General features: G+C 56.4%; 101 protein-coding genes, 1 pseudogene, 1 riboswitch and 1 other annotated feature. Of the genes and pseudogenes, 65 read left to right on the forward strand and 37 right to left on the reverse strand.

The annotated features are described in order from the left end of the window. Positions 1–191: 191 nt before the first annotated feature. Positions 192–1,220, reverse strand: a complete 1,029-nt coding sequence (rsmC, locus tag INF68_RS13575) for a 16S rRNA (guanine(1207)-N(2))-methyltransferase RsmC (RefSeq protein WP_126786303.1) — start codon at positions 1,218–1,220, stop codon at positions 192–194. A 102-nt stretch (positions 1,221–1,322) separates the two neighbouring features. Between rsmC and INF68_RS13580 the strand changes: the two genes are divergently transcribed. The 8 genes from INF68_RS13580 (at position 1,323) to INF68_RS13615 (ending at position 7,684) form a co-directional block, all read left to right on the forward strand. Further along, a complete protein-coding gene (locus INF68_RS13580; protein ID WP_126786304.1) occupies positions 1,323–1,736 on the forward strand; it encodes a DNA polymerase III subunit psi in 414 nt (137 codons plus the stop codon). Then, positions 1,705–2,148 carry a ribosomal protein S18-alanine N-acetyltransferase gene (gene rimI / locus INF68_RS13585; protein ID WP_047742882.1) on the forward strand — a complete coding sequence of 148 codons (444 nt, stop codon included), beginning with the start codon at positions 1,705–1,707 and terminating at the stop codon, positions 2,146–2,148. The genes INF68_RS13580 and rimI overlap by 32 nt, the downstream gene beginning before the upstream one ends. A 19-nt stretch (positions 2,149–2,167) precedes the next feature. Further along, positions 2,168–2,845 (forward strand): pyrimidine 5'-nucleotidase, encoded by a 678-nt coding sequence (gene yjjG, locus INF68_RS13590; RefSeq protein ID WP_023310313.1) that lies wholly within the window; start codon positions 2,168–2,170, stop codon positions 2,843–2,845. A gap of 91 nt (positions 2,846–2,936) precedes the next feature. Then, positions 2,937–4,526 carry a peptide chain release factor 3 gene (gene prfC, locus INF68_RS13595; RefSeq protein ID WP_109845613.1) on the forward strand — a complete coding sequence of 530 codons (1,590 nt, stop codon included), beginning with the start codon at positions 2,937–2,939 and terminating at the stop codon, positions 4,524–4,526. A 299-nt stretch (positions 4,527–4,825) separates the two neighbouring features. Further along, positions 4,826–5,443 carry a molecular chaperone OsmY gene (osmY, locus tag INF68_RS13600; RefSeq protein ID WP_045355076.1) on the forward strand — a complete coding sequence of 206 codons (618 nt, stop codon included), beginning with the start codon at positions 4,826–4,828 and terminating at the stop codon, positions 5,441–5,443. A 127-nt stretch (positions 5,444–5,570) separates the two neighbouring features. Beyond that, positions 5,571–5,732: a DUF1328 domain-containing protein gene (locus INF68_RS13605; protein ID WP_003856556.1), complete on the forward strand. Its 162-nt coding sequence runs from the start codon at positions 5,571–5,573 to the stop codon at positions 5,730–5,732. 120 nt (positions 5,733–5,852) lie between these two features. Next, positions 5,853–6,905: a patatin family protein gene (locus tag INF68_RS13610; protein WP_023310316.1), complete on the forward strand. Its 1,053-nt coding sequence runs from the start codon at positions 5,853–5,855 to the stop codon at positions 6,903–6,905. Beyond that, complete coding sequence (locus tag INF68_RS13615) at positions 6,902–7,684, forward strand: TatD family hydrolase (RefSeq protein WP_109845612.1); 783 nt, start codon at positions 6,902–6,904, stop codon at positions 7,682–7,684. The genes INF68_RS13610 and INF68_RS13615 overlap by 4 nt, the downstream gene beginning before the upstream one ends. Here INF68_RS13615 and INF68_RS13620 read toward each other — a convergent pair. After that, positions 7,679–8,539, reverse strand: a complete 861-nt coding sequence (locus tag INF68_RS13620; RefSeq protein ID WP_109845611.1) for a YjjW family glycine radical enzyme activase — start codon at positions 8,537–8,539, stop codon at positions 7,679–7,681. The two genes, INF68_RS13615 and INF68_RS13620, sit on opposite strands and share 6 nt — an antisense overlap. Next, entirely contained in the window at positions 8,514–10,061 is a 1,548-nt protein-coding gene (locus INF68_RS13625; protein ID WP_126786305.1) for a YjjI family glycine radical enzyme, read from the reverse strand. Before INF68_RS13625 ends, INF68_RS13620 begins: the two co-directional genes overlap by 26 nt. Before the next feature lie 262 nt (positions 10,062–10,323). Between INF68_RS13625 and deoC the strand changes: the two genes are divergently transcribed. The 4 genes from deoC (at position 10,324) to deoD (ending at position 14,624) form a co-directional block, all read left to right on the forward strand. Further along, positions 10,324–11,103 carry a deoxyribose-phosphate aldolase gene (deoC, locus tag INF68_RS13630; RefSeq protein ID WP_023310320.1) on the forward strand — a complete coding sequence of 260 codons (780 nt, stop codon included), beginning with the start codon at positions 10,324–10,326 and terminating at the stop codon, positions 11,101–11,103. 109 nt (positions 11,104–11,212) lie between these two features. Continuing rightward, on the forward strand, positions 11,213–12,535 hold the full coding sequence (deoA, locus tag INF68_RS13635) for a thymidine phosphorylase (protein WP_126786306.1): 1,323 nt from the start codon (positions 11,213–11,215) through the stop codon (positions 12,533–12,535). Between the two features lie 53 nt (positions 12,536–12,588). Continuing rightward, the gene (deoB, locus tag INF68_RS13640) at positions 12,589–13,812 is read left to right on the forward strand and encodes a phosphopentomutase (RefSeq protein WP_047060214.1); all 1,224 of its coding nucleotides are present in this window, start codon (positions 12,589–12,591) and stop codon (positions 13,810–13,812) included. Positions 13,813–13,901: 89 nt separating this feature from the next. Beyond that, positions 13,902–14,624, forward strand: a complete 723-nt coding sequence (gene deoD / locus INF68_RS13645; protein WP_010427122.1) for a purine-nucleoside phosphorylase — start codon at positions 13,902–13,904, stop codon at positions 14,622–14,624. A gap of 47 nt (positions 14,625–14,671) precedes the next feature. On the opposite strand, the gene lplA is transcribed toward deoD, so the two are convergent. Continuing rightward, positions 14,672–15,688 (reverse strand): lipoate--protein ligase LplA, encoded by a 1,017-nt coding sequence (gene lplA / locus INF68_RS13650; protein ID WP_126786307.1) that lies wholly within the window; start codon positions 15,686–15,688, stop codon positions 14,672–14,674. Positions 15,689–15,727: 39 nt separating this feature from the next. Continuing rightward, positions 15,728–16,372 carry a YtjB family periplasmic protein gene (locus INF68_RS13655; protein WP_023310324.1) on the reverse strand — a complete coding sequence of 215 codons (645 nt, stop codon included), beginning with the start codon at positions 16,370–16,372 and terminating at the stop codon, positions 15,728–15,730. Between the two features lie 117 nt (positions 16,373–16,489). On the opposite strand from INF68_RS13655, the gene serB reads away from it, so the two are divergent. The 3 genes from serB to nadR are packed head-to-tail and all read left to right on the forward strand — an operon-like array spanning position 16,490 to position 20,125. Beyond that, positions 16,490–17,458 carry a phosphoserine phosphatase gene (gene serB, locus INF68_RS13660; protein WP_025757501.1) on the forward strand — a complete coding sequence of 323 codons (969 nt, stop codon included), beginning with the start codon at positions 16,490–16,492 and terminating at the stop codon, positions 17,456–17,458. A gap of 11 nt (positions 17,459–17,469) precedes the next feature. After that, positions 17,470–18,855 (forward strand): DNA repair protein RadA, encoded by a 1,386-nt coding sequence (gene radA, locus INF68_RS13665; protein WP_014068810.1) that lies wholly within the window; start codon positions 17,470–17,472, stop codon positions 18,853–18,855. Between the two features lie 37 nt (positions 18,856–18,892). Then, complete coding sequence (nadR, locus tag INF68_RS13670) at positions 18,893–20,125, forward strand: multifunctional transcriptional regulator/nicotinamide-nucleotide adenylyltransferase/ribosylnicotinamide kinase NadR (RefSeq protein WP_006810194.1); 1,233 nt, start codon at positions 18,893–18,895, stop codon at positions 20,123–20,125. A gap of 42 nt (positions 20,126–20,167) precedes the next feature. Here the strand turns inward: nadR and INF68_RS13675 are convergent, their stop codons facing one another. Further along, positions 20,168–21,169, reverse strand: coding sequence for a zinc-binding alcohol dehydrogenase family protein (locus tag INF68_RS13675; protein ID WP_126786308.1), 1,002 nt, complete (start codon positions 21,167–21,169; stop codon positions 20,168–20,170). Positions 21,170–21,277: 108 nt separating this feature from the next. Between INF68_RS13675 and INF68_RS13680 the strand changes: the two genes are divergently transcribed. Next, positions 21,278–22,177 carry a LysR family transcriptional regulator gene (locus INF68_RS13680; RefSeq protein ID WP_126786309.1) on the forward strand — a complete coding sequence of 300 codons (900 nt, stop codon included), beginning with the start codon at positions 21,278–21,280 and terminating at the stop codon, positions 22,175–22,177. 91 nt (positions 22,178–22,268) lie between these two features. On the opposite strand, the gene ettA is transcribed toward INF68_RS13680, so the two are convergent. Beyond that, a complete protein-coding gene (ettA, locus tag INF68_RS13685; protein WP_006810191.1) occupies positions 22,269–23,936 on the reverse strand; it encodes an energy-dependent translational throttle protein EttA in 1,668 nt (555 codons plus the stop codon). 227 nt (positions 23,937–24,163) lie between these two features. On the opposite strand from ettA, the gene sltY reads away from it, so the two are divergent. Beyond that, complete coding sequence (gene sltY / locus INF68_RS13690; protein WP_126786310.1) at positions 24,164–26,101, forward strand: murein transglycosylase; 1,938 nt, start codon at positions 24,164–24,166, stop codon at positions 26,099–26,101. Between the two features lie 55 nt (positions 26,102–26,156). Further along, positions 26,157–26,483, forward strand: a complete 327-nt coding sequence (trpR, locus tag INF68_RS13695) for a trp operon repressor (RefSeq protein WP_109845603.1) — start codon at positions 26,157–26,159, stop codon at positions 26,481–26,483. Here trpR and yjjX read toward each other — a convergent pair. Beyond that, entirely contained in the window at positions 26,480–26,995 is a 516-nt protein-coding gene (gene yjjX, locus INF68_RS13700; protein WP_048961786.1) for an inosine/xanthosine triphosphatase, read from the reverse strand. The genes trpR and yjjX overlap by 4 nt on opposite strands. A gap of 49 nt (positions 26,996–27,044) precedes the next feature. On the opposite strand from yjjX, the gene gpmB reads away from it, so the two are divergent. After that, complete coding sequence (gpmB, locus tag INF68_RS13705) at positions 27,045–27,692, forward strand: 2,3-diphosphoglycerate-dependent phosphoglycerate mutase GpmB (RefSeq protein WP_008502057.1); 648 nt, start codon at positions 27,045–27,047, stop codon at positions 27,690–27,692. Here gpmB and robA read toward each other — a convergent pair. Then, positions 27,689–28,558 (reverse strand): MDR efflux pump AcrAB transcriptional activator RobA, encoded by an 870-nt coding sequence (gene robA / locus INF68_RS13710; RefSeq protein WP_193525327.1) that lies wholly within the window; start codon positions 28,556–28,558, stop codon positions 27,689–27,691. The genes gpmB and robA overlap by 4 nt on opposite strands. 211 nt (positions 28,559–28,769) lie before the next feature. On the opposite strand from robA, the gene creA reads away from it, so the two are divergent. Beyond that, positions 28,770–29,243, forward strand: coding sequence for a protein CreA (gene creA, locus INF68_RS13715; RefSeq protein WP_032660778.1), 474 nt, complete (start codon positions 28,770–28,772; stop codon positions 29,241–29,243). Positions 29,244–29,288: 45 nt separating this feature from the next. Here the strand turns inward: creA and arcA are convergent, their stop codons facing one another. Continuing rightward, entirely contained in the window at positions 29,289–30,005 is a 717-nt protein-coding gene (gene arcA, locus INF68_RS13720; protein ID WP_003856501.1) for a two-component system response regulator ArcA, read from the reverse strand. Positions 30,006–30,100: 95 nt separating this feature from the next. On the opposite strand from arcA, the gene yjjY reads away from it, so the two are divergent. The 7 genes from yjjY (at position 30,101) to INF68_RS13755 (ending at position 36,928) form a co-directional block, all read left to right on the forward strand. Next, the gene (gene yjjY, locus INF68_RS13725) at positions 30,101–30,241 is read left to right on the forward strand and encodes a protein YjjY (protein WP_085928893.1); all 141 of its coding nucleotides are present in this window, start codon (positions 30,101–30,103) and stop codon (positions 30,239–30,241) included. 399 nt (positions 30,242–30,640) lie between these two features. Beyond that, on the forward strand, positions 30,641–31,327 hold the full coding sequence (locus INF68_RS13730; protein ID WP_126786312.1) for a tRNA/rRNA methyltransferase: 687 nt from the start codon (positions 30,641–30,643) through the stop codon (positions 31,325–31,327). 211 nt (positions 31,328–31,538) lie between these two features. Next, positions 31,539–31,607: a thr operon leader peptide gene (gene thrL, locus INF68_RS13735; protein ID WP_015572623.1), complete on the forward strand. Its 69-nt coding sequence runs from the start codon at positions 31,539–31,541 to the stop codon at positions 31,605–31,607. Beyond that, positions 31,546–31,663: a sequence feature (Thr leader region), on the forward strand. Its footprint overlaps the gene before it by 62 nt. A 24-nt stretch (positions 31,664–31,687) precedes the next feature. Beyond that, a complete protein-coding gene (gene thrA / locus INF68_RS13740) occupies positions 31,688–34,150 on the forward strand; it encodes a bifunctional aspartate kinase/homoserine dehydrogenase I (protein ID WP_126786313.1) in 2,463 nt (820 codons plus the stop codon). Position 34,151: 1 nt separating this feature from the next. Further along, complete coding sequence (gene thrB / locus INF68_RS13745; protein WP_048225593.1) at positions 34,152–35,081, forward strand: homoserine kinase; 930 nt, start codon at positions 34,152–34,154, stop codon at positions 35,079–35,081. Between the two features lie 3 nt (positions 35,082–35,084). Beyond that, positions 35,085–36,371 carry a threonine synthase gene (gene thrC / locus INF68_RS13750; protein WP_126786314.1) on the forward strand — a complete coding sequence of 429 codons (1,287 nt, stop codon included), beginning with the start codon at positions 35,085–35,087 and terminating at the stop codon, positions 36,369–36,371. 254 nt (positions 36,372–36,625) lie between these two features. Next, a complete protein-coding gene (locus INF68_RS13755) occupies positions 36,626–36,928 on the forward strand; it encodes a DUF2502 domain-containing protein (RefSeq protein WP_023310339.1) in 303 nt (100 codons plus the stop codon). A 31-nt stretch (positions 36,929–36,959) separates the two neighbouring features. Here INF68_RS13755 and yaaA read toward each other — a convergent pair whose 3' ends face one another. Continuing rightward, on the reverse strand, positions 36,960–37,733 hold the full coding sequence (yaaA, locus tag INF68_RS13760; protein WP_126786315.1) for a peroxide stress protein YaaA: 774 nt from the start codon (positions 37,731–37,733) through the stop codon (positions 36,960–36,962). Between the two features lie 66 nt (positions 37,734–37,799). Beyond that, positions 37,800–39,230, reverse strand: a complete 1,431-nt coding sequence (locus tag INF68_RS13765; protein WP_126786316.1) for a sodium:alanine symporter family protein — start codon at positions 39,228–39,230, stop codon at positions 37,800–37,802. Between the two features lie 262 nt (positions 39,231–39,492). On the opposite strand from INF68_RS13765, the gene tal reads away from it, so the two are divergent. The 3 genes from tal (at position 39,493) to INF68_RS13780 (ending at position 42,588) form a co-directional block, all read left to right on the forward strand. Then, positions 39,493–40,446 (forward strand): transaldolase, encoded by a 954-nt coding sequence (gene tal, locus INF68_RS13770; RefSeq protein WP_126786317.1) that lies wholly within the window; start codon positions 39,493–39,495, stop codon positions 40,444–40,446. Positions 40,447–40,556: 110 nt separating this feature from the next. Further along, on the forward strand, positions 40,557–41,144 hold the full coding sequence (mog, locus tag INF68_RS13775) for a molybdopterin adenylyltransferase (RefSeq protein ID WP_023310343.1): 588 nt from the start codon (positions 40,557–40,559) through the stop codon (positions 41,142–41,144). Positions 41,145–41,265: 121 nt separating this feature from the next. Continuing rightward, on the forward strand, positions 41,266–42,588 hold the full coding sequence (locus INF68_RS13780; RefSeq protein ID WP_063439484.1) for an MFS transporter: 1,323 nt from the start codon (positions 41,266–41,268) through the stop codon (positions 42,586–42,588). Here INF68_RS13780 and satP read toward each other — a convergent pair. Continuing rightward, a complete protein-coding gene (gene satP / locus INF68_RS13785) occupies positions 42,565–43,131 on the reverse strand; it encodes an acetate uptake transporter (protein ID WP_023334461.1) in 567 nt (188 codons plus the stop codon). The two genes, INF68_RS13780 and satP, sit on opposite strands and share 24 nt — an antisense overlap. Positions 43,132–43,427: 296 nt before the next feature. On the opposite strand from satP, the gene dnaK reads away from it, so the two are divergent. The 4 genes from dnaK to nhaR all read left to right on the forward strand — a co-directional run bounded on the left by dnaK (position 43,428) and on the right by nhaR (position 48,879). Continuing rightward, positions 43,428–45,341 (forward strand): molecular chaperone DnaK, encoded by a 1,914-nt coding sequence (gene dnaK / locus INF68_RS13790; RefSeq protein WP_126786318.1) that lies wholly within the window; start codon positions 43,428–43,430, stop codon positions 45,339–45,341. 87 nt (positions 45,342–45,428) lie between these two features. After that, a complete protein-coding gene (dnaJ, locus tag INF68_RS13795; protein ID WP_014830600.1) occupies positions 45,429–46,574 on the forward strand; it encodes a molecular chaperone DnaJ in 1,146 nt (381 codons plus the stop codon). Positions 46,575–46,745: 171 nt separating this feature from the next. Next, the gene (nhaA, locus tag INF68_RS13800; protein WP_126786319.1) at positions 46,746–47,921 is read left to right on the forward strand and encodes a Na+/H+ antiporter NhaA; all 1,176 of its coding nucleotides are present in this window, start codon (positions 46,746–46,748) and stop codon (positions 47,919–47,921) included. 58 nt (positions 47,922–47,979) lie between these two features. Continuing rightward, positions 47,980–48,879 carry a transcriptional activator NhaR gene (gene nhaR / locus INF68_RS13805; protein WP_193525328.1) on the forward strand — a complete coding sequence of 300 codons (900 nt, stop codon included), beginning with the start codon at positions 47,980–47,982 and terminating at the stop codon, positions 48,877–48,879. A gap of 57 nt (positions 48,880–48,936) precedes the next feature. Here nhaR and rpsT read toward each other — a convergent pair whose 3' ends face one another. Beyond that, a complete protein-coding gene (rpsT, locus tag INF68_RS13810) occupies positions 48,937–49,200 on the reverse strand; it encodes a 30S ribosomal protein S20 (protein WP_003856458.1) in 264 nt (87 codons plus the stop codon). A 101-nt stretch (positions 49,201–49,301) separates the two neighbouring features. On the opposite strand from rpsT, the pseudogene INF68_RS23240 reads away from it, so the two are divergent. The 13 genes and pseudogenes from INF68_RS23240 to folA all read left to right on the forward strand — a co-directional run bounded on the left by INF68_RS23240 (position 49,302) and on the right by folA (position 64,600). Continuing rightward, positions 49,302–49,520: pseudogene (locus tag INF68_RS23240) on the forward strand (DUF2575 domain-containing protein). Positions 49,521–49,527: 7 nt separating this feature from the next. After that, entirely contained in the window at positions 49,528–50,454 is a 927-nt protein-coding gene (gene ribF / locus INF68_RS13815; RefSeq protein WP_023310350.1) for a bifunctional riboflavin kinase/FAD synthetase, read from the forward strand. A gap of 45 nt (positions 50,455–50,499) precedes the next feature. Further along, positions 50,500–53,316 carry an isoleucine--tRNA ligase gene (gene ileS, locus INF68_RS13820; RefSeq protein WP_126786320.1) on the forward strand — a complete coding sequence of 939 codons (2,817 nt, stop codon included), beginning with the start codon at positions 50,500–50,502 and terminating at the stop codon, positions 53,314–53,316. Next, complete coding sequence (gene lspA, locus INF68_RS13825) at positions 53,316–53,816, forward strand: signal peptidase II (protein WP_023310352.1); 501 nt, start codon at positions 53,316–53,318, stop codon at positions 53,814–53,816. Before ileS ends, lspA begins: the two co-directional genes overlap by 1 nt. 52 nt (positions 53,817–53,868) lie before the next feature. Further along, entirely contained in the window at positions 53,869–54,318 is a 450-nt protein-coding gene (fkpB, locus tag INF68_RS13830; protein ID WP_003856450.1) for an FKBP-type peptidyl-prolyl cis-trans isomerase, read from the forward strand. 1 nt (position 54,319) lies between these two features. Continuing rightward, complete coding sequence (gene ispH, locus INF68_RS13835) at positions 54,320–55,270, forward strand: 4-hydroxy-3-methylbut-2-enyl diphosphate reductase (protein WP_126786321.1); 951 nt, start codon at positions 54,320–54,322, stop codon at positions 55,268–55,270. A gap of 205 nt (positions 55,271–55,475) precedes the next feature. Beyond that, complete coding sequence (gene dapB / locus INF68_RS13840) at positions 55,476–56,297, forward strand: 4-hydroxy-tetrahydrodipicolinate reductase (protein ID WP_126786322.1); 822 nt, start codon at positions 55,476–55,478, stop codon at positions 56,295–56,297. Between the two features lie 453 nt (positions 56,298–56,750). After that, a complete protein-coding gene (gene carA / locus INF68_RS13845; protein WP_010427050.1) occupies positions 56,751–57,899 on the forward strand; it encodes a glutamine-hydrolyzing carbamoyl-phosphate synthase small subunit in 1,149 nt (382 codons plus the stop codon). An 18-nt stretch (positions 57,900–57,917) separates the two neighbouring features. Beyond that, positions 57,918–61,142 carry a carbamoyl-phosphate synthase large subunit gene (gene carB / locus INF68_RS13850; RefSeq protein ID WP_023310356.1) on the forward strand — a complete coding sequence of 1,075 codons (3,225 nt, stop codon included), beginning with the start codon at positions 57,918–57,920 and terminating at the stop codon, positions 61,140–61,142. Between the two features lie 138 nt (positions 61,143–61,280). After that, complete coding sequence (locus INF68_RS13855; protein WP_023310357.1) at positions 61,281–61,514, forward strand: YgdI/YgdR family lipoprotein; 234 nt, start codon at positions 61,281–61,283, stop codon at positions 61,512–61,514. 103 nt (positions 61,515–61,617) lie between these two features. After that, positions 61,618–62,148: a glutathione-regulated potassium-efflux system oxidoreductase KefF gene (gene kefF / locus INF68_RS13860; protein WP_023310358.1), complete on the forward strand. Its 531-nt coding sequence runs from the start codon at positions 61,618–61,620 to the stop codon at positions 62,146–62,148. Beyond that, positions 62,141–64,006, forward strand: coding sequence for a glutathione-regulated potassium-efflux system protein KefC (kefC, locus tag INF68_RS13865; protein WP_193525329.1), 1,866 nt, complete (start codon positions 62,141–62,143; stop codon positions 64,004–64,006). The genes kefF and kefC overlap by 8 nt, the downstream gene beginning before the upstream one ends. A 114-nt stretch (positions 64,007–64,120) precedes the next feature. Further along, a complete protein-coding gene (folA, locus tag INF68_RS13870) occupies positions 64,121–64,600 on the forward strand; it encodes a type 3 dihydrofolate reductase (protein WP_109845587.1) in 480 nt (159 codons plus the stop codon). Positions 64,601–64,639: 39 nt separating this feature from the next. Here folA and apaH read toward each other — a convergent pair whose 3' ends face one another. Genes apaH through lptD form a run of 6 tightly spaced genes read right to left on the reverse strand, consistent with a single transcriptional unit; the run spans position 64,640 to position 71,369 of the window. Further along, entirely contained in the window at positions 64,640–65,488 is an 849-nt protein-coding gene (gene apaH / locus INF68_RS13875) for a bis(5'-nucleosyl)-tetraphosphatase (symmetrical) ApaH (RefSeq protein WP_023310360.1), read from the reverse strand. Positions 65,489–65,492: 4 nt separating this feature from the next. Further along, the gene (apaG, locus tag INF68_RS13880; protein WP_023310361.1) at positions 65,493–65,870 is read right to left on the reverse strand and encodes a Co2+/Mg2+ efflux protein ApaG; all 378 of its coding nucleotides are present in this window, start codon (positions 65,868–65,870) and stop codon (positions 65,493–65,495) included. A gap of 3 nt (positions 65,871–65,873) precedes the next feature. Beyond that, positions 65,874–66,695 (reverse strand): 16S rRNA (adenine(1518)-N(6)/adenine(1519)-N(6))-dimethyltransferase RsmA, encoded by an 822-nt coding sequence (gene rsmA, locus INF68_RS13885; protein ID WP_023310362.1) that lies wholly within the window; start codon positions 66,693–66,695, stop codon positions 65,874–65,876. Next, complete coding sequence (pdxA, locus tag INF68_RS13890) at positions 66,692–67,678, reverse strand: 4-hydroxythreonine-4-phosphate dehydrogenase PdxA (RefSeq protein ID WP_109845586.1); 987 nt, start codon at positions 67,676–67,678, stop codon at positions 66,692–66,694. The genes rsmA and pdxA overlap by 4 nt, the downstream gene beginning before the upstream one ends. Then, the gene (gene surA / locus INF68_RS13895; protein WP_023310364.1) at positions 67,678–68,964 is read right to left on the reverse strand and encodes a peptidylprolyl isomerase SurA; all 1,287 of its coding nucleotides are present in this window, start codon (positions 68,962–68,964) and stop codon (positions 67,678–67,680) included. The genes pdxA and surA overlap by 1 nt, the downstream gene beginning before the upstream one ends. Positions 68,965–69,017: 53 nt before the next feature. After that, complete coding sequence (lptD, locus tag INF68_RS13900) at positions 69,018–71,369, reverse strand: LPS assembly protein LptD (RefSeq protein WP_109845584.1); 2,352 nt, start codon at positions 71,367–71,369, stop codon at positions 69,018–69,020. A gap of 239 nt (positions 71,370–71,608) precedes the next feature. On the opposite strand from lptD, the gene djlA reads away from it, so the two are divergent. Further along, positions 71,609–72,424, forward strand: a complete 816-nt coding sequence (gene djlA / locus INF68_RS13905) for a co-chaperone DjlA (protein ID WP_023310366.1) — start codon at positions 71,609–71,611, stop codon at positions 72,422–72,424. A gap of 28 nt (positions 72,425–72,452) precedes the next feature. On the opposite strand, the gene rluA is transcribed toward djlA, so the two are convergent. The 6 genes from rluA to araB form a co-directional block, all read right to left on the reverse strand. After that, positions 72,453–73,112, reverse strand: a complete 660-nt coding sequence (rluA, locus tag INF68_RS13910) for a bifunctional tRNA pseudouridine(32) synthase/23S rRNA pseudouridine(746) synthase RluA (protein WP_008502014.1) — start codon at positions 73,110–73,112, stop codon at positions 72,453–72,455. Positions 73,113–73,124: 12 nt separating this feature from the next. Then, a complete protein-coding gene (rapA, locus tag INF68_RS13915; protein WP_126786323.1) occupies positions 73,125–76,031 on the reverse strand; it encodes an RNA polymerase-associated protein RapA in 2,907 nt (968 codons plus the stop codon). A gap of 128 nt (positions 76,032–76,159) precedes the next feature. Then, positions 76,160–78,517 carry a DNA polymerase II gene (polB, locus tag INF68_RS13920; protein ID WP_126786324.1) on the reverse strand — a complete coding sequence of 786 codons (2,358 nt, stop codon included), beginning with the start codon at positions 78,515–78,517 and terminating at the stop codon, positions 76,160–76,162. 74 nt (positions 78,518–78,591) lie between these two features. Next, complete coding sequence (gene araD / locus INF68_RS13925) at positions 78,592–79,287, reverse strand: L-ribulose-5-phosphate 4-epimerase (RefSeq protein WP_126786325.1); 696 nt, start codon at positions 79,285–79,287, stop codon at positions 78,592–78,594. A 47-nt stretch (positions 79,288–79,334) separates the two neighbouring features. Beyond that, the gene (gene araA / locus INF68_RS13930; protein ID WP_023310371.1) at positions 79,335–80,837 is read right to left on the reverse strand and encodes an L-arabinose isomerase; all 1,503 of its coding nucleotides are present in this window, start codon (positions 80,835–80,837) and stop codon (positions 79,335–79,337) included. Positions 80,838–80,847: 10 nt separating this feature from the next. Further along, positions 80,848–82,557 carry a ribulokinase gene (gene araB / locus INF68_RS13935; RefSeq protein ID WP_126786326.1) on the reverse strand — a complete coding sequence of 570 codons (1,710 nt, stop codon included), beginning with the start codon at positions 82,555–82,557 and terminating at the stop codon, positions 80,848–80,850. Between the two features lie 337 nt (positions 82,558–82,894). Here araB and araC point away from each other — a divergent pair, with 337 nt between their 5' ends. Both araC and INF68_RS13945 read left to right on the forward strand, forming a co-directional pair. Next, positions 82,895–83,740, forward strand: coding sequence for an arabinose operon transcriptional regulator AraC (gene araC, locus INF68_RS13940; RefSeq protein WP_023310373.1), 846 nt, complete (start codon positions 82,895–82,897; stop codon positions 83,738–83,740). A 128-nt stretch (positions 83,741–83,868) separates the two neighbouring features. Further along, on the forward strand, positions 83,869–84,636 hold the full coding sequence (locus INF68_RS13945; RefSeq protein WP_023310374.1) for a DedA family protein: 768 nt from the start codon (positions 83,869–83,871) through the stop codon (positions 84,634–84,636). A gap of 32 nt (positions 84,637–84,668) precedes the next feature. On the opposite strand, the gene thiQ is transcribed toward INF68_RS13945, so the two are convergent. The 4 genes from thiQ to sgrR all read right to left on the reverse strand — a co-directional run bounded on the left by thiQ (position 84,669) and on the right by sgrR (position 89,747). Then, positions 84,669–85,370: a thiamine ABC transporter ATP-binding protein ThiQ gene (gene thiQ / locus INF68_RS13950; protein WP_126786327.1), complete on the reverse strand. Its 702-nt coding sequence runs from the start codon at positions 85,368–85,370 to the stop codon at positions 84,669–84,671. Continuing rightward, positions 85,354–86,964 carry a thiamine/thiamine pyrophosphate ABC transporter permease ThiP gene (gene thiP / locus INF68_RS13955; protein ID WP_045400990.1) on the reverse strand — a complete coding sequence of 537 codons (1,611 nt, stop codon included), beginning with the start codon at positions 86,962–86,964 and terminating at the stop codon, positions 85,354–85,356. Before thiP ends, thiQ begins: the two co-directional genes overlap by 17 nt. Continuing rightward, positions 86,940–87,923: a thiamine ABC transporter substrate binding subunit gene (thiB, locus tag INF68_RS13960; protein ID WP_126786328.1), complete on the reverse strand. Its 984-nt coding sequence runs from the start codon at positions 87,921–87,923 to the stop codon at positions 86,940–86,942. The genes thiP and thiB overlap by 25 nt, the downstream gene beginning before the upstream one ends. Positions 87,924–87,954: 31 nt before the next feature. Next, positions 87,955–88,055: riboswitch (TPP riboswitch) on the reverse strand. Positions 88,056–88,091: 36 nt separating this feature from the next. After that, the gene (gene sgrR, locus INF68_RS13965; protein ID WP_121932484.1) at positions 88,092–89,747 is read right to left on the reverse strand and encodes an HTH-type transcriptional regulator SgrR; all 1,656 of its coding nucleotides are present in this window, start codon (positions 89,745–89,747) and stop codon (positions 88,092–88,094) included. A gap of 88 nt (positions 89,748–89,835) precedes the next feature. On the opposite strand from sgrR, the gene sgrT reads away from it, so the two are divergent. Together sgrT and INF68_RS13975 are read left to right on the forward strand one after the other, a co-directional pair. Beyond that, on the forward strand, positions 89,836–89,988 hold the full coding sequence (gene sgrT, locus INF68_RS13970; RefSeq protein ID WP_023310379.1) for a glucose uptake inhibitor SgrT: 153 nt from the start codon (positions 89,836–89,838) through the stop codon (positions 89,986–89,988). A 119-nt stretch (positions 89,989–90,107) separates the two neighbouring features. Beyond that, positions 90,108–91,286, forward strand: coding sequence for a sugar efflux transporter (locus INF68_RS13975; protein ID WP_126786329.1), 1,179 nt, complete (start codon positions 90,108–90,110; stop codon positions 91,284–91,286). A gap of 48 nt (positions 91,287–91,334) precedes the next feature. Here the strand turns inward: INF68_RS13975 and INF68_RS13980 are convergent, their stop codons facing one another. The 7 genes from INF68_RS13980 to leuL form a co-directional block, all read right to left on the reverse strand. Further along, entirely contained in the window at positions 91,335–91,916 is a 582-nt protein-coding gene (locus INF68_RS13980) for a cytochrome b/b6 domain-containing protein (RefSeq protein ID WP_045400998.1), read from the reverse strand. A 106-nt stretch (positions 91,917–92,022) separates the two neighbouring features. After that, the gene (locus INF68_RS13985; protein WP_126786330.1) at positions 92,023–92,913 is read right to left on the reverse strand and encodes a cation diffusion facilitator family transporter; all 891 of its coding nucleotides are present in this window, start codon (positions 92,911–92,913) and stop codon (positions 92,023–92,025) included. A 162-nt stretch (positions 92,914–93,075) separates the two neighbouring features. Then, a complete protein-coding gene (leuD, locus tag INF68_RS13990) occupies positions 93,076–93,681 on the reverse strand; it encodes a 3-isopropylmalate dehydratase small subunit (protein ID WP_039260825.1) in 606 nt (201 codons plus the stop codon). A gap of 10 nt (positions 93,682–93,691) precedes the next feature. Beyond that, positions 93,692–95,092: a 3-isopropylmalate dehydratase large subunit gene (leuC, locus tag INF68_RS13995; protein WP_023310384.1), complete on the reverse strand. Its 1,401-nt coding sequence runs from the start codon at positions 95,090–95,092 to the stop codon at positions 93,692–93,694. A gap of 2 nt (positions 95,093–95,094) precedes the next feature. Continuing rightward, positions 95,095–96,186: a 3-isopropylmalate dehydrogenase gene (gene leuB / locus INF68_RS14000; protein ID WP_109845573.1), complete on the reverse strand. Its 1,092-nt coding sequence runs from the start codon at positions 96,184–96,186 to the stop codon at positions 95,095–95,097. Beyond that, complete coding sequence (gene leuA, locus INF68_RS14005) at positions 96,186–97,757, reverse strand: 2-isopropylmalate synthase (RefSeq protein WP_193525330.1); 1,572 nt, start codon at positions 97,755–97,757, stop codon at positions 96,186–96,188. The genes leuB and leuA overlap by 1 nt, the downstream gene beginning before the upstream one ends. 91 nt (positions 97,758–97,848) lie before the next feature. Further along, complete coding sequence (gene leuL / locus INF68_RS23510; RefSeq protein WP_071786497.1) at positions 97,849–97,935, reverse strand: leu operon leader peptide; 87 nt, start codon at positions 97,933–97,935, stop codon at positions 97,849–97,851. Between the two features lie 606 nt (positions 97,936–98,541). Here leuL and leuO point away from each other — a divergent pair. From leuO to ftsW, 13 genes are all read left to right on the forward strand, one after another. Further along, the gene (leuO, locus tag INF68_RS14015; protein WP_029741223.1) at positions 98,542–99,486 is read left to right on the forward strand and encodes a transcriptional regulator LeuO; all 945 of its coding nucleotides are present in this window, start codon (positions 98,542–98,544) and stop codon (positions 99,484–99,486) included. Between the two features lie 380 nt (positions 99,487–99,866). Further along, positions 99,867–101,591 (forward strand): acetolactate synthase 3 large subunit, encoded by a 1,725-nt coding sequence (ilvI, locus tag INF68_RS14020; protein ID WP_126786332.1) that lies wholly within the window; start codon positions 99,867–99,869, stop codon positions 101,589–101,591. A 1-nt stretch (position 101,592) separates the two neighbouring features. Further along, entirely contained in the window at positions 101,593–102,084 is a 492-nt protein-coding gene (gene ilvN / locus INF68_RS14025) for an acetolactate synthase small subunit (RefSeq protein ID WP_023310389.1), read from the forward strand. 179 nt (positions 102,085–102,263) lie between these two features. Further along, a complete protein-coding gene (gene cra / locus INF68_RS14030) occupies positions 102,264–103,271 on the forward strand; it encodes a catabolite repressor/activator (protein ID WP_008501993.1) in 1,008 nt (335 codons plus the stop codon). 599 nt (positions 103,272–103,870) lie between these two features. After that, positions 103,871–104,329: a division/cell wall cluster transcriptional repressor MraZ gene (mraZ, locus tag INF68_RS14035; RefSeq protein WP_021240528.1), complete on the forward strand. Its 459-nt coding sequence runs from the start codon at positions 103,871–103,873 to the stop codon at positions 104,327–104,329. 2 nt (positions 104,330–104,331) lie between these two features. Continuing rightward, positions 104,332–105,273: a 16S rRNA (cytosine(1402)-N(4))-methyltransferase RsmH gene (gene rsmH, locus INF68_RS14040; protein WP_023310390.1), complete on the forward strand. Its 942-nt coding sequence runs from the start codon at positions 104,332–104,334 to the stop codon at positions 105,271–105,273. Next, complete coding sequence (gene ftsL, locus INF68_RS14045) at positions 105,270–105,635, forward strand: cell division protein FtsL (RefSeq protein ID WP_008501989.1); 366 nt, start codon at positions 105,270–105,272, stop codon at positions 105,633–105,635. Before rsmH ends, ftsL begins: the two co-directional genes overlap by 4 nt. A 15-nt stretch (positions 105,636–105,650) precedes the next feature. After that, the gene (locus INF68_RS14050; RefSeq protein ID WP_109845571.1) at positions 105,651–107,417 is read left to right on the forward strand and encodes a peptidoglycan glycosyltransferase FtsI; all 1,767 of its coding nucleotides are present in this window, start codon (positions 105,651–105,653) and stop codon (positions 107,415–107,417) included. Then, positions 107,404–108,891, forward strand: coding sequence for a UDP-N-acetylmuramoyl-L-alanyl-D-glutamate--2,6-diaminopimelate ligase (gene murE, locus INF68_RS14055; protein ID WP_047742825.1), 1,488 nt, complete (start codon positions 107,404–107,406; stop codon positions 108,889–108,891). The genes INF68_RS14050 and murE overlap by 14 nt, the downstream gene beginning before the upstream one ends. Continuing rightward, a complete protein-coding gene (gene murF / locus INF68_RS14060) occupies positions 108,888–110,246 on the forward strand; it encodes a UDP-N-acetylmuramoyl-tripeptide--D-alanyl-D-alanine ligase (protein ID WP_126786333.1) in 1,359 nt (452 codons plus the stop codon). The genes murE and murF overlap by 4 nt, the downstream gene beginning before the upstream one ends. Next, positions 110,240–111,322 carry a phospho-N-acetylmuramoyl-pentapeptide-transferase gene (gene mraY, locus INF68_RS14065; RefSeq protein WP_008501985.1) on the forward strand — a complete coding sequence of 361 codons (1,083 nt, stop codon included), beginning with the start codon at positions 110,240–110,242 and terminating at the stop codon, positions 111,320–111,322. Before murF ends, mraY begins: the two co-directional genes overlap by 7 nt. Positions 111,323–111,324: 2 nt before the next feature. Continuing rightward, positions 111,325–112,641, forward strand: coding sequence for a UDP-N-acetylmuramoyl-L-alanine--D-glutamate ligase (gene murD, locus INF68_RS14070; protein WP_193525331.1), 1,317 nt, complete (start codon positions 111,325–111,327; stop codon positions 112,639–112,641). Continuing rightward, a partial coding sequence (gene ftsW, locus INF68_RS14075) for a cell division protein FtsW (protein WP_227412857.1) occupies positions 112,641–113,765 on the forward strand: 1,125 nt, incomplete at its 3' end. The genes murD and ftsW, both read left to right, overlap by 1 nt.

Genomic DNA, 113,765 nt, shown 5'->3' on the forward strand with positions numbered 1-113,765 from the left:
CCAATTCCGCCACCTTCGCATACCATCGATACTGTAAAAGTATCGTAACCACGGAGGCGCATTCTAGATGTTTTCAGCTTTACGTCAACAGAAAAGTGCGCGCTACGCCTTGATTGCTGCAAAAATGGCCGATGCAGGCGCCATGCGGAGCCGGATGGCGCTTGCGCTTATCCGGCCTGCTGGAGTGGAGATTACTTTTTGGCCTGGCGCGTCATGACGGTACGGTAGACCTTAAAGCGGCCGGTCTGCGCGATCACTTCGTGGAAGCCGAAGGTTTCGTCCAGCACTTTCGGGTACGCCAGGAAGGCGTTCGCGACAATACGCAGCTCGCCGCCGCTGTTAAGGTGACGGACTGCGCCACGGATCAGCGTTTGCGCGGCTTCCAGGCTGGTCTCCATGCCGTCGTGGAACGGCGGGTTGGAGATAATCATGTCGAAGCGACCGGTGACGTCGGAGAAGACGTTGCTGGCAATCACCTCGCCTTCAATGCCGTTTGCGGCAAGCGTTGCGCGGCTGGCTTCTACCGCCGGGGCGCTCACGTCACACAGGGTTAAGCGCACTTTTGGTGAATGGCTGGCGAGCACGGTAGAGAGCACGCCCGCGCCGCAGCCCACGTCCAGCACTTTGCCTTTGGTGTGCGGCGTCAGGGTGGAGAGCAGCAGCTTGCTGCCCGTATCCAGCGCGTCACGGCTGAACACGCCCGGCAGGGTTTTGATGGTCAGGCCGTCAAGCTGGTACTCGTCCCAGTATGCCTGTGGATCGAACGTTGTCTGCTTTGCCAGACGGCCATGATACAGACCACAGCGGCGTGCGCTGTCGACTTTATTCAGCGGCGCGTAGCCTTCCAGCATCTGTTCAGCGCTACGCACGCCGCTGCGGTTCTCACCCACCACGAAAATATCGCAGCCGACCGGCAGCAGGGAGAGCAGGTTCATCAGCTGGAACTGGGCTTCCGGTTTATTCTTCGGCCAGTAGTAGATCAGCGTATCGCAGTCGGCGATATCGCTCTGCTCTGCCACCAGGCTAAAGCGCGCGCGCTCGCCCATCTGGCGGCTCAGCACCTGCCAGTGGTGGTAGTATTGGGTGTGGGCACGGCTTTCAGCACAGTCGAAACGCGCGGGCAGGTCATCCTGCATATCTCCGGCAAACAGAATACGGCTTTCTTCGAAATCATCACTGTGACGCAGCAAGACTTCACTTGCCGGGGTAAATGCAGACATGAATTGTTCCTCAATAAACTCAGGCGGGGATTATAGTAGGTAGATGGCGCACTTTCGACACATTTGCTATATTTGCGCGCCTGAGAGACAGGAGTTTTCCCTATGACATCCCGACGAGACTGGCAGTTGCAGCAGCTGGGCATTACCCAGTGGGCTTTGCGTCGCCCGACGGCGTTGCAGGGCGAAATCGCCATTTCCATCCCTGCGCACGTACGCCTGGTGATGGTGGCGGAAGAACTGCCTGCCCTGAATGAACCCCTGATCGATGATGTCCTTCGCAGCCTGAAGATGACGGCCGACCAGGTTTTACAGCTGACGCCAGATCGTGTTGCGATGCTTCCTCCTGATAGCCGCTGTAACAGCTGGCGTATCGGAGAAACAAACGAGATCCCCCTCCAGGGGAGCCAGATCTGCACGCCAGCGCTGGACGAACTGAAAGCCAACCCAAAAGCGCGCAGCGCGCTATGGCAACAAATCTGCGAATATGAACACGATTTCTTCCCTCACGACGCCTGACCTGACCACAGCGTTTGCGATTGAAACACGCGCCCACGCGTTTCCGTGGAGCGAAAAAACCTTCGCCAGCAATCAGGGCGAACGGTATCTGAACTTCCGTCTGGACGTTGACGGCACCATGGCCGCCTTCGCGATCACGCAGGTTGTTCTTGATGAAGCGACGCTGTTTAATATTGCGGTTGATCCCGCGTTTCAGCGCCGTGGGCTGGGAAGAGAACTGCTCGAGCACCTCATTCGCGAGCTCGAAACCCGTGACGTTTTCACCCTGTGGCTGGAGGTGCGCGCGTCGAATGTCGCCGCCATCGCGCTCTATGAAAGCTTAGGCTTTAACGAGGCGACAATCCGCCGTAACTACTACCCCACCGCAGAGGGACGTGAAGACGCCATCATAATGGCTCTGCCAATTGGATAACGAATATAAGGTTGTAACGATGAAATGGGACTGGATTTTCTTTGATGCCGACGAAACGCTGTTTACGTTCGATTCGTTCGGCGGCCTGCAGCGGATGTTTCTCGACTATAGCGTGACCTTCACCGCTGAAGATTTTCAGGACTATCAGGCGGTAAACAAGCCGCTGTGGGTGGATTACCAGAACGGTGCCATCACCGCGTTACAACTTCAGCACCAGCGCTTTGACGTCTGGGCGGAACGCTTAAAGGTCAGTCCGGGGACGCTGAACGATGCGTTTCTGAACGCGATGGCCGATATCTGTGCGCCACTGCCGGGTGCGGTTTCCCTACTGAATGCGTTGAAAGGCAAGGTGAAACTGGGGATCATCACCAACGGTTTTACCGCCCTGCAGCAGATCCGCCTCGAGCGCACCGGCCTGCGCGATCATTTCGACGCGCTGGTGATCTCGGAAGAGGTGGGCGTACCTAAACCGGATCCGCGTATTTTCGACTACGCGCTGGCGCAGGCCGGTAACCCTGACCGCGATCGCGTCCTGATGGTGGGTGATACGGCAGAGTCAGATATCCTGGGCGGCATGAAGTCAGGTCTGTCGACCGTCTGGCTCAACGCGCATGGCCGCGTGAAGCCTGAAGGCATCGAACCGACCTGGACCGTGACGTCGTTGAACGAACTGGAGCAACTCCTGTGTAAACAATGATTGCCTGCCCCCCATTGATGGGTAAAATAGCCGCAATTTTGTATTCCATGATGCGTGGCGTGCTGCCGCGCTTATAAAAGAAGATTTAATTATGACGTTGTCTCCTTATCTGCAAGAGGTGGCCAAGCGCCGCACTTTTGCCATTATCTCGCACCCGGATGCCGGTAAAACGACCATCACTGAGAAGGTGTTGCTGTTCGGACAGGCGATCCAGACTGCCGGTACCGTGAAGGGCCGTGGCTCCAGCCAGCATGCAAAATCCGACTGGATGGAGATGGAAAAGCAGCGTGGTATTTCGATTACCACCTCCGTGATGCAGTTCCCGTATCACGACTGCCTGGTGAACCTGCTGGACACCCCGGGTCACGAAGACTTCTCCGAAGATACCTACCGTACCCTGACGGCGGTGGACTGCTGTCTGATGGTGATCGACGCCGCGAAAGGTGTAGAAGACCGTACCCGTAAGCTGATGGAAGTCACCCGTCTGCGCGATACGCCGATCCTCACCTTCATGAACAAACTCGACCGTGACATCCGCGATCCGATGGAGCTGATGGATGAAGTGGAAAACGAGCTAAAGATCGCCTGTGCGCCCATCACCTGGCCCATTGGCTGCGGCAAGCTGTTCAAAGGGGTGTATCACCTCTATAAAGACGAAACCTACCTGTATCAGACCGGTAAAGGCCACACCATTCAGGAAGTGCGCATTGTTAAAGGTCTGGACAACCCGGATCTGGACGCGGCGGTCGGGGAAGAGCTGGCCGCGCAGCTGCGCGACGAGCTGGAGCTGGTGAAGGGCGCTTCTCACGAGTTCGACAAAGAGCTGTTTCTGAGCGGTGAAATTACTCCGGTCTTCTTCGGTACCGCGCTGGGCAACTTCGGCGTTGACCACATGCTGGACGGTCTGGTGGAGTGGGCACCGCGCCCGATGCCGCGTAACACCGACACCCGTGAAGTGGAAGCGCAGGAAGAGAAATTCACCGGCTTCGTGTTCAAAATTCAGGCCAACATGGACCCGAAACACCGCGACCGCGTGGCCTTTATGCGCGTGGTGTCCGGTAAATATGAAAAGGGCATGAAGCTGCGCCAGGTGCGTACCGGTAAAGACGTGGTGATTTCCGACGCGTTGACCTTTATGGCGGGTGACCGTTCGCACGTTGAAGAGGCGTATCCGGGCGACATCATCGGTCTGCACAACCACGGCACTATTCAGATCGGCGATACGTTCACCCAGGGCGAGATGATGAAGTTCACGGGTATTCCGAACTTCGCACCGGAGCTGTTCCGTCGTATCCGTCTGCGTGATCCGCTGAAGCAGAAACAGCTGCTGAAAGGCCTGGTTCAGCTCTCCGAAGAGGGCGCCGTGCAGGTGTTCCGCCCCATCGCGAACAACGACCTGATCGTTGGTGCGGTCGGCGTGCTGCAGTTCGACGTGGTTGTCGCGCGTCTGAAGAGCGAGTACAACGTGGAAGCGATTTACGAGTCTGTGAACGTCGCGACCGCGCGCTGGGTTGAGTGTTCTGACGTGAAGAAATTCGAAGAATTTAAGCGTAAGAACGAAATTCAGCTGGCGCTGGATGGCGGCGATAACCTGACCTATATCGCGCCAACTATGGTGAACCTGAACCTGACGCAGGAACGTTACCCTGACGTTCAGTTCCGTAAAACCCGCGAGCACTAATCCCCTCTCAGAGCACGGCTCCCGCCGTGCTCTTCTTTAATTCCTGTCTTATTAATCCCTTGCGGAATGTTCTTAATTCAACGCAATTTCACGCTATTCGCGCGTTTTTTACCCAATTCTGAAAGCGGCTCTGTGAGAGTGATCTATATTTAACTCAGTGTTTAACACCGGGCGTGGATAAATTAACTGTTCAATGCATGACTTTAGGTTATCCATTTTGCCCGTGTGTTTATTCGCAATATATAAAACTACTAAGGAAGTATGTAGCCCGAATAACGGGTAAACACAGGAATAGATCGATGAATATGACAAGACTGAAGATTTCGAAAACTCTGCTGGCTGTAACCCTGGGTAGCGTTCTGGTGAGCGGTTCCGCTCTGGCGGAAAGCAGCACAATGGATAAAGCCCAGTCCACGGCCGATAGCGCAGGGCAAAAAATCGATAGCTCTATGAATAAAGTCGGCAACTTCATGGACGACAGCTCAATCACAGCAAAAGTGAAAGCCGCACTGGTGGATGATGAATCCATCAAAAGTACCGATATTTCCGTTAAGACCGACAAGAAAGTGGTCACGCTGAGCGGCTTCGTGGAAAGCCAGGCTCAGGCCGAACAGGCGGTGAAAGTCGCCAAGGGCGTTGAAGGCGTTGCGTCCGTCAGCGATAAGCTGCACGTACGTGACGGTAAAAACGCGTCGGTGAAAGGTTATGCCGGTGATGCCGCTACTACCAGCGAAATCAAAGCTAAACTTTTAGCAGATGACATCGTGCCGTCCCGTAAGGTGAAAGTGGAAACCACCGATGGTGTGGTTCAGCTTTCCGGTACGGTAGATTCGCAGGCGCAAAGTGAACGCGCCGAGTCCATCGCGAAAGCGATTGACGGTGTGAAAAGCGTTAAAAACGATCTGAAAACGAAGTAAATCTGGACCATTCGCCCGTCTGGTTAAAACCTGCGGGCGAAATAAGAACGACTCTGGAAAAACGCCGGTGAGTGACCTGAGCGCTCACGTTTAGCGGCCGACATTAACTATGGTAAAGGAGAAGCTTATGTTTCGTTGGGGCATTATATTTCTGGTTATCGCGTTAATTGCCGCCGCATTGGGCTTTGGTGGACTGGCAGGTACAGCGGCATGGGCAGCTAAGATTGTGTTCGTTGTAGGTATTATTCTGTTCCTGGTCAGCCTGTTTACGGGTCGTAGACGTCCGTAGCAAACGCAATATTCCTTCAACAAAATAAAGCCAGTCACTGCGACTGGCTTTTTCTTATTTGCGTAACAGGTCGGGTGCGTTACTGTGGTGTTATAAAATAATCAAAACAGGAAAGCAGAGGTGGGGCAACGAATTCCCGTTACGCTCGGCAATATTGCGCCGCTGACGTTAAAGCCGTTTCGCGCAGGACAACTCGCGCTGGTCTGCGAAGGTGGAGGACAGCGCGGCATTTTCACCGCCGGCGTGCTGGATGAATTTATGCGCGCGCAGTTCAACCCGTTTGACCTTTACTTCGGCACCTCTGCCGGGGCGCAGAACCTCTCTGCCTATGTCTGTAACCAGCCTGGCTATGCGCGAAAGGTCATCATGCGCTACACCACGGCAAAAGAATTTTTTAATCCGGTGCGCTTTGTGCGCGGCGGCAACCTGATCGATCTCGACTGGCTGCTGGAGTCGACCTCCAGCCAGATGCCGCTGGCCATGGATACCGCTGCCCGTCTGTTTGATAGCGGCAAAGAGTTCTGGATGTGCGCCAGCCGGGGCGATGACTATTCGCCGGGCTATTTTTCTCCTCAGAAGGAGAACTGGCTGGACATCATCCGCGCCTCCAGCGCGATCCCCGGCTTTTATCGTACGGGAGCCCTGCTGGACGGCATTAGCTATCTGGACGGTGGGATCAGTGACGCTGTGCCGGTGCAGGAAGCCGCCCGGCGCGGGGCGAAAACCATTGTGGTGATCCGTACCGTACCGTCGCAAATGTATTACACGCCGCAGTGGTTTAAACGGATGGAGCGCTGGTTGGGCGACAGCAGCCTGCAGCCGCTGGTGAACATCGCGAAGCAGCATGAAACCACCTACGGCGCGATGCAGCGCTTCATTGAAAAACCGCCGGGTAAGCTGCGTATTTTTGAAATCTATCCGCCTAAGCCGCTGCTGAGTATGGCCCTGGGCAGCCGCGTCCCTGCGCTGCGCATGGATTACAAAACGGGGCGGCTGTGCGGGCGTTACTTCCTGGCGACGGTGGGGAAAATGCTGGCGGAGCAACCGCCGCTTCATCGCCATAAACGCATTATTTTGCCGCCTGCGATTGTCGCTAACGACGCCCTGACGACGCCGCTGGTGGATATTCCGCAGGCGAATGACGCTTTACTGGATAACGAGGATCTGGCGTGACGCTCCGCTTTGTCGATACCCACTGCCACTTTGATTTTCCGCCATTTACGGGGGATGAAGAGCAAAGCATTGCGAAAGCGGCTGAGGCAGGCGTTCAGGCTATTATTGTGCCGGCAGTGGAAGCGGCCTATTTTTCCCGGGTGCTGGATCTTTCCGCGCGGCACTCCGCGCTCTATGCCGCGCTCGGCCTGCATCCGATTGTGATTGAGCGGCATCTTGATGAGCACATTGAGAGTCTTGATGAGGTCGTGCAAACCGCAGGAGACAAACTTGTCGCCATCGGTGAGATCGGCCTCGATCTTTATCGCGAGGATCCGCAGTTTGAGCGCCAGCAGACGATCCTCGACGCGCAGCTCAGGCTGGCGAAGCGCCACGATCTGCCGGTGATCCTCCACTCAAGACGCACGCACGATAAGCTGGCGATGCACCTGAAACGCATCGATCTGCCGCGCAGGGGCGTCGTGCACGGTTTCTCCGGCAGCCTGCAGCAGGCGCAGCGTTTTATTGAACTGGGCTATAAAATCGGCGTCGGTGGCACCATCACCTATCCGCGCGCCAGTAAAACCCGGGACGTGATGGCACAGCTGCCGCTGTCGGCGCTTCTGCTGGAAACCGACGCGCCGGATATGCCGCTGAATGGTTTTCAGGGCCAGCCGAATCGCCCGGAACAGGCGGCGCGCGTGTTTACCACCCTGTGTGAACTGAGAAAAGAGCCTGAAGAGGTGATTGCCGATGCGCTGCTGGAAAATACCCGTTCGGTATTTGGCATCACGCTATAGGTAAAGCGCCGGACGGATCACCGTTATCTTCTGTTTTTCCAGCGCCAGTGCCAGCGGTTCAACGTCCTCGGGCGTGGCGCTGCGCCATGAGGCCGCCTCACCGTAAACGCCATGCGCATGAAACGCGTTGATGCGCACCGGCACATTTCCAAGCCCGTGGATAAAGGTCGTTAGCGGTTTGAGATGTTCCAGATAATCACACTGCTCCGGAATAACCAGCAGGCGGAGTTCCGTCAAACGGTGACGATCTGCCAGCCAGCGGATGCTCTGCTTAATCTGCGGGTTTTCGCGCCCGGTCAGGAAACGGTGATGCTCGTTCCCCCACGCCTTCAGATCCAGCATCGCGCCATCCAGTACCGGCAGCAGCTTTTGCCAGCCGGTTTCGCTTAACAGACCGTTGCTGTCTACCAGGCAGGTGAGGTGACGCAGGGCGGGATCGGCTTTGATCGCGGTGAACAGGGCGATCAAAAACGGCAATTGCGTTGTGGCTTCACCACCGCTCACGGTGATCCCTTCGATAAAGGGGGCGGATTTGCGGACCTGGGTGAGGATCTCTTCCACGCTGAAGCGGTGCGCCATAGGCGTTGCCTGCTGCTGGCACAGGTGCAGGCAGGTGTCGCACTGGTGGCAGTCACTCTCCTGCCACCAGACGCGTCCGGCCTGAATGGTCAGCGCGTCGTGCGGGCAGTGGGTCACACAGTCCCCGCAGTCGTTGCAGCGGCCGATCGTCCACGGGTTGTGGCAGGTTTTACAGCGCAGGTTGCAGCCCTGCAGGAACAGCGCCAGGCGGCTGCCCGGCCCGTCCACGCAGGAAAAAGGAATGACCTGACTAACTAAAGCGCATCTGCTGTTCATGGCTAACCACGCGCGGCTGACGTTCCAGAATTCGGGTATTGCGTGCGGCTTCTTCCCCTAGCCAGGTAGTATTGGTGCGCGATCCGGCTTCCCGATATTTCTCCAGATCCGACAAACGAACCATATAGCCGGTCACGCGTACCAGATCGTTACCCGCGACGTTGGCGGTAAATTCACGCATTCCCGCTCTGAACGCCCCCAGGCAAAGCTGAACCACCGCCTGCGGATTGCGTTTGACCGTCTCCTCCAGGGTGAGAATATCGCTGATTCCAGAGTGATAGTGTTTGTGATGTGGCGCAACGGCCAGCAGATGGCTGATAAGATCCGGCTCATCGCCGTAGGGTAGGCGCGCGCCCGGCGTGGTGCCCGAATCGGAGCTGATCCCCGACTGCGCGTGCAGCATCGCGCGATGCTTCCAGCCGTGCTTCACCGGCGTGTTTTCAACAAATGCCGCAAGCTGTTCGCTGATGCGATAGCCCAGCGCGTTGGCCTGCTCGTCTTTTCCGTAACGGCCTTCAATGCCCTCCTTTTCACAGAGCGTATTCACCGCTTCCGCCAGGCCGTACATGCCAAACATGGGCACAAACCGATCCGCATCAATCAGCCCCTCTTTGACCAGGAAGCTATTCTCAAAGAAGCCAGATTGCTCGTACAGGAAACCGCAGCGCGCATCGATGATGGCAATTTGCTGCTGGCAGTAGTGCGGGAGCGCGCGGGTGAAGAAGTCTTCAATGGATGCGCTGCGTTCAGCAATGGCTTTGAGGTTGAGGCGCACCAGAGTGCTGCCACCGCCAGCAAGCGGCAGGGAGTTGTAACAGCTCACTACGCCGTAACGGCCTTTTGTGAAAATTTTATCATTCATCGGGCCATTAGAAATATGCGGTTTGCTGCATTCACATATGTTTTTTGCCACCTCAAGCAGCAGGTCGTCCGGGGTGATATCGGGATCGTAGATAAAGGTCAGGTTCGGTGCGACCTGCTTCAGCTCTGCGTCGGCACGCAGAATGGCACGCGTGACGGGCGTATCTTCAGGCCCGATGTTTGCGTGCATAAACGCATCCGGCAGCGTACGGTCGAGATAGCGCCAGAAACGTTTTATTCGGCTATCGATCTCTTCTTGTGTTAGAATTCTAACATATGGGGTTAATATCGCATCAAGCTGACCGAGATACACCGGCATCGATGTGACGGACGGAACATGATGGTAGAGGATGGTTAACAGCGAGAGGGCATCGTCAAGATCTTTCGCCTCTTCCAGCTCCAGCCACTCTGAACCGTTAGCCAGAAATTTTGCGTAATCCGGCAGAACGTAACGGGGTTTGTAAGGCGCATGACCTTCGAACATGTCGCAGATAAACCCCTCGTCCAGCGCGGCTCGTGCGGCCTCAGGAAGTGCCGGGTAAGGCAGGTTGTTTTCCGCTTCCAGCGCCAGAAAATGACGTTTTTGTTCCGGGGTTAACACCGGGCTTGTCACAATGTGCTGGCAACGTTGTTGCAGGGCGTCGGGGCTGGAGTGGGGCATATTCGCTTCCTTGAGTGTTCTGCGGATGATGAACAGATTGTAGAAAGCCAGCCTGTCGGGGCTTTTGATCCGACAGGGGGTATCGCTGCTTTAGTCGGCAATTTACGCGCTAAAGTTTGAAGAATATCTCATTACAGTAATGCAAATTTGTATGCAGTTTTCATTAACTGTGATGAATGTCGAAGTGTGGATGCGGGTGAATGTTAGAATACTCACAGACCCGCAAGGTAAAATTTATACGGCACTGCCGTTGGAGAATGTTATGACCGATTTAACTGCAAGCAGCCTGCGCGCGTTGAAACTGATGGACCTGACCACCCTGAACGATGACGACACCAATGAAAAAGTCATCGCCCTGTGCCATCAGGCGAAAACGCCGGTGGGTAACACCGCAGCCATCTGTATCTACCCGCGCTTTATCCCTATTGCCCGTAAGACTCTGAAAGAGCAGGGTACGCCGGACGTGCGTATTGCAACCGTAACTAACTTCCCGCATGGCAACGACGATATCGAGATCGCGCTGGCAGAAACCCGCGCGGCGATTGCCTACGGCGCAGACGAAGTTGACGTGGTGTTCCCGTACCGCGCGCTGATCGCCGGCAACGAGCAGGTCGGTTTTGACCTGGTGAAAGCCTGTAAAGACGCGTGCGCGGCGGCAAACGTGCTGCTGAAAGTGATCATCGAAACCGGCGAGCTGAAAGAAGAAGCGCTGATTCGTAAAGCGTCTGAAATCTCCATCAAAGCCGGTGCGGATTTCATTAAAACCTCTACCGGTAAAGTGCCGGTGAATGCGACCCCGGAAAGCGCGCGCATCATGATGGAAGTGATCCGCGACATGGGCGTATCCAAAACCGTTGGTTTCAAACCTGCGGGCGGCGTGCGTACCGCTGAAGACGCGCAGCAGTTCCTGGCGATTGCCGACGAGCTGTTTGGCGCCGACTGGGCCGATTCCCGTCACTACCGCTTCGGTGCGTCCAGCCTGCTGGCTAGCCTGCTGAAAGCGCTGGGTCACGGCGACGGTAAGAGCGCAAGCAGCTACTGATTGCCAGACAATGCCGGATGACGCTTAGCTTATCCGGCCTAAAGAATCGTAGGGCGGGTAAGCGTAGCGCCACCCGCCACAACTCCCCCGATTCCGCATGGAGGTTACCGTGTTTCTCGCACAAGAAATTATTCGTAAAAAACGTGATGGTCATGCATTAAGCGATGAAGAGATCCGCTTCTTCATCAACGGCATTCGTGATAACACCGTCTCAGAAGGGCAGATTGCGGCTCTGGCGATGACCATTTTCTTCCACGATATGTCGATGCCTGAGCGCGTGTCGCTGACCATGGCGATGCGAGATTCAGGAACCGTTCTGGACTGGAAAAGCCTCAACCTTAACGGCCCGATTGTGGATAAGCACTCCACCGGCGGCGTGGGCGACGTGACGTCTCTGATGCTCGGCCCAATGGTGGCAGCCTGCGGCGGTTACATCCCGATGATCTCCGGGCGCGGCCTGGGCCACACCGGCGGTACGCTCGACAAACTGGAAGCCATTCCGGGCTTCGATATCTTCCCGGATGACAACCGCTTCCGCGACATTATTAAAGACGTTGGTGTGGCGATTATCGGTCAGACCAGCTCTCTTGCTCCGGCAGACAAGCGTTTCTACGCGACCCGCGACATTACCGCGACCGTTGACTCTATCCCGCTGATCACCGCCTCTATCCTTGCGAAGAAACTGGCAGAAGGGCTTGACGCGCTGGTGATGGACGTGAAGGTCGGCAGCGGCGCCTTTATGCCGACCTATGAACTTTCTGCTGCGCTCGCAGAAGCGATCGTTGGCGTCTCCAACGGCGCGGGCGTGCGCACCACTGCGCTGCTCACCGACATGAACCAGGTGCTGGCGTCCAGCGCCGGTAACGCCGTCGAAGTGCGTGAAGCGGTGCAGTTCCTGACCGGTGAATATCGCAACCCGCGCCTGTTCGAAGTGACCATGGCGCTGTGCGTTGAGATGTTAATCTCCGGCAAGCTTGCCAAAGACGACGCAGAAGCCCGCGCGAAGCTGCAGGCGGTGCTGGATAACGGCAAAGCGGCGGAGATCTTCGGCCGCATGGTTGCAGCCCAGAAAGGCCCGACCGATTTCGTCGAAAACTACGCGAAATACCTGCCAACCGCGACTCTCAGCAAAGCGGTGTATGCCGATAGCGAAGGGTTTGTCTCTGCAATGGACACCCGTGCGCTGGGTATGGCGGTGGTCTCGATGGGCGGCGGCCGTCGTCAGGCGTCAGACACCATTGATTACAGCGTCGGCTTTACCGATATGGCCCGTCTGGGCGACAGCGTTGACGGTCAACGTCCGCTGGCGGTGATCCACGCCAAAGACGAAGCCAGCTGGCAGGAAGCGGCTAAAGCGGTGAAAGCGGCAATTACGCTTGACGATAAAGCGCCGGAAACCACACCGACTGTCTATCGCCGTATCACCGAATAGCGGTATACTGATCTGATCGATAATTTTTGAAGCACTACGTACGGAGAACAATTATGAAACGTGCATTTATTATGGTGCTGGACTCATTCGGCATCGGCGCAACCGAAGATGCAGAACGTTTTGGTGACGTGGGTTCCGATACCATGGGTCACATCGCGGAAGCCTGTGCGAAAGGCGAAGCGGATAACGGTCGTAAAGGCCCTCTGACTCTACCTAACCTGACCCGCCTCGGTCTGGTGAAAGCGCATGAAGGTTCTACCGGTAAAATCGCAGCCGGTATGGACGGCAACGCGGAAGTCGTGGGCGCCTACGCCTGGGCTCACGAGCTCTCCTCCGGTAAAGACACCCCGTCTGGCCACTGGGAAATCGCCGGTGTGCCGGTGCTGTTCGACTGGGGTTACTTCTCCGATCACGAGAACAGCTTCCCGCAGGAGCTGCTCGATAAGCTGGTGAAGCGCGCCAACCTGCCGGGCTACCTCGGTAACTGCCACTCTTCCGGTACCGTAATTCTGGATCAGCTCGGCGAAGAGCACATGAAAACCGGCAAGCCGATTTTCTACACCTCTGCTGACTCCGTGTTCCAGATTGCCTGCCACGAAGAGACCTACGGCCTGGATAAACTCTACGAGCTGTGCGAAATCGCCCGTGAAGAGCTGACCGAAGGCGGCTACAACATTGGCCGCGTGATCGCGCGTCCGTTTGTGGGTGACAAAGCGGGTAACTTCCAGCGTACCGGTAACCGTCACGACCTGGCCGTTGAGCCACCGGCACCGACCGTACTGCAGAAGCTGGTTGAAGAGAAAGACGGCCACGTGGTTTCCGTGGGTAAAATCGCGGATATCTACGCCAACTGCGGCATCACCAAAAAAGTGAAAGCCACCGGTCTGGACGCGCTGTTTGATGCCACCATCAAAGAGATGAAAGAAGCGGGCGACAAGACTATCGTCTTCACCAACTTCGTGGACTTTGACTCCTCCTGGGGCCACCGTCGCGACGTCGCAGGCTATGCAGCAGGTCTTGAGCTGTTCGACCGTCGTCTGCCGGAGCTGATGGAGCTGGTGGGTGAAGATGACATTCTGATCCTGACCGCGGACCACGGCTGTGATCCAACCTGGACCGGTACCGACCACACCCGTGAGCACATTCCGGTGCTGGTGTACGGCCCGAAAGTGAAGCCGGGCTCGCTCGGTCACCGTGAAACCTTCGCGGACATTGGCCAGACCCTGGCGAAATACTTTGGTACGTCTGACATGGAATATGGCAAGGCCATGTTCTGAATCATGTTGGGTGAGGTCTGATGCCCTCACCCCGGCCCTCTCCCACAGGGAGAGGGTGAAAAGAATAAACAATGTAAAAGGAACTGAAGATGGCAACTCCTCACATTAACGCAGAAATGGGTGATTTCGCTGACGTCGTATTGATGCCGGGCGACCCGCTGCGCGCGAAGCACATTGCAGAAACTTTCCTGGAAGACGTGCGTGAAGTGAACAACGTTCGCGGCATGCTGGGCTTCACCGGTACCTATAAAGGCCGCAAAATCTCCGTTATGGGCCACGGTATGGGTATCCCATCCTGCTCTATCTACACCAAAGAGCTGATCACCGACTTCGGCGTGAAGAAAATCATCCGCGTTGGCTCATGCGGCGCGGTGCGCATGGACGTGAAGCTGCGCGACATCGTTATCGGCATGGGTGCCTGCACCGATTCCAAAGTTAACCGCATGCGTTTCAAAGACCATGACTTCGCGGCGATTGCTGACTTCGGCATGGTGCGTGACGCGGTTGACGCGGCAAAAGCGCTGGGCGTTGAAGCGCGCGTGGGTAACATCTTCTCTGCTGACCTGTTCTATGCCCCGGACGGAGGCGAGATGTTCGACGTGATGGAGAAATACGGCATTCTGGGCGTGGAAATGGAAGCGGCAGGTATCTACGGCGTCGCGGCTGAGTTTGGTGCGAAAGCGCTGACCATCTGCACCGTGTCTGACCACATCCGTACCCATGAGCAGACCACCGCTGCCGAGCGTCAGACTACCTTTAACGACATGATCAAAATCGCGCTGGAATCCGTTCTGCTGGGCGATAAAGAGTAATTCTGTCTCTTCCCTCCCTCTCCCTGTGGGNNNNCACCAGACCGCACCTAGCGCACGGCCTGTGCAATCCACGCCGACAGCTCCCGCAGCTCTTTTTCCTGCTCCGGGAAATCTCCGATCAACACGTCGCATTCCTGCTGCAGCATATCAGCCCGGTACAAACAGCCCTGCAAACGTGCCGCCAGCGCCTCTAACGGTGCCGGGTTCAGGCTATCGGTAAACACCTGCGTGCGGGTAATATGGCCTTTCTCCACGTCAAAATGCAGCTCCACGCCGCCCCAGGTAAAACGCTCGTCCAGCAGATGGGAAAACGCAGGAGCCTGACCGAAGTTCCACTCCCAGCTGCTCTGGCGGGCGAAGGTTTCGGCGAAGTTGGGCAGGTCCGGGATTTTTTCAGGGGAGATGACTTCTGCTTCCACGCGCTCGCCGTAATGTTCAAAGAACGCGTCACGGATGGCATCGCAAATCTGCTCGTGCGTGATCCCCGGCAACAGCTCCACCAGATTTGCCACGCGGCCGCGCACGGAGGTAATTCCTTTGGCCTGGAGCTTTTTCTTATCCGGATTCAGGTAGTTAGCCAGACGGCTCAGATCGGCGTTCAGCAACAGGGTGCCGTGGTGGAACCCGCGATCCATCGTTTCGCGGTAGGCGGAGCCGGAGACCTTCCGGTCGCCCTCGGGGGTTTTCACCACCAGATCGTTACGCCCGGAGGCTTCTGCCGTCACGCCGAGTGAATTGAGCGCGTTGAGGACGATGGACGTTGAGATGGTTTTATCGTATTCCGGTTTGCCCGCCATAAAGGTAAAGCAGGTATTGCCCAGATCGTGAAACACCGCGCCGCCGCCGCTGCTTCTACGTGCGAGGCGGACGTTGTCTTCTTCCATACGCCGGGTGTTGCACTCTTTCCACGGGTTTTGCGCGCGGCCGATGACCACCGTATCGGCGTTACGCCAGAGAAACAGTACGCGCTGGGTAGCGGGCATCTGGCGGAAGATGCCCTCTTCTACCGCGAGATTAAACCAGGGATCGTAAGAGTCAGAGATAAGCAGGCGTAACGTCGTCATGGCAAAGTTCCTTTTCCGAATCGTTCGCCTACTTTATCACTAATCTTTCTTCTCGCTCTCTTCGTCTTCGGGGACGGATTTGCTGGCGGTCAGCAGGAACGGGGATTGCTGCCAGCGCGAGCGCTTGCCGCGAAGCAGGGTGCGCGCCAGCACAACGCCGATGGCGAGTGAAAGCAGCAGCATCAGGCGCAGAATATTGGTGGTATTATCGACCTGTTTGGCTTCAGTAGGCAGGGTGTGGGTATCGAGGGTCAGGCGCAGATAGCCCAGTGGGCCATTCTTCCCCTGAATAGGTTCGACAATCTGCTGGTTAAAGTAGCCCCCGGCTTTTTTCCCGTCCAGCGCCAGCCTGTCGCGCACGTCGACGTGCTCGCCCGCGCGGGCAATCAGGTTGCCTTGCTCATCATAGACGCCAGCATCAAGAATGCGGCTGTTCTCCGTGAGCAGGCGTAAAACCTGGCCTATCCGCTTATCGTCCGGCGTTTCGGTACGCATGGACGGCGCGACGTTGAGCGTCACCTGGCGCGCCAGCGTGCGGGCCAGCTCTTCAAACTGCGGGTTACGTTGCCGTTGATGGTTCTGGCTAAACCACGATGCCCCTTGCATCAGCACCACTAGTAGTGCGAGACAGGAAAGGACAATCACGGCGCGATGAAGCCGGAATTTCAGTTTTGCGCGAGCCATATTCCACCTGCTGAAAATTTACGGCTTAATGTTGCCAGAAGTGATGGTTACAGGGTAGCCTCATGCGTTATTTTCCCTCTGCAACCTTCCGGCGCGAACGAAATTACAGGAGCTTTAATGCCGAACATTACCTGGTGTGACCTGCCAACGGATGTCTCTTTATGGCCAGGATTGCCGCTCTCTTTAAGTGGCGATGAGGTGATGCCTCTGGATTACCACGCCGGTCGTAGCGGCTGGCTCCTCTACGGACGCGGTCTGGATAAGCAACGCCTGACCCAGTATCAAAGCAAGCTGGGTGCGGCGATGGTCATCGTCGCCGCCTGGTGCGTGGAAGACTACCAGGTTATTCGCCTGGCGGGTTCCCTGACTCAGCGCGCAACGCGTCTGGCGCATGACGCGGGGCTGGACGTCGCGCCGCTAGGCAAAATTCCGCACCTGAAAACCCCGGGCCTGTTGGTGATGGACATGGACTCTACCGCCATTCAGATCGAGTGTATCGACGAGATTGCGAAGCTGGCGGGCAGCGGGGAGCTGGTGGCGGAAGTTACCGAGCGTGCGATGCGCGGCGAGTTGGATTTCACCGCCAGCCTGAGACAGCGCGTGGCGACCCTGAAAGGCGCTGATGCCAACATTCTGCGCCAGGTGCGCGACGTGCTGCCGCTGATGCCAGGGCTGACGCAGCTGGTGCTGAAGCTACAGTCCCTCGGCTGGAAAGTGGCGATCGCCTCCGGTGGCTTCACCTTCTTCGCGGATTATCTGCGGGAAAAACTGCATCTGACCACCGTGGTGGCCAACGAGCTGGAGATCATGGACGGCAAGCTGACCGGCCAGGTGATCGGCGATATCGTAGATGCCCAGTACAAAGCCAATACGCTGACGCGTCTGGCGGAAAAATATGAAATTCCGGTCGTCCAGACCGTCGCCATCGGCGATGGCGCGAACGACCTGCCGATGATCAAAGCCGCCGGGCTGGGCATTGCCTACCACGCCAAGCCAAAAGTGAATGAAAAGACGGAAGTCACTATCCGTCACGCTGACCTGATGGGGGTGTTCTGCATTCTCTCCGGCAGCCTTAATCAGAAATAACGAGGTAAACCGTGGCGAAAGCTCCAAAACGCGCATTTGTCTGTAATGAATGTGGTGCGGATTATCCGCGCTGGCAGGGGCAATGCAGCGCCTGTCATGCCTGGAACACCATCACCGAAGTGCGTGGTGTGGCGGCTTCGCCGAGCGTGGCGCGCAATGAGCGCCTGAGCGGCTATGCCGGTAACGCGGGCGTGGCGAAGGTGCAAAAACTTTCGGACATCAGCCTCGAAGAGCTGCCGCGCTTCTCCACCGGGTTCAAAGAGTTTGACCGCGTGCTCGGCGGCGGCGTGGTGCCGGGCAGCGCGATCCTGATCGGCGGTAACCCGGGCGCGGGTAAATCGACCCTGCTGCTGCAAACGCTCTGCAAGCTCGCCGAACAGATGAAAACCCTGTACGTCACGGGCGAAGAGTCACTGCAGCAGGTGGCGATGCGCGCGCACCGTCTGGGCCTGCCGACCGGCAACCTGAACATGCTCTCCGAAACCAGCATCGAGCAGATCTGCATGATTGCCGAAGAAGAGCAGCCGAAGCTGATGGTGATCGACTCCATCCAGGTGATGCATATGGCGGACATTCAGTCTTCGCCGGGCAGCGTCGCGCAGGTGCGTGAAACCGCGGCTTACCTGACGCGCTTTGCCAAAACGCGCGGCGTGGCGATTGTGATGGTCGGCCACGTGACCAAAGACGGCTCGCTGGCCGGGCCGAAGGTGCTGGAACACTGTATCGACTGCTCCGTAATGCTCGATGGCGACGCGGATTCCCGCTTCCGCACCCTGCGTAGCCACAAGAACCGCTTTGGTGCGGTGAACGAACTGGGCGTGTTTGCCATGACCGAACAGGGGCTGCGCGAAGTCAGCAATCCGTCGGCCATCTTCCTGAGCCGCGGCGATGAGATCACCTCCGGCAGCTCGGTGATGGTGCTGTGGGAAGGGACACGTCCACTGCTTGTCGAAATTCAGGCGCTGGTGGACGTGTCGATGATGGGCAACCCGCGGCGCGTGGCGGTTGGTCTGGAACAGAATCGTCTGGCGATCCTGCTGGCGGTGCTGCACCGTCACGGCGGGTTGCAGATGGCGGATCAGGACGTCTTCGTTAACGTGGTCGGCGGCGTCAAAGTCACGGAGACCAGCGCAGACCTGGCGCTGCTGCTGGCGATGGTCTCCAGCCTGCGAGACAGACCGCTGCCGCAGGATCTGGTCGTCTTCGGCGAAGTGGGCCTCGCCGGGGAAATCCGTCCGGTACCCAGCGGTCAGGAGCGTATCTCCGAGGCGGCAAAACACGGTTTCCGCCGGGCGATAGTTCCCGCCGCCAACGTGCCGAAAAAGATCCCGGAAGGGATGCAGGTATTTGGCGTGAAAAAACTCGCTGATGCGTTAAATGTCTTTGACGACTTATAATTACGTAAATTTGATTTTGCAGGAGGCACCGTAATTTATGTCATCATTTGACTATATCAAGACCGCTATCCGCCAGAAGGGCTGCACGCTGCAGCAGGTGGCAGACGCCAGCGGCATGACCAAAGGCTACCTGAGCCAACTGCTGAACGCCAAAATCAAAAGCCCCAGCGCGCAGAAGCTCGAAGCGCTGCACCGCTTTCTGGGGCTGGAGTTCCCGCGTATGCAAAAGAACATCGGCGTGGTGTTCGGCAAGTTTTACCCGCTGCATACCGGGCATATCTATCTGATCCAGCGCGCCTGCAGCCAGGTGGACGAGCTGCACATCATCATGGGGTACGACGAAACCCGCGATCGCCAGCTGTTTGAAGACAGCGCCATGTCGCAGCAGCCGACCGTACCGGACCGCCTGCGCTGGCTGCTCCAGACCTTTAAGTATCAGAAAAATATTCGTATTCATGCCTTTAACGAAGAGGGCATGGAGCCGTATCCGCACGGCTGGGACGTGTGGAGCAACGGCATCAAAGCGTTTATGGAAGAGAAGGGCATTGCGCCTAACTGGATCTACACCTCTGAAGAGTCCGACGCGCCGCAGTTCCGCGAGCATCTGGGTATCGAGACGGTGCTGATCGACCCGAAACGTACCTTTATGAACATCAGCGGGGCGCAGATCCGCGAAAACCCGTTCCGCTACTGGGATTACATTCCGACCGAAGTGAAGCCGTTCTTCGTGCGTACCGTCGCGATCCTGGGCGGCGAGTCGAGCGGGAAATCGACGCTGGTCAACAAGCTGGCGAACATCTTCAATACCACCAGCGCGTGGGAATACGGCCGCGATTATGTTTTCTCACACCTTGGCGGCGACGAGATGGCGCTGCAGTATTCCGACTACGACAAAATCGCGCTCGGTCATGCCCAGTACATTGATTTTGCGGTCAAATACGCCAACAAAGTGGCGTTTATCGATACCGATTTCGTGACCACGCAGGCGTTCTGTAAAAAATATGAAGGGCGCGAGCACCCGTTCGTGCAGGCGCTGATTGACGAATACCGCTTTGACCTGGTGATCCTGCTGGAAAACAACACCCCGTGGGTCGCTGACGGCATGCGCAGCCTCGGCAGCTCCGTGGACAGACGGGAATTCCAGTCCATGCTGGTGGAGATGCTCAACGAAAACAACGTTGAGTTTGTGCATGTGGAAGAGTCGGACTACGACTCCCGCTTCCTGCGCTGCGTCGAGTTGGTGAAGGAGATGATGGGAGAGCAGGGGTAAGCGTTAACCACCCTCTCCCACAGGGAGAGGGCATCAAACCACTCAGAACTCAACCACCACTTTCCCGCGCATATGCCCCTCCAGCACTTTACGGTGCGCCTCGGTAATGCTTTCCACGCTCAGCCCGTGCAGCGTTTCACTCAGCGAACTTTCCACCACGCCGTTATCCACCAGTTTTGCCACCTCATTGAGGATCTCACCCTGACGCGCCATATCCGCGGTCTGGTACATGCTGCGGGTGTACATAAATTCCCAGTGCAGGGCGGCGGATTTGGACTTCAGCTTGTCCTGGTTCAGCGGACGTTCATTCTCAACGATGGAGCAGATATGCCCCTGCGGCGCAATCAGTTCGCTGACCGCATCCCAGTGCCCGTCGGTATCGTTGAGGATGAAAATGTAATCCACAAAGGTCAGCCCCTGTTTCGCCAGCTCGCCTTTCAGGTCGCGGTAGTTGACGACAACGTCAGCCCCGCGTTCGCGGCACCAGCGGGCGGAATCTTCTCGCGAAGCGGTTGCGACGATCTTCACCTTGCTGTTGTGCTTCGCAAAGGGGATTGCCAGCGATCCCACGCCGCCCGCACCGCCGATGATCAGCAGCGTTTTATCCGCCCCGGCATCCTGAATGTTCAGCCGCTCGAATAATCCTTCCCAGGCAGTAAGGGCGGTCAGTGGCAACGCGGCAGCCGCGGCCCAGCCGAGGCTGGCAGGCTTATGCCCGACAATCCGCGCATCGATCAGCTGATGCGTGGTATTGCTGCCCGGGCGGGTGATGTCGCCCGCGTACCACACTTCATCCCCCGGTTTGAATCCGGTCACGCCAGCCCCCACGGCTTTGACGATCCCGCTGGCATCCCACCCGAGGATGCGCGGCTCATTCAGCCCGTTCCTGGCAATGCCTGCGTGGACTTTGGTATCGACCGGGTTAACGGAGACGGCTTTCACCTCTACCAGCAGATCGTGCTCGCCGGGCTGCGGCATTGGCGGGGTGATTTCAATGAAGATGGACGGATTTTCTGGGTTAACGGCAATGGCTTTAACAGACATGGTGTGCTCCTCAATGGAATGCGTTTTGTTGAGGCTAGTCTATAAAGTGGACAGCTGCGTGATAAGATGGACAATCAAGAACTCAGCGTTCGTACAGGATGAACAATCATGTTTAAACAGCTGCAGGATATGGCGCTTTTCGCGCTGGTGGCGGAGATGGGAAGCTTTACCGCGGCGGCGCAGAAGGCCGAACTGCCGAAATCCAGCGTTAGTCAGCGAATTAGCCAGCTGGAGCAGCAGGTGGGTATCCGCCTGCTGAACCGCACCACGCGCAGGATCAGCCTGACGTTCGCGGGCGAGCACTATCTGGTGCACTGTCGGGAGATGCTGGCGGCCAGCGAGCGGGCAGAGTATGCCATTCAGCGCCTGCGTGAAAACCCCAGCGGCCGGCTGCGTATTACCTGCCCGGCGGGGATTGGCGCGACCCTGCTGGCGCATATGAATGCCGAGTTTCAGCTTCGCTATCCTGACGTGTCGCTCGATGTATCGATCTCTGACGACGTGGTGGACCTGGTCGAGTCCGGTTTTGACGTGGCGCTGCGCACCGGCAAGCCGCAGGACTCCTCTCTGATAGGCAGAATGATCGGACACTGCCCGCGCTACATGCTGGCCTCGCCGGACTATCTGGCGCGTCGGGATCCGCTGACGCATCCCCGCCAGCTGGTGGAGCACCGCTGTATTACGCACCGGGCATGGTCGGAGTGGCTTCTGCGAAGCGAGAGCGAGGATTACCGCTACCTGCCGGATAACGCGCACATGACCGATAATCTGGTATACGCCCGCGAGTGTGCGATTGCCGGTGCGGGGATCACGCTCTTACCCGCATTTCTGCTGGAAGATAAAATTGAAAAAGGTGCGCTGGTTCAGGTGCTGCCGGAGTGGAATGTTGAAGGTAACGATCTGTGGCTGGCCTACCCGAGCCGCAAGCTGAATTCGCCTGCGCTGATGAGCTATATCGAGTTTGCGATGCAGTTTGATGAGGTGAAGCGGTATTACGTGGGTGGCTGAGTTTGTGCCGCCTGATGCCCTCACCCTGGCCCTCTCCCACGGGGAGAGGGTACAAACATAAAAAACGGCAACCGAGGTTGCCGTTTTGCTTTTATTTCGCGATACGTTTGTACTTAATACGCTTCGGCTCCAGCGCGTCGGCGCCCAGCGTGCGTTTCTTGTACTCTTCGTATTCGGTGAAGTTACCTTCGAAGAACTCCACTTTACCTTCGTCCTGATAGTCCAGGATGTGGGTCGCGATACGGTCCAGGAACCAGCGGTCGTGCGAGATAACCATCGCGCAGCCCGGGAACTCCAGCAGGGCGTTTTCCAGCGCGCGCAGGGTTTCGATATCCAGGTCGTTGGTTGGTTCATCGAGCAGCAGAACGTTACCGCCCACCTGCAGCAGCTTCGCCAGGTGCAGACGACCGCGCTCACCGCCGGACAGCTCGCCCACGCGTTTGCCCTGGTCGGTGCCTTTGAAGTTAAAGCGGCCAACATAGGCGCGGCTTGGCATCTCGGTGTTGCCGATACGCATGATATCCAGACCGCCGGAGACTTCTTCCCACACGGTTTTGCTGTTATCCATCGCGTCACGGAACTGGTCAACGGAGGCCAGCTTCACGGTTTCACCCAAGGTGATAGAGCCGCTGTCAGGCTGTTCCTGACCGGACATCATGCGGAACAGGGTCGATTTACCCGCGCCGTTCGGACCGATGATCCCGACGATAGCGCCTTTCGGTACGGAGAAGGTCAGGTCGTCGATCAGCAGACGGTCGCCGTAGGACTTACGCAGGTTGGTAACTTCAACCACTTTATCCCCCAGACGTGCTCCAGGTGGAATAAACAGTTCGTTGGTTTCGTTACGTTTCTGGTATTCGGTGTTGTTCAGCTCTTCAAAGCGTGCCAGGCGGGCTTTGCCCTTAGACTGACGGCCTTTCGCGCCCTGACGAACCCACTCCAGCTCTTTCTCGATAGACTTACGACGCGCCGCTTCCTGAGAAGCTTCCTGTGCCAGACGCTGATCTTTCTGCTCCAGCCAGGAAGAGTAGTTGCCTTCCCACGGAATACCTTCACCGCGGTCCAGCTCCAGGATCCAGCCAGCGACGTTGTCGAGGAAGTAACGGTCGTGGGTAATCGCCACAACGGTGCCTTCGAAGTCGTGCAGGAAGCGCTCCAGCCACGCCACGGATTCTGCATCCAGGTGGTTAGTCGGTTCGTCGAGCAGCAGCATGTCTGGTTTTTCCAGCAGCAGGCGGCACAGCGCCACGCGGCGGCGTTCACCCCCGGAGAGGTTCGCGATTTTCGCATCCCAGTCCGGCAGACGCAGGGCATCAGCCGCGCGCTCCAGCTGCACGTTCAGGTTGTGACCGTCGTGCGCCTGGATGATCTCTTCATACTTGCCCTGTTGCGCGGCCAGCTTGTCGAAGTCCGCATCCGGCTCGGCGTATTTGGCATACACTTCATCCAGACCTTTCAGCGCGTTAACCACTTCGGATACCGCTTCTTCAACGGATTCGCGAACGGTGTGTTCCGGGTTCAGTTGAGGTTCCTGCGGCAGGTAACCAATCTTGATGCCAGGCTGCGGACGGGCTTCACCTTCGATGTCTGTATCAATGCCGGCCATGATGCGCAGCAGGGTGGACTTACCGGCACCGTTGAGACCCAGAACACCGATTTTTGCGCCCGGGAAGAAGCTCAGCGAGATATTTTTAAGAATATGACGTTTCGGCGGGACAACTTTGCCGACACGATGCATGGTATAAACGAATTGAGCCACGTTGGACTTCGCCTCTTTTATCGTAATGAGAAGGAATTTCAGCCTCGAAGTGTAGCCTTTTTCACGTCCTAATCCCAGCCAGGAACGTCGGGAGTGTTAAAACGCGCAAGAAAGGTAAAAAAGTGTCCATGACGTGGCGCGTTGAAGGATGCCTGGTTAGCATAAGTTAATTAGACTTTGACGTGGCAAGACGCTGCAATTGACGAAAAAACAATGAGGAAGAGCTTGTGGAAAAAGCCAAACGGGTGGTCTGGCGTCTGCTGGCTGCCAGCGTATGCGTAATGGCGGTAAGCCAGGCGGTGCATGCCGACTCACTGGATGAACAACGTAACCGCTACGCCCAGATTAAACAGGCGTGGGACAACAAGCAGATGGATACCGTGCAGGCGCTGATGCCGACGCTAAAGGATTATCCGCTGTATCCGTATCTGGAGTACCGCCAGATAACCGACGATCTCATGAACCAACCCACCGTCACCGTGAATAACTTCATTCAGGCGAACCCGACCCTGCCGCCTGCCCGAAATCTCCAGTCTCGCTTTGTGAATGAGCTGGCGCGTCGCGAAGACTGGCGCGGCCTGCTGGCGTTTAGCCCTGAAAAGCCGAACGCCACCGAAGCCCAGTGTAACTATTACTACGCGAAATGGGCGACCGGCCAGCAGGAAGAGGCCTGGGCCGGGGCGAAAGAGCTCTGGCTGACCGGAAAAAACCAGCCAAACGCCTGTGATTCCCTGTTTAGCGCGTGGCGCGCTTCCGGCAAGCAGGATCCGCTGTCCTACCTTGAGCGCATCCGTCTGGCGATGAAAGCCGGTAACACGCGTCTGGTGACCACGCTGGCGGGGCAGATGCCGTCCGATTACCAGACGATCTCTACCGCGGTTATCGGGCTTGCAAACGATCCCAACAGCGTGCTGACCTTTGCCCGCAGTACGGGCGCGACCGATTTTACCCGCCAGATGGCGGCGGTGGCCTTTGCCAGTGTGGCGCGTGACGATGTGGAAAACGCGCGGCTGATGATCCCGCAGCTGGTGCAGGCGCAGCAGCTCAATGAGGAGCAAACCCAGGAGCTGCGCGATATTGTGGCGTGGCGACTGATGGGCACCGATGTGACCGATGAACAGGCGCGCTGGCGTGACGATGCGATTATGCGTTCGAACGCCACCTCTCTGGTGGAACGCCGCGTGCGCATGGCGCTGGGCACGGGCGATCGTCGCGGGCTCAATACCTGGCTCGCGCGTTTGCCAATGGAGGCCAAAGAGAAAGACGAATGGCGCTACTGGCAGGCCGATCTGCTGATGGAGCGCGGCCGTGATGATGAAGCCAAAGAGATCCTCCATACGCTGATGCAGCAGCGCGGGTTTTACCCAATGGCTGCCGCGCAGCGTCTGGGCGAGGAATACACCTTCCGTATAGATAAAGCGCCTGCCAACGCGAACCCGGCGCTGACGCAGGGGCCAGAAATGGCGCGCGTTCGCGAGCTGATGTACTGGAATATGGATAACACCGCGCGCAGCGAGTGGGCAAATCTGGTGACCAGCCGCACCACCGACGAGAAAGCCCAGCTTGCCCGCTATGCGTTTGATAATCACTGGTGGGATCTCAGCGTGCAGGCGACGATCGCCGGCAAGCTTTGGGATCATCTGGAAGAGCGTTTCCCGCTGGCGTACAAAGATCTTTTCGATCGCTACACCAGCGGCAAAGATATCCCGCAAAGCTACGCGATGGCGATTGCCCGTCAGGAGAGCGCCTGGAACCCGAAAGTCCGTTCCCCGGTGGGCGCCAGCGGCCTGATGCAGATTATGCCAGGCACGGCGACGCACACGGTGAAGATGTTTAATATTCCGGGGTACAGCAGTCCGTCGCAGCTTCTGGATCCGGATACCAACATCAATATCGGTACCAGCTATCTCCAGTACGTGTATCAGCAGTTCGGCAATAACCGCATCTTCTCTTCGGCGGCGTATAACGCGGGTCCTGGGCGCGTGCGCACCTGGCTCGGCAACAGCGCCGGACGCATCGACGCGGTAGCGTTTGTGGAGAGCATCCCGTTCTCGGAAACGCGCGGCTACGTGAAGAACGTGCTGGCCTATGACGCTTACTATCGCTACTTCATGGGGCAGAAAGATACCCTGATGAGCGATGCCGAGTGGCAGAGACGTTACTGATCGGCGTGGGTTGTGTTATGCTGTACTCGCTAAAGAGTACAAGAGGCAGCATAACATGACCCAGCATTCCCCGTATTCCTCGGCAATGGCCGAACAACGTCATCTGGAGTGGCTTCGTTTTGTGGAGCTGCTGCGTCAGTCTTACGAACAGGATCTGCATTTACCCCTGATGCAGCTGATGCTCACGCCGGACGAGCGTGAGGCGCTGGGCACGCGCGTGCGCATCATTGAAGAGCTGCTGCGCGGAGAAATGAGCCAGCGCGAGCTGAAAAATGAGCTCGGCGCGGGCATCGCAACGATTACCCGCGGATCGAACAGCCTGAAGTCGGCACCCGTTGAGCTGCGCCAGTGGCTGGAAGCGGTATTGCTGAAAAATACCTAACGATAAATCGCGTTATGGAACGGGCTTAACGCCAGGATCACCGCCTGATGATAAACGCCTGAACGCGTCAGCGCGCCTGCGGTAAAGACGCCAATCGCCCCTTCTTTACGGCCAATCTCATCAATGCCGGTGTACTGCGACATCACCGGCCCGAGCGCTTCACCCGCGCGGACTTTTTCCAGAATAATCTCCGGCAGCGGCAGGGTGGCTGAACGCGCTTCACCGCGCTGTTCACGGCTTTCGATCACCACCCAGCTAAAGGTTGCGCCTTCGTCGATACCTGCTTCAATCGCTACCCAAAAGTCCGCATCCGGTGCCGCAGCCCTGGCATTTGCCACGCGGTTTCGTGCGCCAGCGCGCGTTTCCTCGCTGCCAAACGGCTGTTCAGGAACGCCACTCTCGACGCCGATGGCCTCAATATGGCAGGATCCTGCGCCGAAGATCTCTTCAAATGCCCTTAGAATTGCCTGAATTTTGGCAGGATTAGTGGTAGCAGAGACAACATGGTGCATAATTAAGCTCGATTCAAAAAAACTCATCGCAGTATAACGGAAAAAAAGCATGTTACAGGTATACCTTGTTCGCCACGGTGAAACGCAGTGGAACGCCGAGCGACGTATTCAAGGCCAGTCAGACAGTCCTCTTACAGAGAAGGGCGTGCAGCAAGCGTGGCAGGTGGCAGAACGCGCCCGAACGCTGGGCATTACCCACGTCATTACCAGCGATTTAGGTCGCACACAGCAGACGGCGCGCATCATTGCAGACGCCTGCGGCTGTGACGTCATGCTGGAGCCGCGCCTGCGCGAGCTGGATATGGGCGTGCTGGAAAAACGCCATATCGATACGCTGACGGAAACGGAAGAGGGCTGGCGCCGCACGCTGGTGAACGGTACCGAAGATGGCCGTATTCCTGAGGGCGAATCCATGCAGGAGCTCAGCGTCCGTATGCATGCCGCACTGGCGGAATGCCTGAAGCTGCCGGCGGGAAGCCGTCCGCTGCTGGTGAGTCACGGGATTGCGTTGGGTTGCCTGGTGAGCACCATTCTGGGATTACCGGCTTACGCTGAGCGCCGTTTGCGTCTGCGTAACTGCTCCATTTCCCGAATTGATTATCAGGAAAGCGCGTGGCTGGCGTCAGGTTGGGTCGTGGAGATGGCAGGGGACATTTCGCATCTCGATGCCCCTGCGCTTGACGAACTGCAGCGTTAACGACGTATTGGAATCAAAAATTCCATACGCAGATTGATTGGGCCTTCTTCCGGTTTGGCATCCTGCGCCGGGTAGTAGCGCTCAATGTCCTGACCTTTACGGCGATTCAGATTCAGCATCGGCATGCAGGTTCCGTAAACGGTCAGGATAAATTCCTGAACCCCCGTTCCCAGCCCTTCATAGGCGAACATCACGTATTCGCCGCCTTCCAGCACGACAGGCTTCGAACCCTGAATATACCCATTGGCCATCTCTGGCGTCAGCGCGGTGGTGTAGAACACCTCCTGCTCGTCGTCTTTTTCCTGGCTTGGGTGCGTTTCGTTGAGGCCATACAGGATTGGCGGGATCGTCGGTGCGTGGCTCAGGAAGTCGCGCCAGAACTGGACGCGCATCTGATGACGGAACTCGGAAATCTGCTCCAGTGAACAGGAGTAGCTCTGCGTTGTGCCGATCAGATGGGTTTCCGGCAGTGTAATAATGTCGTACTTCGGCATTGCGAACTCGCCCAGACGCAGCGGCGGACGCATGCCAAACGAGCTCCAGTCAGGCGAGCGACGATAAAGCGCTGGCGTCAACAAGAACTGTTTTTTAAAGGCGCGGGTGAAGGTCTGCTGTGAATCGAAACGATATTGCAGGGCAATATCCAGAATCGGCCGCGCGGTGAGGCGCAATGCTACAGCAGATTTTGATAAACGACGTGCGCGAATATAGGCCCCGATAGCATGACCGGTGACATCCTTGAACATCCTTTGAAGATGCCACTTGGAATAGCCTGCTTTAGCCGCCACATTATCCAGTGACAAAGGCTGGTCGAGATGACCTTCCAGCCAGGTGAGCAGGTCGCGAATAATTCCAGCCTGATCCATATACTATCCTCATCCTTAAAACAGCAGGTGCCTGATAACAGGTTAGCGGATAATAGCATTTTTTGATGTTTTAGCATTCAGTGTTTTTTTTGCGCATTCATGCTTTTTAGAGCACATTACAGGCAGATATATTCTAATCCTGTGATCTTGCTACATTTTTGTCTAAAGTGTTGAATAATTGCTCAGTGTAATTTTAAAGAATGGTAACAATATGAAATACAAGACTTTGATCTTCACCGCGTTGATGCTGATGGTTGGGCGCGTGGCGCAGGCAGAACAGATTGGCTCCGTCGATACCGTGTTCAAAATGTTCGGCCCGGACCACAAAATCGTGGTGGAGGCGTTTGACGATCCGGACGTGAAAAACGTCACCTGCTACGTCAGCCGCGCGAAAACGGGCGGTATCAAAGGCGGGCTGGGACTGGCGGAAGATACCTCCGATGCGGCGATTTCTTGTCAGCAGGTGGGCCCGGTTGAATTGAGCGACAAAATTAAAAACGGCAAAGCGCAGGGCGACGTGGTATTCCAGAAACGGACCTCGCTGGTGTTCAAAAAGCTGCAGGTTGTGCGTTTCTACGATGCCAAACGCAATACGCTGGCCTACCTGGCCTATTCTGACAAAGTGGTGGAAGGGTCACCGAAAAACGCGATCAGCGCGGTGCCGATTATGCCCTGGCGGGAATAAAAAAACGGCGCATAAGCGCCGTTTTTTAATGCATTAACTGCGGGATTATTCCTGTAAATCGCCGCAGAAACGGTACCCTTCGCCGTGAATGGTGGCGATGATTTCCGGCGTATCTGGCGTAGATTCGAAATGCTTACGAATACGACGGATGGTCACGTCTACGGTACGGTCGTGCGGCTTCAGCTCACGGCCGGTCATTTTCTTCAGCAGTTCTGCACGGGACTGAATTTTTCCCGGGTTTTCGCAGAAGTGCAGCATCGCGCGGAATTCACTGCGCGGCAGTTTATACTGCTCACCGTTCGGGCTAATCAACGAACGGCTATTGATATCAAGTTCCCAGCCGTTGAATTTGTAGCTGTCTACGCTACGACGCTCTTCGCTGACCGTACCCAGGTTCATGGTGCGGGACAGCAGGTTGCGTGCACGAATGGTTAACTCGCGAGGATTGAACGGCTTGGTGATGTAGTCATCCGCACCGATTTCCAGGCCAAGAATTTTATCAACTTCGTTATCACGGCCCGTCAGGAACATTAACGCGACGTTCGCCTGCTCGCGCAGTTCGCGCGCCAGAAGAAGACCGTTTTTGCCCGGCAGGTTAATATCCATGATCACCAGGTTGATATCATTTTCAGAAAGGATCTGATGCATCTCTGCGCCATCGGTCGCTTCAAAGACATCGTAGCCTTCTGCTTCGAAAATGCTCTTTAACGTGTTGCGTGTTACCAACTCGTCTTCAACGATAAGAATGTGCGGGGTCTGCATGTTTGCTACCTAAATTGCCAACTAAATCGAAACAGGAAGTACAAAAGTCCCTGACCTGCCTGATGCATGTCGCAAATTAACATGATCGGCTTAACGTGACTAAAGTACGTAATTGCGTTCTTGATGCACTTTCCATCAACGTCAACAACATCATTAGCTTGGTCTTGGGTACTTTCCCTTTGGACCCGACAGTGTCAAAAACGGCTGTCATCCTAACCATTTTAACAGCAACATAACAGGCTAAGTGACACCAGACACCCAATAAAACTACGCTTCGTTGACATATATCAAGTTCAATTGTAGCACGTTAACAGTTTGATGAAATCATCGTAGCGGAATGCTAGCCTTTGTCACAATTTTTCAATAAACCAACTAGTTGCGGACATTGATTTATAAACGAAGCGAATCCAATCAGAATAGGGTATTCATATTGCTATTATCATTATAAAACATAGGGATAATAGTGTTCTGTTAACATTCTAACTGATTGTTCAGACAAGGAATAGTTTAGCGTTTTTAATTTGTTATGAAACGCTATTTCGGTGATTTGTGTTGCAATTTTGTAAATTCGCGCTGCGTAATATGTTGAAGTGCATCACATTTTTACCCGCTAACTGATTAAAAAGAGAGCATAAATGCATCTGTCGATTGTACTGGTTGCCCCAGCCAGAGCCGAAAATATAGGCGCTGCCGCGCGTGCCATGAAGACCATGGGGTTCACCGATTTACGTATCGTGGACAGCACTGCCCACCTGGAGCCTGCAGCTCGTTGGGTCGCGCACGGATCGGGCGATATCCTCGATAATATAACCACTTACGCTACGCTTGCTGATGCGCTGCACGACATTTCGTTTACCGTTGCGACCACCGCGCGCAGCCGTGCGAAGTTCCATTACTATGCCACGCCAGCGGAGCTGGTGCCGATGCTGAGTGAGAAAAGCCAGTGGCTGGATAAAGCCGCCCTGGTGTTTGGTCGCGAAGATTCAGGATTAACCAACGAAGAGCTGGAGCTGGCGGACGTTCTTACCGGTGCGCCGATGGTCGCCGATTATCCCTCCCTGAATTTAGGCCAGGCGGTCATGGTCTACTGCTATCAATTAGCCTCCCTAATACAAATCCCCCAACCTCCGGCAGAAGGGGCAAATGAAAATCAGCTGGCTGCGCTGCGCGCTCGCGTTGAGCAACTCTTGTTTCAGCTGGGGGTAGCGGACGATCAGAAAATGGCTGACTGGCTGCAGCAGCGTTTGGGCCGTCTTGAGCAGCGGGACACCGCAATGCTGCACCGTTTGCTGCACGATATTGAAAAAAAATTGGCGGAGTAAAATCCTGTCATAAGTTTTTACTATGGCGAATAAGTCTGTCCAGAAGGGTTGCTATTGGGCGAATCGGATGAAAATAAATCTGCAAACAGCGGGACGTGAGAGTCTCCCGAATTGTGATCAAATTAAAAATTCGTTGACTTAAGGTGCTCGATCCTTTAACCCTAAAAGAATACAGGACAGACAGATAATAATGACAGAGTACACAACATCCATGAAACGCATCAGCATCACCACCATTACCACAACCATCATCATTACCACAGGTAACGATGCGGGCTGACGCGTACAGGAAAAACAAAAAAAAGCCCGCACCTGAACAGTGCGGGCTTTTTTTTCGGCTAAAGGAAACGAGGTAGAACCATGCGAGTGTTGAAGTTCGGCGGTACATCAGTGGCAAATGCAGAACGTTTTCTGCGTGTTGCCGATATCCTGGAAAGCAACGCCAGGCAGGGGCAGGTTGCTACCGTGCTCTCTGCCCCGGCAAAAATCACGAACCATCTGGTGGCGATGATTGAAAAAACCATCGGTGGCCAGGATGCACTCCCGAACATCAGCGACGCAGAACGTATCTTCGCTGATTTATTGCAAGGGCTGGCAGAGGCGCTGCCTGGCTTCCCGCACGCTCAGCTGAAGTCCTTCGTTGAGCAGGAATTCGCGCAAATCAAACATGTCCTGCACGGCATCAGCCTTCTCGGCCAGTGCCCGGACAGCGTCAACGCGGCGCTGATCTGCCGGGGCGAAAAACTCTCTATCGCCATCATGGCCGGCGTGCTGGAAGCGCGCGGTCATAGCGTGACCGTGATCGATCCGGTTGAAAAACTGCTGGCGGTGGGCCACTACCTCGAATCCACCGTTGATATCGCCGAATCAACCCGCCGTATCGCCGCCAGCAAAATTCCGTCTGACCATATGATCCTGATGGCAGGCTTCACAGCCGGTAACGAGAAGGGTGAGCTGGTGGTGCTGGGCCGTAACGGCTCTGACTACTCCGCCGCCGTGTTGGCCGCCTGCTTACGCGCGGACTGTTGTGAAATCTGGACTGACGTCGACGGCGTCTATACCTGCGACCCGCGCCAGGTACCCGATGCCAGACTGCTGAAGTCGATGTCGTACCAGGAAGCGATGGAGCTTTCCTACTTCGGCGCCAAAGTGCTTCACCCGCGTACCATCTCCCCGATTGCTCAGTTCCAGATCCCTTGCCTGATTAAAAATACCGGTAACCCACAGGCGCCGGGTACGCTGATTGGCGCGAGTACTGATGAGGACGGTCTGCCGGTGAAAGGCATCTCCAACCTCAACAACATGGCGATGTTCAGCGTCTCCGGTCCGGGGATGAAGGGGATGGTCGGCATGGCGGCGCGCGTCTTTGCGGCTATGTCCCGCAACGGTATCTCGGTGGTGCTGATTACCCAGTCTTCTTCCGAATACAGCATCAGCTTCTGCGTGCCGCAGGCTGACTGCCTGCGCGCCCGTCGCGCGCTGGAGGAGGAGTTCTATCTGGAACTCAAAGAAGAGCTGCTGGAGCCGCTCGCCATTCAGGAACGCCTGGCGATTATCTCCGTGGTCGGCGACGGCATGCGCACGCTGCGCGGTATTTCCGCCAAGTTCTTTGCCGCGCTGGCGCGCGCCAACATCAATATCGTGGCGATTGCCCAGGGCTCGTCAGAACGATCAATTTCTGTTGTCGTGGACAACGATGACGCCACCACCGGCGTACGCGTGGTTCACCAGATGCTGTTCAACACCGATCAGGTTATCGAGCTGTTCCTGATTGGCGTCGGCGGGGTGGGCGGCGCGCTGCTGGAGCAGGTGAAGCGTCAGCAGGAGTGGCTGAAGAAGAAACATATCGATCTGCGCGTCTGCGGGATTGCCAACTCCAGAGCGTTGCTGACCAATGTGCATGGCCTTAACCTGGAAAACTGGCAGGCCGAGATGAGCGAGGCGAAAGAGCCGTTCAACCTGGGCCGCCTGATCCGTCTGGTGAAAGAGTATCATCTGCTTAACCCGGTGATCGTCGACTGTACCTCGAACCAGGCGGTGGCCGATCAGTATGCCGACTTCCTGCGCGAAGGGTTCCACGTGGTGACGCCGAACAAAAAGGCCAACACCTCGTCGATGGATTACTATCACCAGCTGCGTCTGGCGGCGAGCAAGTCGCGCCGCAAGTTCCTGTACGACACCAACGTGGGTGCCGGCCTGCCGGTTATCGAGAACCTGCAGAACCTGCTGAACGCGGGCGACGAACTGCAGCGTTTCTCCGGCATTCTCTCCGGCTCGCTGTCGTTTATCTTCGGCAAGCTGGATGAGGGGATGGGCCTGTCGGAAGCCACCCGCGCCGCGCGCGAGCTGGGCTATACCGAGCCGGATCCGCGTGACGACCTTTCCGGTATGGACGTGGCGCGCAAGCTGCTGATCCTCGCCCGTGAAACGGGCCGTGAACTTGAGCTTTCCGATATCGTGATTGAACCCGTGCTGCCGGCAGAATTTGACAGCAGCGGTGATGTCGCTGCATTCATGGCAAATTTGTCGCAGCTTGACGATGCTTTTGCCGCTCGCGTTGCGAAAGCCCGTGATGAAGGTAAGGTATTGCGCTATGTTGGCAACATTGAAGAAGATGGCGTGTGCCGGGTGAAGATTGCCGAAGTGGATGGCAACGACCCGCTGTACAAAGTCAAAAACGGCGAAAACGCCCTCGCGTTTTACAGCCACTATTATCAGCCACTGCCGCTGGTGCTTCGCGGCTATGGCGCAGGGAACGATGTTACGGCGGCGGGTGTGTTTGCCGATCTGCTGCGTACCCTGTCATGGAAGTTAGGAGTTTAACATGGTCAAAGTTTATGCCCCGGCTTCCAGCGCGAATATGAGCGTCGGATTTGACGTGCTGGGTGCGGCGGTGACGCCGGTGGATGGTTCGCTGCTGGGCGATACGGTCACGGTGGAAGCGGCAGACAGCTTCAGCCTGAACAACGTGGGCCGCTTCGCCAGCAAACTGCCGTCCGACCCGCGTGAGAACATCGTCTATCAGTGCTGGGAACGCTTCTGTCAGGAGATCGGTAAAAACGTGCCGGTCGCTATGACGCTGGAAAAAAGTATGCCGATTGGCTCGGGGCTGGGTTCCAGCGCCTGTTCGGTGGTCGCCGCTCTGGTGGCAATGAACGAGCACTGCGGCAAGCCGCTGAACAACAACCGCCTGCTGGGCTTAATGGGCGAGCTGGAAGGGCGCATCTCCGGCAGCATTCACTATGACAACGTGGCGCCGTGCTTCCTCGGCGGCATGCAGCTGATGATCGAAGAAAATGGCATCATCAGCCAGCAGGTGCCAGGGTTTGATGAGTGGCTGTGGGTGCTGGCCTATCCGGGCATTAAGGTCTCTACCGCGGAAGCGCGTGCGATCCTGCCCGCGCAGTATCGTCGTCAGGACTGTATCGCCCACGGGCGTCATCTGGCGGGCTTTATCCACGCCTGCTACACCCGTCAGCCGCAGCTGGCGGCGAAGCTGATGAAGGACGTCATTGCCGAGCCGTACCGCACGAAGCTGCTGCCTGGCTTTAACGAGGCGCGACAGGCATCGATGGATATCGGCGCGCAGGCGTGCGGCATCTCCGGCTCCGGCCCGACGCTGTTCGCCCTGTGCGACAAGGCAGACACTGCGCAGCGCGTGGCGGACTGGCTCTCTAAACACTACCTGCAAAATCAGGAAGGCTTTGTTCATATTTGCCGTCTGGACACGGCTGGCGCACGAGTACTGGGATAATTAATGAAACTCTATAACCTTAAAGATCATAACGAGCAGGTCAGCTTCGCGCAGGCGGTAACTCAGGGGCTGGGCAAAAACCAGGGGCTATTCTTCCCGCATGACCTGCCGGAATTCCAGCTGACCGAGATTGATGACCTGCTGAAGCAGGACTTCATCACCCGCAGCACCAAAATTCTGTCCGCGTTTATCGGCGATGAAATTCCGCAGGAGCTGCTGGAAGAGCGCGTACGCGCGGCATTCGCGTTCCCGGCGCCGGTTCAGCAGGTTGAGCCTGACGTGGGCTGTCTGGAGCTGTTCCACGGCCCAACCCTGGCGTTTAAAGACTTCGGCGGCCGCTTTATGGCGCAGATGCTGACCCACATCAGCGGCGACAAGCCGGTGACCATCCTGACCGCAACCTCCGGCGATACCGGCGCGGCGGTGGCACACGCGTTCTACGGCCTGAAAAACGTCCGCGTGGTGATCCTCTATCCGAAAGGCAAAATCAGCCCGCTGCAGGAAAAACTGTTCTGTACCCTCGGCGGCAACATTGAAACCGTGGCAATTGACGGTGATTTCGATGCCTGCCAGGCGCTGGTCAAGCAGGCCTTCGACGACGAAGAGCTGAAGGTAGCTCTGGGTCTTAACTCTGCGAACTCCATCAACATCAGCCGTCTGCTGGCGCAGATCTGCTACTACTTCGAAGCGGTGGCGCAGCTGCCGCAGGAAGCGCGCAACCAGCTGGTGATCTCCGTGCCGAGCGGTAACTTCGGTGACCTGACGGCAGGGCTGCTGGCAAAATCCCTGGGTCTGCCGGTGAAACGCTTTATCGCCGCGACCAACGCCAACGACACCGTGCCGCGCTTCCTGAAAGACGGGAAGTGGGCGCCGAACGCCACGCAGGCGACCCTCTCCAACGCGATGGATGTGTCTCAGCCGAACAACTGGCCGCGCGTGGAAGAGCTGTTCCGCCGTAAGATCTGGCGTCTGGGCGACCTGGGCTATGCCGCGGTGACGGATGAAACTACCAAATCCACCATGCGCGAGCTGAAGGCGGTGGGATATACCTCTGAACCGCACGCGGCGATTGCCTACCGCGCGCTGCGCGACCAGCTTAACCCGGGTGAATATGGCCTGTTCCTGGGCACCGCGCATCCGGCGAAGTTCAAAGAGAGCGTGGAGGCAATCCTGGGCGAAACGCTGCCGCTGCCGAAAGAGCTGGCCGAGCGCGCCGACCTGCCTCTGCTGTCCCATGAACTGCCGGTAGACTTTGCCGCGCTGCGTAAGCTGATGATGACCCGCGCGTGATTGTGTTGCCCGGTGGCGGCTACGCCTTACCGGGCCTACAATGACCACGACGACCTAATCGTAGGCCGGGTAAGCGCAGCGCCACCCGGCTTTTTTATGGAGAAATTAAGGAGAGAAAAAGCAGGAAAAAAGCAGATATTCCCAATAAATGCGGTCACTTAGCGTTTAGGATTGCAGAGAATAACATCCCCCGTTCCCCTCGCGTAATCTCCTTACATCGGCCCACGTTGGGCAAGAAGAATAAGGAGTCACCTGTGTCTACACTGAAACCTGCACTCATCGCGCTTTCACTGGTGCTGGCCGCCCCCATGGCGGTTCAGGCATCTGAAATTACCCTCGTACCGGCGGTCAAACTGCAGATTGGCGACCAGGATAACAACGGTCATTACTGGGACGGCGGCCGCTGGCGCGACCACGACTGGTGGAAGGCGCATTATGACTGGCGTGATAACCACTGGCGTCCACATGATGAGCATCGTAAACACGACGATCGTCACGATGACCATCACCACGATGACCACCGCGACGATCGCGGCCCGGACTGGAAACACCATTAATGCAAAACCCCGCCAGCTGGCGGGGTTTGTTTTACTGCTCGTGGCGCTTAAACACCAGCTCGCCTTTCCCTGACGCTTCTTCGTCAAAGAAATAGCCTTCGCTGTTGAAGGCGGTCAGCTGCTCCGGCTTCGCCAGGCGGTTCTGGATGATGTAGCGGCTCATCAGGCCGCGCGCTTTCTTGGCGTAGAAGCTGATCACCTTGAACTTACCGTTCTTCTCGTCGAGGAATACCGGTTTGATAATCTCCGCATCCAGCTTTTTCGGCTTCACCGACTTGTAGTATTCGTCGGATGCCAGGTTAATCACCACGTTGTCGCCCTGAGCGTGCAGCGCCGCGTTCAGTTTGTCGGTAATGATATCGCCCCAGAAATGGTACAGATCTTTGCCTTTGGCATTTTCCAGGCGAATCCCCATCTCCAGACGATACGGCTGCATCAGATCCAGCGGGCGCAGTACGCCGTACAGTCCCGACAGCATGCGCAGATGCTGCTGGGCAAAATCGAAATCGGCTTCGCTAAAATCTTCCGCCTGCAGGCCGGTGTAGACATCACCTTTAAACGCCAGAATCGCCTGGCGAGCGTTCGCCGGGGTGAAATCCGGGTGCCACTCGTGAAAGCGGGTCGCGTTAAGATCGGCCAGCTTGTCGCTGATGCTCATCAGCGAGGCGATTTGCGGCGCAGAGAGTTTACGCGCTTCGCGGATCAGCTGTTGCGAGTAGTCCAGCAGTTCAGGCTGGGTATAGCGCTCGGTGGCGAGCGGGCTCTGGTAGTCGAGCGTTTTTGCAGGTGAAATCAGAATCAGCATATCCAGTCCTTGCAGGAAATTTAGAGCGACTTTAGCAAAAAATCGCCCTGAATTGATCGATAGCTGTTATTGCCGCGGCAAATCATCCCACGTACCGGGGGCAAGCTGCGCCTTAACGTCGGGATAGCGGGCGGGATCAAATACCGGCGGAACGCCGAGTTTGCGCTGACGCAGATAGTCTCTGGCAATCAGGGTCACAACGGGCGAGAGCAGGAGGATAGCGGTGAGGTTCGTGATCGCCATCAGCGCCATAATGATATCGGCCAGCTGCCAGACCAGCGGCATACTGAGGAAGGAGCCAGCGATGATCATCAATATGACCGCGAGACGCAGGGTTCCGATTGCGGCGCGGGAGTCGAGTTTCAGGAAGATAAGGTTATTTTCGGCGTAGAGGTAATTCACCACAATCGAACTGAAGGCAAACAACACCAGGACGAGCGAGACAAATCCAGCTCCCCAGCCGCCGGTCAGATTCACCAGCGCCTGCTGGAGAAGCTGTATCCCGGCGGTACCAGAAGAATGCGGGACGGGGCCTGCCAGCAGCAAAATCATGGCGCTGGCGGAGCAGATGATAATGGTATCGGTAAAGACGCCAATCATCTGCACAATGCCCTGTGCCGCCGGGTGCGGCGGCCAGGAAGAGGCGGCAGCGGCCGCGTTGGGGGTTGACCCCATTCCGGCTTCATTGGAGAACATGCCCCGCTGAAAACCCGCCATCAGCGCCTGGCTGAAGGTGTAGCCCAGCGCCCCGGAGGCCACCTCGCGCCAGCCAAATGCGCTTTTGACGATGGTCGCAATCACGCCCGGCACCTGGTCGATATGCAGCGCGGCGACGAACAGGCTCGCGGCAACCCAAAGCAGCGCCATAACGGGAACCAGCCACTGCATCAGGCGGGCGATGCCCCTGAGACCGGCTGAAATGGTGAGCAAAACGACGAGGGCTAACACGATACCGGCGATCCACTCCGGGCAGGAGAAGGCATAGCGCAGGGCATTGGCGACAGAATTTGCCTGGACGGTATTAAAAATAAGGCCGTACGCGAGCAGTAAAAAAAGCGAGAACAGAACGCCCATCCAGCGCATCCCTAAGCCACGCGCCATGTACCAGGCAGGACCGCCGCGAAACTGGCCGTTTTTATCTTTCTCTTTATACAGCTGGGCGAGCGAACTTTCCGCAAAGGAGGTTGCCATCCCGAGTAGCGCCGTTACCCACATCCAGAAAACCGCGCCTGGCCCACCGGCGCTGATGGCCAGCGCAACGCCCGCCAGATTCCCGCTGCCGAGGCGTGCCGCCAGGCTGGTACAGAGTGCCTGGAACGACGTTAATCCGCCCGGCTGGGGCGTAACGCTGTTTTTCAGACTTCTGCCAAACTTGCGAATATAACGAAACTGGATAAACCCACTGCGTAGCGTAAACCAAATACCTGCTCCCAGAAGCAGGTAAATCATTATCGAACCCCACAGGACTTCGTTAATAAAGAAAAAGAAATCAGGCATTAACGTCCCTCTTGTTGATGCCAAAGTGAATATGTAAGCGCTACCACTGATTGGGCATGCTGTTGCTTAGCAGCCTGTTAATCTTCCGAGTTTACCATACTCTACCTAAGCGCACTGTCTGCGGTTGCGCTGCCTCTCACTCGTGTTATCATCAGGGCAGACCGGTTACATCCCCCTAACAAGTAAACCTGTCATTTTTCCGCTGCAGGCATGCTGTCGGTAGCGTGAATTATCCAGGGCACGTTAAAAGAGAAACACTATCATGACGGATAAATTGACCTCCCTTCGTCAGTTCACCACTGTCGTAGCTGACACCGGAGATATCGCGGCAATGAAGCTGTACCAGCCGCAGGATGCCACAACTAACCCTTCTCTGATCCTTAACGCCGCACAGATCCCTGAGTATCGCAAACTGATTGACGACGCAGTGACCTGGGCGAAAGCACAGAGCAGCGACCGCGCGCAGCAGGTTGTGGACGCTACCGACAAGCTGGCAGTGAACATCGGTCTGGAAATCCTGAAACTGGTTCCTGGCCGTATCTCTACCGAAGTGGATGCACGTCTCTCCTACGACACCGAAGCGTCTATCGCGAAAGCGAAACGTCTGATCAAAATGTACAACGACGCTGGCATCAGCAACGACCGTATCCTGATCAAACTGGCTTCTACCTGGCAGGGTATCCGCGCGGCAGAGCAGCTGGAAAAAGACGGTATCAACTGTAACCTGACCCTGCTGTTCTCCTTCGCGCAGGCGCGCGCATGTGCAGAAGCAGGCGTATACCTGATTTCTCCGTTCGTGGGCCGTATTCTGGACTGGTACAAAGCCAACACCGATAAGAAAGAGTACGCGCCGGCTGAAGATCCAGGCGTGGTTTCTGTTACTGAAATCTACGAATACTACAAACAGCATGGCTATGAGACCGTGGTTATGGGCGCAAGCTTCCGTAACGTCGGTGAAATCATCGAGCTGGCTGGCTGTGACCGCCTGACCATCGCTCCTGCACTGCTGAAAGAGCTGGCAGAAAGCGAAGGTACCATCGAGCGTAAGCTGTCTTACACCGGTGAAGTGAAAGCTCGCCCAGAGCGCATCACCGAATCCGAGTTCCTGTGGCAGCACAACCAGGATCCAATGGCTGTAGACAAGCTGGCGGACGGTATCCGTAAGTTTGCTGTTGACCAGGGCAAACTGGAAAAAATGATCGGCGACCTGCTGTAATCATTCTGCGTGACCGGGTTCCCGGTCACGCGACTTCTTTCGTACCCTGTCTGAATCTCCTCTCTGCGTGTATCATTCCCTTTAATCAGTACTTTTTGAATGGAATGGATATGAATACCTTACGCATCGGCTTAGTGTCGATTTCTGACCGCGCCTCCAGCGGTGTTTACCAGGATAAAGGCATCCCCGCTCTGGAAGAGTGGCTTGGCAGCGCGCTGACCACCCCCTTCGACATTCAGACCCGCCTGATCCCTGACGAACAGCCGATCATTGAGCAGACGCTCTGCGAGCTGGTGGATGAGATGAGCTGCCACCTTGTTCTGACGACGGGCGGAACCGGCCCCGCGCGCCGCGACGTGACGCCGGACGCAACGCTGGCGATTGCCGATCGTGAAATGCCGGGCTTCGGCGAACAGATGCGCCAGATAAGTCTACACTTTGTCCCGACGGCCATTCTTTCCCGCCAGGTGGGGGTGATCCGCAAGCAGGCGTTGATCCTGAACCTGCCGGGGCAGCCGAAGTCGATCAAAGAGACGCTGGAAGGGCTGAAGGCGGAAGATGGCAGCGTCCTCGTTCACGGCATCTTTGCGAGTGTACCGTATTGTATACAGCTGCTAGACGGTCCGTATGTGGAAACTGATGAGAAAGTGGTAGCAGCTTTTCGCCCGAAAAACGCACGCCGCGAAACAATCTCCTGAAATTAACCAATATGTGGCATTAGCTGAAGCGGCGATAGCGTGGTAAAGCTTTTACGGTATAGTAATTTTTTCTTTACGATTGCTGTAAAAATAAATCCACAACACACGCAAATGGTTCGCTATGTCACATAACACCCGACCTCTGAATCGACAGGACTACAAAACTCTCACGCTCGCGGCCTTAGGCGGCGCGCTGGAGTTTTACGACTTCATCATCTTTGTTTTCTTCGCCGCCGTGGTGGGAGAACTCTTCTTCCCGGCGGATATCCCGGAATGGCTGCGTCAGGTGCAAACCTTCGGCATTTTTGCCGCCGGATATCTGGCGCGTCCGCTGGGCGGCATTATCATGGCCCACTTTGGCGATCTGGTCGGGCGCAAGAAGATGTTTACCCTTAGCATTCTGCTGATGGCCGTGCCGACGCTGGCCATTGGTCTGCTGCCCACCTATGCCTCGATGGGCATTCTTGCTCCGTTGCTGCTGTTGCTGATGCGCGTCCTTCAGGGCGCGGCGATTGGCGGTGAAGTGCCGGGCGCATGGGTGTTTGTCGCGGAGCATGTTCCGGCGCGCCGCATTGGTATCGCCTGCGGAACCTTAACCGCGGGGTTAACAGTAGGGATTTTGCTCGGTTCCGTCGTCGCGACAATTGTAAACACCAGCATGACGCAGCAGGCCGTGCACGACTGGGGCTGGCGTATTCCGTTCCTGCTGGGCGGGGCGTTTGGTCTGGTCGCGATGTACCTGCGCCGCTGGCTGCAGGAGACGCCGATTTTCCTCGAGATGCAGCAGCGCAAAGCGCTGGCGCAGGAGCTGCCGGTGAAGGCGGTCGTGGTACGCCATAAAAAAGCGGTGGTGGTGTCGATGCTGCTCACCTGGCTGCTCTCGGCGGGCATTGTGGTGGTGATATTGATGTCTCCGGTGTGGCTGCAAAAGCAGTACGGTTTCGCTCCTGCCGTGACGCTACAGGCGAACAGTATCGCGACAATCATGCTCTGCTTTGGCTGTCTGGCCGCCGGGCTGGCGGCAGATCGTTTCGGCGCCAGCGTTACCTTTATCGTCGGCAGCCTGTTACTGGCCGCATCAAGCTGGGCGTTTTACCATCTGGCGGGCAGCCATCCTGAACAGCTGTTCCTGCTGTACGGCACGGTAGGGCTGTGCGTGGGCGTTGTCGGGGCGGTACCGTACGTGATGGTCCGCGCATTCCCGCCGGAGGTACGCTTCACCGGGATCTCATTTTCCTATAACGTGTCGTATGCCATTTTTGGCGGGCTGACGCCGATTGCGGTTACCGTGCTGATGGGCGTGTCGCCGATGGCGCCAGCCTGGTATGTACTCGCGCTCTCGCTGATGGGGCTGGTATTAGGATTTTGGCTTCGTCAGGCGGGGGGATGTCGTGCCCGCGAGGCGGACACGACAGAGGGATCAGTGTTTTTCACCAATCGGTAGAATGGTGCGGTCAAACTGCTCGTTCAGCACTTCACCCATTGCGAGGTAGATAGCGCTTGCGCCGCAAACCAGACCAATCCAGCCTGCAACATGAACGATGCCTTCGTTATCCACCAGGTGCCCAATCGCCAGCAGGGCGAACAGCACGGTCAGGCTCAGGAAAACGAACTGCAGCATGCGGTTACCTTTCAGGGTACCGAAGAACATGAACAGGGTGAAGACGCCCCACAGGCCCAGGTAAACGCCCAGGAAGTGGGCGTTTGCCGCGTCTGCCATGCCCATTTTAGGCAGCAGCAGAATGGCAACCAGGGTCAGCCAGAAAGAACCGTAAGAGGTGAATGCGGTTAAGCCGAAGGTATTGCCTTTCTTATATTCCAGCAGGCCCGCGAAGATTTGTGCGATACCGCCGTAAAAAATGCCCATCGCCAGGATGATGCCATCCATCGGGAACATCCCGATATTGTGCAGGTTCAGCAGGATAGTGGTCATGCCAAAACCCATCAGGCCCAGCGGAGCCGGATTAGCCAACTTAGTGTTGCCCATAAGTCCTCAAAAAAATCATCATTAATATGGTGAAATGGTTAAACCCGCGTCAGTTCTCCCTGACTGGGCGCGGCATCATAATGGGCGCAATCGGTGGCGTCTATGATCTCATCAGGGTGAAATTAAAATTTTTTTTATGCTTGCCCCTTGATGGATGCCGTCGCGACCCCATCTTGTAGTCAACCGCAGTGTGTGGACCTGAAAAAAATCAAATCTGGGCAGTTGAAAAAGCACGTTCTGCCCTTATTACAGGTACACAACCACATGTTGACTGAATTTTTAGTGGAGACGTTTAGATGGGTAAAATTATTGGTATCGACCTGGGTACTACCAACTCTTGTGTAGCGATTATGGATGGCACTACTGCACGCGTGCTGGAGAACGCCGAGGGCGATCGCACCACGCCTTCTATCATTGCTTATACCCAGGATGGTGAAACTCTGGTTGGTCAGCCGGCTAAACGTCAGGCAGTGACAAACCCGCAAAACACCCTGTTTGCGATTAAACGCCTGATCGGTCGCCGCTTCCAGGACGAAGAAGTTCAGCGTGACGTTTCCATCATGCCTTACAAAATCATCGCGGCAGATAACGGCGATGCATGGCTTGATGTGAAAGGCACCAAAACTGCACCACCGCAGATCTCTGCTGAAGTGCTGAAAAAAATGAAGAAAACCGCTGAAGATTACCTGGGTGAGCCGGTAACTGAAGCTGTTATCACCGTACCTGCCTACTTCAACGATGCTCAGCGTCAGGCAACCAAAGATGCTGGCCGTATCGCAGGTCTGGAAGTAAAACGTATCATCAACGAACCAACCGCGGCTGCACTGGCTTACGGTCTGGATAAAGAAGTCGGCAACCGTACTATCGCGGTTTACGACCTGGGTGGTGGTACCTTCGATATCTCTATTATCGAAATCGACGAAGTTGACGGCGAAAAAACCTTCGAAGTTCTGGCAACCAACGGTGATACCCACTTGGGTGGTGAAGACTTCGATACCCGTCTGATCAACTACCTCGTTGACGAGTTCAAGAAAGATCAGGGCATTGACCTGCGTAACGACCCGCTGGCTATGCAGCGCCTGAAAGAAGCCGCTGAGAAAGCGAAGATCGAGCTGTCTTCTGCTCAGCAGACCGACGTTAACCTGCCGTACATCACTGCAGACGCGACCGGTCCTAAACACATGAACATCAAAGTGACCCGTGCGAAACTGGAAAGCCTGGTAGAAGACCTGGTGAACCGTTCTATCGAGCCGCTGAAAGTTGCTCTGCAGGACGCTGGCCTGTCCGTGTCTGATATCAACGACGTTATCCTCGTTGGTGGCCAGACCCGTATGCCAATGGTGCAGAAGAAAGTGGCTGAGTTCTTTGGTAAAGAGCCACGTAAAGACGTTAACCCGGACGAAGCAGTGGCTATCGGTGCTGCGGTTCAGGGTGGCGTACTGACCGGCGAAGTTAAAGACGTACTGCTGCTGGACGTTACCCCGCTGTCTCTGGGTATCGAAACCATGGGCGGTGTGATGACTGCGCTCATCAACAAAAACACCACCATCCCAACCAAGCACAGCCAGGTGTTCTCTACCGCTGAAGACAACCAGTCTGCGGTAACCATCCATGTGCTGCAGGGTGAGCGTAAGCGTGCGGCGGATAACAAATCTCTGGGTCAGTTCAACCTGGACGGTATTAACCCGGCACCGCGCGGCATGCCGCAGATCGAAGTCACCTTCGATATCGATGCTGACGGTATCCTGCACGTGTCTGCGAAAGACAAAAACAGCGGTAAAGAGCAGAAGATCACCATCAAGGCATCTTCTGGCCTGAACGAAGCTGAAATCGAAAAAATGGTTCGCGATGCCGAAGCTAACGCGGAATCCGACCGTAAGTTCGAAGAGCTGGTTCAGACCCGCAACCAGGGTGACCATCTGCTGCACAGCACCCGTAAGCAGGTTGAAGAAGCAGGCGATAAACTGCCATCGGAAGACAAGACTGCTATCGAAGCTGCATTGAGTGCGCTGGAATCCTCACTGAAAGGTGAAGATAAAGCGGACATCGAAGCGAAGATGCAGGAACTGGCACAGGCTTCTCAGAAGCTGATGGAAATCGCTCAGCAGCAGCACGCTCAACAGCAGGCGGGCGCTGACTCTTCGGCGAACAACGCGAAAGACGACGACGTTGTCGACGCTGAGTTCGAAGAAGTTAAAGATAAAAAATAATCGCCCTGATGCAGGGTAATTAATCGGCACGGGCGTAGGAGAACTCTCCACGCCCGTGCTCGCATGTTAAGGGGCTTAAAAAAACCAATGGCAAAGCAAGACTATTACGAGATTTTAGGCGTTCCGAAAACTGCGGAAGAGCGTGAAATCAAAAAGGCGTATAAGCGCCTGGCCATGAAATTCCACCCGGACCGTAACCAGGGTGACAAAGAGGCTGAAGCCAAATTTAAAGAGATCAAAGAAGCCTACGAAGTCCTGACCGATGCACAAAAACGTGCGGCCTATGACCAGTACGGTCACGCAGCCTTTGAACAGGGCGGCATGGGCGGCGGTGGATTCGGTGGCGGCGGCTTTGGCGGCGGCGCTGACTTCAGCGATATCTTTGGCGATGTGTTCGGCGATATCTTCGGCGGCGGCCGTGGTCGTCAGCGCGCGGCGCGCGGCGCGGACCTGCGCTACAACATGGAGCTGACGCTGGAAGAGGCCGTTCGCGGCGTAACCAAAGAGATCCGTATTCCAACGCTGGAAGAGTGTGACGTTTGCCACGGCAGCGGTGCGAAAGCGGGTACGCAGCCACAAACCTGTCCAACCTGTCATGGTTCGGGTCAGGTACAGATGCGTCAGGGCTTCTTTGCGGTGCAGCAGGCCTGTCCGCACTGTCACGGTCGCGGTACGCTGATCAAAGATCCGTGCACCAAATGCCACGGCCACGGTCGCGTTGAGAAAACCAAGACCCTGTCCGTTAAGATCCCGGCCGGCGTGGATACGGGCGACCGCATCCGTCTGGCAGGTGAGGGCGAAGCAGGCGAGCACGGCGCACCGGCAGGCGATCTGTACGTCCAGGTGCAGGTGAAACAGCACGCTATCTTTGAGCGTGAAGGGAACAACCTGTACTGCGAAGTGCCGATCAACTTTGCGATGGCGGCACTGGGCGGTGAAATCGAAGTACCGACGCTGGATGGTCGCGTCAATCTGAAGATCCCGGGCGAGACCCAGACCGGTAAGCTGTTCCGCATGCGCGGGAAAGGCGTTAAATCCGTTCGCGGTGGTGCGCAGGGCGACCTGCTTTGCCGCGTCGTCGTGGAAACGCCGGTTGGCCTGAACGACAAGCAGAAACAGCTGCTGAAAGAGTTGCAGGAGAGCTTCGGCGGCCCGACGGGTGAGAAAAACAGCCCGCGCTCCAAAAGCTTCTTCGATGGCGTCAAAAAATTCTTCGATGATTTGACCCGCTAATCGATCAGCTGGTTTTCATCCGCAAAAGCCCGGAAGCGATTCCGGGCTTTTTTATTTGCGCGTATAGCTCGGTTAAACTGAGTTTATCCTCAATATTAATCTGTTTTTGCCGAGCTATTTGACTTGGTATTATGGTTTTATCGAGGTATTGTTGTAAAAGAGAGAACTTAAATGAAATTACTACACCGTTTCTTTAGCAGTGAGGCGTCCGGTGGCGTGATCCTGATTATTGCCGCAGCGACCGCGATGGTGCTGGCTAACCTTGGCATCACGCAGGATCTCTACCATGCATTTCTGGAAACGCCCGTTGAGCTGAAGGTCGGGGCGCTGGAAATTAACAAGAACATGCTGCTGTGGATCAACGATGCGCTAATGGCGGTATTCTTCCTGCTGGTGGGTCTTGAGGTTAAGCGTGAGCTGGTTCTGGGCTCGCTTGCCAGCCGCCAGCGTGCGGCGTTTCCTGTGATCGCAGCCATCGGCGGAATGGTCGTTCCGGCATTGCTCTTCCTGGCGTTCACCTGGCAGGATCCTGTTGCGCGTGACGGTTGGGCGATCCCGGCCGCGACGGATATCGCCTTTGCGCTCGGTGTCTTAGCCTTGCTCGGTAGCCGCGTGCCGGTGGCCCTGAAAATCTTCCTGATGGCGCTGGCGATCATCGATGACCTGGGCGCCATTGTGATTATCGCGCTGTTCTACACCAGCGATCTGTCGATCCTGTCCCTGAGCGTCGCCGCCGGGGCGATTGCGGTGCTGGCGTTGCTGAACATCTTCAATGTTCGCCGCATCGGTATCTATATCCTGGTGGGGATGGTGCTGTGGACGGCGGTGCTGAAATCCGGCGTGCACGCCACGCTGGCAGGCGTGATTGTGGGCTTCTTCGTGCCGCTTAAACCGCAGGACGGCAAGTCGCCTGCCAAACAGCTGGAGCATGTGCTGCACCCGTGGGTTGCCTTTATGATCCTGCCGCTGTTTGCGTTTGCCAACGCGGGCGTTTCCCTCGGCGGCGTGACGCTGGACGGGCTGACGTCCGTGCTGCCGCTGGGCATCATTGCCGGGCTGTTTATCGGTAAGCCGCTGGGCATTAGCCTCTTCTGCTGGCTGGCGACGAAGCTGAAGCTGGCGTCATTGCCGCATGGCACCGCGTTTTCGCAGATTATGGCCGTCGGCGTGCTGTGTGGAATCGGGTTTACGATGTCGATCTTTATTTCGACGCTGGCGTTTGGTGCGCATGCGCCTGAGCTTATCGTCTGGGCTAAACTCGGCATTCTCATCGGGTCATTACTGGCCGCGGTAATCGGTTATACCTTGTTGAAGGTGAAGTTGTCCGGACAGGCCGTCCAGGCATAACGGAACACCGGGAGGAGGCGATCCTTCTCCCGATACACACTCAGGGAGAGAAGACGCGATGTCTCATTTAAATTACAACCATCTGTACTACTTCTGGCACGTCTACAAACAGGGCTCGGTGGTGGGGGCGGCAGAGGCGCTCTACCTGACTCCGCAAACCATCACCGGGCAAATCAAGGCCCTGGAAGAGCGCCTGCAGGGCAAGCTGTTCAAGCGAAAGGGGCGTGGGATTGAACCCAGCGAACTGGGTGAACTGGTGTTCCGCTATGCGGACAAAATGTTCACCCTGAGCCAGGAGATGCTGGATATCGTCAACTATCGCAAAGAGTCGAACCTGCTCTTTGACGTGGGCGTGGCGGATGCGCTGTCCAAGAGGCTGGTGAGCGGCGTGCTGGATGCGGCGGTAGTCGAAGACGAGCAAATCCACCTGCGCTGCTTTGAATCCACCCACGAGATGCTGCTGGAGCAGCTGAGCCAGCACAAGCTGGACATGATTATCTCGGACTGCCCGATTGACTCCACCCAGCAGGAAGGGCTGTTCTCGGTGAAGATTGGCGAATGCGGCGTGAACTTCTGGTGCATTAATCCGCCGCCGGAGAAACCGTTCCCCGCGTGCCTTGAAGAGCGCCGTCTGCTGGTGCCGGGAAGACGTTCCATGCTCGGACGCAAGCTGCTGAACTGGTTTAATTCGCAGGGGCTGAAGGTAGAAATCCTCGGTGAGTTCGACGATGCGGCGCTGATGAAAGCCTTTGGCGAAGCGCATAATGCGATCTTCGTTGCGCCGACGCTGTACGCGCACGATCTCTATTCGGACGATAAGATTACGGAGATAGGCAGAGTGGATAACGTGATGGAGGAGTATCACGCCATATTTGCCGAAAGAATGATTCAGCACCCGGCGGTGCAGCGAATCTGCAATCGTGACTACTCGGTGCTGTTTACGCCACCGGCAATTTGAAGGCATAAAAAAACCCGCGTTAAGCGGGTTCTTTAAACAAGCAACAACAAGTAGCGATTAAGCCAGTTTGTTGATCTGCGCGGTCAGGTTTGCTTTATGACGCGCTGCTTTGTTTTTGTGGATCAGACCTTTAGCAGCCTGACGATCCACGATTGGTTGCATTTCGTTAAATGCGTTCTGCGCTGCAGCTTTGTCGCCTGCTTCGATTGCTGCGTATACTTTCTTGATGAAAGTACGCATCATAGAGCGACGGCTTGCGTTGTGCTTACGAGCCTTTTCAGACTGAACGGCACGTTTCTTAGCTGATTTGATATTAGCCAAGTCCAACTCCCAAATATGTTCTATGTGGACAATTCAAAGGCCGAGGAATATGCCCTCTTTGCCTTCTTTTGTCAATGGATTTGTGCAAATAAGCGCCGTTAATTAGCGACGCTACGTTACGTAGTGATGGCGCAGGATTCTACCAGCTTGTCTTCCCTGAATACAGCCTTTCGGCATAAAAATCGCAGTTCAGGAGCAGATTTTTTCGCTGCGAAAGGTCAGCCTGATGAAATCATTACGGCTTTCTGTTTTGCGCGAACAATCGCCGGTTAACCTTAACCGCTGTACAAGGTATACTTTGGCGATTTTCACTGTTTTGAGCCAGACATGAAGCTGATACGCGGCATACATAATCTCAGCAGCGCGCCACACGGGTGCGTGCTGACTATTGGTAATTTCGACGGCGTGCATCGTGGTCATCAGGCGCTGTTGCAGGGATTGCGTAAAGAAGGGGAGGCCCGCGGCCTGCCCGTTGTAGTGATGATTTTCGAGCCGCAGCCGCTGGAGCTGTTCGCGGGCGATAAATCTCCCGCCCGACTCACTCGCCTGCGCGAGAAATTGCGCTATCTGGCGGAGTCCGGCGTGGACTATGTATTGTGTTTACGTTTCGATCGTCGCTTTGCCGCGCTGACAGCACAAAATTTCGTCAGCGACCTGCTGGTTAAGCGTCTTGGCGTACAGTTTCTTGCCGTGGGTGATGATTTCCGCTTTGGCGCTGGTCGTCAGGGCGATTTCTTGCTATTACAGAAGGCTGGTCTGGAGTACGGATTTGACGTCACCAGCGCGATGACCTTCTGCGAAGGCGGCGTGCGCGTCAGCAGCACGGCGGTGCGTCAGGCGCTGGCTAATGATGACCTGGACACGGCAGAAACCCTGCTGGGGCATCCGTTCACTATCTCTGGCCGCGTGGTCCATGGCGATGCGCTGGGCCGCACGATAGGCTTCCCGACGGCGAATATACCGCTGCGTCGTCAGGTTTCCCCGGTTAAAGGGGTGTATGCGGTGGAAGTGGCAGGACTGGGCGATAAGCCGTTCTACGGCGTCGCCAACATTGGCACGCGTCCGACCGTCGCCGGTGTGCGTCAACAGTTAGAAGTGCACCTGCTGGACGTTGTAATGGACCTCTATGGTCGCCATATAGATGTGATACTGCGTAAGAAAATACGCAACGAGCAGCGATTTGGTTCGCTGGATGAACTAAAAGCGCAAATTGCGCGAGATGAATTGACGGCCCGCGAGTTTTTTGGGCTTTGAACCCGGCTTAACTGCCTACGTGATAAATACGGAACCGAGAATCTGATGAGTGACTATAAATCAACCCTGAATTTGCCGGAAACAGGGTTCCCGATGCGCGGCGATCTCGCCAAGCGCGAACCGGGAATGCTGGCGCGTTGGACCGATGATGACCTGTACGGCATCATTCGTGCAGCCAAAAAAGGCAAAAAAACCTTCATTCTGCATGATGGCCCTCCATATGCGAATGGCAGCATTCATATTGGTCACTCGGTTAACAAGATTCTGAAAGACATTATCGTGAAGTCCAAAGGCCTCACGGGATATGACTCGCCTTACGTTCCTGGCTGGGACTGCCACGGTCTGCCAATCGAGCTGAAAGTGGAGCAAGAGTTTGGCAAACCGGGTGAGAAGTTCACCGCCGCCGAGTTCCGTGCGAAGTGCCGCGAATACGCAGCCACGCAGGTTGACGGTCAGCGCGCTGACTTCATCCGTCTGGGCGTGCTGGGCGACTGGTCGCACCCGTACCTGACCATGGACTTCAAAACTGAAGCCAACATCATCCGTGCGCTGGGTAAAATCATCGGTAACGGCCACCTGCACAAAGGCGCTAAGCCGGTGCACTGGTGCGTGGACTGCCGTTCTGCGCTGGCAGAAGCGGAAGTTGAGTATTACGACAAAACCTCTCCGTCTATCGACGTGGCGTTCAACGCTGTCGATCAGGATGCGGTGAAGGCTAAATTTGGCGTCTCCTCGGTAAACGGCCCGATCTCTTTGGTGATCTGGACCACCACCCCGTGGACCCTGCCAGCAAACCGTGCGATCTCCCTGTCCGGTGAGTTCGAATACGCGCTGGTGCAGATTGACGGTCAGGCGGTTATCCTGGCGAAAGATCTGGTTGAGAGCGTGCTGAAGCGCGCGCATATCACCGACTACACCGTGCTGGGCACCGTGAAAGGCGACGCGCTGGAGCTGATGCGCTTCAAACACCCGTTCCTGGACTTCGACGTTCCGGCGATCCTGGGCGACCACGTGACGCTGGAAGCGGGTACCGGTGCTGTACATACCGCCGGTGGCCACGGTCCTGACGACTACAACATCAGCCTGAAGTACGGTCTGGAAATCGCTAACCCGGTTGGCCCGGACGGCTCTTATCTGCCTGGCACCTACCCGGCGCTGGACGGTATCAACGTCTTCAAAGCGAACGACATCATCGTCGACATGCTGCGCACCAGCGGCGCGCTGCTGCACGTTGAAAAAATGCAGCACAGCTATCCGTGCTGCTGGCGTCACAAGACCCCGATCATCTTCCGTGCGACCCCGCAGTGGTTCGTCAGCATGGATCAGAAAGGCCTGCGCGAGCAGTCTCTGAAAGAGATCAAAGGCGTGCAGTGGATCCCTGACTGGGGCCAGGCGCGTATCGAATCCATGGTGGCTAACCGTCCTGACTGGTGTATCTCCCGTCAGCGTACCTGGGGCGTGCCGATGTCTCTGTTCGTACATAAAGAGACGCAGGAGCTGCACCCGAACACTCTGGAACTGATGGAAGAAGTGGCGAAGCGCGTCGAAGTTGACGGCATTCAGGCGTGGTGGGATCTCGACTCTCGCGACATCCTGGGCGCAGACGCTGATAGCTACGAAAAAGTACCAGATACTCTGGACGTGTGGTTCGACTCCGGTTCTACCCACTCTTCAGTCGTTGACGTGCGTCCGGAATTTGCCGGTCACGCCGCCGACATGTATCTGGAAGGTTCTGACCAACACCGCGGCTGGTTCATGTCATCTCTGATGATCTCCACCGCCATGAAGGGTAAAGCGCCTTACCGTCAGGTACTGACTCACGGTTTCACTGTGGATGGTCAGGGCCGTAAGATGTCCAAGTCTATCGGTAACACCGTTTCTCCGCAGGATGTAATGAACAAGCTGGGCGCAGACATTCTGCGTCTGTGGGTGGCCTCTACCGATTACACCGGCGAAATGGCGGTGTCTGACGAGATCCTGAAGCGTGCTGCCGACAGCTATCGTCGTATCCGTAACACGGCGCGCTTCCTGCTGGCGAACCTGAACGGGTTCGATCCGGCAAAAGACATGGTGAAACCGGAAGAGATGGTGGTGCTGGACCGCTGGGCGGTAGGCTGCGCGAAAGCGGCGCAGGAGGATATCCTGAAAGCCTATGAGTCTTACGACTTCCACGAAGTGGTGCAGCGCCTGATGCGCTTCTGCTCCATCGAGATGGGCTCGTTCTACCTCGACATCATCAAAGACCGCCAGTACACCGCGAAAGCGGACAGCGTGGCGCGTCGTAGTTGCCAGACCGCGCTGTTCCACATCGCAGAAGCGCTGGTTCGCTGGATGGCGCCGATCATGTCCTTCACCGCGGACGAAATCTGGGGCTACCTGCCGGGCGACCGTGAGAAGTATGTGTTCACGGGCGAGTGGTACGAAGGTCTGTTCGATCTCTCCAGCACCGAAGCGATGAACGATGCCTTCTGGGACGAGCTGCTGAAAGTGCGTGGCGAAGTGAACAAGGTTATCGAGCAGGCGCGTGCGGACAAGAAAGTCGGCGGCTCTCTGGAAGCGGCAGTCACGCTGTACGCCGAACCGGAGCTGGCGGCGAAGCTGACGGCGCTGGGCGATGAATTACGATTTGTCCTGTTGACCTCGGGCGCGAAAGTTGCGGATTATGCCGAGGCTTCTGATGATGCTCAGCAGAGCGAACTGCTCAAAGGACTGAAAGTCGCGCTGAGCAAAGCCGACGGTGAGAAATGCCCGCGTTGCTGGCATTACACCACCGATGTTGGCCAGGTGGCGGAACACGCAGACATCTGCGGACGCTGTGTAAGCAACGTCGCCGGTGACGGCGAAAAACGTAAGTTTGCCTGATGAGTAAAACTCTCTGTTCAACAGGACTGCGCTGGCTGTGGCTGGTTGTGGTGGTGCTGATTATCGATCTGGGCAGCAAGTTCCTGATCCTCCAGAATTTTGCTCTGGGGGAAACGGTTCCGCTGTTCCCGTCGCTTAACCTGCACTACGCGCGTAACTACGGCGCAGCGTTTAGTTTCCTTGCCGACAGCGGTGGCTGGCAGCGCTGGTTCTTTGCGGGTATCGCTCTCGGTATCTGTGTGATCCTCGCGGTGCTGATGTACCGCTCGAAGGCGACGCAAAAGCTGAATAACATCGCCTACGCGCTGATCATTGGCGGTGCGCTGGGCAACCTGTTTGACCGCCTGTGGCACGGCTTTGTGGTCGATATGATCGACTTCTACGTCGGCGACTGGCACTTCGCGACCTTTAACCTGGCCGACACCGCAATTTGCGTTGGAGCCGCGTTAATCGTGCTGGAAGGCTTCCTGCCTAAACCCGCCGCGAAAGAGCAGGCGTAACACACTCGCCCGGCGGCGTAACGCCACCGGGCAAAACAAGCGAGCAATTTGCATGTCTAAATCCGTACAGAGCAACAGCGCGGTTCTCGTTCACTTCACGCTGAAGCTGGATGACGGCTCCACGGCCGAATCCACCCGCAATAACGGCAAACCGGCCCTGTTTCGTCTTGGCGATACCTCCCTGTCTGAAGGTCTTGAGCAGCAGCTTCTGGGCCTGAAAGAGGGAGAGAAAAAAGCCTTTTCGCTGGAGCCGGATGCCGCGTTTGGTGTGCCGAGTCCGGACCTGATCCAGTATTTCTCGCGCCGCGAGTTTATGGACGCGGGTGAACCGGAGATCGGAGCGATTATGCTCTTTACCGCTATGGACGGCAGCGAAATGCCTGGCGTGATCCGCGAAATCAACGGCGACTCTATTACCGTTGACTTCAACCATCCGCTTGCCGGGCGTACCGTTCATTTTGATGTTGAAGTGCTGGAAATCGATCCTGCACTGGAGGCCTGAAATGCAGATCCTGTTGGCTAACCCGCGCGGCTTCTGCGCCGGTGTAGACCGCGCTATCAGCATTGTTGAAAACGCGCTGGAGATTTACGGCGCGCCGATTTATGTGCGTCACGAAGTGGTGCACAACCGCTACGTGGTCGACAGCCTGCGCGAGCGCGGCGCCATCTTCATTGAGCAGATCAGCGAAGTGCCGGACGGTGCGATCCTGATCTTCTCCGCGCACGGCGTCTCGCAGGCGGTACGTAACGAAGCGAAAAGCCGCGATCTGACCGTATTCGATGCCACCTGTCCGCTGGTGACAAAAGTGCATATGGAAGTGGCGCGCGCCAGCCGTCGTGGTGAAGAGTCGATTCTGATTGGCCATGCCGGTCATCCGGAAGTCGAAGGCACCATGGGCCAGTACAGCAACCCGGAAGGGGGGATGTACCTGGTTGAGTCGCCTGAAGATGTCTTTACGCTGAACGTTAAAAATGAGGCCCGTCTGTCGTTTATGACCCAGACGACGCTCTCCGTAGACGATACCTCAGACGTGATTGACGCGCTGCGTCAGCGCTTCCCGAAGATCGTCGGCCCGCGTAAGGATGATATCTGCTACGCGACCACTAACCGTCAGGAAGCGGTGCGCGCACTGGCTGAACAGGCGGATGTGGTGCTGGTCGTCGGCTCCAAAAACTCGTCTAACTCCAACCGTCTGGCCGAACTGGCGCAGCGTATGGGGAAAGCGGCGTTCCTGATTGACGATGCGACGGACATTCAGGAAGCGTGGGTGAAAGAGGCAAAATGTGTAGGCGTCACCGCAGGCGCTTCCGCGCCGGATATTCTGGTGCAAAACGTGATTACCCGCCTGCAGGAGCTGGGCGGCGGCGAAGCGGTGCCGCTGGAAGGACGTGAAGAGAACATCGTTTTCGAAGTCCCGAAAGAACTGCGCATCGACGCCCGCGAAGTTGAATAGACCTTTTTCTGATGAAAGGCCAGCACCTCCTGTGCTGGCCTTTTTTTTACCCGTTACTTTATCGTGACGACAAAATCATGTCTTTTACTGATATTTAAGTCCGTTTCACGTTAAATTCTAATTATCGGTGTTTTCAGTTGGCAGTGCTTCTCAAGGCTGGTTAATCTGAAAACGGTTTACATCATTTTAACGTAAGAGAATAACTATGCATGATGCACAGATCCGTGTCGCTATTGCGGGCGCGGGTGGACGTATGGGCCGTCAGCTTATTCAGGCGGCACTTCAGATGGATGGCGTCGCGCTTGGCGCGGCACTGGAGCGTGAAGGTTCGTCGCTTCTGGGGACCGATGCCGGTGAGCTGGCAGGCGCTGGCCACACGGGCGTTACCGTGCAAAGCAGCCTGGAGGCGGTAAAAGATGACTTCGATGTATTCATCGATTTTACCCGCCCGGAAGGAACGCTCGCGCATCTGGCGTTTTGTCGCCAGCACGGCAAGGGAATGGTGATTGGCACCACCGGTTTTGACGATGCGGGTAAGCAGGCTATCCATGATGCATCAAAAGAGATTGCGATTGTCTTCGCCGCAAACTTCAGCGTGGGCGTTAACGTCATGCTGAAGCTGCTGGAGAAGGCCGCGAAGGTGATGGGCAACTATACCGATATTGAGATCGTAGAAGCTCACCACCGTTACAAAGTTGATGCGCCATCGGGTACGGCGCTGGCGATGGGCGAAGCGATTGCTCATGCACTTGATAAAGATTTAAAAGACTGCGCGGTCTATACCCGTGAAGGTTACACCGGCGAACGCGTTCCTGGCACCATTGGCTTCGCAACCGTGCGAGCGGGTGACATCGTCGGCGAACACACGGCGATGTTCGCCGATATAGGAGAGCGCGTCGAAATTACGCATAAAGCCTCCAGCCGAATGACGTTCGCCAACGGTGCGGTACGTTCCGCTTTGTGGCTTAAAAACAAGAAAGACGGCCTTTTTGATATGAGAGACGTGCTAGATCTCAACAATTTGTAAGCATTATTACCCATCGTGATGTGGTTATTGCAGTCGTAATTGTTTGATTGCATAGGGCAATATTTTATTGCCCTTTTATTTTATCTGTTTCATCGCGTGATTTTACTTAATGCTCTAAAAATATATCTCTTATAGCGTTTTAACGTTACTGAAATGTAAATTTTGACCATCCGGTCTACTTTTTCATGCTCCAACACGACATTTTTTATTAAACCCGGCGCGCAAGCGTTTTCTGCGGTGATTTACCTGATCTTTTTGTCGCTTAAGCTCTGTTCCGCTCGCCAGGCTTGCAAAAGGCTAAGCAAAATATCCGTTTTAAGTTGACTTTTACCAACCAAATCTCCAGAATGCCGCCGTTTGCCAAAAATCCGCTGGCAACACATTTGCATTGATCCATGACATGCTATGAATTAATATGCAAATAAAGTGAGTGAATATTCTCTGGAGGGTGTTTTGATTAAGTCAGCGCTATTGGTTCTGGAAGACGGAACCCAGTTTATCGGTCGGGCCATAGGGGCAACGGGTTCGGCGGTTGGGGAAGTCGTTTTCAATACTTCAATGACCGGTTATCAAGAAATCCTCACTGATCCTTCCTATTCTCGCCAAATCGTTACCCTTACTTATCCTCATATCGGCAATGTTGGCACCAACGCGGCTGACGAAGAATCTTCTCAGGTACATGCGCAAGGCCTGGTCATCCGCGACCTGCCGCTGATTGCCAGCAACTTCCGCAATACCGAAGATCTCTCTTCTTACCTGAAGCGCCATAACATCGTGGCGATTGCCGATATCGATACCCGTAAGTTAACGCGTCTGCTGCGCGAGAAGGGTGCACAGAACGGCTGCATCATCGCGGGTGATAACCTCGATGCGACGCTGGCGCTGGAAAAAGCGAAAGCCTTCCCGGGCCTGAACGGCATGGACCTGGCGAAAGAAGTGACGACCGCTGAAGCCTACAGCTGGACCCAGGGTAGCTGGACGCTGGAAGGCGACCTGCCGGAAGCGAAAAAAGAGAGCGAGCTGCCGTTCCACGTGGTGGCCTACGATTTCGGCGCCAAGCGCAACATCCTGCGCATGCTGGTTGACCGCGGCTGCCGCCTGACGGTGGTTCCGGCACAAACGTCTGCCGAAGACGTGCTGAAGATGAATCCGGACGGTATTTTCCTGTCTAACGGTCCTGGCGACCCGGCGCCGTGCGATTACGCCATCGCCGCTATCAAGTCCTTCCTGGAAACCGACATCCCGGTATTCGGCATCTGCCTTGGCCATCAGCTGCTGGCGCTGGCGAGCGGTGCGAACACCGTTAAGATGAAGTTCGGCCACCACGGTGGTAACCACCCGGTGAAAGACATCGACAACAACACGGTGATGATCACCGCGCAGAACCACGGCTTTGCCGTCGATGAAGCCTCGATGCCGGCTAACCTGCGCGTGACCCATAAGTCGCTGTTCGATGGCACCCTGCAGGGGATTCATCGCACCGATAAGCCAGCATTCAGCTTCCAGGGTCACCCGGAAGCCAGCCCGGGCCCACACGATGCCGCGCCGCTGTTCGATCACTTCATCGAACTTATCGAGCAATACCGTAAGACCGCTAAATAATCAGGAGCCGAGAAGACAATGCCAAAACGTACAGACATAAAAAGCATCCTGATCCTTGGCGCTGGCCCGATCGTCATCGGCCAGGCCTGCGAATTCGACTACTCCGGCGCGCAGGCGTGTAAAGCCCTGCGTGAAGAGGGTTACCGCGTTATCCTGGTAAACTCTAACCCGGCAACCATCATGACCGACCCGGAAATGGCAGATGCAACCTACATCGAGCCGATTCACTGGGAAGTGGTGCGTAAAATCATCGAGAAAGAGCGTCCGGACGCGGTGCTGCCAACCATGGGCGGCCAGACGGCGCTGAACTGTGCGCTGGAGCTGGAGCGTCAGGGCGTGCTGGAAGAGTTCGGCGTGACCATGATTGGTGCGACCGCCGACGCGATTGATAAAGCAGAAGACCGTCGCCGCTTCGACGTGGCGATGAAGAAAATCGGCCTCGACACCGCGCGTTCCGGTATCGCACACAACATGGAAGAAGCGCTGGCCGTTGCGGCTGACGTGGGCTATCCGTGCATCATCCGCCCATCGTTCACCATGGGCGGCACCGGCGGCGGCATCGCCTACAACCGCGAAGAGTTCGAAGAGATTTGCGAACGCGGTCTGGATCTCTCCCCAACCAAAGAGCTGCTGATTGATGAATCGCTGATTGGCTGGAAAGAGTACGAGATGGAAGTGGTGCGTGATAAAAACGACAACTGCATCATCGTCTGCTCCATCGAAAACTTCGATGCGATGGGTATCCACACCGGCGACTCCATCACCGTTGCGCCAGCCCAGACCCTGACCGACAAAGAGTATCAAATCATGCGTAACGCCTCGATGGCGGTACTGCGTGAAATCGGCGTGGAAACCGGCGGTTCTAACGTGCAGTTCTCGGTGAACCCGAAAACCGGCCGTCTGATTGTTATCGAAATGAACCCGCGCGTGTCCCGTTCCTCCGCGCTGGCCTCTAAAGCGACCGGCTTCCCGATTGCGAAAGTGGCGGCGAAGCTGGCGGTGGGCTACACCCTCGACGAGCTGATGAACGACATCACCGGTGGCCGCACGCCTGCGTCCTTCGAGCCGTCTATCGACTACGTTGTCACCAAAATTCCTCGCTTCAACTTCGAGAAATTCGCGGGCGCGAACGACCGTCTGACCACCCAGATGAAATCTGTCGGTGAAGTGATGGCAATTGGCCGCACGCAGCAGGAATCCCTGCAGAAAGCGCTGCGCGGCCTCGAAGTGGGCGCGACCGGCTTCGACCCGAAAGTGAGCCTGGACGACCCGGAAGCGCTGACCAAAATCCGCCGCGAGCTGAAAGACGCGGGCGCAGAGCGTATCTGGTATATCGCAGATGCCTTCCGTGCTGGCCTGTCCGTCGACGGCGTGTTCAACCTGACCAACATCGACCGCTGGTTCCTGGTGCAGATTGAAGAGCTGGTGCGTCTGGAAGAACAGGTCGCTGAGCTGGGTATCACCGGCCTGGACGCTGACTTCCTGCGCGTGCTGAAGCGTAAAGGCTTCGCCGACGCGCGTCTGGCTAAGCTGGCGGGCGTGCGCGAAGCGGAAATCCGCAAGCTGCGCGACCAGTACGACCTGCACCCGGTCTACAAGCGCGTGGACACCTGTGCGGCTGAATTCTCGACCGACACCGCCTACATGTACTCCACCTATGAAGACGAGTGTGAAGCGAACCCGTCCGTCGACCGCGACAAGATTATGGTGCTGGGCGGCGGTCCAAACCGTATCGGCCAGGGCATCGAGTTCGACTACTGCTGCGTACACGCCTCCCTGGCGCTGCGCGAAGACGGTTACGAGACCATCATGGTCAACTGTAACCCGGAAACCGTCTCTACCGACTACGACACCTCTGACCGCCTCTACTTCGAGCCGGTTACCCTGGAAGACGTGCTGGAAATCGTGCGCATCGAGAAGCCAAAAGGCGTTATCGTGCAGTACGGCGGCCAGACCCCGCTGAAGCTGGCGCGCGCGCTGGAAGCAGCAGGCGTGCCGGTTATCGGCACCAGCCCGGACGCGATTGACCGTGCGGAAGACCGCGAGCGTTTCCAGCAGGCGGTTGACCGTCTGAAGCTGAAACAGCCGGCGAACGCCACCGTGACCGCCATTGAAATGGCCGTTGAGAAGGCGAAAGAGATTGGCTACCCGCTGGTGGTGCGTCCTTCCTACGTGCTGGGCGGCCGCGCGATGGAAATCGTTTATGACGAGGCCGACCTGCGTCGCTACTTCCAGACCGCGGTGAGCGTGTCTAACGATGCGCCAGTGCTGCTCGACCGCTTCCTCGACGACGCTGTGGAAGTGGACGTTGACGCCATCTGCGACGGCGAAATGGTGCTGATTGGCGGCATCATGGAGCACATCGAGCAGGCTGGCGTGCACTCCGGCGACTCCGCCTGTTCTCTGCCGGCGTACACGCTGAGCCAGGAGATTCAGGACGTGATGCGCCAGCAGGTGCAGAAGCTGGCCTTCGAGCTGCAGGTTCGCGGTCTGATGAACGTCCAGTTCGCGGTGAAAGACAACGAAGTCTATCTGATTGAAGTGAACCCGCGTGCGGCACGTACCGTACCGTTCGTCTCCAAAGCCACCGGCGTACCGCTGGCGAAAGTCGCGGCGCGCGTGATGGCGGGCCAGACGCTGGCGCAGCAGGGCGTGACCAAAGAGATCATTCCACCGTACTACTCGGTGAAAGAAGTGGTGCTGCCGTTCAACAAATTCCCGGGCGTTGACCCGCTGTTAGGGCCAGAAATGCGCTCTACCGGGGAAGTGATGGGCGTGGGCCGCACCTTCGCAGAAGCGTTCGCGAAGGCGCAGCTGGGCAGTAGCTCCACCATGAGAAAATCAGGCCGTGCGCTGCTCTCCGTTCGTGAAGGCGATAAAGAGCGCGTGGTTGACCTGGCCGCCAAGCTGCTGAAACAGGGCTTCGAGCTGGACGCGACCCACGGTACCGCGATTGTGCTGGGCGAAGCCGGCATCAACCCGCGTCTGGTGAACAAGGTGCATGAAGGTCGTCCGCACATTCAGGACCGTATCAAGAATGGCGAATACACCTACATCATCAACACCACCGCAGGCCGCCAGGCGATTGAAGACTCCAAGCTGATTCGCCGCAGCGCGCTGCAGTACAAAGTGCACTACGACACCACCCTGAACGGCGGTTTCGCGACGGCCATGGCGCTGAACGCGGATGCCACCGAGAAGGTGATTTCGGTTCAGGAAATGCACGCGCAGATTAGCAAGTAAGTAAAAATGCCCGGTGCCGTTCGGTTGCCGGGCATTCTCCCATCTTCAGAACCTTCTGGTTTTTCATCCGCATTCAGTCAGTTAGCCTAAAATGGTTAGGTCGATAACGAAATTCAACTGAGAGCAGGGGAAAACACCATGCAAAATAAATTACTGATCGCTTCCGTTCTGGCTGCCACGACAATGTTTACCGTTGCGGGCTGTTCGTCTAATCAGGCCGTAAAAACCACCGATGGCAAAACCATTGTCACCGACGGCAAACCGCAGGTAGATGACGATACCGGTCTGGTGTCGTATAAAAACGCCGAAACCGGTCAAACCGAGCAGATCAACCGTGACCAGGTTAAATCCATGGGCGAGCTGGATAACTAATTCAGAATTCTGACGTAAGCCCGTCAATAATATTCACTATTAGCCTGTTGAATTACTGACTACACTCTTTTGTTAAAAGAAAGCAGTAACAACAGGCTAATCAATGATTCTGATAATTTATGCCCATCCTTATCCGCAGCACTCGCATGCGAATAAGCGGATGCTTGAGCAGGTAAGGACGCTTGATAACGTAGAGATACGTTCCCTCTATCAACTCTATCCCGATTTTAATATCGATATCGCCGCCGAGCAGGAGGCGCTTTCCCGTGCCGATCTGATTATCTGGCAGCATCCGATGCAGTGGTACAGCACGCCCCCGCTCCTGAAGCTGTGGATCGATAAAGTCTTCTCCCACGGCTGGGCGTACGGACACAACGGCAATGCGCTAAAAGGAAAAAGCCTGATGTGGGCGGTCACCACCGGCGGCGGTGAAAGCCATTTTGATATCGGTTCCTTCCCGGGTTTTGACGTCCTGGCGCAGCCGCTGCAGGCGACTGCGCTCTATTGCGGCCTGAACTGGCTCCCGCCGTTTGCGATGCACTGCACGTTTGTTTGCGACGATGAAACGCTGCAGGCGCAGGCTCGCCATTATAAACAACGCTTACTTGAGTGGCAGGAGACGCACCATGGATAGCCATACGCTGATACAGGCGCTGATTTACCTCGGCGCGGCGGCGCTGATTGTGCCCGTGGCGGTACGCCTGGGGCTGGGTTCGGTGCTCGGCTACCTGATTGCGGGCTGCGTCATTGGGCCGTGGGGCTTTCGGCTGGTCACGGATGCCGAGGCGATTCTCCATTTCGCTGAAATCGGCGTGGTGCTGATGCTGTTTGTGATTGGCCTGGAGCTCGACCCGCAGCGGCTGTGGAAGCTTCGCGCCTCGGTATTTGGCGGCGGCGCGCTGCAGATGGTGGCCTGCGGCCTGCTGCTGGGTGGGTTCTGCATCCTGTTGGGTATGGACTGGAAAGTGGCAGAGCTCATCGGCATGACGCTGGCGCTCTCCTCCACGGCGATTGCCATGCAGGCGATGAACGAGCGAAATCTGACGGTATCCCAGATGGGACGCAGCGCGTTCTCAGTGCTGCTGTTCCAGGACATTGCCGCTATCCCGCTGGTGGCGATGATCCCGCTGCTGGCGGCCAGCGGTTCGTCTACCACGCTGGGCGCTTTTGCGCTGTCGGCGCTGAAGGTGGCGGGCGCGCTGGCGCTGGTGGTGCTGCTTGGCCGCTACGTGACCCGCCCGCTGCTGCGGTTTGTTGCCCGCTCTGGCCTGCGCGAAGTGTTCAGCGCCGTGGCGCTGTTCCTGGTGTTTGGCTTCGGTCTGCTGCTGGAGGAGGCCGGGCTATCGATGGCGATGGGGGCGTTCCTCGCAGGCGTTCTGCTGGCGAGCTCTGAATACCGTCACGCGCTGGAAAGCGATATCGAGCCGTTCAAAGGACTGCTGCTGGGGCTGTTTTTCATCGGCGTCGGGATGTCCGTCGATTTCGGCACGCTGGTGACGCACCCGCTGCGGATCGTCATCCTGCTCGTCGGCTTCCTGGTCATTAAAATGGTGATGCTGTGGCTGATTGCTCGCCCATTGAACGTGCCGGGCAGGCAACGCCGCTGGTTCGCCGTGCTGCTGGGGCAGGGGAGTGAATTTGCGTTCGTGGTCTTTGGCGCCGCGCAGATGGCAAACGTGCTCGATCCCGAGTGGGCGAAGGTGCTGACGCTGGCGGTGGCACTGTCGATGGCGGCGACGCCGGTGCTGCTGGTGGTGCTGACGCGCCTGGAAAAATCGGGCAGCGAGCAGGAGCGCGAGGCCGACGAGATCGACGAGGAGCAGCCGCGCGTCATCATCGCCGGATTTGGCCGCTACGGGCAGATCGTGGGTCGTTTACTGCTGTCGAGCGGGGTGAAAATGGTCATCCTCGATCACGATCCCGACCATGTCGATACCCTGCGTAAATTTGATATGAAGGTGTTTTACGGCGATGCGACCCGCGTCGATCTGCTGGAATCCGCCGGGGCGGCAAAAGCCGAGGTGTTGATTAACGCCATTGACGATCCGGAAACCAGCATGCAGATGGTGGAGCTGGTAAAAGAGCATTTCCCGGCGCTGACTATTATCTCCCGCGCGCGCGATGTGGATCACTACATCCGGCTGCGACAGGCTGGCGTAGAGGCGCCTGAACGTGAAACGTTCGAAGGTGCGCTGAAGTCTGGCCGAGTGGCGCTGGAAAACCTGGGGCTCGGGGCGTATGAAGCGCGTGAGCGTGCAGACCTGTTCCGCCGCTTTAATACCGAGATGGTTGAAGAGATGGCGGCGATGGCCGGCAGTACGGCCACCGAGCGCGCGGCGGTGTTCAAACGCACCAGCGCGATGCTGACGGAAATCATTAACGAGGACCGTAACCACCTGTCGCTGATCCAGCGTCACGGCTGGCAGGGCACGGAAGAGGGCAAGCATACCGGCGATCCGGCTGACGAGCCCGAGAGTAAACCTTCTGCGTGAAGTGGAGTTGCCAGCAATATTAAAAAATTTCTTTATCTTTACTCTGCCGCCAGTCGACGAAAGATTAAGCTTTCCGTATAGTGGCGGCAATTTTTTGCATCCGGGAAATTTTCAATGATCAGTCTGATTGCAGCGCTGGCGGTGGACCGCGTTATCGGTATGGAAAATGCCATGCCGTGGAACCTGCCTGCCGATCTCGCATGGTTTAAACGTACTACGTTAAACAAGCCGGTAGTGATGGGCCGCCTGACCTGGGAGTCGATTGGTCGTCCATTGCCGGGCCGTAAGAATATCGTTATCAGCAGCCAGCCGGGCACTGACGATCGCGTCGAATGGGTAAAATCAGTAGACGAGGCGATTGCTGCATGCGGCAGTGCCGAAGAGATCATGGTGATTGGCGGTGGGCGCGTGTACGAGCAGTTCCTGCCAAAAGCGCAGAAGCTGTATCTGACCCACATTGATGCAGAAGTGGAAGGGGATACCCATTTCCCGGACTACGATCCGGACGAGTGGGAATCGGTTTTCAGTGAATTCCACGACGCGGATGCACAGAACTCCCACAGCTACTGCTTCGAGATTCTGGAACGTCGTTAAGTGATTTTCCCTCTCCCGACCGGGAGAGGGAATAGCGTATCAGGAGGCAACGGCCTCACTTTCCCCTAAGTCCAGCTGTCGGTTGGACGGCTGCACAAAGTAAGCTTTATCTTCCCAGCGTAAGCAGGTTAACTCTCCGCCCCAGCAGCATCCGGTATCCAGACCGTAAATCCCTTCCGGTGTTCCTTTTCCTTCCAGCGCAGCCCAGTGGCCAAATACCACGCTGTACTCGCTTGTCACCGGCCCCGGAATGGCAAACCACGGTTTCAGCGGAGCGGGCGCGCTCTCCGGCGTCTCTTTGGAATACATATCCAGCTGTCCGTTCGGGAAGCAGAAACGCATGCGGGTGAACGCGTTGGTGATAAAGCGCAGACGGGCCAGACCGCTGAGATCCTCGCTCCAGTGGTTTGGCATATCGCCGTACATGGCATCGAGGAAGAAAGGATACGAGTCGCTCGCTAGCACCGCCTCAACGTCACGCGCGCAGGTTTTCGCCGTCTCAAGATCCCATTGTGGCGTGATTCCGGCATGCGCCATGACCAGCTTTTTCTCTTCGTCGATCTGCAGCAGGGGCTGACGGCGCAGCCAGTTAATCAGATCGTCTGCGTCCGGCGCATCCAGCAGTGGGGTGAGGCGATCTTTAGGCTTGTTGCGGCTGATCCCGGCGAAAACCGCCAGCAGATGCAGATCGTGATTGCCCAGCACCATGCGGACGCTGTCGCCCAGCGATTTGACGAAACGTAATACTTCAAGGGAGCCGGGGCCACGCGCGACTAAATCGCCCGTCAGCCAGAGCGTGTCCTGTCCTGGCGTAAAGTCGACCTGTTTTAATAATGCGATCAGTTCATCGTAGCAACCGTGAACGTCGCCAATCAGATATGTAGACATTAGATTAATGAATGAGTGTGGTTACGGCGAGACGGAACACAGGAATGGCAACGCGGAAATCATTGCCATCGACGTCGACCATTTCATAATGGCCTTGCATAGTACCCATCGGCGTTTCAATCACCGCGCCGCTGGTGTACTGGTACTCTTCGCCAGGGGCGATGTGGGGCTGTTCACCAACCACACCTTCGCCCTGAACTTCGATTTCGCGGCCATTGCCGTTAGTGATAAGCCAGTAGCGCCCGCGCAGCTGCACGGGCATCCGCCCCAGATTGCGAATGGTCACGGTGTAAGCGAAAACAAAACGTTCTTCGTCCGGTGAGGACTGTGATTCAACATAGACGCTTTGTACATGGACACATACGCGGGGCGAATCAATCATGGCTTAACTCTCCTTCGGCGGCGCATTATCGCTGATGTAATTAGCCAGCTTGCAGTACTGCTCTACGGAAATGTTCTCCGCACGCATTGCCGGGTCGATCCCCAGCTCGGCTAACACCTCAACGGTAAACGAATTGCTCAGGCTGTTACGGATCGTTTTACGGCGCTGGTTAAAGGCTTCTGTGGTAATGCGGCTCAGCACGCGCAGATCTTTAACCGGATACGGTTTCGTCTTGTGCGGCACGAGGCGCACAACCGCTGAATCCACTTTCGGTGGTGGTGTGAACGCTGACGGCGGTACTTCGAGTACCGGGATCACGTTGCAGTAATACTGTGCCATCACGCTTAAACGACCATACGCTTTACTGTTCGGGCCTGCAACCAGACGGTTAACAACCTCTTTTTGCAACATGAAGTGCATGTCGGCAATGGCATCAGTATAGCTAAAGAGGTGAAACATGAGCGGCGTGGAGATGTTGTACGGCAGGTTGCCGAAGACGCGCAGCGGCTGGCCCATTTTTTCGGACAGCTCGCCAAAGTTCATGGTCATGGCGTCCTGCTGATAGATGGTCAGCTTCGGCCCGAGGAACGGGTGCGTTTGCAGGCGTGCGGCCAGATCGCGGTCCAGTTCGATGACGGTCAGCTCGTCGAGGCGTTCGCCTACCGGCTCGGTCAGCGCGGCAAGGCCCGGGCCGATTTCGACCATCGCCTGACCTTTTTGCGGATTAATAGCCGAGACAATGCTTTCGATCACGAACTGATCGTTAAGGAAGTTTTGCCCGAAACGTTTACGGGCTAAGTGGCCCTGATGGACTCGATTAGTCATTGAGTATTAACAATCATTTTGATGGCGAGATTAAGCGCCGTAATAAAACTGCCGACATCCGCTTTCCCCTGGCCTGCCAGATCCAGCGCAGTACCGTGGTCAACGGACGTTCGAATAAAGGGTAAACCGAGGGTGATATTCACTCCGCGGCCAAAGCCCTGGTATTTTAGCACGGGCAGACCCTGATCGTGGTACATCGCGAGCACGGCGTCGGCATTATCCAGGTATTTCGGCTGGAAAAGGGTATCTGCAGGCAGCGGCCCGCTGAGGTTCATCCCCTTCTCCCGCATTTCGTTGAGTACCGGAATGATGGTGTCGATCTCTTCGGTGCCCATGTGCCCGCCTTCACCGGCGTGCGGATTGAGGCCACAAACCAGCACGTGCGGCTGCGGGATCCCAAACTTTGTCTGCAGATCGTGATGCAAAATCCCGATGATCTCGCGCAGGAGTTCAGGGGTGATCGCGTCAGGAATGGCTTTGATCGGCAGATGGGTGGTCACCAGCGCAACGCGCATCTCCTCCGTCGCCAGCATCATCACCACTTTCGGGCTGTGCGAGCGCTCTTCGAAGAACTCCGTATGCCCTGTAAACGGTATACCCGCTTCGTTGATGACGCCTTTGTGGACGGGGCCGGTGATCAGAGCGGCAAATTCGCCCTTCAGGCAACCGTCGCAGGCGCGCGCAAGGGTTTCAACGACATAGTGACCGTTTTCCGTGCTGAGCTGGCCCGGGTTGACCGGCGTACGAAGGGGAACTGAAAGAAGGGTGAGCGTACCGGCTTGCTGGGGTGCAGGCTGTTGGCCTTCAACGTAAGGGATGAGCGTTAAAGGCAGACCGAGCAGCGTTGCCCGGTCTTGTAACAGTGTTGCATCGGCACAGACAACCAGTTCTACCGGCCAGCTGCGCTGGGCGAGCTGGACAACGAGGTCAGGCCCAATCCCGGCGGGCTCGCCGGGCGTGATAACAACACGATGCTGTTTCATTAGTTGCTCAGAACTTTCACGTAAGCGCTGGCGCGTTGTTCCTGCATCCAGGTTGCTGCTTCTTCAGAGAACTTACGGTTAAACAGCATACGGTAGGCTCTGTCTTTCTGTGCCGCATCCGTTTTATCAACGTTACGGGTGTCCATCAGCTCGATCAGATGCCAGCCGAATGAAGAGTGGACCGGCGCGCTGATCTGGCCTTTGTTCAGCTTCATCAACGCATCGCGGAAGGCAGGATCGTAGATATCTGCAGCCGCCCAGCCCAGATCGCCGCCCTGGTTAGCTGAGCCTGGATCCTGAGAGAACTCTTTTGCTGCTTTCGCAAATGAGGTTTTACCGCTCTTAATGTCAGCTGCGATCTGTTCCAGCTTCACACGCGCCTGATCGTCAGTCATGATCGGTGACGGTTTCAGAAGAATGTGGCGAGCGTGAACTTCGGTGACGGAGATATTTTGGCTCTGGCCGCGCAGATCGTTCACCTTCAGAATGTGGAAGCCCACGCCTGAACGGATAGGACCGACGATATCCCCTTTCTTCGCCGTGCTCAGCGCCTGGGCAAAGATGGATGGCAGCTCCTGAATACGGCCCCAGCCCATCTGGCCGCCTTTCAGCGCCTGTTGATCAGCGGAGTAGGTGATCGCCAGCTTGCCAAAGTCGCCGCCGTTACGCGCCTGTTCAACAATAGAACGCGCCTGGCTTTCGGCTTCCGCAGCCTGATCGGACGTTGGGTTCTCTGGCAGTGGGATCAGAATGTGGCTCAGGTTCAGCTCTGTGCTCGCATCGTTCTGGTTACCCACCTGTTTTGCCAGCGCGTCAACTTCCTGAGGCAGGATGGTAACGCGGCGACGCACTTCGTTGTTACGCACTTCCGAAATCAGCATCTCTTTACGGATCTGGTTACGGTAGGTGGCGTAGCTGATGCCGTCATAGGCCAGGCGGCTGCGCATCTGGTCTAAAGACATATTGTTCTGCTTCGCGATGTTAGCGATCGCCTGATCGAGCTGCTCGTCAGTGACCTTCACACCCATTTTCTGCCCCATCTGCAGAACGATCTGATCCATGATCAGACGCTCCAGGATCTGGTGGCGCAGCGTGGCGTCATCCGGAAGCTGTTGACCGGCTTCGCCCGAATTGAGCTTCACCGATTTCATCAGTCCGTCAACGTCACTTTCAAGCACGACGCCGTTGTTAACCACAGCAGCGACTTTATCAACAACCTGGGGGGCCGCGAAGCTGGTATTCGCAACCATAGCGACACCGAGCAGCAGCGTTTTCCAGTTCTTCATACTTTTTCCATTTCAATTAACCGCAAAGCGGATTACGTTGCAAATCAAGCATATTACAAGGCGCTACTGTACGGCAGAATATTCGAGCGCAGCATTTTCTGCGTACCCAGACCGTAGTTGGAACTCAGACCGCGTAACTCGAAGTTAAAGCCAATCACGTTATCGTATTTGCTCTGATTGTTTTGAGTATCCCAGCCGTTAAGCTTGCGTTCGTAGCCGACACGCAGCGCGTAACAGCAGGAGTTATATTGCAGACCCACCATCTGGTCAGCAGCTTTATTGGCGTTAGTGTCGAAGTAGTATGCGCCTACGATTGACCAGCGGTCGGCGATTGGCCAACTCGCTGCGCCACCCACCTGCGAAATACCGTCTTTATAACGTTCAGAGCCAGCATAAGATGGCAATGTTGCCTGAATATATTCCGGGCTGGCGTAACGATACGTCAACTGGACCATACGGTCTTCATCGCGACGGTACTCAATAGCCGCACTACTTGTGGCAATATTATCGAGGCGAGTGTCATATTGCACACCACCGCGCAGACCCCAACGATCGGTCATACGCCAGTAAGTATCTCCCGCCCAGACCAGCGATCCCGTTTTGTTATCTTTCTCCCAGTTAATGTTGTCATCACCGGTACGAGACTCGGTGAAATAGTAGATTTGACCAACAGAAACGTTAAAACGTTCAACGGCAGCATCATCATAAACACGTGTTGTGACGCCGGTCGTTAACTGGTTAGCAGACGCGATGCGGTCAAGACCGCCGTAAGTACGGTCACGGAACAGGCCGCTGTAGTCAGACTGCAGTAAAGAGGAGTCGTAGTTCTGGATTTTGCTCTGGTCGCGGTATGGCACGTACAAATACTGCATACGCGGTTCAAGCGTCTGGGTATAACCATCCGCCAGCAGAGCCATATCACGTTCGAAGATCAGCTTCCCGTCCATTTTGAACTGCGGAAGCGTTCGGTTGACCGACTCTTCAAGGTTGGCATTTCTACTGGCATTGTAATTATCGATATTTTTTTGCTGATAGTGAGTCGCCATCAGCTTGGCTTCGGTATTCAGGCTCGCCCAGTCGTTAGACCACGGCAGATTGATCGTCGGCTCAAGGTGAACACGCGTCGCTTCAGGCATGTCCGAATCCGTGTTAACGAAATGTACCGCCTGAGCGTAAACCCGGGTGTCGAATGGACCCACATCATTCTGATACCAGTTAACGTCCAGCTGTGGCTCTGCCCCATATGTAGGCGTTGACTGGTCGGAAAATACCTGGAATTGCTTAGTCGAGACGGTGGCGTCAAAGTTCTGTACCGCATAGCCTACGCTGAATTTCTGCGTGGCATAGCCATCGGTACTTGAGCCGTATTTGGACGAGAAGTCATTAAAATAAGACGAATCGCTAACTTTAGTGTAGTCAACATTAAAGCGCCATACCTGATCCATCACCCCGGCATGCTGCCAGTAGAATAACCAGCGGTGCTTGTCGCCTTCGGTCGGATGTTCGTCCTGGAAGACTTTATCCGACGGCAGATAATCCAGCTCCATCAGACCCGCACCGGCGTGGGTCAGATAGCGGAACTCGTTTTCCCACATGATGTTGCCGCGCTTGTGGATATAGTGCGGCGTGATCGTCGCATCCATGTTTGGCGCGATGTTCCAGTAATACGGCAGGTAGAACTCAAAGTAGTTCGACGTGCTGTATTTGGCATTCGGGATCAGGAAACCGGAGCGACGTTTGTCACCGACGGGAAGCTGCAGATAAGGGCTGTAGAATATGGGTACTGGACCCAGCTTAAAGCGGGCGTTCCAGATCTCTGCGACCTGCTCTTCGCGGTCATGGATAACCTCGCTCCCGACCACGCTCCAGGTATTTGAACCCGGCAGACATGATGTGAACGTACCGTTTTCCAGGATCGTATAGCGGTTTTCACCGCGCTGTTTCATCAGGTCAGCGTCGCCGCGTCCCTGGCGACCCACCATCTGGTAATCACCTTTCCAGACGTTAGTATCTTTAGTATTCAGGTTTGACCAGGCTTTCGGACCTTTCAGGATGACCTGATTGTCGTCATAGTGCACATTACCCAGCGCATCTACCGTTCGTACCGGCTCGGCCGCACCTTCCGGCTGCTTCTGGTGCAACTGCACTTCGTCTGCCTGCAGGCGGCTATTGCCCTGGTTAATATCGACATTGCCCGTAAACGTGGCATTGTCAGGGTAAGTCCCTTTCGAACTGTCGGCAGTAATGGTTACCGGCAAGCTATTTGTATCGCCACTCACCAGTGGGCGATTATAACTTGGGACGCCAAGCATACACTGCGAGGCGAGATCGGCCGCCAGCCCCTGTTGACTGTACAGGGCGGAGCCAATCATTGTGGCCAGGAGGGTGGGGATACGTTTTTTCATACGTTGTATTTTATTGTTCCGTCATCAGTGGCTACGGCTTACAAACGCTCAGAGACTATCTTACTCATCTGCGCAGTACCAGCGTTAATCCTGCCCGTTTGCGTGCCAGAGTGTTAGGCTCGCTATCGAATGACGAGTATGATAAAGCAAATTATAGGCGATGTCCTTCAATTGACCGTGACTTGAACACAGTGATGATGACGTTGCGTCGGCCAGGAATATGACTATCCGGGGAGTATATGCAGTATTGGGGTAAAATAATCGGCGTTGCGTTCGCCATCATCATGGGTGCTGGGTTCTGGGGAATTGTGCTTGGGCTTATTATCGGCCATATGTTTGATAAGGCGCGCAGCCGCAAAATGGCCTGGTTTGCCAATCAGCGCGAGCGTCAGTCACTCTTTTTCTCTACCACCTTTGAGGTCATGGGGCACTTAACCAAATCCAAAGGGCGTGTCACAGAAGCCGATATTCAGATTGCCAGCGTTTTTATGGATCGCATGAACCTGCACGGCGACTCCCGTCTGGCCGCGCAAAATGCGTTTCGCATCGGTAAGTCGGATAATTATCCGCTTCGCGAAAAAATGCGTCAGTTCCGCAGCATCTGCTTTGGACGTTTTGATTTAATTCGGATGTTTCTGGAAATTCAAATCCAGGCGGCCTTCGCAGACGGCTCACTTCACCCTAATGAGCGTGACGTGCTGTACGTCATTGCGGAAGAGCTGGGCATCTCCCGTATGCAGTTCGACCAGTTCCTGCGCATGATGCAGGGCGGGGCGCAGTTTGGTGGTGGCTATCATCAGCAGTCGTCCGGCGGTGCCTGGCAGCAGGCGCAGCGTGGTCCGACGCTGGAAGACGCCTGTAACGTGCTTGGCGTTAAGCCCTCTGACGATCAGACCACGATTAAACGTGCCTATCGCAAGCTCATGAGTGAACACCATCCGGACAAACTGGTCGCGAAAGGCTTACCGCCAGAAATGATGGAGATGGCGAAGCAAAAAGCGCAGGAAATCCAGAAGGCGTACGAGCTCATAAAAGAGAAGAAAGGTTTCAAATAAAAAAAGCCCGACGATGTCGGGCTTTTTTTTAGAAGTCCACCGGGGCTTTAAACGTCATCGCGTTACCGAAGGCCGGATGGGTAATGGTGAGCGTCTGCGCGTGCAGCTGCAGACGTGGCGCTAAGGCCAGCGCTTCAGGCGGCGCGTAGAAGCGGTCACCCAGAATCGGATGACCCAGGGCGAGCATATGCACGCGCAGCTGGTGCGAACGTCCGGTAATCGGCTTAAGCAGGACGCGCGCGGTATTATCCGGCGCGTACTCCAGCACTTCGTACTCGGTCTGCGCGGCCTTGCCGGTTTCGTAACACACCTTCTGCTTAGGCCGGTTCGGCCAGTCGCAGATCAGCGGTAAATCCACCAGACCTTCCGCCTGCGCGGGGTGGCCCCAGACGCGGGCGACATACTGCTTTTTCGGCTCGCGCTCGCGGAACTGACGCTTTAACTCGCGTTCCGCCGCTTTATTCAGCGCCACCACAATCACGCCGCTGGTGGCCATATCCAGGCGATGGACTGACTCCGCCTGTGGATAATCGCGCTGAATGCGCGTCATCACGCTGTCTTTGTGCTCGTCCAGACGTCCCGGCACGGACAACAGGCCGCTGGGCTTGTTGACCACCATAATGTGTTCATCCTGATACAGAATGACCAGCCAGGGATCCTGCGGCGGATTGTAAGGCTCCATCACCATCTTGCGCTCCGTTTACTGATGCGTCACAACGATAAGACGCAGGGCATCCAGACGCCAGCCAGCCTGATTCAGGCTTTCCAGCACCTGCTGACGGTTGCTTTCAATCGCCGCCAGCTCGTCGTCACGGATGTTCGGGTTGACGGCTTTTAACGCCTCCAGACGGGACAGCTCCGCAGACAGTTTCTCGTCGGCTTCACTGCGCGCGGCCTCAATCAGCGCTCTGGCCGCTTTTTCAATCTGGGTTTCGCCCAGTTGCAGAATCGCGTGCACATCCTGCTGTACCGCGTTCACCAGCTTGCTGCCCGTATGGCGGTTTACCGCGCTCAGCTGTCGGTTGAAACTCTCGAATTCAACCTGTCCTGCCAGGTTCGTGCCGTTTTTGTCCAGCAGCAGGCGGACGGGCGTTGGCGGCAGGAAGCGGGTGAGCTGCAGCTGTTTCGGCGCCTGCGCTTCCACAACGTAGATCAGCTCTACCAGCAGGGTGCCCACCGGCAGCGCCTTGTTTTTCAACAGGGAGATAGTGCTACTGCCGGTATCGCCGGAGAGAATCAGGTCCAGCCCGTTGCGGATCAGCGGGTGTTCCCAGGTGATAAACTGGGCATCTTCGCGGGACAGCGCCACGTCACGCTCAAAGGTGATGGTACAGCCATCTTCCGGCAGGCCCGGGAAATCCGGAACCAGCATGTGATCGGACGGGGTCAGGACAATCAGGTTCTCGCCGCGATCGTCCTGGTTGATGCCGACGATGTCGAACAGGTTCATGGAGAAGCCGATCAGGCTGGTGTCATCATCTTGCTCTTCAATGCTCTCGGCAAGCGCCTGCGCTTTTTCACCGCCGTTGGAGTGGATCTCCAGCAGGCGGTCACGCCCTTGCTCCAGCTGCGCTTTCAGCGCGTCGTGCCTCTCACGGCAGGACTTGATCAGCTCATCAAACCCTTCCGCGTTTTCCGGCGCGGCCAGGTAGCCGATCAGATCGCCATGCACTTGATCATAAATGGTGCGGCCCGTCGGGCAGGTATGTTCAAACGCGTCCAGACCTTCGTGGAACCAGCGTACCAGCACGGACTGCGCGGTTTTTTCGAGATACGGCACGTGGATCTGAATATCATGCGCCTGACCGATACGATCCAGACGGCCGATACGCTGCTCGAGCAGATCCGGGTTAAACGGCAGATCGAACATCACCAGGTTGCTGGCGAACTGGAAGTTACGGCCTTCAGAGCCGATTTCCGAGCACAGCAGAACCTGTGCGCCGCTGTCCTCTTCCCCGAACCACGCCGCGGCGCGGTCGCGCTCGACGATGGACATGCCTTCGTGGAACACGGCGGCGCGAATGCCTTCACGCTCGCGCAAAACCTGCTCCAGCTGCAGCGCGGTGGCCGCTTTGGCGCAGATCACCAGCACTTTCTGGGAGCGGTGCGCGGTCAGGTAGCCCATCAGCCACTCCACGCGCGGATCGAAGTTCCACCAGGTGCCGGTATCGCCTTCAAACTCCTGGTAGATTTGTTCCGGATAAAGCATGTCGCGGGCGCGCTCTTCCTGAGTTTTGCGCGCCCCCATAATGCCGGAGACTTTAATCGCCGTCTGATACTGCGTCGGCAGCGGCAGCTTAATCGTATGCAGCTCGCGTTTCGGGAAGCCTTTGACGCCGTTACGGGTGTTTCGGAACAGCACGCGGCTGGTGCCGTGGCGATCCATCAGCATGTCGATCAGCTCTTTACGCGCGGATTCCGCGTTGTCGCTGTCGCTGTTCGCAGCCTGCAAAAGCGGCTCGATATCCTGCTCGCCAATCAGATCGCTCAGGGTGTTGAGTTCGTCATCAGAAAGACGCTTGCCCGCCAGCAGCATGGCGACGGCATCCGCGACCGGACGGTAGTTATTCTGTTCTTCCACGAACTGCGCAAAGTCGTGGAAACGGTTTGGATCGAGCAGGCGCAAGCGGGCGAAGTGGCTTTCCAGACCAAGCTGCTCCGGCGTTGCGGTCAGCAGCAGAACGCCAGGCACGCGCTCGGCAAGCTGCTCGATAGCCATGTATTCGCGGCTCGGCGAGTCTTCGCTCCAGACCAGATGGTGCGCTTCGTCAACAACCATAATGTCCCACTCGGCATCGCACAGGTGCTCAAGACGCTGCTTGCTGCGGCGCACGAAGTCCAGGGAGCAAATAACCAGCTGTTCGGTTTCAAACGGGTTGTCGGCGTCGTGCTGCGCTTCGGCATAGCGTTCGTCATCGAACAGAGAGAAACGCAGGTTAAAGCGGCGCAGCATTTCAACCAGCCACTGGTGCTGCAGGGTTTCTGGCACCACGATCAGCACGCGTTCTGCAGCGCCGGAAAGCAGCTGTTGATGCAGGATCATGCCCGCTTCGATGGTTTTACCCAGACCCACTTCATCTGCCAGCAGCACGCGCGGCGCGTGACGACGGCCCACGTCGTGGGCGATGTTCAGCTGGTGGGGGATCAGGCTGGTGCGCTGGCCGCGCAGGCCGCTCCACGGCATGCGGTACTGTTCACTCTGGAACTTACGCGCGCGATAGCGCAGCGAGAAGCGATCCATACGGTCGATTTGCCCGGCAAACAGGCGGTCCTGCGGCTTGCTGAACACCAGCTTGCTGTCGAGCAGCACTTCACGCAGGACGACATTGGTCTCGTCGGTGTCCAGACGAGTTCCGATGTAGGCGAGCAGTCCATTCTCTTCTTTTACGTCTTCAATCTTGAGCTGCCAGCCGTCATGGCTGGTCACGGTGTCACCCGGATTAAACATCACGCGGGTTACAGGGGAGTCATTGCGAGCGTACAGACGGTTTTCACCGGTGGCAGGGAAGAGGAGGGTAACCATACGCGTATCGATAGCTACGACGGTTCCTAATCCAAGTTCGCTTTCTGTATCGCTGATCCAGCGTTGACCAAGTGTAAAAGGCATAGTTGTTCGGCTCTAATCTTTAATTGCAGGCAATAGTTCGACTACCGTCAAAAAAGACGGTTATCGAAAAATGGGTCCGGGAATGGAAAGGGCGCTATGGTACTGGATGGCAGCCATTTCGTCACGCGTCAAAATAGGCCAAGTTGCCCTGTCACTAGTGTAGCAAAATCATCGTCGATGAAGGGCAAAATTCCGTCGGCAACCGGCTGAAGCTGACGCGTCAGATAGTGTTCGTAATCCAGAGGAGAATGCTGATAATCCACGGGTTCCGGGCCGCTAATGGTCCAGACGTATTTAATGGTTCCCCGGTTTTGATACTGCGGCGCGCGGCCGCGGCGGACGTTTTCTTCATCCGCCAGACGCGCGGCGCGTACGTGCGGAGGAACGTTGCGCTGGTACTCCGCCAGCGGGCGGCGCAGGCGCTTGCGGTACACCAGCTGCGCGTCAAGTTCGCCCGCCATCAGGCTGGCTATCGTCTCGCGCACGTAGTCCTGATACGGCTCATTGCGAAACACCCGCAGATAGAGCGTCTGCTGGAACTGCTGCGCCAGCGGCGTCCAGTCGGTACGTACCGTCTCCAGCCCTTTAAAAACCATCCGCTGCGCGTCGCCTTCCTGAATCAGCCCGGCGTAGCGCTTCTTGCTGCCCTGATCGGTGCCGCGAATGGTGGGCATTAAAAAGCGGGCGAAATGGGTTTCAAATTCCAGCTCCAGCGCGCTGGTTAACCGCTCTTTCTGCAAATGTTCCTGCCACCAGTCGTTCACGAAGGCGACCAGCGCTTTGCCGATTTGCGCGGCGTCGTCTTCTGAATGCGCGCCCTTAAGCCACACAAAGGTGGAGTCCGTGTCGCCGTAGATGACGTCATAGCCCCGGGACTCAATCAGCGCTTTGGTCTGGCGCATGATCTCGTGCCCGCGCATGGTGATCGAGGAGGCCAGACGTGGATCAAAGAAGCGGCAGGCGCTGGTGCCCAGCACGCCGTAAAAAGCATTCATAATGATTTTTAGCGCCTGAGAAAGGGGCTTGTTGCCGTGGCGCTTGGCCTCATCGCGGCCGTGCCAGATGTTTCCCACGATTTCAGGCAGACAGTGTTTTTCCCGCGAGAAGCGTGCGCCGAGGAAACCTTCCGTGCTGTGCTCATCATCCGGCTGGGCCATGCCCTCAACCAGCCCGACGGGATCGATGAGGAAGGTGCGGATGATCGACGGGTAGAGGCTTTTGTAGTCCAGCACCAGAACGGAGTCATACAATCCAGGCCGGGAGTCCATGACGTAGCCACCTGGGCTGGCCTGCGGCGGCACGTCCCCGAGGTTGGGGGCGATGTATCCCGCCCGGTGCATGCGCGGAAAATAGAGGTGGCTAAAGGCCGCTACGGAGCCGCGGTGCCTGTCTGCCGCCAGGCCGTTTACCGTCGCGCGCTCCAGCAGGAACGGCATAATCTCGGTTTTGTGGAAAATCTGCGTGACCAGCTCGCAGTCTTTCAGGTTATAGGTGGCAAGCGCCGGTTTATCTTCATTAAAGCGCCGGTCGATCTCGTCCATTCTGTCCCAGGGGTTGTCGATGGATTTACCTTCGCCAAGCAGCTCCTGCGCGACGGCTTCCAGAGAGAAAGAGGAGAAATTCCAGAAGGCGGACTTAAGCGCCTCGATGCCGTCGATAATCAGGCGACCGTTAGCCTGCGCGAAGAAAACGCCGTTCTTAAAACCGTGTTCGCGCCATTCCAGCTCGCTGTTTCCGCGCCCCAGCATCAGCGGGATGCGGTAGCGCTCGGCGTGCTTTTGCAGCACGCGCAGGTCGAACTGCACCACGTTCCAGCCGATCAGGACGTCGGGGTCGTTGTCGGCAAACCACTGGTTAAGCTTCTCCAGCAGCTGCGGGCGGCTGTTGACGTACTCAAGCCGGAAATCCAGCGCGGAGGCATCGCCATTCGGCGGCCCGAGCATATAGACAACACGATCGCCGCAGCCTTCCAGACCGATGCAGTACAGTTCACCGTGGCGGGTGGTTTCGATATCCAGAGAGACCCACTTCAGCGGCGGGCGGTAGTGCGGATTGGGCTTCAGGCGCGCGTTAACGAGGCTGCCGCTATGCGCGGTGCCGTCGACCCAGACGGGGGCGGTAATAAACCGCTCCATCAGAAAGCGTTCCGGTGGGCGGATATCCGCCTCGTAGAGAGTCACGCCCGCCTCGCGGAGCAGCTTTTCATAGCGCATCAGCTGGCGATGGGCGCGACAGTAGAGGCCGTAAACCGGCTGGCGGTGGAAATCTTTCAGCTCAAGCGGGGTGATGCGCCAGCCGTTTTCGCCGCGCAGCAGCTGCTTCACCTTCTCGACGTTGGCTTCAGGAATAAAGGCAACGGATTCCTGCGGGGGCAGCGTAACGTGCAGCGGACCGCTGTCGGTTGCCAGCCAGAACGCGACCTCGGTGCCCTGAGGGGTATCCCGCCAGTGTCGGGTCAGTAAAAAACCTTCTTGCGCCTGCGCCACGCCGTTATCCCAGAAAACAAAACCAGGCCTGATTATAGCCTGGTTAAGAATTTAATGCTGGGTTTATATACAGTCTACTGACCGTAATAGGCCTTCGCGCCGTGCTTGCGCAGGTAATGCTTATCCAGCAGGGTTTGCTGCATATCCGGCAGCTGCGGCGCCAGCTGGCGACAGAAGATCCCCATATAGGCGACCTCTTCGAGCACGATGGCGTTATGCACCGCGTCTTCTGCGTTTTTACCCCAGGCAAACGGGCCGTGGGAGTGCACCAGCACGCCGGGCATCTGCGCCGCGTCGATCCCCTGTTTTTCGAAGGTTTCGACAATCACATTCCCCGTTTCCCACTCGTACTCACCGTTAATCTCAGCATCGGTCATCAGACGCGTGCAGGGAATGGTGCCGTAGAAGTAGTCCGCGTGGGTGGTGCCGGTCGCCGGGATGGAATGGCCCGCCTGCGCCCAGATGGTGGCGTGGCGCGAATGGGTATGCACGATGCCGCCGATGGTCGGGAATGACCGGTACAGCAGGCGGTGAGTCGGCGTATCGGAGGACGGTTTTTTCTTACCTTCGACCACTTCGCCGGTCTCGAGGCTGACTACGACCATATCGTCTGCGGTCATCACCGTGTAATCCACTCCGGAAGGCTTAATCACGAACACGCCTTTTTCGCGGTCAACGGCGCTGACGTTGCCCCATGTCAGGGTGACCAGATTATGTTTCGGCAGCGCCAGGTTGGCTTCGAGCACCTGACGTTTGAGATCGTCTAACATCGTTATCTCCCTGCCCGGTGAGCGTAGCGTCACCGGGCATTCCGTACTTAGCGTTTTGAACCGTAATAGACTTCGTTCCAGCGCAGCGCGTCTTTGAAGGCGGGCAGGCGGGTATCGTTATCAATGACGGTCAGCTCGATGTCGTGCAGCTCGGCGAACTGACGCATGTCGTTCAGATCCAGCGCGTGGCTGAACACCGTATGGTGCGCGCCGCCGGCCAGGATCCAGGCCTCTGAGGCGGTTGGCAGGTCAGGCTGTGCTTTCCACAGGGCGTTGGCGACCGGCAGTTTCGGCAGCGAGTGCGGCGTTTCAACCGCATCGACGCAGTTCACCAGCAGGCGGAAGCGATCGCCAAGGTCGATCAGGCTGGCGTTGATGGCCGGGCCCGTACGGGTGTTGAAGATCAGACGCGCCGGATCCGCTTTGCCGCCGATGCCGAGGTACTGCACGTCGAGGATCGGTTTCTCTTCCACGGCGATCGTCGGGCACACTTCCAGCATGTGCGAGCCGAGCACCAGGTCATTGCCGTTTTCGAAGTGGTAGGTGTAGTCCTCCATGAAGGAGGTGCCGCCCTGCAGACCGGTTGACATCACCTTCATGATGCGAAGCAGAGCGGCAGTTTTCCAGTCGCCTTCGCCCGCAAAGCCGTAACCCTGCTGCATCAGACGTTGAACCGCCAGACCCGGCAGCTGTTTCAGGCCGTGGAGGTCTTCAAAGGTAGTGGTAAAGGCGTGGAAGCCGCCCTGTTCCAGGAAGCGCTTCATGCCCAGCTCGATGCGCGCCGCGTCCAGCACGTTCTGGCGCTTGTCGCCGTTGATTTGTGCCGCAGGCGTCAGGCGGTAGCTGCTTTCGTACTCGTCCACCAGCGCGCTCACGTCGCCGTCGCTGATTTCATTCACCACCTGCACCAGGTCGCCCACGGCCCAGGTATTCACCGAGAAGCCGAACTTGATCTGCGCGGCCACTTTATCGCCGTCGGTGACCGCCACTTCACGCATGTTGTCGCCAAAACGCACCACTTTCAGATGGCGGGTATCCTGTTTGGATACTGCCTGGCGCATCCAGGAGCCGATACGCTGTTGCGCTTTGCCATCCTGCCAGTGGCCGGTGACCACCGCGTGCTGCTGGCGCATACGCGCGCCGATGAAGCCGAACTCGCGGCCGCCGTGCGCGGTCTGGTTCAGGTTCATAAAGTCCATGTCGATGCTGTCCCACGGCAGGGAGGCGTTGAACTGGGTGTGGAACTGCAGCAGCGGTTTGTTGAGGATAGACAGGCCGTTGATCCACATTTTGGCGGGTGAGAAGGTGTGCAGCCACACCACCAGACCGGCGCATTTATCGTCGTAGTTGGCGTCGCGGCAGATGTGGGTAATTTCGTCCGGCGTGGTGCCCAACGGTTTCAGCACCAGTTTGCACGGCAGTTTAGCTTCCGCGTTCAGCGCGTTAACGACGTGCTCCGCGTGTTTCGTCACCTGCTGCAGCGCTTCCGGTCCGTACAGATGCTGGCTGCCAATCACAAACCACACTTCATAGTTATTAAAAATGGTCATCATCGTGTCCTTAATGGGTCAGGGTTGCCGTAGTGTCCGCGGTGCTTTTGGCCGGGGCGGCGACAGGGAGATAGTGAAGTTCGGCGCTTTTTGCCCATTGCTGGTAGCGCTGATAAAGCTGTTCAAAGCGCTGTGCCTGCTGGGCGCGCGGCTGGAGCGTGTTTTCGACGGCGCTCGCCATATGCTGCTGTGCGGTCGGGATGTCGGCATGGACCCCCGCGGCCACGGCGGCGAAAATCGCCGCGCCCAGCGCGCAGCACTGATCGGAGGCCACAATCTGCAGCGGACGGTTCAGCACGTCGCAGCAGGCCTGCATGATCACCGGGTTTTTACGGGCAATACCGCCCAGCGCCATCACGTTATTTACGTCGATGCCCTGCCCGGTGAAGCACTCCATAATCGCGCGGGCGCCGAAGGCCGTTGCGGCAATCAGGCCGCCGAACAGCGCAGGCGCGTCGGTTGCCAGGTTGAGATCCGCGATCACCCCTTTCAGACGCTGGTTGGCGAACGGCGTACGACGGCCGTTAAACCAGTCCAGCACCACCGGGAGGTGATCGAGAGACGGATTTTTTGCCCAGGCTTCGGTGAGCTGCGGCAGGAGCTGCTTTTTGCTCTCTGCTATCTGTGTTTTCAGTTCAGGATGCGCCGCCGCCAGCTGGTCCAGCGGCCAGCCGAGCACGCGACCAAACCAGGCATAGATATCGCCAAACGCGGACTGACCGGCTTCCAGACCGATAAAGTCCGGCACCACGCTGCCGTCAACCTGGCCGCAGATGCCTTTCACCGCGCGGTCGCCGACGGTGCCTTTATCCGCCGTCAGGATGTCGCAGGTGGAGGTTCCGATGACTTTGACCAGCGTGTTTGGCTGTGCGCCCGCACCCACGGCGCCCATATGGCAGTCAAAGGCGCCGCCGGAGATGGCCACGTTCTGAGGCAGGCCGAGGCGCGTCGCCCACTCTTCGCAGAGGGTGCCGACCGGAATATCAGCGGTGAAGGTGTCGGTAAACAGCGGGTACGTCAGGCTCTTGTTGATGATCGGATCGAGCTCGTCGAAGAACGTGGCCGGAGGCAGACCGCCCCAGCTTTCGTGCCACAGGGATTTATGCCCGGCGCTGCAGCGGCCGCGGCGGATATCCTGCGGGCGAGTGGTGCCGGAGAGCAGGGCAGGCACCCAGTCGCACAGCTCAACCCATGACGCCGCAGCCTGCGCAACGGCTGCGTCGGCACGGGTGACGTGGAGGATCTTGGCCCAGAACCATTCGCTGGAGTAAATCCCGCCGATGTAGCGCGAGTAGTCCGTTTTGCCCGGCTGATGGCACAGGCGGGTAATGGCTTCGGCCTCTTCCACGGCGGTATGGTCTTTCCACAGCACGAACATGGCGTTCGGGTTGTCGGCAAACTCCGGGCGCAGCGCCAGCACGCGGCCTTCGGCATCCACAGGGGCTGGCGTGGAGCCGGTGCTGTCGACGCCAATGCCGACAATCTCAGCCCGCTGGGCGTCGGTCAGTTCGGCCAGGACGGTTTTGATCGCCGCTTCCATAGACTCGATATAGTCACGCGGGTGGTGACGGAACTGGTTGTTAGGCGCATCGCAGTAGCGCCCCTCTTGCCAGCGCGGGTACCACTCAACGCTGGTTGCTATCTCCTGGCCGGACGTACAGTCCACTGCCAGCGCGCGAACCGAATCGCTGCCAAAATCGAGGCCAATCGCAATTGCCATGGTGTTGCTCCATCGAAAAAACAGGTATGGAAGAACATTAGAGACTGGGGAAAAAAGTCGTCAGGCAGGATCCGCTAATCTTATGGACTAAATTGCTGTTACAACGGAAAGTGTGACGCCGTGCAAATATTCAATGTGGACATTTCTGCCGCACTTATAGACACTTTTGTTACTGGTTATCTGCCTGCTCTGGCGGAGAAATCAGGGGGAAAGGCTGAAACATGGCGGACGTAAAAGCGGCGTGATGCTTTTTGGATCTTTTCGCGGGCCATTTTAAAGCTGCTTTTAGTGATATGGACAATTGGTTTCCTTCAGGACCCTTGGGAGAACTGAATCTATGGCCGAAACGCAAAACGATCCCCTGCTGCCGGGATACTCGTTTAACGCGCACCTTGTGGCGGGACTGACCCCTATCGAGGCTGAGGGATACCTCGACTTTTACGTCGACCGACCGCTCGGCATGAAAGGGTATATCCTCAATCTGACCGTGCGAGGAGAAGGGATCATCAAAAACGGTGACCAGCAGTTTGTCTGCCGCCCCGGCGATATCCTGCTGTTCCCGCCGGGGGAGATCCACCACTATGGCCGTCATCCGGATGCCAAAGAGTGGTATCACCAGTGGGTCTATTTCCGTCCGCGCGCCTACTGGCAGGAGTGGCTTTCGTGGCCAGCTATTTTTGCGCACACCGGTTTTTATCGCCCGGATGAGGTTCATCTGGCGCAGTTTCGCGAGCTTTTTGCGCAGATTATCGAGGCGGGACAGGCCGGCGGTCGTTACGCTGAACTGCTGGCGATTAACCTGCTTGAACAGCTGCTGCTGCGACGGATGGAGGCGATTAACGAGTCGCTTAACCCCCCGCTGGACAACCGCGTGCGCGACGCCTGCCAGTACATCAGCGACCACCTGGCCGATAGCCAGTTTGATATCGCCAGCGTTGCCCAGCACGTCTGCCTGTCGCCGTCGCGGCTGTCGCATCTGTTCCGCCAGCAGTTGGGCGTCAGCGTATTGAGCTGGCGAGAGGATCAGCGCATCAGCCAGGCAAAGCTACTGCTCAGCACCACCCGGATGCCGATTGCCACCGTCGGACGCAACGTGGGCTTCGAGGATCAGCTCTATTTCTCCCGGGTATTTAAAAAATGCACCGGTGCCAGCCCGAGCGAATTCCGCGCGGGATGTGAATAAACGGTAAAAAAAGATAAACAAACAGGTGAATGCAGAAAGCAACCTGTAAACTATTCAGACAATTGTTGCCTTGACGCGGTGCGGGGCGCTAAGCAGAATCGCTGATTCGTTTTCTGACCGGAATAGTTATGCAGGCATTGCTGGAACACTTTATTACCCAGTCCGTTATGTACTCGCTCATCGCCGTGGCGCTGGTGGCGTTTCTGGAATCGCTGGCGCTGGTTGGGCTGATCCTGCCCGGCACCGTGATGATGGCCGGGCTTGGGGCGCTGATTGGCAGCGGCGAGGTTAATTTCTGGCAGGCGTGGCTGGCCGGGATTATCGGCTGCCTGCTCGGCGACTGGATCTCCTTCTGGCTGGGCTGGCGCTTTAAGAAGCCGCTGCACCGCTGGTCGTTCATGAAAAAGAACAAAGCCTTGCTGGATAAAACCGAGCATGCGCTGCATCAGCACAGCATGTTTACCATCCTCGTCGGCCGCTTTGTCGGGCCAACGCGTCCGCTGGTGCCGATGGTGGCGGGAATGCTGGATCTGCCCGTCGCGAAATTCGTGGTGCCGAACATTATTGGCTGCGTCTTCTGGCCGCCATTCTATTTCCTGCCGGGGATCCTCGCGGGCGCGGCCATCGATATTCCTGACGGTATGCAAAGCGGCGAGTTTAAGTGGCTGCTGCTGGGCACGGCTGTGCTGCTGTGGCTGGCGGCATGGCTCTGCTGGCGGCTGTGGCGCAGCGCGAAAGCCAGCGTCGATCGTCTGACGCGCTATCTTCCGCGCACTCGCCTGCTCTGGCTGGCCCCGCTGACGCTGGGTGTGGCCGTGGTGGCGCTGGTCGCGCTGATCCGCCACCCGCTGATGCCGGTGTACGGCGAGATTTTATTAAAAGTGGTGAGCCGTTAACGACGATTTCCCTCTCCCTGTGGGAGAGGGCATCAGACGGCACGAATGCCCAACAGTGAAGACGCCCCCGCCTTACCGCTCAGCAGTTCTTCTGTTTTTCCATCCCACAAAATACGCCCTTCGGCAACCACCACCGATCGCGGGGCGATGCGGGCAGCATCCTCAATACTGTGTGAAACCATCAGCATCGTCAGCTGCTGGCGCTGACAGACGTCCTGCACCAGGGCGAGCATCTCCTGGCGCAGCGCGGGATCGAGCGCCGAGAACGGCTCATCCAGCAGCAGGATCGGCTGCTCGCGGACCAGACATCGCGCCAGCGCCACGCGCTGACGCTGGCCGCCGGAAAGCTCGCCCGGCAGCCTGTCGATGAACTCGTTGATCCCCATCTGGGCGGCAATGATCTCCAGCTTCTGGCGCTGGGCATCGTTCAGCCTGAGTCCCGGATGCATTCCCAGCGCGATGTTTTGCCGCACCGTCAGGTGGGTAAACAGGTTGTTTTCCTGAAACAGCATTGAGACCGGACGTTTTGCGGGCGGCGTGTGGGTATGATCTTGATTGTTAATGACGATCGCACCGCTTGCCGGCTGCAGAAAACCCGCAATCAGATTAAGCAGCGTGCTTTTTCCCGCGCCGCTTGGGCCAAGCACGGCGATCATCTCCCCCTGGCGCACGGAGAGCGTGAAGCGCATCGGCAGATGCTGGTAAAGCCAGGTTACATCAGTCAGTTTTAACATCACGCCCCGGAAGTTTTTCGATAACGGTAAATAAGGCAAAGCACAGCAGCAGCAGCAGCAGCGCGGTGACCGCGCCGTCCTGACTGCGATAAGAGCCGATCTGCTGATAGAGCCAGTATGGCAGCGTGCGGAAATCGTCATTGCCAAAGAGAGCCACCACGCCAAAATCCCCAATCGACAACACGCAGGCAAACGCCAGCGCCTGCGCCAGCGGGCGTTTTAGCGCGCGGAGTTCGACCACCCTCAGCCGCTGCCAGCCCTGCATACCCAGCGACTGGCACAGCAAACCGTAGCGGCTGTTGACGTCGCGCATCGGGTTTTCCAGCACCTTAAGCGCGTAGGGGATGGCCATTAAGGCGTTGGTAAAAATCACAATGCCATCGGCGCTTTCCGGCAGGCCGATGGTGCTGTTGAACAGTAAAAAGAAGCCCGTCGCCAGCACGATGCCCGGCATCGCCAGAATCAGCATGCCCGTCAGCTCCAGCATTTGCCCGGCCTTACGGGCCTGCCGCGCGTAGAGTTCGCGGCTGCTCCACAGCAGCATCATGGTCAGCATGACGCACAGTAACCCTGCCGCCAGCGCGATACGCAGCGAGGTCCATGTCGCCTGCCAGAGGATGGGCTGTTGCAGGACGGAGATGAGATTGAGGTTCAGTCCGTCAACGATAACGGCCATCAGCGGCGGCAGCAGAAGCAGGAGCGCCAGCGCGATCAGGATAAAATCGATAACGCGGCTGTGCAGGCTGTCCTGCGGATCGCGCCAGCCGGTTATTTGATTACTGCCAGCGGGAATGGCTTTACTCAGCCGCTGGCTCACCAGCACCAGCACAAGGCAGCACGCCATCTGCACCATCGCCAGCAGCGCGGCGCGACCGGGATCGTAGTCGTAACTCAGCGCCTGATAAATCGCCAGCTCAATGGTGGTGGCCTGCGGCCCACCGCCGAGCGACAACACGGTGGCAAAGCTGGCAAAGCAGAGCATAAAGATTAACGCCGCGACGGGCGGGATCTGGCGGCGCAGCCACGGCCATTCGACAAAGCGGAAGAACGACACGCCGCGCATGCCGAGCTGGGCGGCAACCTGACGCTGCTCGCCGGGAATGTTCTCCAGCGCCTGCAAAAAGAGGCGGGTTGCCATCGGCATATTGAAAAACACGTGCGCCAGCAGAATGCCCTGCAGGCCGTAAGGAGAGAATGACCATTCCAGACCAAGCTGGTCGAACAGCGAAGCCAGCCAGCCCTGGCGACCGTAAACGCTGAGGATGCCAAATACCGCCACCAGCACGGGCAGGATCAGCGTCATGGCGCACAGGCGCAGCAGTGCCAGCCTGCCGGGAAAACGCCGCCGATACAGGGCGCGCGCCAGAAAAATGGCCGGAATCACCGACAGCAGGGCTGAAAGCGACGCCTGCCAGAAGGAGAACCGGATAACGTGCCAGAGGTAGCTGTCGTGCCAGAGGGCGAGCAGGTCGCTCTCTGGCGCGTTGAACCACAGTGCAAGAAAAGCCCCCAGGCTGACCGCCACCATCACTGTGGCGGCGAGCAGCCCGGGAAGTAACCAGCCGGGAATCAACGGCTGACGGCGCGTTGCCATTCACTTACCCATGCTGCACGCTGCGCGGCGACCTGCTGCGGCGTAAACTCCAGCGAGGTGTTTGGTTTGGTCAGCTGCTCGAAACCTGCGGGCAGGGTAACGTTAGTGACCGGATACATCCAGTTACCAGCCGGGATGGCATTCTGGAACCCCGGTGAAACCATAAACTTCAGGAACTTCTCGGCCAGCTCCGGCTGTTTGCTGGCGGCGGTACGCGCGGCGACTTCCACCTGCAGATAGTGCCCTTCAGCAAAATTAGCGGCAGCATAGTTTTCTTTCTTCTCGGCGATAATATGGTAGGCCGGAGAGGTGGTGTAGCTCAGCACCAGGTCGCTTTCGCCTTTCAGGAACAGGCCATAGGCTTCGCTCCAGCCTTTGGTGACGGTGACGGTTTTGGCGGCCAGTTTCTGCCACGCCTCCGGGGCTTTATCCCCGTAAACCTTTTGCATCCACAGCAGCAGGCCCAGGCCTGGCGTACTGGTGCGCGGATCTTCATAAATCACGCGCCATTTCTGGTCACTTTCCACCAGCTCTTTCAGGCTCTTCGGCGGGTTTTTCAGCTTATTTTTGTCGTAAACAAAAGCAAAGTAGCCATAGTCGAACGGCACAAAGGTGTCGTTTTTCCAGCCGCCCGGCACGTTAACGGCATCTGCCGCTACGCCGCTTTTGGCAAACAGTTTGGTTTGCGAGGCGGCTTCCAGCAGGTTGTTATCCAGCCCGAGCACCACGTCGGCCTTGCTGTTTTTCCCTTCCATGCGCAGACGGTTGAGCAGCGACACGCCATCTTCCAGCGCCACGAACTTCAGTTCGCAGTTACAGTCCGCTTCAAAGGCTTTTTTAACCACCGGGCCAGGGCCCCAGTCGGCAGAGAAGGAGTCATAGGTGTAGACCGTCAGGACGGGCTTTGCAAAAGCAGGCAGCGCAAACAGCGCCAGCAGGGGAAGAACTTTTTTTAACACTTTGCACCTCAAAGTTGAGTGGCAAAGGATTTTGAGCGACAGCCTCAAATCCCTTCGCCGGCGTTATCCGGATCAGGTTCGACGGGTATTATCTCAGCGCACATCTGTGATGCAGCACCCCGTTGAGAACGGCGCTATTGTAATGATTTGGTGAATATTACGAAAGCGTTATGGCTCTGGCGGCGCAAACCAGGCGGATTTAAAATCAAACCAGCCCAGGGTATTCATCCGGAGGCCGCGCATGCTGCGCTGGCCCTGGATCATCAGCCAGTGGTGGATCAGCGGTACGATCGCCTGCTCGGCCAGCAGCTGCTGGCACCACGCTGCAAGATTCATTTCGCCCGCGCGCCACAGGGCGGCGTCCTGCTGCCAGTCACGGTCGATGCAGTGCTGGATCAGCGGGACTTCATACAAATGCGAGAAAAGGGAAAAATCGAGCGGCAGGGTAAAGTTGGCGCTGTTGAGCCAGATATCACTGGCGATCTCCCCCTGATGCCATTCGTCATAGTCCACTTCCCTGACCTCTAACCTGACCCCCTCGGCTGCCAGCAGCCGGGTCATGATTCTGGCGATAAAACGATGCTCCACGTGCTCGCGGTAGTAGGTCAGGGTGATGGACTCCAGCCCTGCGGGTTTGTCGCAGTGAACCGGGCGGGCGTGGTGCCAGCGCGGAAGCAGGCCGTACGCCGGGAACCAGTATGTCTGGTACTGCTCTTCCGCATGGTAAATCAGATTGGAAGGGGACAAAACGTGGCTAACCCACTTGCGGACGGCCTGGTTTGCCCCACGGTGGGTGCGGCGGTCAAACAGGAGATAGTAACACCCTTCCTCCAGGCGACTCTCCACGGCTTTTTCTCCCGTAGTGGGGCCTTCCAGCGTCAGCCCGCAGCTCAGGTCTTCATTGAGATCCGGCAATACCCAGACGTTCACTTCGTCGATCAGCGCCCGATAGCCAAAGTAGTCGTCGAACGCGCGGATTTTCAGCTGGTTGCTGTTATTGCGGGACACGGAGTAAGGCCCGGTGCCAATCGGCAGGCTGGCAAAGTTGTTCATTGATTCCCACTCGCCGGGCAAAATCATCGACGGCACATAGCCCAGCAGCCAGGGAAGCCACTTATCCTGCTGCGACAGCTCAATATCCAGCGTCCAGGCCGTGGGGGAGTGGACGCGGGAGATATGCGAGTAGAGCGGTAGCTTGCGAGCACGTTCCAGAGAGGCGATGACGTCGTGCATTTCCAGCTCGCGGCCGTGGTGAAAGTGAATGCCGGGGCGTAAAAAAAAGCGCCAGTGGCGCGGAGAAAGCTGCTGCCAGTGGTGCGCGATATCCGCCTCCAGTTCCCCGTTTTCCTCATTTATGCGCGTCAGGCCGCTGAAGATTTGCCGGGCCATGTGGGTTTCAGAGCGGCGTAAGGCCGTGCCGGGCAACAGATTTTTCATTGGACGGTAGTAGAGCACCCGCAGAATGTGTCGGCCCTGACGAAAGCTGCGCCCGAGATGGGAAACCAGCATCTGGCGCACGGCGGCTTTGTCGCCCACCAGCTGTACGAGCTGGTCGATGCGATCCTGCTCGAGCAGATCTTCCGCGCGCTGCTGCTGCAGCGCCAGCCCGGTATAGAGGAAAGTCAGCCGCGAGCGTTTGCCGCGTCCCGCCTCCGCCTCCCAGCTTAACCAACCCTGCTGCTGCATGGTGTTAAGCAGCGTGCGCATATGGCGGCGGGAGCAGCTAAGCAGGTCAGCCAGCTCGTTGAGCGTGGTCTCCTGCGATTGCCCCTCGCAGCACTGCCAGAGGCGGATAAACTGTTGTTGCAGACGACCGGAAGGCATAAAAGGGGAACTCCTGACAAAAAACCAGCAATTTATTTATCCCTATATTAGGCCAATAATTCTCCCCGATGAAGCGAGGAGGTAAATTATGAAGAGGTCTACCGCACGTCAGTTCTATCAGCAGTACTTTTCAGCGACGAAGGGAGCGTCCTGGCTGGCCCGCCGGTGTGCAGAGCAACGGCTGAAAACGTTAGAAGAATTGATGCAGTGGGACGTTACAGCCCCGACCTCTTCCCGCTAACTCGCCTCGATCATGTGTGACTGAGTATTGGTGCTTATCACCCGCCAGCAAAATGTTTTTGCTGGCTTTTTTCGTTTACTATTCACCCAATTTCGATTCGCTTTCACAAGGACTTGCGCATGCTGTGGTTGATGACGATGGGGCGACGCCTGAACGGCGTGTATGCCGCTTTTATGCTGGTGGCCTTTATGATGGGCGTGGCGGGGGCGCTGCAGGCGCCGACGCTGAGCCTGTTTCTCAGCCGCGAGGTGGGGGCGCAGCCGTTTTGGGTCGGCCTGTTTTACACCGTTAACGCCATTGCCGGGATCCTGGTCAGCCTCGCGCTGGCGAAACGATCGGACAGCCAGGGCGATCGCCGCAGGCTGATCCTCTTTTGCTGCGCCATGGCCGTGGGTAACGCGCTGCTCTTTGCCTTCAACCGTCATTATCTGACGCTTATTACCTGCGGCGTGCTGCTGGCGTCGCTGGCGAACACCGCCATGCCGCAGCTGTTCGCGCTGGCCCGTGAATATGCGGATTACTCGGCGCGTGAAGTGGTGATGTTCAGCTCGGTGATGCGCGCCCAGCTTTCGCTGGCGTGGGTCATTGGTCCGCCGCTGGCCTTCATGCTGGCGTTGAACTACGGCTTTACCACCATGTTTTCCATCGCCGCCGGGATTTTTGTCATCAGCCTGGCGCTGATTGCCTTCGCGCTGCCGTCCGTGGCGCGCGTCGAACAGACGACGGATAAACCTGTCACCGAAGTGAGCGGCTGGCAGGACAAAAACGTCCGCATGCTGTTTATTGCCTCCACGCTGATGTGGACCTGCAACACCATGTACATCATCGATATGCCGCTGTGGATCAGCAGCGATCTGGGCCTTCCGGACAAGCTTGCGGGGATCTTAATGGGCACTGCCGCAGGGCTGGAAATCCCGGCAATGATTCTGGCGGGTTACTACGTTAAGCGCTTTGGAAAGCGCAGGATGATGATCGTCGCCGTGGCGGCCGGGGTGCTGTTCTACGTGGGGCTGATCCTTTTCCATTCTCGGGAAGCGTTGCTGGCGCTGCAGCTGTTTAACGCCGTGTTTATTGGGATTGTTGCCGGGATTGGCATGCTCTGGTTTCAGGATCTCATGCCCGGCCGTGCCGGCTCGGCGACCACGCTTTTTACCAACAGTATTTCAACCGGGGTGATCCTGGCGGGCGTGATTCAGGGGGCGCTGGCGCAAAGCTATGGGCATGCGTCTGTCTACTGGATGATTGCGGCGCTGTCCGTCGTGACGCTTTTGCTGACCTGCCGCGTAAAAGACGTGTGATCGGATGAATGAAACGGAGCCCGGGAACGTCGGGCTCCGTGAACCGTTTTATTCTGAATACTGATATTTACGCTGCGCGCGTAGCGTCAGGTACATATGAACGAGGCCCATGAAGCCGTGTGCCCAGAAATATGTCTCAATAAAGACCGTCAGGAATTTATGCAAATCTAAGACGGATTCCGTGACGGACGAAACTGGCCCGAGCGTGGCGTTCAGCACGAACCAGGCCGCGCCGCAGAGTGCAACGCCCAGCAGCGCCAGCACGCCCAGGCCTTGCACCGTTGCCGCCATACCGCCGGCATGCGCGTCAGGAAGCTGACGCTGCGCGAGGGTGCGAATATCGTCAACAATTCCGCGAAAATCCAGCGCCAGCCAGGCGAAGTAATACTTAAATCCGCGCTGGGTTAACATCCATGCCATCATGGCAATGCCACAAAAAATTAAACCAAATCCAGAGATAACATGGATCCAGGTGACAATTCCGTTCAGCCCGGATTCGTGGAGGGCCTCACTTTCGGTGAAATTAGAATTGATAATCTGAGCCAGGACCAGTACGGCCACAAGAATGTGCAGTATGCGAAGAAAAGGCGTTTCTTTATGGGGAAGCGTATCGCGTAATGTTGGTTTCATCGCATTTTACCTCAATAATGAGAGAGCTGATGCGATGCAGTGTGACGCAGATTAATTAACGAAACCTTAACGATCGGTTGCGTCACACTGTATTTATGCGTTTCGATTAGCGGGCAGGATCAATATGCGTCATCACGTTCAGCACATTGAATTTTTGCATCACATTATTTCTGGCATTCACGGCAATCTGATGTCCTTCTTTTACGCTTAATTCGCCGTTTACTTCCAGATGAACATCGACAAGGGCTAAATCACCCATCTTGCGGGTTTTTAAATCATGGAGTCCGGTGACGCCCTCGGTTGCGAGAAGACACGTTTTGATGTCGTGCTCCAGCTCGGGCTCCAGCGAACGGTCCATCAGGTCGTGCAGGGCATCGGCAGAGAATTTGTAACCCATATGGGCGATGAAAATCCCGACAATCAGGGCCGCAATCAGGTCCATCGCGTGAAAACCCACTAAATTCCCGGCAATGCCGATGGCGACAACCACTGACGACGCTGCGTCAGAACGGGCGTGCCAGGCATTGGCTATCAGCAGCGAGGACTGAATACGTTTCCCCGTGGCAAACATGTATCTGAACAGGCTTTCCTTTACCACCAGCGCCAGTATTGCCACCCACAACGCGGCCCCTTTCACCAGCTGATGCGTCTCAGGGTGAAGCAGTTTATTCCCTGCGGACCAGAGCATCCCGACCCCCACAAGCAGCAGAATAGCGCCAATAATGAGCTTTGCACCGTTTTCGAAACGCAGATGACCGTAATGATGATCGATATCAGAAGCTTTCTGACTCTTTTTATTCGCAATCAAAACGACAAAGTCGGAGGATAAATCGGAAAGAGAATGAATCCCATCAGCAATTAAACCCTGTGAGCCGGAAAATATTCCTGCAACTATCTGAAAGGCAGTGAGTAAACTATTTATTATTACGCTTACTAATGTGCATTTATGTATTTCCCGAGAACGGATATGAGACTCATTGCCATTTTTCTTTTCCATGATTGTTTCCGCTGCCAGCTGATTGAGCGGTTATTCTGCGCAGGAAACATTAAATTGACATTAAATATAACGTCATTAGTGGCTGGGTTTGGGAAGTATTTACAGAAGGAGGCGGGTATCAAGATAAAACGCGGCCTGCAGAGTGGACTGCAGGCCGGAGAATTATTTCATAAATGCAGGTTGTTTGTTTTCGTAAGCGGCAATCGCCGCGTCGTGCTGGAGAGTTAAACCAATGCTGTCCAGACCGTTCAGCATGCAGTGACGACGGAAGGCATCAATGCTGAAGCTGTAGGTCTTATCCCCGGCTTTCACCACTTCGGCTTCCAGATCCACTTCAAACGAAATGCCCGGATTCGCCTTAACCAGCGCGAACAACTCATCGACCTGTTCATCGCTCAGCGTCACCGGCAGAAGCTGATTGTTGAAGCTGTTGCCGTAGAAGATATCCGCGAAGCTAGGGGCAATGACCACTTTAAAACCGTAGTCGGTGAGCGCCCACGGCGCGTGTTCACGGGATGATCCGCAGCCAAAGTTTTCGCGTGCCAGCAAAATGGAGGCGCCTTTATATTCCGGGAAGTTCAGAACGAATTCCGGATTAGGCACTTCGCCCTTATCGTCCAGGAAACGCCAGTCGTTAAACAGATGTGCGCCGAAACCGGTACGCGTTACTTTCTGCAGAAACTGTTTAGGAATAATAGCGTCAGTATCGACGTTAGCGGCGTCCAGCGGGACAACCCGGCCCGTATGTTGGGTAAATTTCTCTGCCATGATTGTCTCCTTATTTCAGGCTGCGAATATCGGCGAAATGGCCGGTGACTGCCGCAGCGGCGGCCATTGCCGGGCTGACCAGATGGGTGCGCCCACCGCGGCCCTGACGGCCTTCAAAGTTACGGTTGCTGGTGGAGGCGCAGCGCTCGCCCGGATTCAGGCGATCGTTGTTCATGGCCAGACACATGGAGCAGCCGGGCAGGCGCCACTCGAAGCCCGCTTCGATAAAGATCTTATCCAGACCTTCGGCTTCCGCCTGGGCTTTCACCGGACCGGAGCCAGGTACCACCAGCGCCTGCACGCCTGGTGCCACTTTGCGGCCTTTGGCAATCTCGGCGGCGGCACGCAAATCCTCAATACGGGAGTTGGTGCAGGAACCGATAAAGACTTTATCAATGGCGACATCGGTCAACGGCACGCCTGGCTTCAGTCCCATATAGGCCAGCGCTTTTTCGGCACTGGCGCGCTCGACCGGATCGGTAAAGGATGCCGGGTCAGGGATATTGTCGTTAACGGAAATCACCTGGCCCGGATTGGTGCCCCAGGTCACCTGAGGCGCAATCTCTTCTGCCTGCAGCGTGACGACGGTGTCAAACGTTGCCCCATCGTCGGTTTTCAGGGTTTTCCAGTACGCTACCGCGTCGTCAAAATCCTGATCTTTCGGCGCGTGCAGACGACCCTTCACGTAGTTGAAGGTGGTTTCGTCCGGCGCGACCAGACCGGCTTTTGCGCCCATCTCAATCGCCATATTGCACAGGGTCATGCGCCCCTCCATGCTCAGCGCCTGGATGGCTTCCCCGCAGAACTCGACAACATGACCGGTCCCGCCCGCGCTGCCGGTTTTACCGATGATGGCCAGCACGATGTCTTTTGCGGTAATACCCGGTGCGGCTTTACCCTTCACTTCAATCTTCATGGTTTTGGCGCGGCCCTGTTTCAGGGTCTGCGTTGCCAGAACATGTTCCACCTCAGACGTGCCAATTCCGAATGCCAGAGCGCCAAACGCGCCGTGGGTCGCGGTATGGGAGTCTCCGCAGACGATGGTCATGCCCGGCAGGGTGATCCCTTGCTCAGGTCCCATCACGTGGACGATCCCCTGGTACGGATGGTTCAGGTCGTACAGCTCAACGCCAAATTCCTTGCAGTTCTTAATCAGCTCCTGCATCTGGATACGGGCCATCTCACCCGAGGCATTAATGTCTTTGGTCTGGGTGGATACGTTGTGATCCATCGTCGCGAAGGTTTTACCCGGCTGACGTACCGGACGCTTGTGCGCCCGCAGGCCGTCAAAGGCCTGAGGAGAGGTCACTTCGTGCACCAGATGACGGTCAATGTACAGCAGCGGGGTTTCGTTTGGCGCCTCGTAAACAACGTGCGCATCAAACAACTTTTCATATAACGTCTTAGCCATGATTACACCCCTTCAGCGACATAGCGGGCAATAATGTCGCCCATTTCATCGGTACTGACTTCCGCCGTGCCGCGTGCTAAATCGCCGGTACGGACGCCTTCTTCTAACGCACGGTTAATGGCGTTTTCAATTGCGGTTGCCGCATCGCCTGCATCCAGGCTGTAGCGCAGCAGCAGGGCCAGGGAGAGGATCTGCGCAATAGGGTTGGCAATGTTTTTGCCTGCGATATCCGGCGCGGAGCCGCCTGCAGGCTCGTACAGGCCAAAGCCTTCTTCATTCAGGCTTGCGGAGGGCAGCATGCCCATCGAGCCGGTGATCATTGCGCACTCGTCAGAGAGGATATCGCCGAACAGGTTGGAGCACAGCAGCACGTCAAACTGGGACGGATCTTTAATCAGCTGCATGGTCGCGTTGTCGATGTACATGTGCGACAGCGCGACGTCCGGGTACTGCTTAGCAACTTCACTGACGATCTCGCGCCACAAAATGGAGGACTGCAGCACGTTCGCTTTATCAATGGAGGTCACTTTATGGCGGCGTTTGCGCGCCGACTCGAACGCGATGTGGGCGATACGTTCGATTTCGAAACGGTGATACACCTCGGTGTCGAACGCTTTCTCGTGTTGTCCGCTGCCTTCGCGGCCTTTTGGCTGACCGAAGTAGATCCCGCCGGTCAGTTCACGCACGCACAGAATGTCGAAACCGTTGGCGGCGATATCCGCGCGCAGCGGGCAGAACTCTTCCAGACCCTGATACAGCTTCGCCGGACGCAGGTTGCTGAACAGCTTGAAATGTTTACGCAGCGGCAGCAGCGCGCCGCGCTCTGGCTGCTCTGCTGGCGGCAGGTGTTCCCATTTCGGGCCACCGACGGAACCAAACAGCACGGCATCGGCATTTTCGCAGCCTTCCACGGTCGCTTTTGGCAGCGGCGTACCGTGGTTATCAATTGCAATACCGCCCACGTCGTAGTGGCTGGTGGTGATTTTCATCGCAAAACGCGCGCGAACGGCTTCCAGTACTTTCAGCGCCTGTGCCATCACTTCCGGACCAATACCGTCGCCCGGCAACACAGCAATATGGTAATTCTTCGACATTACACGGTTTCCTTTTTGTTCTCTTTATTCTGAGCTTTGCGTTGCAACTCTTTTTCGACTTCGGCGGCGCGCCAGATGTTGTTCAGAACATGCACCATCGCTTTCGCGGAGGATTCAACGATATCGGTCGCCAGGCCCACGCCATGGAAGCGGCGGCCATTGTGGGTAACTACAATGTCGACCTGACCCAGTGCATCTTTGCCGTGGCCCTTGGCCGTCAGGTCATACTTCACCAGCTCAACGTCGTACTCGGTGACGCGATTAATCGCCTGGTAGATGGCATCGACAGGGCCGTTACCGTTAGCGGCCTCTGCTTTAATTTCATCCCCACAGGCCAGTTTGACCGAGGCGGTGGCGATGTCGCTGGAGCCGGACTGCACGTTGAAGTAATCCAGACGGAAGTGCTCCGGCTCTTCCTGCTGCTTGTTAATAAAGGCCAGCGCTTCCAGGTCATAGTCGAACACCTGGCCTTTTTTGTCGGCCAGCTTCAGGAACGCGTCGTACAGCTGATCCATGTTGTAATCGCTGTCCTTATAACCCATTTCTTCCATACGGTGCTTAACCGCGGCGCGACCGGAACGGGAGGTCAGGTTCAGCTGTACCTGATTCAGGCCGATGGATTCCGGGGTCATGATTTCGTAGTTTTCACGATTCTTCAGCACGCCATCCTGGTGAATACCGGAGGAGTGCGCGAAGGCACCGGTGCCGACAATCGCTTTGTTGGCCGGAATCGGCATGTTGCAAATCTGGCTGACGGTCTGGCTGGTGCGCCAGATTTCGTTGTGATTGATGCGGGTGTGCACGTCCATAATGTCTTTGCGCACTTTGATCGCCATGATCACTTCTTCCAGCGAACAGTTGCCCGCGCGTTCGCCTATACCGTTCATCGCGCCTTCTACCTGACGTGCGCCAGCGTGGACGGCGGCGATCGCATTACCCACGGCCAGACCCAAATCGTCGTGGGTGTGGACGGAGATAATTGCTTTATCAATATTTGGCACGCGGTCATACAGGCCGGTGATGATATTGGAGAACTCAAACGGCATGGTGTAGCCGACGGTGTCCGGGATGTTGATGGTTTTCGCGCCCGCGTTGATGGCGGCTTCAACAACGCGTGCCAGGTCTTCGATTGGCGTACGGCCCGCATCTTCACAGGAGAATTCAACGTCATCGGTATAGTTGCGTGCGCGCTTAACCATGTAAACCGCACGCTCAATCACCTCATCCAGCGTGCTGCGCAGCTTGGTTGCGATGTGCATAGGTGAGGTGGCAATAAAGGTGTGGATACGGAACGCTTCGGCGACCTTCAGCGACTCGGCGGCGACGTCGATGTCTTTTTCTACGCAGCGCGCCAGGGCACAGACGCGGCTGTTTTTAATGGTGCGCGCAATGGTCTGTACGGATTCGAAATCACCCGGGGAAGAGACAGGGAAACCGACTTCCATCACGTCGACACCCATACGTTCGAGAGCCAGCGCGATCTGCAGTTTCTCTTTTACACTCAGGCTTGCCTGTAATGCCTGTTCACCGTCACGTAAAGTAGTATCGAAAATAATGACTTGCTGGCTCATGGGTTAGGTCCTTGTCAGTCTTAGGGCGCCTTGCTACGAGCATAAAAAAACCCGCGCAGTGGCGCGGGTTTTTAGTCTTACTGGTGACGATTCAACGCTGAATTTCGCCCGCCAGTCTACCGCGCACAGTGGATGCGTTTAGTAGTAGTAGACCGGTGAAACGAATGGTGCGTGTCATGAATCGTGCTCCGTTAAATTCAATATGCTTTTAGTGGTACTGGATACGGCTGTTCATGTCAACCCCTGAGGATGAAAACGGGCCCGACAGACGGAATCAACAGGATATTCACTTTAGCTAATTGTGCTGGTTTTAGCTTTACCTACCCGATTAATTGTCTAATTTTGGACTTAAGAAAAGAGTTGCAGAAACAAATAAATATAATTGTTTAAAAATGAGTGAAATGTCTTGAAGAGGATGCTTTGTGCTTAAAGAGTTTGGATATCATTAAGTTATAAATGCAGTGAATCTATTTTTGAGTGCTAAAAAACGAACAGAGATAACAGGTTGTTAACTAACTGTAGGGAGATAGCAATAACAGTTTAATAATGCTTAAGTCATCATTAACCTGATGGCAATTGTATATTTGTTTGGTTTATGGTTTCATTCAGATCCTAAAGTCAAACATATCTTTTTTGCTCATTAATTTTCGTTAATATAGAGTCTTTATATATTCCGAATTTTAAACAATTCTCTTTCGCTGATCGTATTTGCATGATAAATCATATTTTCCGAGATTATTGCAGTACGTTGGCAAAGGAGTGTAGCGTGACAGTGGAGTCAGAAGTGCCAGAAAATAATATTAAACAGTCTCAAGCTACTGATGGGATTAAACCGCAGTTACGCACGGTGGATCTGAATCTTCTGACGGTGTTTGATGCGGTCATGCAGGAACAGAATATCACCCGCGCGGCTCAAGCGTTGGGGATGTCACAACCTGCGGTGAGTAATGCCGTTGCCAGACTTAAACTCATGTTTAACGACGAATTATTTGTTCGCTACGGGAGGGGGATCCAGCCTACGGCACGCGCATTCCAGCTGTTCGGCTCCATCCGCCAGGCGTTGCAACTGGTCCAAAATGAGCTGCCGGGATCGGGTTTTGAACCTTTAAGCAGCGAGCGCGTATTTCATCTTTGTGTCTGCAGCCCATTAGATAATTATTTAACGTCAATTATCTATAATAAAGTTGAAGAGATCGCACCAAATATCCATCTTGTTTTTAAATCATCTCTGAATCAAAACACGGAACATCAGTTACGCTATCAGGAGATCGAATTCGTTCTGGGATATGAAGAGTTCCGTCGTCCGGAATTTTCCTGCGTGCCGCTGTTTAAAGATGAAATGGTTCTGGTCGCCAGTAAAAAACACCCGCGCCTCAATTCCCCGCTGCGAGAAAACGATGTTTATAACGAGCAGCACGCCGTTGTTGCGCTTGACAGATATGCTTCCTTTAGCCTGCCGTGGTATGACACTGCGGATAAACAGGCGAGCGTGGCTTATCAGGGCATGGCCATGGTCAGCGTATTAAACGTGGTTTCCCAGACACAGTTGGTGGCAATTGCGCCGCGCTGGCTGGCAGAAGAGTTTTCTGATCCTTTAAATCTGCAAATTTTGCCTCTGCCGCTCAAGCTAAATAGCCGTACATGTTATCTTTCCTGGCATGAAGCGGCGGGCCGGGATAAAGGGCATCAGTGGATGGAAGAGTTGCTGGTTGGCATCTGCCGCCGGTAAACGCATCAGGATAAATCGCATCGGTTTATGTGATTTATCCTGAGTTTTTATAGATACTTGCTATTTTGTTCTGTGAATCTTTTTTTCGGGCTGCTCTCCGGCGCGCAAAAATAGATGATTTCCTGCATTGTCGCGGTTTTCAGCGATGATTTATCACACCATCCTCTATTCCCAGAGGAATTAACCATATCTTCTGATAACGGCTGCTTTTTCTGCTTTACGCACCGTTTATCTCACCGGGTTTGCTAATTGCCTGCCTCATAACGAGCGGTTAAGGTAAAGAACACTCTGCAAAATATAAGATTGGTTTATCCCAATCGTAAGACGGTGCGGAAATGAATTCGGCAGTCCGTCTATAACAAAATGCCTGGAGGCAAAGCATGGAGATGTTGTCTGGCGCGGAAATGGTCGTTCGGTCGCTGATCGATCAGGGCGTAAAGCAAGTGTTCGGCTACCCTGGCGGTGCGGTCCTCGATATTTATGATGCGCTGCATACGGTTGGGGGCATTGACCATGTTCTGGTACGTCACGAGCAGGCGGCGGTACACATGGCTGACGGCCTGGCACGTGCGACGGGTGAAGTGGGCGTGGTGTTAGTCACGTCCGGCCCCGGCGCGACAAACGCCATTACCGGCATTGCGACGGCCTATATGGACTCCATTCCGCTGGTGATCCTCTCCGGGCAGGTGGCAACCTCACTGATTGGCTACGATGCGTTTCAGGAGTGCGACATGGTCGGGATTTCGCGTCCCGTTGTGAAGCACAGCTTCCTGGTCAAGCAAACAGAAGACATTCCCGGCATACTGAAAAAAGCCTTCTGGCTGGCGGCGAGCGGACGCCCGGGGCCGGTGGTGGTCGATCTGCCTAAAGATATTCTCAACCCGGCAAACAAGCTGCCTTATGTCTGGCCGGAATCGGTCAGCATGCGCTCTTATAACCCTACAACGCAGGGGCATAAAGGTCAGATCAAGCGAGCGTTGCAAACGCTTCTGGCCGCCAAAAAACCGGTGGTCTATGTCGGTGGCGGGGCGATCAACTCTGCCTGTGAAGCCCAGCTTCGTGAACTGATTGAAAAGCTTAACCTTCCCGTTGCGTCGTCGCTGATGGGGCTGGGGGCGTTCCCTGCCACCCATCGTCAGGCGCTGGGGATGCTGGGTATGCACGGTACCTATGAAGCCAATATGACAATGCATCATTCCGATGTGATCTTTGCCGTCGGCGTGCGCTTTGACGATCGCACCACCAACAACCTGGCGAAGTATTGTCCGAACGCCACCGTGCTGCACATTGATATCGATCCAACGTCAATTTCAAAAACGGTGTCGGCTGATGTGCCGATCGTCGGCGATGCCCGTCAGGTTCTGGAGCAAATGCTGGACCTGCTGACTCAGGAGAGTGCAACCCAGCCGCTGGATGAGATCCGCGACTGGTGGCAGCAGATTGAACAGTGGCGCGCGCGTCAGTGCCTGAAATATGACACGCAAAGTGAAAACATTAAGCCGCAGGCGGTCATTGAAGCGGTGTGGCGACTGACGAAAGGTGAGGCGTACGTGACTTCAGACGTGGGGCAGCATCAGATGTTTGCCGCCCTGTATTACCCGTTTGATAAACCGCGACACTGGATCAACTCCGGTGGTTTAGGAACCATGGGCTTCGGTCTGCCTGCCGCGCTGGGCGTGAAGCTGGCGCTGCCGAATGAAACCGTCGTCTGCGTGACGGGGGACGGCAGTATTCAGATGAACATTCAGGAGCTGTCTACCGCGCTGCAGTATGAACTGCCGGTACTGGTGCTGAACCTGAATAACGGGTATCTCGGTATGGTCAAGCAGTGGCAGGATATGATCTACTCTGGCCGACATTCTCAGTCCTACATGCAATCTCTGCCGGATTTTGTTCGTCTTGCTGAAGCTTATGGCCATGTAGGCATGCGGGTGACGGATCCGGCCGAGCTGGAAACGAAGATTGCCCAGGCGCTTGAGCACGTTAAAAGCAACCGCCTCGTCTTTATGGATGTGATTGTTGATGGAACCGAGCACGTTTATCCAATGCATATTCGGGGTGGTGGTATGGATGAAATGTGGTTAAGCAAAACGGAGAGAACCTGATATGCGCCGGATATTATCTGTTTTACTGGAAAACGAGTCTGGCGCACTGTCGCGCGTCATTGGCCTTTTTGCGCAGCGCGGCTATAACATTGAAAGCCTGACCGTTGCCCCGACGGAAGACCCGACGCTGTCGCGCATGACGATCCAAACCGTCGGCGATGCCAAAGTACTTGAGCAAATTGAAAAACAGCTACATAAGCTGGTCGACGTACTGCGCGTGAGCGAGCTGGGGCAGGGTGCATACGTTGAACGTGAGGTCATGCTGGTGAAAATCCAGGCCAGCGGCTACGGGCGTGATGAAGTCAAACGCAATGCGGATATTTTCCGCGGCCAGATTATCGACGTCACGCCTTCTCTTTATACAGTTCAGCTGGTCGGGACAAGCGACAAGCTGGATGCTTTCCTGGCGTCCGTGCGGGATGTCGCAAAAATTGTCGAGGTCGCGAGATCGGGGGTTGTGGGTCTGTCACGCGGCGAGAAAATCATGCGTTAGTTGTCAAAAAGGTTCGCCTCTTTCTGCCCGGTCACCAAAGCCGGGCTTTTTTTTGCGTAATCAGCCGACAACGCAGATAAAAGCGGTTGCCGCGAAGGCTTTTCTGCGTTTAGATGTTAAAAGATTTAACCATAACCTTGACAGGGCCATGGACTCTTTTCTTTTTTTAAGGGGCAATTGTGAAACTGGATGAAATCGCCCGGCTAGCCGGCGTGTCACGAACAACGGCCAGCTATGTGATTAACGGTAAAGCAAAGCAGTACCGTGTCAGCGACAAGACCGTTGAAAAAGTTATGGCGGTGGTTCGTGAGCATAACTACCATCCGAATGCTGTCGCAGCCGGTCTACGTGCCGGGCGTACCCGCTCTATTGGTCTGGTGATCCCTGACCTGGAAAACACCAGTTATACCCGTATCGCCAACTATCTTGAACGTCAGGCGCGCCAGCGCGGCTATCAACTGCTGATTGCCTGCTCGGAAGACCAGCCCGACAACGAGATGCGCTGCATTGAGCATCTGCTCCAGCGCCAGGTGGATGCAATCATCGTGTCGACCTCCTTGCCGCCAGAGCATCCGTTCTACCAGCGCTGGGCGAACGACCCGTTCCCAATCGTTGCGCTGGATCGCGCGCTCGATCGCGAGCATTTCACCAGCGTCGTGGGTGCGGATCAGGATGATGCAGAAATGCTGGCCGCAGAGCTGAGAACTTTCCCCGCTGAGACAGTGCTGTATCTTGGCGCGTTGCCCGAGCTTTCTGTGAGCTTCCTGCGCGAACAGGGATTCAGAACCGCCTGGAAAGACGATCCGCGCGAGGTCCACTACCTCTATGCCAATAGCTACGAGCGTGAAGCCGCGGCACAACTGTTCGAAAAATGGCTGGAAACGCACCCAATGCCTCAGGCGCTGTTCACCACCTCGTTTGCGCTGTTGCAGGGCGTCATGGATGTGACCTTACGCCGTGAAGGTAAACTGCCCTCCGATCTGGCGATTGCCACGTTCGGGGATAACGAACTGCTCGACTTCCTCCAGTGCCCGGTGCTGGCGGTAGCACAGCGTCACCGCGATGTGGCTGAACGCGTGCTGGAGATTGTGCTGGCAAGCCTGGATGAGCCGCGCAAACCGAAGCCGGGCCTGACGCGGATCAAACGTAATCTCTACCATCGCGGAATTTTAAGCCGCCAAAAATGAAATGACTGGGGCGGCGAAATCTGCCCCATTTTGTTGCGATAATTCGTGCGCATAATTCCCGGAGAGAAATTAGGATAATTCTTGAGAAATCCTAATCGCCTATTTTCTTAATTCATTCCTGCTTTTAAATTGGCCCTTTAAAGAACGTCCGGGCGATTTTAAACAGCCATCTTTGTATTAATTTGTTACAAACCCTCTTCGGCCGATGAATATTCAGACGTTTTTCCTCCTCCTTTGTCAGCTTACGTGGCAACCGCCGCGCTTACCGGGTGCCCGAGTGAATCTGGCGCTGTTATCCCCTGAGAATCTGTCATAAAATACTGCCCGCGTCGCAAACTGACACTTTATATTTATCTGCGATGATATTGAGTGAGCTTTAACGCTAGTGTGCATATTCGGTTTTTTTCTTACAAATATTCATAACGTTAATTTTGCCTCGCCAGTTGTGCAGTTATTAACCAGGACTGTTTATCTCTGTAAATAGAGGGCTTTCGGGTCCTTATAGGGAGAGTCCTGGCTTGACAAGCTTTTCCCTCGCTCCGTAAACTCCTTTAGGTGGGAATTTGTGGGTTAAAGTGGTGAGGAGGGGTGAGACTGGCATGTTCCGTGGAGCTACGTTAGTCAATCTCGACAGCAAAGGGCGTTTATCGGTACCAACCCGATACCGCGACCAGCTGATTGAGAACGCTGCGGGTCAAATGGTTTGCACCATTGACATTAACTCCCCCTGCCTGCTGCTTTACCCCTTGCCTGAATGGGAAATTATTGAGCAAAAGCTGTCGCGACTGTCGAGCATGAACCCGCAGGAACGCCGCGTGCAGCGGCTTTTATTGGGACATGCCAGTGAATGTCAGATGGATAACGCAGGGCGATTACTGATTGCGCCTGTGTTGCGGCAACATGCCGGTCTGACCAAAGAAGTGATGCTGGTCGGGCAGTTCAACAAGTTTGAACTGTGGGATGAAACGACCTGGTATCAACAGGTCAAGGAAGATATCGACGCTGAGCAGTCTGATTCCGCGACATTATCGGAACGGCTGCAGGACTTGTCTCTATAAATATGATGGAAAATTATAAACATAAAACGGTGTTACTGGACGAGGCCGTTAACGGTCTGAATATTCGTCCGGATGGCATCTACATTGATGGCACGTTTGGTCGCGGTGGTCACTCGCGTTTGATTCTCTCCCAGCTTGGAGAGGAAGGACGTCTGCTGGCAATCGATCGCGATCCGCAGGCAATTGCCGTTGCACAGACCATCAATGATCCACGCTTTTCCATCGTGCATGGACCTTTCTCTGCGCTCGCGGAATATGTTGCCGAGCGCGGCCTGACGGGCAAGATCGACGGGATTCTTCTCGATCTTGGCGTCTCTTCACCCCAACTTGATGATGCTGAACGTGGTTTCTCCTTTATGCGTGATGGTCCGCTGGACATGCGGATGGACCCGACGCGCGGTCAGTCTGCCGCTGAGTGGTTACAGACCGCTGACGAAGCAGACATAGCATGGGTCATCAAAACGTTTGGCGAAGAGCGCTTTGGCAAACGTATTGCGCGCGCCATCGTTGAGCGCAATCGCATTGAGCCAATGACCCGCACCAAAGAGTTGGCTGAGGTGATCGCGGCGGCGACACCGGTGAAAGATAAGCACAAACATCCCGCGACCCGTACCTTCCAAGCGGTTCGCATCTGGGTAAACAGTGAACTGGAGGAAATAGAGCTGGCGCTAAAAAGCTCGCTCGACGTGCTGGCCCCGGGTGGGCGGTTATCCATCATCAGCTTCCATTCGCTGGAAGACCGTATTGTGAAACGCTTTATGCGTGAACAAAGCCGCGGTCCACAGGTGCCTGCGGGGCTGCCGATGACGGAAGAACAACTCAGGAAGCTGGGTGGCCGTCAGTTGCGAGCATTAGGCAAGTTGATGCCGGGCGAAGAAGAAGTGGCAGAGAATCCACGCGCCCGTAGTTCAGTGCTGCGTGTTGCAGAGAGGACGAACGCATGATCGGCAGAGTGACAGAGACCCTAAGCAAAGTTAAGGATTCGTTAGGAAGCAACGAGCGCCATGCCTTGCCTGGCGTGATCGGCGACGATCTTTTGCGGTTTGGGAAACTGCCACTCTGTCTGTTCATTTGCATCATTGTCACGGCAGTTACGGTGGTGACCACCGCCCACCATACACGTTTATTGACTGCGCAACGCGAGCAGATGGTACTGGAACGCGATGCGCTGGATATTGAATGGCGAAATCTGATCCTTGAAGAAAACGCGCTCGGCGATCACAGCCGGGTTGAACGGATCGCAACGGAAAAGCTGCAACTGCAGCATGTTGATCCTTCGCAGGAAAATATCGTAGTACAAAAATAAGGGAAAACGCGACGCATGAAAGCAGCGGCAAAAACGCTAAAACCAAAACGTCAGGAAGAACAGGCCAACTTTGTCAGTTGGCGTTTTGCGTTGCTTTGCGGCTGCATTTTACTCGCTCTGGGTTTTCTGCTGGGACGCGTGGCCTGGCTGCAAATCGTCGCTCCTGACATGCTGGTGCGCCAGGGCGACATGCGCTCCCTGCGCGTCCAGGAAGTGTCGACATCCCGCGGGATGATCACCGACCGCTCGGGTCGCCCGCTGGCGGTGAGCGTGCCGGTGAAGGCGATCTGGGCCGATCCTAAAGAACTGCATGATGCAGGCGGGATCACGCTTGATAACCGCTGGAAGGCCCTTGCGGACGCGCTGAAGATGCCGCTTGACCAGTTAGCTTCACGCGTGAATACCAACCCGAGAGGGCGGTTTATCTATCTGGCGCGTCAGGTGAACCCTGACATGGCGGACTACATCAAAAAATTGAAGCTGCCGGGGATCCATCTGCGTGAAGAATCTCGTCGTTACTATCCTTCCGGCGAAGTGACTGCTCACCTCATTGGCTTTACTAACGTAGATAGCCAGGGGATTGAAGGCGTCGAAAAAAGCTTTGATAAATGGCTGACCGGCCAGCCGGGCGAACGCATTGTGCGTAAAGACCGCTACGGTCGCGTGATCGAGGATATTTCCTCTACGGACAGCCAGGCCGCACACAACCTTGCGCTGAGTATCGATGAGCGGCTACAGGCGCTGGTTTACCGCGAGCTGAACAACGCCGTGGCCTTCAACAAAGCGGAATCGGGCAGTGCAGTGTTAGTCGACGTCAACACGGGTGAAGTGCTGGCGATGGCCAATAGCCCTTCCTACAACCCTAACAATCTCACCGGTACGCAGAAGGATGTTATGCGTAACCGTACCATCACCGACGTATTCGAACCGGGTTCGACCGTTAAGCCGATGGTGGTCATGACTGCACTCCAGCGCGGTATCGTCAATGAAAACACCGTACTGAATACCATTCCATACCGAATTAACGGCCACGAAATCAAAGACGTGGCGCGCTACAGCGAATTGACCCTGACCGGGGTATTACAGAAGTCGAGTAACGTCGGTGTTTCAAAGCTGGCGTTAGCGATGCCGTCCTCAGCGTTAGTAGAGACTTACTCTCGTTTTGGACTTGGAAAGGCGACCAATTTGGGGTTGGTCGGAGAACGCAGTGGCTTATATCCTCAAAAACAACGGTGGTCTGACATAGAGAGGGCCACCTTCTCTTTCGGCTACGGGCTAATGGTGACACCGTTACAGTTAGCGCGAGTCTACGCAACGATCGGCAGCTATGGCGTTTATCGTCCGCTGTCGATTACCAAAGTTGATCCACCGGTTCCCGGCGAGCGTATCTTCCCGGAATCAACTGTCCGTACTGTTGTTCATATGATGGAAAGCGTAGCGCTGCCCGGCGGCGGCGGCGTGAAGGCGGCAATCAAAGGTTATCGCATCGCCATCAAGACCGGTACGGCGAAAAAAGTAGGGCCGGACGGCCGCTATATCAATAAATACATTGCCTATACCGCAGGCGTTGCGCCTGCAAGCAATCCGCGTTTTGCGCTGGTGGTCGTGATAAACGATCCACAGGCGGGTAAATACTACGGCGGCGCCGTCTCCGCGCCTGTGTTCGGGGCTATCATGGGCGGCGTGTTACGCACCATGAACATCGAACCGGATGCGCTGGCGACGGGCGAAAAAAGTGAATTTGTAATTAATCAAGGCGAGGGTACAGGTGGCAGATCGTAATTTGCGCGACCTTCTCGCTCCGTGGGTGCCAAATGCACCGGAGCGAGCACTGCGAGAGATGGTACTGGACAGCCGCGTGGCTGCTTCTGGCGATCTTTTTGTGGCGGTGGTCGGTCATCAGGCGGACGGGCGTCGTTATATCCCGCAGGCGATTGCGCAAGGTGTGGCTGCCATTATTGCTGAGGCCAAAGATGAGGCAACCGACGGTGAGATCCGTGAAATGCACGGGGTGCCGGTCATCTATCTCAGCCAGTTAAACGAGCGTCTTTCCGCGCTGGCAGGACGTTTTTATCACGAACCTTCCGACCAGCTGCGCCTGGTAGGCGTCACGGGTACCAACGGTAAAACCACTACCACGCAACTGATGGCGCAGTGGGCCCAGTTGCTGGGTGAAACCGGTGCGGTGATGGGTACCGTGGGTAACGGCCTGCTGGGCAAAGTGAGCCCGACGGAAAACACTACCGGCTCGGCGGTAGACGTACAGCATGTGCTTGCCGGTCTGGCAGGGCAGGGGGCAACCTTCGCTGCGATGGAAGTCTCTTCGCACGGTCTGGTTCAGCACCGCGTCGCGGCGCTGAAATTTGCTGCTTCCGTGTTTACCAACCTGAGCCGCGATCATCTTGATTATCACGGTGATATGGAGCATTACGAAGCCGCGAAATGGCTGCTGTTCTCTACTCACCATTACGGACAAGCTATCATCAACGCCGACGACGAAGTGGGCCGCCGCTGGCTGGCGAAACTGCCGGATGCGGTTGCGGTGTCGATGGAAGACCATATCAATCCGAACTGCCACGGCCGCTGGCTGAAGGCGGTTGAGGTGAATTATCACGACAGCGGGGCGACAATCCGCTTTGCCTCTTCATGGGGTGAAGGTGAAATTGAAAGCCGCCTGATGGGCGCCTTTAACGTCAGCAACCTGCTGCTGGCGCTGGCAACGCTGCTGGCGCTGGGTTATCCGATGGCTGAACTGCTGAAAACCTCAGCGCGTCTGCAGCCGGTTTGTGGCCGTATGGAAGTGTTTAGCGCGCCGGGCAAACCGACCGTCGTGGTGGATTATGCCCATACGCCTGATGCGCTGGAAAAAGCGCTGGAGGCGGCGCGCCTGCACTGCACAGGGAAGCTCTGGTGCGTGTTTGGCTGCGGCGGCGATCGTGATAAAGGCAAACGCCCGCTGATGGGGGCTATTGCCGAGCAGTTCGCAGATATTCCGGTTGTGACCGATGACAACCCGCGTACCGAAGAGCCGCGCGCCATCATTAATGACATTCTGGCGGGCATGCTGGACGCGGGCCGCGCTCGCGTGGTGGAAGGGCGTGCGGAAGCCGTGACCAACACCATCATGCAGGCGCAGGAGAATGATGTTGTCCTGCTGGCGGGCAAAGGCCATGAAGATTATCAGATCGTTGGCAATCGCCGTCTGGACTACTCGGACCGCGTAACGGCAGCACGCCTGCTGGGAGTCGTGGCATGATTAGCATCACGTTAAGCCAGGCCGCTGCTATTCTGCAGGGCGACCTCCACGGGCAAGACCTGACCATTGATGCCGTAACGACGGACACCCGCAAAATCACCGCAGGCTGTCTGTTTGTGGCGCTGAAAGGCGAGCGTTTTGACGCGCATGATTTTGCGGAACAGGCCAAAGAGAACGGCGCTGGTGCGCTGCTCGTCAGCCGCAGGCTCGATATCGATCTGCCACAAATTGTGGTGAAAGATACGCGTCTCGCGTTCGGTGAGCTGGCTGCCTGGGTTCGTCAGCAGGTGCCGGCTCGCGTCGTCGCGCTGACAGGGTCATCAGGCAAAACGTCAGTGAAAGAGATGACGGCAGCGATCCTCAGCCAGTGCGGCAATACGCTTTTTACCGCGGGCAACCTCAATAATGACATCGGCGTGCCGATGACATTGCTTCGCCTGACCAAAGAGCATGACTTTGCGGTGATCGAGTTAGGCGCAAACCACCAGGGTGAAATCGCCTGGACCGTGAGCCTGACTCGCCCGGAAGCGGCGCTGGTGAATAACCTCGCGGCTGCGCACCTGGAAGGCTTTGGCTCGCTGGAAGGCGTGGCGAAAGCGAAAGGTGAAATTTACACCGGCCTGCCGGATAACGGTATTGCCATTCTGAACGCCGATAACAACGACTGGCTGAACTGGCAAAGCATCATTGGTGCGCGTAAAACCTGGCGCTTCTCGCCAAATGCGGCCAACAGTGATTTTACGGCGACCAATATCCATGTGACGTCGCACGGCACTGAGTTCACCCTCACTACCCCAACGGGTGGCGTGGAGGTGCTGCTGCCGCTGCCGGGTCGCCATAACATCGCCAATGCCCTTGCGGCGGCGGCGCTGGCAACGGCGGTGGGTGCTTCACATGAGGCAATCAAAGCCGGGCTGGCGAACCTGAAAGCCGTGCCGGGACGCCTGTTCCCGATTCAGCTTTCGGAAAACAAGCTGCTGCTGGATGACTCCTACAACGCGAATGTTGGCTCGATGACGGCGGCGGTGCAGGTGTTATCTGAAATGCCGGGCTACCGCATCATGGTGGTTGGCGACATGGCAGAACTGGGCGACGAAAGCGAAGCCTGTCATACCCAGGTCGGTGAAGCGGCGAAAGCTGCGGGGCTGGACTGTGTACTGAGCACAGGAAAATTGAGCCAGGCGATTAGCCAGGCCAGCGGCGTTGGCGAGCATTTTGCCGATAAAGCCGCGTTGATTGAGCGCCTTAAGGCATTAATGACAGAAAAACAAATTGTGACAGTGTTAGTGAAAGGTTCACGTAGTGCCGCCATGGAAGAGGTTGTGCACGCATTACAGGAGAACGGGACATGTTAGTTTGGCTGGCCGAACATTTGGTCAAATATTACTCAGGCTTTAACGTCTTTTCGTATCTGACGTTTCGCGCCATCGTCAGCCTGCTGACTGCGCTGTTCATCTCGTTGTGGATGGGCCCGCGCATGATTGCCCGTCTGCAAAAGCTCTCTTTCGGCCAGGTTGTGCGTAACGACGGCCCGGAATCGCACTTCAGCAAGCGCGGTACGCCGACCATGGGCGGGATCATGATCCTGACCGCCATCGTCGTTTCCGTGCTGTTGTGGGCGTACCCGTCCAATCCTTACGTCTGGTGTGTGCTGACGGTACTGGTGGGTTACGGGATCATCGGTTTCGTCGATGATTACCGCAAAGTCGTCCGCAAAGATACCAAAGGCCTGATCGCGCGCTGGAAATATTTCTGGATGTCGGTGATCGCGCTGGGCGTGGCTTTCGCGCTGTATCTGGCAGGGAAAGACACGCCGGCGACCGAGCTGGTCGTGCCGTTCTTTAAAGACGTGATGCCGCAGCTGGGGCTGTTCTACATCCTGCTGGCCTACTTTGTGATTGTTGGTACCGGCAACGCCGTTAACCTGACCGACGGTCTGGATGGTCTGGCTATTATGCCAACCGTCTTTGTGGCCGCCGGTTTTGCGCTGGTGGCGTGGGCGACCGGTAACATGAACTTTGCAAATTATCTGCACATCCCTTATCTGCGCCACGCGGGTGAGCTGGTGATCGTCTGTACGGCGATCGTCGGTGCGGGGCTGGGCTTCCTGTGGTTCAACACCTACCCGGCGCAGGTCTTTATGGGTGACGTCGGTTCTCTGGCTTTGGGCGGTGCGCTCGGCATTATCGCCGTACTGCTGCGTCAGGAGTTCCTGCTGGTGATCATGGGCGGCGTGTTTGTGGTTGAAACCCTGTCGGTGATTTTGCAGGTCGGTTCCTTCAAGCTGCGCGGTCAGCGCATCTTCCGTATGGCGCCGATCCACCACCATTATGAACTGAAAGGCTGGCCGGAGCCGCGCGTGATTGTGCGCTTCTGGATTATTTCGCTGATGCTGGTGCTGATTGGCCTGGCAACGCTGAAGGTACGTTAATCATGGCAGATTACCAGGGCAAAAAAGTCGTTATCATCGGGTTGGGCCTCACGGGGCTCTCCTGCGTGGACTTTTTCCTCGCACGCGGCGTGACGCCACGCGTGATGGATACGCGTGTCTCTCCGCCGGGTCTGGACAAACTGCCGGAACAGGTTGAACGCCACCTTGGTGGTCTGAATGATGACTGGCTGCTGGCAGCCGATCTGATTGTCGCCAGCCCAGGTATGGCGCTGGCGCATCCTTCGCTGAGCGCTGCCGCGGATGCGGGCGTTGAGATTGTCGGCGATATCGAGCTGTTCTGCCGCGAAGCGCAGGCGCCCGTTATCGCCATTACCGGTTCTAACGGTAAAAGCACCGTCACCACCCTGGTGGGTGAAATGGCGAAAGCGGCGGGAATGAACGTCGGCGTTGGCGGTAACATTGGTTTACCCGCTCTGATGCTGCTGTACAAAGGCTGCGAGCTGTATGTTCTCGAGCTTTCCAGCTTCCAGCTGGAAACCACCTCCAGCCTGCATGCTGCGGCTGCGACGATCCTCAACGTGACTGAAGATCATATGGACAGGTATCCATTTGGTCTTCAGCAGTACCGTGCCGCCAAGCTCCGCGTTTATGAAAATGCCAAAGTCTGCGTTGTTAACGCCGATGACGCGCTAACCATGCCGGTGCGTGGCGCAGACGATCGCTGTATTAGCTTCGGTATCACGATGGGCGATTACCACCTGAACCGTCAGCTGGGCGAAACCTGGCTGCGCGTGAAGGGTGAGAAAGTGCTGAACGTGAAAGAGATGAAGCTCTCAGGTCAGCACAACTATACCAATGCCCTGGCGGCGCTGGCGCTGGCGGATGCAGTTGGGCTGCCGCGCTCCTCCAGCCTGAAAGCGTTAACCACGTTTTCTGGTCTGGCGCACCGTTTCCAGCTGGCGCTGGAATACAACGGCGTGCGCTGGATCAACGACTCCAAAGCCACCAACGTGGGCAGCACCGAGGCCGCGCTCAACGGTCTGCACGTTGACGGCACCCTGCATTTACTGCTGGGCGGCGACGGTAAATCAGCGGATTTCTCCTCCCTGAAGCCGTATCTCGCCGGAGATAACATCCGCCTGTACTGCTTCGGCCGTGACGGCAGCGAGCTGGCTGAACTGCGCCCTGAGGTTGCCGAGCAAACCGAAACCATGGAACAGGCGATGCGGCTGATTGCCCCTCGCGTGAAGCCAGGCGATATGGTGCTGCTCTCTCCGGCCTGCGCCAGCCTCGATCAATTCAAGAATTTCGAACAGCGTGGTGATGTCTTTACCCGCCTGGCGAAGGAGTTAGGCTAATGCGTTTATCTCTCCCTCGCCTGAAAATGCCGCGCCTGCCAGGATTTGGGATCCTGGCATGGGTGTTTGCGGCGCTTAAAGGCTGGGTGATGGGCTCTCGTCAAAAAGATAACGACAGCCTGGTCATGTACGATCGCACGCTGTTCTGGCTCACGATGGGGCTGGCGGCGGTCGGCTTTATTATGGTGACGTCAGCCTCAATGCCCGTCGGGCAGCGTCTGGCGAACGATCCTTTCCTGTTTGCCAAGCGTGATGGTCTTTACATCATCCTGGCGTTCTGCCTGGCGCTGGTGACCTTGCGTCTGCCGATGGAGTTCTGGCAGCGGCACAGTACGGCGATGCTGATCGCCTCGATTATTATGCTGCTGATCGTTCTGGTGGTGGGGAGCTCTGTTAACGGCGCATCACGCTGGATCGCCTTTGGCCCGCTGCGCATTCAGCCTGCGGAATTTACCAAGCTCTCCCTGTTCTGCTACCTCGCTAACTACCTGGTGCGTAAGGTAGATGAAGTGCGTAACAACCTGCGCGGCTTCTTGAAACCGATGGGCGTGATTTTGGTGCTGGCGGTATTACTGCTGGCGCAGCCTGACCTCGGTACCGTTGTCGTGCTGTTCGTTACCACTCTGGCGATGCTGTTCCTGGCGGGCGCGAAGCTGTGGCAGTTCATCGCCATCATCGGGATGGGGATTTCAGCGGTTGTGCTGCTGATCCTCGCCGAGCCTTACCGTATTCGCCGTGTGACCTCGTTCTGGAACCCGTGGGAAGATCCGTTCGGTAGCGGTTATCAGCTGACGCAGTCGCTGATGGCCTTTGGTCGCGGTGAAGTCTGGGGGCAGGGGCTGGGTAACTCGGTACAGAAACTGGAGTATTTACCGGAAGCGCATACTGACTTCATCTTCTCCATTATTGCGGAAGAACTGGGTTATATCGGTGTGGTATTAGCGCTATTAATGGTATTCTTCGTCGCTTTCCGTGCCATGTCCATCGGGCGGAAAGCGCTGGAGATCGATCACCGCTTCTCAGGATTCTTAGCCTGTTCAATTGGTATCTGGTTTAGCTTCCAGGCATTGGTTAACGTCGGGGCCGCAGCGGGTATGCTGCCGACCAAAGGTCTGACGCTGCCG

The sequence above is a fragment of the Enterobacter cloacae complex sp. P16RS2 genome (genome assembly GCF_014982155.1).
Taxonomy (GTDB): Bacteria; Pseudomonadota; Gammaproteobacteria; order Enterobacterales; family Enterobacteriaceae; genus Enterobacter; species Enterobacter cloacae_M.

Bases quoted from the DNA above. Each gene is read 5' to 3' on its own strand.
- rsmC (WP_126786303.1), bottom strand. From the start codon at position 1,220: ATGTCTGCATTTACCCCGGCAAGTGAAGTCTTGCTGCGTCACAGTGAT.
- INF68_RS13580 (WP_126786304.1), top strand. From the start codon at position 1,323: ATGACATCCCGACGAGACTGGCAGTTGCAGCAGCTGGGCATTACCCAG.
- rimI (WP_047742882.1), top strand. From the start codon at position 1,705: ATGAACACGATTTCTTCCCTCACGACGCCTGACCTGACCACAGCGTTT.
- yjjG (WP_023310313.1), top strand. From the start codon at position 2,168: ATGAAATGGGACTGGATTTTCTTTGATGCCGACGAAACGCTGTTTACG.
- prfC (WP_109845613.1), top strand. From the start codon at position 2,937: ATGACGTTGTCTCCTTATCTGCAAGAGGTGGCCAAGCGCCGCACTTTT.
- osmY (WP_045355076.1), top strand. From the start codon at position 4,826: ATGAATATGACAAGACTGAAGATTTCGAAAACTCTGCTGGCTGTAACC.
- INF68_RS13605 (WP_003856556.1), top strand. From the start codon at position 5,571: ATGTTTCGTTGGGGCATTATATTTCTGGTTATCGCGTTAATTGCCGCC.
- INF68_RS13620 (WP_109845611.1), bottom strand. From the start codon at position 8,539: ATGAACAGCAGATGCGCTTTAGTTAGTCAGGTCATTCCTTTTTCCTGC.
- INF68_RS13625 (WP_126786305.1), bottom strand. From the start codon at position 10,061: ATGCCCCACTCCAGCCCCGACGCCCTGCAACAACGTTGCCAGCACATT.
- deoC (WP_023310320.1), top strand. From the start codon at position 10,324: ATGACCGATTTAACTGCAAGCAGCCTGCGCGCGTTGAAACTGATGGAC.
- deoB (WP_047060214.1), top strand. From the start codon at position 12,589: ATGAAACGTGCATTTATTATGGTGCTGGACTCATTCGGCATCGGCGCA.
- deoD (WP_010427122.1), top strand. From the start codon at position 13,902: ATGGCAACTCCTCACATTAACGCAGAAATGGGTGATTTCGCTGACGTC.
- lplA (WP_126786307.1), bottom strand. From the start codon at position 15,688: ATGACGACGTTACGCCTGCTTATCTCTGACTCTTACGATCCCTGGTTT.
- INF68_RS13655 (WP_023310324.1), bottom strand. From the start codon at position 16,372: ATGGCTCGCGCAAAACTGAAATTCCGGCTTCATCGCGCCGTGATTGTC.
- serB (WP_025757501.1), top strand. From the start codon at position 16,490: ATGCCGAACATTACCTGGTGTGACCTGCCAACGGATGTCTCTTTATGG.
- nadR (WP_006810194.1), top strand. From the start codon at position 18,893: ATGTCATCATTTGACTATATCAAGACCGCTATCCGCCAGAAGGGCTGC.
- INF68_RS13675 (WP_126786308.1), bottom strand. From the start codon at position 21,169: ATGTCTGTTAAAGCCATTGCCGTTAACCCAGAAAATCCGTCCATCTTC.
- INF68_RS13680 (WP_126786309.1), top strand. From the start codon at position 21,278: ATGTTTAAACAGCTGCAGGATATGGCGCTTTTCGCGCTGGTGGCGGAG.
- trpR (WP_109845603.1), top strand. From the start codon at position 26,157: ATGACCCAGCATTCCCCGTATTCCTCGGCAATGGCCGAACAACGTCAT.
- yjjX (WP_048961786.1), bottom strand. From the start codon at position 26,995: ATGCACCATGTTGTCTCTGCTACCACTAATCCTGCCAAAATTCAGGCA.
- gpmB (WP_008502057.1), top strand. From the start codon at position 27,045: ATGTTACAGGTATACCTTGTTCGCCACGGTGAAACGCAGTGGAACGCC.
- robA (WP_193525327.1), bottom strand. From the start codon at position 28,558: ATGGATCAGGCTGGAATTATTCGCGACCTGCTCACCTGGCTGGAAGGT.
- creA (WP_032660778.1), top strand. From the start codon at position 28,770: ATGAAATACAAGACTTTGATCTTCACCGCGTTGATGCTGATGGTTGGG.
- arcA (WP_003856501.1), bottom strand. From the start codon at position 30,005: ATGCAGACCCCGCACATTCTTATCGTTGAAGACGAGTTGGTAACACGC.
- INF68_RS13730 (WP_126786312.1), top strand. From the start codon at position 30,641: ATGCATCTGTCGATTGTACTGGTTGCCCCAGCCAGAGCCGAAAATATA.
- thrA (WP_126786313.1), top strand. From the start codon at position 31,688: ATGCGAGTGTTGAAGTTCGGCGGTACATCAGTGGCAAATGCAGAACGT.
- thrB (WP_048225593.1), top strand. From the start codon at position 34,152: ATGGTCAAAGTTTATGCCCCGGCTTCCAGCGCGAATATGAGCGTCGGA.
- thrC (WP_126786314.1), top strand. From the start codon at position 35,085: ATGAAACTCTATAACCTTAAAGATCATAACGAGCAGGTCAGCTTCGCG.
- yaaA (WP_126786315.1), bottom strand. From the start codon at position 37,733: ATGCTGATTCTGATTTCACCTGCAAAAACGCTCGACTACCAGAGCCCG.
- INF68_RS13765 (WP_126786316.1), bottom strand. From the start codon at position 39,230: ATGCCTGATTTCTTTTTCTTTATTAACGAAGTCCTGTGGGGTTCGATA.
- tal (WP_126786317.1), top strand. From the start codon at position 39,493: ATGACGGATAAATTGACCTCCCTTCGTCAGTTCACCACTGTCGTAGCT.
- mog (WP_023310343.1), top strand. From the start codon at position 40,557: ATGAATACCTTACGCATCGGCTTAGTGTCGATTTCTGACCGCGCCTCC.
- INF68_RS13780 (WP_063439484.1), top strand. From the start codon at position 41,266: ATGTCACATAACACCCGACCTCTGAATCGACAGGACTACAAAACTCTC.
- satP (WP_023334461.1), bottom strand. From the start codon at position 43,131: ATGGGCAACACTAAGTTGGCTAATCCGGCTCCGCTGGGCCTGATGGGT.
- dnaK (WP_126786318.1), top strand. From the start codon at position 43,428: ATGGGTAAAATTATTGGTATCGACCTGGGTACTACCAACTCTTGTGTA.
- dnaJ (WP_014830600.1), top strand. From the start codon at position 45,429: ATGGCAAAGCAAGACTATTACGAGATTTTAGGCGTTCCGAAAACTGCG.
- nhaA (WP_126786319.1), top strand. From the start codon at position 46,746: ATGAAATTACTACACCGTTTCTTTAGCAGTGAGGCGTCCGGTGGCGTG.
- nhaR (WP_193525328.1), top strand. From the start codon at position 47,980: ATGTCTCATTTAAATTACAACCATCTGTACTACTTCTGGCACGTCTAC.
- ribF (WP_023310350.1), top strand. From the start codon at position 49,528: ATGAAGCTGATACGCGGCATACATAATCTCAGCAGCGCGCCACACGGG.
- ileS (WP_126786320.1), top strand. From the start codon at position 50,500: ATGAGTGACTATAAATCAACCCTGAATTTGCCGGAAACAGGGTTCCCG.
- lspA (WP_023310352.1), top strand. From the start codon at position 53,316: ATGAGTAAAACTCTCTGTTCAACAGGACTGCGCTGGCTGTGGCTGGTT.
- fkpB (WP_003856450.1), top strand. From the start codon at position 53,869: ATGTCTAAATCCGTACAGAGCAACAGCGCGGTTCTCGTTCACTTCACG.
- ispH (WP_126786321.1), top strand. From the start codon at position 54,320: ATGCAGATCCTGTTGGCTAACCCGCGCGGCTTCTGCGCCGGTGTAGAC.
- dapB (WP_126786322.1), top strand. From the start codon at position 55,476: ATGCATGATGCACAGATCCGTGTCGCTATTGCGGGCGCGGGTGGACGT.
- carB (WP_023310356.1), top strand. From the start codon at position 57,918: ATGCCAAAACGTACAGACATAAAAAGCATCCTGATCCTTGGCGCTGGC.
- INF68_RS13855 (WP_023310357.1), top strand. From the start codon at position 61,281: ATGCAAAATAAATTACTGATCGCTTCCGTTCTGGCTGCCACGACAATG.
- kefF (WP_023310358.1), top strand. From the start codon at position 61,618: ATGATTCTGATAATTTATGCCCATCCTTATCCGCAGCACTCGCATGCG.
- kefC (WP_193525329.1), top strand. From the start codon at position 62,141: ATGGATAGCCATACGCTGATACAGGCGCTGATTTACCTCGGCGCGGCG.
- folA (WP_109845587.1), top strand. From the start codon at position 64,121: ATGATCAGTCTGATTGCAGCGCTGGCGGTGGACCGCGTTATCGGTATG.
- apaH (WP_023310360.1), bottom strand. From the start codon at position 65,488: ATGTCTACATATCTGATTGGCGACGTTCACGGTTGCTACGATGAACTG.
- apaG (WP_023310361.1), bottom strand. From the start codon at position 65,870: ATGATTGATTCGCCCCGCGTATGTGTCCATGTACAAAGCGTCTATGTT.
- rsmA (WP_023310362.1), bottom strand. From the start codon at position 66,695: ATGACTAATCGAGTCCATCAGGGCCACTTAGCCCGTAAACGTTTCGGG.
- pdxA (WP_109845586.1), bottom strand. From the start codon at position 67,678: ATGAAACAGCATCGTGTTGTTATCACGCCCGGCGAGCCCGCCGGGATT.
- surA (WP_023310364.1), bottom strand. From the start codon at position 68,964: ATGAAGAACTGGAAAACGCTGCTGCTCGGTGTCGCTATGGTTGCGAAT.
- lptD (WP_109845584.1), bottom strand. From the start codon at position 71,369: ATGAAAAAACGTATCCCCACCCTCCTGGCCACAATGATTGGCTCCGCC.
- djlA (WP_023310366.1), top strand. From the start codon at position 71,609: ATGCAGTATTGGGGTAAAATAATCGGCGTTGCGTTCGCCATCATCATG.
- rluA (WP_008502014.1), bottom strand. From the start codon at position 73,112: ATGGTGATGGAGCCTTACAATCCGCCGCAGGATCCCTGGCTGGTCATT.
- rapA (WP_126786323.1), bottom strand. From the start codon at position 76,031: ATGCCTTTTACACTTGGTCAACGCTGGATCAGCGATACAGAAAGCGAA.
- araD (WP_126786325.1), bottom strand. From the start codon at position 79,287: ATGTTAGACGATCTCAAACGTCAGGTGCTCGAAGCCAACCTGGCGCTG.
- araA (WP_023310371.1), bottom strand. From the start codon at position 80,837: ATGACCATTTTTAATAACTATGAAGTGTGGTTTGTGATTGGCAGCCAG.
- araB (WP_126786326.1), bottom strand. From the start codon at position 82,557: ATGGCAATTGCGATTGGCCTCGATTTTGGCAGCGATTCGGTTCGCGCG.
- araC (WP_023310373.1), top strand. From the start codon at position 82,895: ATGGCCGAAACGCAAAACGATCCCCTGCTGCCGGGATACTCGTTTAAC.
- INF68_RS13945 (WP_023310374.1), top strand. From the start codon at position 83,869: ATGCAGGCATTGCTGGAACACTTTATTACCCAGTCCGTTATGTACTCG.
- thiQ (WP_126786327.1), bottom strand. From the start codon at position 85,370: ATGTTAAAACTGACTGATGTAACCTGGCTTTACCAGCATCTGCCGATG.
- thiP (WP_045400990.1), bottom strand. From the start codon at position 86,964: ATGGCAACGCGCCGTCAGCCGTTGATTCCCGGCTGGTTACTTCCCGGG.
- sgrR (WP_121932484.1), bottom strand. From the start codon at position 89,747: ATGCCTTCCGGTCGTCTGCAACAACAGTTTATCCGCCTCTGGCAGTGC.
- sgrT (WP_023310379.1), top strand. From the start codon at position 89,836: ATGAAGAGGTCTACCGCACGTCAGTTCTATCAGCAGTACTTTTCAGCG.
- INF68_RS13975 (WP_126786329.1), top strand. From the start codon at position 90,108: ATGCTGTGGTTGATGACGATGGGGCGACGCCTGAACGGCGTGTATGCC.
- INF68_RS13980 (WP_045400998.1), bottom strand. From the start codon at position 91,916: ATGAAACCAACATTACGCGATACGCTTCCCCATAAAGAAACGCCTTTT.
- INF68_RS13985 (WP_126786330.1), bottom strand. From the start codon at position 92,913: ATGGAAAAGAAAAATGGCAATGAGTCTCATATCCGTTCTCGGGAAATA.
- leuD (WP_039260825.1), bottom strand. From the start codon at position 93,681: ATGGCAGAGAAATTTACCCAACATACGGGCCGGGTTGTCCCGCTGGAC.
- leuC (WP_023310384.1), bottom strand. From the start codon at position 95,092: ATGGCTAAGACGTTATATGAAAAGTTGTTTGATGCGCACGTTGTTTAC.
- leuB (WP_109845573.1), bottom strand. From the start codon at position 96,186: ATGTCGAAGAATTACCATATTGCTGTGTTGCCGGGCGACGGTATTGGT.
- leuA (WP_193525330.1), bottom strand. From the start codon at position 97,757: ATGAGCCAGCAAGTCATTATTTTCGATACTACTTTACGTGACGGTGAA.
- leuL (WP_071786497.1), bottom strand. From the start codon at position 97,935: ATGACACGCACCATTCGTTTCACCGGTCTACTACTACTAAACGCATCC.
- ilvI (WP_126786332.1), top strand. From the start codon at position 99,867: ATGGAGATGTTGTCTGGCGCGGAAATGGTCGTTCGGTCGCTGATCGAT.
- ilvN (WP_023310389.1), top strand. From the start codon at position 101,593: ATGCGCCGGATATTATCTGTTTTACTGGAAAACGAGTCTGGCGCACTG.
- mraZ (WP_021240528.1), top strand. From the start codon at position 103,871: ATGTTCCGTGGAGCTACGTTAGTCAATCTCGACAGCAAAGGGCGTTTA.
- rsmH (WP_023310390.1), top strand. From the start codon at position 104,332: ATGATGGAAAATTATAAACATAAAACGGTGTTACTGGACGAGGCCGTT.
- ftsL (WP_008501989.1), top strand. From the start codon at position 105,270: ATGATCGGCAGAGTGACAGAGACCCTAAGCAAAGTTAAGGATTCGTTA.
- INF68_RS14050 (WP_109845571.1), top strand. From the start codon at position 105,651: ATGAAAGCAGCGGCAAAAACGCTAAAACCAAAACGTCAGGAAGAACAG.
- murF (WP_126786333.1), top strand. From the start codon at position 108,888: ATGATTAGCATCACGTTAAGCCAGGCCGCTGCTATTCTGCAGGGCGAC.
- mraY (WP_008501985.1), top strand. From the start codon at position 110,240: ATGTTAGTTTGGCTGGCCGAACATTTGGTCAAATATTACTCAGGCTTT.
- murD (WP_193525331.1), top strand. From the start codon at position 111,325: ATGGCAGATTACCAGGGCAAAAAAGTCGTTATCATCGGGTTGGGCCTC.